The sequence below is a fragment of the Oryzophilus luti genome, from assembly GCF_059726245.1.
The window spans coordinates 749489-864317 of record NZ_AP040874.1 but is presented as its reverse complement, the minus strand read 5'-3'; the positions used below and the strand labels follow the sequence as shown (position 1 = coordinate 864317).

At 62.7% G+C, this 114829-nt stretch carries 104 protein-coding genes (2 of these 104 cut by a window edge); 36 read left to right on the top strand and 68 right to left on the bottom strand.

Annotated features, from left to right (window positions below; all coding sequences use genetic code 11):
- Window positions 1-409: the beginning of a PIN domain-containing protein gene (locus AC6IZO_RS03745; RefSeq protein WP_497808156.1), read on the bottom strand. Its footprint begins 821 nt before the window's first position; the window shows 409 of its 1230 coding nt (coding positions 1-409); the start codon lies at window positions 407-409; its stop codon lies beyond the left edge, outside the window.
- Window positions 410-625: 216 nt separating this feature from the next.
- On the opposite strand from AC6IZO_RS03745, the gene AC6IZO_RS03740 reads away from it, so the two are divergent.
- The 3 genes from AC6IZO_RS03740 (at window position 626) to AC6IZO_RS03730 (ending at window position 3276) form a co-directional block, all read left to right on the top strand.
- On the top strand, window positions 626-1366 hold the full coding sequence (locus tag AC6IZO_RS03740; RefSeq protein ID WP_497808154.1) for a 3-oxoacyl-ACP reductase family protein: 741 nt from the start codon (window positions 626-628) through the stop codon (window positions 1364-1366).
- A 136-nt stretch (window positions 1367-1502) separates the two neighbouring features.
- A complete protein-coding gene (locus AC6IZO_RS03735; protein ID WP_497808152.1) occupies window positions 1503-2567 on the top strand; it encodes an NADH:flavin oxidoreductase/NADH oxidase in 1065 nt (354 codons plus the stop codon).
- A 148-nt stretch (window positions 2568-2715) separates the two neighbouring features.
- The gene (locus AC6IZO_RS03730) at window positions 2716-3276 is read left to right on the top strand and encodes a hypothetical protein (RefSeq protein WP_497808150.1); all 561 of its coding nucleotides are present in this window, start codon (window positions 2716-2718) and stop codon (window positions 3274-3276) included.
- A gap of 41 nt (window positions 3277-3317) precedes the next feature.
- Here AC6IZO_RS03730 and mnmA read toward each other — a convergent pair whose 3' ends face one another.
- The 3 genes from mnmA to AC6IZO_RS03715 form a co-directional block, all read right to left on the bottom strand.
- Entirely contained in the window at window positions 3318-4430 is a 1113-nt protein-coding gene (mnmA, locus tag AC6IZO_RS03725) for a tRNA 2-thiouridine(34) synthase MnmA (RefSeq protein WP_497808148.1), read from the bottom strand.
- A gap of 92 nt (window positions 4431-4522) precedes the next feature.
- Window positions 4523-5137: a YqhG/Tai3 family protein gene (locus AC6IZO_RS03720; RefSeq protein WP_497808146.1), complete on the bottom strand. Its 615-nt coding sequence runs from the start codon at window positions 5135-5137 to the stop codon at window positions 4523-4525.
- A gap of 11 nt (window positions 5138-5148) precedes the next feature.
- The gene (locus tag AC6IZO_RS03715) at window positions 5149-6321 is read right to left on the bottom strand and encodes a cysteine desulfurase family protein (protein WP_497808144.1); all 1173 of its coding nucleotides are present in this window, start codon (window positions 6319-6321) and stop codon (window positions 5149-5151) included.
- 74 nt (window positions 6322-6395) lie between these two features.
- Here AC6IZO_RS03715 and AC6IZO_RS03710 point away from each other — a divergent pair, with 74 nt between their 5' ends.
- A complete protein-coding gene (locus AC6IZO_RS03710; RefSeq protein WP_497808142.1) occupies window positions 6396-6611 on the top strand; it encodes a hypothetical protein in 216 nt (71 codons plus the stop codon).
- Between the two features lie 40 nt (window positions 6612-6651).
- On the opposite strand, the gene AC6IZO_RS03705 is transcribed toward AC6IZO_RS03710, so the two are convergent.
- The gene (locus AC6IZO_RS03705) at window positions 6652-7806 is read right to left on the bottom strand and encodes a citrate synthase (protein ID WP_497808140.1); all 1155 of its coding nucleotides are present in this window, start codon (window positions 7804-7806) and stop codon (window positions 6652-6654) included.
- Between the two features lie 289 nt (window positions 7807-8095).
- On the opposite strand from AC6IZO_RS03705, the gene AC6IZO_RS03700 reads away from it, so the two are divergent.
- The 4 genes from AC6IZO_RS03700 (at window position 8096) to AC6IZO_RS03685 (ending at window position 12935) form a co-directional block, all read left to right on the top strand.
- On the top strand, window positions 8096-10195 hold the full coding sequence (locus tag AC6IZO_RS03700) for a S46 family peptidase (protein ID WP_497808138.1): 2100 nt from the start codon (window positions 8096-8098) through the stop codon (window positions 10193-10195).
- Window positions 10196-10354: 159 nt separating this feature from the next.
- Window positions 10355-10804 carry a hypothetical protein gene (locus AC6IZO_RS03695; RefSeq protein WP_497808136.1) on the top strand — a complete coding sequence of 150 codons (450 nt, stop codon included), beginning with the start codon at window positions 10355-10357 and terminating at the stop codon, window positions 10802-10804.
- Between the two features lie 265 nt (window positions 10805-11069).
- On the top strand, window positions 11070-11813 hold the full coding sequence (locus tag AC6IZO_RS03690; RefSeq protein WP_497808134.1) for a hypothetical protein: 744 nt from the start codon (window positions 11070-11072) through the stop codon (window positions 11811-11813).
- 114 nt (window positions 11814-11927) lie between these two features.
- A complete protein-coding gene (locus tag AC6IZO_RS03685; protein ID WP_497808132.1) occupies window positions 11928-12935 on the top strand; it encodes a YncE family protein in 1008 nt (335 codons plus the stop codon).
- 6 nt (window positions 12936-12941) lie between these two features.
- On the opposite strand, the gene aroA is transcribed toward AC6IZO_RS03685, so the two are convergent.
- Window positions 12942-14222 (bottom strand): 3-phosphoshikimate 1-carboxyvinyltransferase, encoded by a 1281-nt coding sequence (aroA, locus tag AC6IZO_RS03680; RefSeq protein ID WP_497808130.1) that lies wholly within the window; start codon window positions 14220-14222, stop codon window positions 12942-12944.
- A 120-nt stretch (window positions 14223-14342) separates the two neighbouring features.
- Window positions 14343-15113, bottom strand: coding sequence for an alpha/beta fold hydrolase (locus AC6IZO_RS03675; RefSeq protein WP_497808128.1), 771 nt, complete (start codon window positions 15111-15113; stop codon window positions 14343-14345).
- A gap of 169 nt (window positions 15114-15282) precedes the next feature.
- Between AC6IZO_RS03675 and AC6IZO_RS03670 the strand changes: the two genes are divergently transcribed.
- A complete protein-coding gene (locus AC6IZO_RS03670) occupies window positions 15283-16548 on the top strand; it encodes an EAL and HDOD domain-containing protein (RefSeq protein ID WP_497808126.1) in 1266 nt (421 codons plus the stop codon).
- Here the strand turns inward: AC6IZO_RS03670 and dinB are convergent.
- From dinB to dprA, 8 genes are all read right to left on the bottom strand, one after another.
- Entirely contained in the window at window positions 16545-17789 is a 1245-nt protein-coding gene (dinB, locus tag AC6IZO_RS03665) for a DNA polymerase IV (RefSeq protein ID WP_497808124.1), read from the bottom strand. The genes AC6IZO_RS03670 and dinB overlap by 4 nt on opposite strands.
- 104 nt (window positions 17790-17893) lie before the next feature.
- Window positions 17894-18385, bottom strand: a complete 492-nt coding sequence (locus AC6IZO_RS03660; protein WP_497808122.1) for a hypothetical protein — start codon at window positions 18383-18385, stop codon at window positions 17894-17896.
- A gap of 178 nt (window positions 18386-18563) precedes the next feature.
- Window positions 18564-20669, bottom strand: coding sequence for a S46 family peptidase (locus tag AC6IZO_RS03655; RefSeq protein ID WP_497808120.1), 2106 nt, complete (start codon window positions 20667-20669; stop codon window positions 18564-18566).
- A 321-nt stretch (window positions 20670-20990) separates the two neighbouring features.
- Window positions 20991-21992 (bottom strand): dihydroorotate dehydrogenase-like protein, encoded by a 1002-nt coding sequence (locus AC6IZO_RS03650; protein WP_497808118.1) that lies wholly within the window; start codon window positions 21990-21992, stop codon window positions 20991-20993.
- On the bottom strand, window positions 21985-25599 hold the full coding sequence (gene nifJ / locus AC6IZO_RS03645) for a pyruvate:ferredoxin (flavodoxin) oxidoreductase (RefSeq protein ID WP_497808116.1): 3615 nt from the start codon (window positions 25597-25599) through the stop codon (window positions 21985-21987). Before nifJ ends, AC6IZO_RS03650 begins: the two co-directional genes overlap by 8 nt.
- Window positions 25600-25888: 289 nt before the next feature.
- Entirely contained in the window at window positions 25889-26338 is a 450-nt protein-coding gene (locus AC6IZO_RS03640; protein ID WP_497808114.1) for a DUF4760 domain-containing protein, read from the bottom strand.
- A 169-nt stretch (window positions 26339-26507) separates the two neighbouring features.
- Window positions 26508-29078, bottom strand: a complete 2571-nt coding sequence (gene topA, locus AC6IZO_RS03635; RefSeq protein WP_497808112.1) for a type I DNA topoisomerase — start codon at window positions 29076-29078, stop codon at window positions 26508-26510.
- 148 nt (window positions 29079-29226) lie between these two features.
- Complete coding sequence (gene dprA, locus AC6IZO_RS03630) at window positions 29227-30408, bottom strand: DNA-processing protein DprA (protein WP_497808110.1); 1182 nt, start codon at window positions 30406-30408, stop codon at window positions 29227-29229.
- A 139-nt stretch (window positions 30409-30547) separates the two neighbouring features.
- Here dprA and AC6IZO_RS03625 point away from each other — a divergent pair, with 139 nt between their 5' ends.
- The 3 genes from AC6IZO_RS03625 (at window position 30548) to mqnC (ending at window position 33175) form a co-directional block, all read left to right on the top strand.
- Window positions 30548-31369: a menaquinone biosynthetic enzyme MqnA/MqnD family protein gene (locus tag AC6IZO_RS03625; protein WP_497808108.1), complete on the top strand. Its 822-nt coding sequence runs from the start codon at window positions 30548-30550 to the stop codon at window positions 31367-31369.
- A gap of 255 nt (window positions 31370-31624) precedes the next feature.
- The gene (locus AC6IZO_RS03620; RefSeq protein WP_497808106.1) at window positions 31625-32041 is read left to right on the top strand and encodes a ComEA family DNA-binding protein; all 417 of its coding nucleotides are present in this window, start codon (window positions 31625-31627) and stop codon (window positions 32039-32041) included.
- An 87-nt stretch (window positions 32042-32128) separates the two neighbouring features.
- Window positions 32129-33175 carry a cyclic dehypoxanthinyl futalosine synthase gene (gene mqnC, locus AC6IZO_RS03615; RefSeq protein WP_497808104.1) on the top strand — a complete coding sequence of 349 codons (1047 nt, stop codon included), beginning with the start codon at window positions 32129-32131 and terminating at the stop codon, window positions 33173-33175.
- Between the two features lie 99 nt (window positions 33176-33274).
- Here the strand turns inward: mqnC and AC6IZO_RS03610 are convergent, their stop codons facing one another.
- Window positions 33275-33829: an SRPBCC family protein gene (locus AC6IZO_RS03610; RefSeq protein WP_497808102.1), complete on the bottom strand. Its 555-nt coding sequence runs from the start codon at window positions 33827-33829 to the stop codon at window positions 33275-33277.
- A gap of 195 nt (window positions 33830-34024) precedes the next feature.
- The gene (locus AC6IZO_RS03605; RefSeq protein WP_497808100.1) at window positions 34025-35662 is read right to left on the bottom strand and encodes a cellulose synthase family protein; all 1638 of its coding nucleotides are present in this window, start codon (window positions 35660-35662) and stop codon (window positions 34025-34027) included.
- Between the two features lie 120 nt (window positions 35663-35782).
- Here AC6IZO_RS03605 and AC6IZO_RS03600 point away from each other — a divergent pair, with 120 nt between their 5' ends.
- The gene (locus AC6IZO_RS03600; RefSeq protein WP_497808098.1) at window positions 35783-37177 is read left to right on the top strand and encodes a hypothetical protein; all 1395 of its coding nucleotides are present in this window, start codon (window positions 35783-35785) and stop codon (window positions 37175-37177) included.
- 39 nt (window positions 37178-37216) lie between these two features.
- Here the strand turns inward: AC6IZO_RS03600 and AC6IZO_RS03595 are convergent, their stop codons facing one another.
- Window positions 37217-37795 carry an outer membrane beta-barrel protein gene (locus tag AC6IZO_RS03595; RefSeq protein ID WP_497808096.1) on the bottom strand — a complete coding sequence of 193 codons (579 nt, stop codon included), beginning with the start codon at window positions 37793-37795 and terminating at the stop codon, window positions 37217-37219.
- A gap of 145 nt (window positions 37796-37940) precedes the next feature.
- On the opposite strand from AC6IZO_RS03595, the gene AC6IZO_RS03590 reads away from it, so the two are divergent.
- From AC6IZO_RS03590 to AC6IZO_RS03575, 4 genes are all read left to right on the top strand, one after another.
- Window positions 37941-38552 carry a TetR/AcrR family transcriptional regulator gene (locus AC6IZO_RS03590; RefSeq protein WP_497808094.1) on the top strand — a complete coding sequence of 204 codons (612 nt, stop codon included), beginning with the start codon at window positions 37941-37943 and terminating at the stop codon, window positions 38550-38552.
- 122 nt (window positions 38553-38674) lie between these two features.
- Complete coding sequence (locus AC6IZO_RS03585; RefSeq protein ID WP_497808092.1) at window positions 38675-40030, top strand: aminopeptidase P N-terminal domain-containing protein; 1356 nt, start codon at window positions 38675-38677, stop codon at window positions 40028-40030.
- A gap of 250 nt (window positions 40031-40280) precedes the next feature.
- Complete coding sequence (locus AC6IZO_RS03580) at window positions 40281-40856, top strand: biotin transporter BioY (RefSeq protein ID WP_497808090.1); 576 nt, start codon at window positions 40281-40283, stop codon at window positions 40854-40856.
- Between the two features lie 69 nt (window positions 40857-40925).
- A complete protein-coding gene (locus AC6IZO_RS03575) occupies window positions 40926-41792 on the top strand; it encodes a menaquinone biosynthesis family protein (protein ID WP_497808088.1) in 867 nt (288 codons plus the stop codon).
- Window positions 41793-41932: 140 nt separating this feature from the next.
- Here the strand turns inward: AC6IZO_RS03575 and leuS are convergent, their stop codons facing one another.
- From leuS to AC6IZO_RS03545, 6 genes are all read right to left on the bottom strand, one after another.
- Window positions 41933-44488: a leucine--tRNA ligase gene (gene leuS / locus AC6IZO_RS03570; RefSeq protein ID WP_497808086.1), complete on the bottom strand. Its 2556-nt coding sequence runs from the start codon at window positions 44486-44488 to the stop codon at window positions 41933-41935.
- A gap of 468 nt (window positions 44489-44956) precedes the next feature.
- The gene (locus AC6IZO_RS03565) at window positions 44957-45520 is read right to left on the bottom strand and encodes a DNA-3-methyladenine glycosylase I (protein ID WP_497808084.1); all 564 of its coding nucleotides are present in this window, start codon (window positions 45518-45520) and stop codon (window positions 44957-44959) included.
- Window position 45521: 1 nt separating this feature from the next.
- The gene (murI, locus tag AC6IZO_RS03560) at window positions 45522-46358 is read right to left on the bottom strand and encodes a glutamate racemase (protein ID WP_497808082.1); all 837 of its coding nucleotides are present in this window, start codon (window positions 46356-46358) and stop codon (window positions 45522-45524) included.
- 96 nt (window positions 46359-46454) lie between these two features.
- Complete coding sequence (locus AC6IZO_RS03555; protein ID WP_497808080.1) at window positions 46455-47048, bottom strand: GerMN domain-containing protein; 594 nt, start codon at window positions 47046-47048, stop codon at window positions 46455-46457.
- On the bottom strand, window positions 47045-48409 hold the full coding sequence (locus tag AC6IZO_RS03550) for an N-acetylmuramoyl-L-alanine amidase family protein (RefSeq protein WP_497808078.1): 1365 nt from the start codon (window positions 48407-48409) through the stop codon (window positions 47045-47047). The genes AC6IZO_RS03555 and AC6IZO_RS03550 overlap by 4 nt, the downstream gene beginning before the upstream one ends.
- A gap of 37 nt (window positions 48410-48446) precedes the next feature.
- Complete coding sequence (locus tag AC6IZO_RS03545; protein WP_497808076.1) at window positions 48447-49517, bottom strand: hypothetical protein; 1071 nt, start codon at window positions 49515-49517, stop codon at window positions 48447-48449.
- Window positions 49518-49773: 256 nt separating this feature from the next.
- Between AC6IZO_RS03545 and AC6IZO_RS03540 the strand changes: the two genes are divergently transcribed.
- From AC6IZO_RS03540 to AC6IZO_RS03530, 3 genes are all read left to right on the top strand, one after another.
- Window positions 49774-50955 (top strand): VWA domain-containing protein, encoded by a 1182-nt coding sequence (locus AC6IZO_RS03540; RefSeq protein ID WP_497808074.1) that lies wholly within the window; start codon window positions 49774-49776, stop codon window positions 50953-50955.
- Window positions 50956-50962: 7 nt separating this feature from the next.
- Window positions 50963-52012, top strand: a complete 1050-nt coding sequence (locus AC6IZO_RS03535; protein WP_497808072.1) for a VWA domain-containing protein — start codon at window positions 50963-50965, stop codon at window positions 52010-52012.
- 105 nt (window positions 52013-52117) lie between these two features.
- Window positions 52118-52906: a class I SAM-dependent methyltransferase gene (locus AC6IZO_RS03530; RefSeq protein WP_497808070.1), complete on the top strand. Its 789-nt coding sequence runs from the start codon at window positions 52118-52120 to the stop codon at window positions 52904-52906.
- Between the two features lie 132 nt (window positions 52907-53038).
- Here the strand turns inward: AC6IZO_RS03530 and AC6IZO_RS03525 are convergent, their stop codons facing one another.
- Both AC6IZO_RS03525 and cutA read right to left on the bottom strand, forming a co-directional pair.
- Complete coding sequence (locus AC6IZO_RS03525; protein WP_497808068.1) at window positions 53039-53455, bottom strand: hemerythrin domain-containing protein; 417 nt, start codon at window positions 53453-53455, stop codon at window positions 53039-53041.
- A 234-nt stretch (window positions 53456-53689) separates the two neighbouring features.
- Window positions 53690-54010: a divalent-cation tolerance protein CutA gene (cutA, locus tag AC6IZO_RS03520; RefSeq protein ID WP_497808066.1), complete on the bottom strand. Its 321-nt coding sequence runs from the start codon at window positions 54008-54010 to the stop codon at window positions 53690-53692.
- 152 nt (window positions 54011-54162) lie between these two features.
- On the opposite strand from cutA, the gene AC6IZO_RS03515 reads away from it, so the two are divergent.
- Window positions 54163-55572, top strand: a complete 1410-nt coding sequence (locus AC6IZO_RS03515) for a phosphoglucomutase/phosphomannomutase family protein (protein WP_497808064.1) — start codon at window positions 54163-54165, stop codon at window positions 55570-55572.
- Between the two features lie 12 nt (window positions 55573-55584).
- Window positions 55585-55941 (top strand): FtsB family cell division protein, encoded by a 357-nt coding sequence (locus AC6IZO_RS03510; protein ID WP_497808062.1) that lies wholly within the window; start codon window positions 55585-55587, stop codon window positions 55939-55941.
- A gap of 303 nt (window positions 55942-56244) precedes the next feature.
- Here the strand turns inward: AC6IZO_RS03510 and AC6IZO_RS03505 are convergent, their stop codons facing one another.
- From AC6IZO_RS03505 to aroF, 6 genes are all read right to left on the bottom strand, one after another.
- Complete coding sequence (locus AC6IZO_RS03505; protein ID WP_497808060.1) at window positions 56245-56802, bottom strand: hypothetical protein; 558 nt, start codon at window positions 56800-56802, stop codon at window positions 56245-56247.
- Between the two features lie 104 nt (window positions 56803-56906).
- Window positions 56907-57449 carry an outer membrane beta-barrel protein gene (locus AC6IZO_RS03500; protein WP_497808058.1) on the bottom strand — a complete coding sequence of 181 codons (543 nt, stop codon included), beginning with the start codon at window positions 57447-57449 and terminating at the stop codon, window positions 56907-56909.
- Window positions 57450-57774: 325 nt separating this feature from the next.
- Window positions 57775-58308, bottom strand: coding sequence for an outer membrane beta-barrel protein (locus tag AC6IZO_RS03495; protein ID WP_497808056.1), 534 nt, complete (start codon window positions 58306-58308; stop codon window positions 57775-57777).
- A gap of 427 nt (window positions 58309-58735) precedes the next feature.
- The gene (locus tag AC6IZO_RS03490; RefSeq protein ID WP_497808054.1) at window positions 58736-60070 is read right to left on the bottom strand and encodes a penicillin-binding transpeptidase domain-containing protein; all 1335 of its coding nucleotides are present in this window, start codon (window positions 60068-60070) and stop codon (window positions 58736-58738) included.
- 427 nt (window positions 60071-60497) lie between these two features.
- Window positions 60498-61634, bottom strand: a complete 1137-nt coding sequence (locus tag AC6IZO_RS03485) for a beta-propeller fold lactonase family protein (protein WP_497808052.1) — start codon at window positions 61632-61634, stop codon at window positions 60498-60500.
- Window positions 61631-62692, bottom strand: a complete 1062-nt coding sequence (gene aroF / locus AC6IZO_RS03480) for a 3-deoxy-7-phosphoheptulonate synthase (RefSeq protein ID WP_497808050.1) — start codon at window positions 62690-62692, stop codon at window positions 61631-61633. The genes AC6IZO_RS03485 and aroF overlap by 4 nt, the downstream gene beginning before the upstream one ends.
- A gap of 133 nt (window positions 62693-62825) precedes the next feature.
- On the opposite strand from aroF, the gene AC6IZO_RS03475 reads away from it, so the two are divergent.
- From AC6IZO_RS03475 to modC, 5 genes are all read left to right on the top strand, one after another.
- Complete coding sequence (locus AC6IZO_RS03475; RefSeq protein WP_497808048.1) at window positions 62826-63050, top strand: hypothetical protein; 225 nt, start codon at window positions 62826-62828, stop codon at window positions 63048-63050.
- Window positions 63051-63052: 2 nt separating this feature from the next.
- A complete protein-coding gene (gene trhA, locus AC6IZO_RS03470) occupies window positions 63053-63706 on the top strand; it encodes a PAQR family membrane homeostasis protein TrhA (protein ID WP_497808046.1) in 654 nt (217 codons plus the stop codon).
- Between the two features lie 162 nt (window positions 63707-63868).
- Entirely contained in the window at window positions 63869-63994 is a 126-nt protein-coding gene (locus AC6IZO_RS03465) for a hypothetical protein (protein ID WP_497808044.1), read from the top strand.
- Between the two features lie 194 nt (window positions 63995-64188).
- Window positions 64189-64857, top strand: a complete 669-nt coding sequence (gene modB / locus AC6IZO_RS03460; RefSeq protein WP_497808042.1) for a molybdate ABC transporter permease subunit — start codon at window positions 64189-64191, stop codon at window positions 64855-64857.
- Window positions 64854-65963 carry a molybdenum ABC transporter ATP-binding protein gene (modC, locus tag AC6IZO_RS03455; RefSeq protein WP_497808040.1) on the top strand — a complete coding sequence of 370 codons (1110 nt, stop codon included), beginning with the start codon at window positions 64854-64856 and terminating at the stop codon, window positions 65961-65963. Before modB ends, modC begins: the two co-directional genes overlap by 4 nt.
- A gap of 74 nt (window positions 65964-66037) precedes the next feature.
- Here the strand turns inward: modC and AC6IZO_RS03450 are convergent, their stop codons facing one another.
- The 21 genes from AC6IZO_RS03450 to gluQRS all read right to left on the bottom strand — a co-directional run bounded on the left by AC6IZO_RS03450 (window position 66038) and on the right by gluQRS (window position 88993).
- Complete coding sequence (locus AC6IZO_RS03450; protein WP_497808038.1) at window positions 66038-67078, bottom strand: UDP-N-acetylmuramate dehydrogenase; 1041 nt, start codon at window positions 67076-67078, stop codon at window positions 66038-66040.
- 59 nt (window positions 67079-67137) lie between these two features.
- The gene (locus AC6IZO_RS03445) at window positions 67138-68565 is read right to left on the bottom strand and encodes a rhomboid family intramembrane serine protease (RefSeq protein ID WP_497809920.1); all 1428 of its coding nucleotides are present in this window, start codon (window positions 68563-68565) and stop codon (window positions 67138-67140) included.
- A 118-nt stretch (window positions 68566-68683) separates the two neighbouring features.
- Window positions 68684-70090, bottom strand: a complete 1407-nt coding sequence (gene ftsZ / locus AC6IZO_RS03440; protein WP_497808036.1) for a cell division protein FtsZ — start codon at window positions 70088-70090, stop codon at window positions 68684-68686.
- Between the two features lie 93 nt (window positions 70091-70183).
- A complete protein-coding gene (gene ftsA / locus AC6IZO_RS03435) occupies window positions 70184-71416 on the bottom strand; it encodes a cell division protein FtsA (RefSeq protein WP_497808034.1) in 1233 nt (410 codons plus the stop codon).
- 301 nt (window positions 71417-71717) lie between these two features.
- Entirely contained in the window at window positions 71718-72869 is a 1152-nt protein-coding gene (locus AC6IZO_RS03430) for a cell division protein FtsQ/DivIB (protein ID WP_497808032.1), read from the bottom strand.
- A gap of 185 nt (window positions 72870-73054) precedes the next feature.
- Window positions 73055-74449: a UDP-N-acetylmuramate--L-alanine ligase gene (gene murC / locus AC6IZO_RS03425; RefSeq protein ID WP_497808030.1), complete on the bottom strand. Its 1395-nt coding sequence runs from the start codon at window positions 74447-74449 to the stop codon at window positions 73055-73057.
- Between the two features lie 166 nt (window positions 74450-74615).
- Window positions 74616-75152 carry a hypothetical protein gene (locus AC6IZO_RS03420; protein ID WP_497808028.1) on the bottom strand — a complete coding sequence of 179 codons (537 nt, stop codon included), beginning with the start codon at window positions 75150-75152 and terminating at the stop codon, window positions 74616-74618.
- 105 nt (window positions 75153-75257) lie between these two features.
- Entirely contained in the window at window positions 75258-75686 is a 429-nt protein-coding gene (locus AC6IZO_RS03415; RefSeq protein ID WP_497808026.1) for a hypothetical protein, read from the bottom strand.
- A gap of 85 nt (window positions 75687-75771) precedes the next feature.
- Entirely contained in the window at window positions 75772-76980 is a 1209-nt protein-coding gene (gene argJ / locus AC6IZO_RS03410; RefSeq protein ID WP_497808024.1) for a bifunctional glutamate N-acetyltransferase/amino-acid acetyltransferase ArgJ, read from the bottom strand.
- Window positions 76977-77510: an N-acetyltransferase gene (locus tag AC6IZO_RS03405; protein WP_497808022.1), complete on the bottom strand. Its 534-nt coding sequence runs from the start codon at window positions 77508-77510 to the stop codon at window positions 76977-76979. The genes argJ and AC6IZO_RS03405 overlap by 4 nt, the downstream gene beginning before the upstream one ends.
- Window positions 77497-78885, bottom strand: coding sequence for an argininosuccinate lyase (argH, locus tag AC6IZO_RS03400; protein WP_497809918.1), 1389 nt, complete (start codon window positions 78883-78885; stop codon window positions 77497-77499). Before argH ends, AC6IZO_RS03405 begins: the two co-directional genes overlap by 14 nt.
- A 2-nt stretch (window positions 78886-78887) precedes the next feature.
- Entirely contained in the window at window positions 78888-80099 is a 1212-nt protein-coding gene (locus AC6IZO_RS03395) for an argininosuccinate synthase (protein WP_497808020.1), read from the bottom strand.
- Window positions 80100-81104 (bottom strand): ornithine carbamoyltransferase, encoded by a 1005-nt coding sequence (gene argF, locus AC6IZO_RS03390; protein ID WP_497808018.1) that lies wholly within the window; start codon window positions 81102-81104, stop codon window positions 80100-80102. It abuts the gene before it with no gap.
- Between the two features lie 17 nt (window positions 81105-81121).
- Window positions 81122-82384: an aspartate aminotransferase family protein gene (locus AC6IZO_RS03385; RefSeq protein WP_497808016.1), complete on the bottom strand. Its 1263-nt coding sequence runs from the start codon at window positions 82382-82384 to the stop codon at window positions 81122-81124.
- On the bottom strand, window positions 82381-83166 hold the full coding sequence (gene argB / locus AC6IZO_RS03380; protein WP_497808014.1) for an acetylglutamate kinase: 786 nt from the start codon (window positions 83164-83166) through the stop codon (window positions 82381-82383). The genes AC6IZO_RS03385 and argB overlap by 4 nt, the downstream gene beginning before the upstream one ends.
- The gene (argC, locus tag AC6IZO_RS03375) at window positions 83163-84203 is read right to left on the bottom strand and encodes an N-acetyl-gamma-glutamyl-phosphate reductase (RefSeq protein WP_497808012.1); all 1041 of its coding nucleotides are present in this window, start codon (window positions 84201-84203) and stop codon (window positions 83163-83165) included. Before argC ends, argB begins: the two co-directional genes overlap by 4 nt.
- The gene (locus AC6IZO_RS03370; RefSeq protein WP_497808010.1) at window positions 84200-84643 is read right to left on the bottom strand and encodes an arginine repressor; all 444 of its coding nucleotides are present in this window, start codon (window positions 84641-84643) and stop codon (window positions 84200-84202) included. Before AC6IZO_RS03370 ends, argC begins: the two co-directional genes overlap by 4 nt.
- Before the next feature lie 180 nt (window positions 84644-84823).
- Window positions 84824-85942, bottom strand: coding sequence for a hypothetical protein (locus AC6IZO_RS03365; RefSeq protein ID WP_497808008.1), 1119 nt, complete (start codon window positions 85940-85942; stop codon window positions 84824-84826).
- Window positions 85942-87507 (bottom strand): c-type cytochrome, encoded by a 1566-nt coding sequence (locus tag AC6IZO_RS03360; RefSeq protein ID WP_497808006.1) that lies wholly within the window; start codon window positions 87505-87507, stop codon window positions 85942-85944. Before AC6IZO_RS03360 ends, AC6IZO_RS03365 begins: the two co-directional genes overlap by 1 nt.
- 259 nt (window positions 87508-87766) lie before the next feature.
- The gene (locus tag AC6IZO_RS03355) at window positions 87767-88021 is read right to left on the bottom strand and encodes a 4Fe-4S dicluster domain-containing protein (protein WP_497808004.1); all 255 of its coding nucleotides are present in this window, start codon (window positions 88019-88021) and stop codon (window positions 87767-87769) included.
- A 108-nt stretch (window positions 88022-88129) separates the two neighbouring features.
- Complete coding sequence (gene gluQRS / locus AC6IZO_RS03350; RefSeq protein ID WP_497808002.1) at window positions 88130-88993, bottom strand: tRNA glutamyl-Q(34) synthetase GluQRS; 864 nt, start codon at window positions 88991-88993, stop codon at window positions 88130-88132.
- 68 nt (window positions 88994-89061) lie between these two features.
- Here gluQRS and AC6IZO_RS03345 point away from each other — a divergent pair, with 68 nt between their 5' ends.
- Complete coding sequence (locus AC6IZO_RS03345) at window positions 89062-89892, top strand: methyltransferase domain-containing protein (RefSeq protein ID WP_497808000.1); 831 nt, start codon at window positions 89062-89064, stop codon at window positions 89890-89892.
- A 248-nt stretch (window positions 89893-90140) separates the two neighbouring features.
- Here the strand turns inward: AC6IZO_RS03345 and lpdA are convergent, their stop codons facing one another.
- The 6 genes from lpdA to AC6IZO_RS03315 form a co-directional block, all read right to left on the bottom strand.
- Window positions 90141-91562, bottom strand: a complete 1422-nt coding sequence (lpdA, locus tag AC6IZO_RS03340) for a dihydrolipoyl dehydrogenase (RefSeq protein ID WP_497807998.1) — start codon at window positions 91560-91562, stop codon at window positions 90141-90143.
- Window positions 91563-91698: 136 nt separating this feature from the next.
- Entirely contained in the window at window positions 91699-93435 is a 1737-nt protein-coding gene (locus AC6IZO_RS03335) for a 2-oxo acid dehydrogenase subunit E2 (protein ID WP_497807996.1), read from the bottom strand.
- A 68-nt stretch (window positions 93436-93503) separates the two neighbouring features.
- On the bottom strand, window positions 93504-96203 hold the full coding sequence (aceE, locus tag AC6IZO_RS03330; RefSeq protein ID WP_497807994.1) for a pyruvate dehydrogenase (acetyl-transferring), homodimeric type: 2700 nt from the start codon (window positions 96201-96203) through the stop codon (window positions 93504-93506).
- A gap of 394 nt (window positions 96204-96597) precedes the next feature.
- Window positions 96598-97182 (bottom strand): hypothetical protein, encoded by a 585-nt coding sequence (locus AC6IZO_RS03325; RefSeq protein ID WP_497807992.1) that lies wholly within the window; start codon window positions 97180-97182, stop codon window positions 96598-96600.
- A gap of 350 nt (window positions 97183-97532) precedes the next feature.
- Window positions 97533-98303, bottom strand: coding sequence for an alpha/beta hydrolase family protein (locus AC6IZO_RS03320; protein ID WP_497807990.1), 771 nt, complete (start codon window positions 98301-98303; stop codon window positions 97533-97535).
- A gap of 141 nt (window positions 98304-98444) precedes the next feature.
- Window positions 98445-99227 carry an outer membrane beta-barrel protein gene (locus tag AC6IZO_RS03315; protein ID WP_497807988.1) on the bottom strand — a complete coding sequence of 261 codons (783 nt, stop codon included), beginning with the start codon at window positions 99225-99227 and terminating at the stop codon, window positions 98445-98447.
- A gap of 48 nt (window positions 99228-99275) precedes the next feature.
- Here AC6IZO_RS03315 and AC6IZO_RS03310 point away from each other — a divergent pair, with 48 nt between their 5' ends.
- Window positions 99276-99689, top strand: a complete 414-nt coding sequence (locus AC6IZO_RS03310; protein ID WP_497807986.1) for an OsmC family protein — start codon at window positions 99276-99278, stop codon at window positions 99687-99689.
- A gap of 227 nt (window positions 99690-99916) precedes the next feature.
- On the top strand, window positions 99917-100594 hold the full coding sequence (locus tag AC6IZO_RS03305) for a hypothetical protein (RefSeq protein WP_497807984.1): 678 nt from the start codon (window positions 99917-99919) through the stop codon (window positions 100592-100594).
- A 130-nt stretch (window positions 100595-100724) separates the two neighbouring features.
- Here the strand turns inward: AC6IZO_RS03305 and AC6IZO_RS03300 are convergent, their stop codons facing one another.
- The gene (locus AC6IZO_RS03300) at window positions 100725-101285 is read right to left on the bottom strand and encodes a YceI family protein (RefSeq protein ID WP_497807982.1); all 561 of its coding nucleotides are present in this window, start codon (window positions 101283-101285) and stop codon (window positions 100725-100727) included.
- 221 nt (window positions 101286-101506) lie between these two features.
- On the opposite strand from AC6IZO_RS03300, the gene AC6IZO_RS03295 reads away from it, so the two are divergent.
- From AC6IZO_RS03295 to AC6IZO_RS03275, 5 genes are all read left to right on the top strand, one after another.
- Complete coding sequence (locus tag AC6IZO_RS03295; RefSeq protein WP_497807980.1) at window positions 101507-102163, top strand: hypothetical protein; 657 nt, start codon at window positions 101507-101509, stop codon at window positions 102161-102163.
- A 483-nt stretch (window positions 102164-102646) separates the two neighbouring features.
- On the top strand, window positions 102647-103537 hold the full coding sequence (locus AC6IZO_RS03290) for a sigma-70 family RNA polymerase sigma factor (RefSeq protein ID WP_497807978.1): 891 nt from the start codon (window positions 102647-102649) through the stop codon (window positions 103535-103537).
- Window positions 103538-103558: 21 nt separating this feature from the next.
- Complete coding sequence (locus tag AC6IZO_RS03285) at window positions 103559-104662, top strand: HD-GYP domain-containing protein (RefSeq protein ID WP_497809916.1); 1104 nt, start codon at window positions 103559-103561, stop codon at window positions 104660-104662.
- A gap of 364 nt (window positions 104663-105026) precedes the next feature.
- Window positions 105027-106475 (top strand): sigma-54-dependent transcriptional regulator, encoded by a 1449-nt coding sequence (locus AC6IZO_RS03280; protein ID WP_497807976.1) that lies wholly within the window; start codon window positions 105027-105029, stop codon window positions 106473-106475.
- A gap of 2 nt (window positions 106476-106477) precedes the next feature.
- Entirely contained in the window at window positions 106478-107593 is a 1116-nt protein-coding gene (locus AC6IZO_RS03275) for a two-component system sensor histidine kinase NtrB (protein WP_497807974.1), read from the top strand.
- 50 nt (window positions 107594-107643) lie between these two features.
- Here the strand turns inward: AC6IZO_RS03275 and AC6IZO_RS03270 are convergent, their stop codons facing one another.
- The 7 genes from AC6IZO_RS03270 to AC6IZO_RS03240 all read right to left on the bottom strand — a co-directional run bounded on the left by AC6IZO_RS03270 (window position 107644) and on the right by AC6IZO_RS03240 (window position 113729).
- Window positions 107644-108852, bottom strand: coding sequence for a glycosylasparaginase (locus tag AC6IZO_RS03270; protein WP_497807972.1), 1209 nt, complete (start codon window positions 108850-108852; stop codon window positions 107644-107646).
- 158 nt (window positions 108853-109010) lie between these two features.
- Window positions 109011-110156, bottom strand: coding sequence for a hypothetical protein (locus AC6IZO_RS03265; RefSeq protein WP_497807970.1), 1146 nt, complete (start codon window positions 110154-110156; stop codon window positions 109011-109013).
- Between the two features lie 162 nt (window positions 110157-110318).
- Window positions 110319-111482: an aminofutalosine synthase MqnE gene (gene mqnE, locus AC6IZO_RS03260; RefSeq protein WP_497807968.1), complete on the bottom strand. Its 1164-nt coding sequence runs from the start codon at window positions 111480-111482 to the stop codon at window positions 110319-110321.
- A gap of 114 nt (window positions 111483-111596) precedes the next feature.
- On the bottom strand, window positions 111597-111935 hold the full coding sequence (locus AC6IZO_RS03255; protein WP_497807966.1) for a hypothetical protein: 339 nt from the start codon (window positions 111933-111935) through the stop codon (window positions 111597-111599).
- A gap of 162 nt (window positions 111936-112097) precedes the next feature.
- Window positions 112098-112358 (bottom strand): hypothetical protein, encoded by a 261-nt coding sequence (locus AC6IZO_RS03250; protein WP_497807964.1) that lies wholly within the window; start codon window positions 112356-112358, stop codon window positions 112098-112100.
- Window positions 112359-112406: 48 nt separating this feature from the next.
- Window positions 112407-112556, bottom strand: a complete 150-nt coding sequence (locus tag AC6IZO_RS03245) for a hypothetical protein (protein ID WP_497807962.1) — start codon at window positions 112554-112556, stop codon at window positions 112407-112409.
- Window positions 112557-112853: 297 nt separating this feature from the next.
- Window positions 112854-113729: a UbiA-like polyprenyltransferase gene (locus tag AC6IZO_RS03240; RefSeq protein WP_497807960.1), complete on the bottom strand. Its 876-nt coding sequence runs from the start codon at window positions 113727-113729 to the stop codon at window positions 112854-112856.
- Between the two features lie 95 nt (window positions 113730-113824).
- Between AC6IZO_RS03240 and AC6IZO_RS03235 the strand changes: the two genes are divergently transcribed.
- Window positions 113825-114409 (top strand): class IV adenylate cyclase, encoded by a 585-nt coding sequence (locus tag AC6IZO_RS03235; protein ID WP_497807958.1) that lies wholly within the window; start codon window positions 113825-113827, stop codon window positions 114407-114409.
- 157 nt (window positions 114410-114566) lie between these two features.
- Here the strand turns inward: AC6IZO_RS03235 and AC6IZO_RS03230 are convergent, their stop codons facing one another.
- Window positions 114567-114829, bottom strand: partial view of an HD domain-containing protein gene (locus tag AC6IZO_RS03230; protein ID WP_497807956.1) — the end only. It continues 361 nt past the right edge of the window; only the last 263 of its 624 coding nucleotides appear in the window; the start codon falls outside the window, past its right edge; the stop codon is at window positions 114567-114569.

Genomic DNA, 114829 nt, shown 5'->3' with positions numbered 1-114829 from the left:
CCTCAAGCAACTTTGTAACTTCTTCAAACACTGGGTCAGTCGTCCCATGATTGGGATGTTGGCAACTTATTTTATCCAGATACTTTTCTTGTTCGCTAAATACAGCCTCAAAAGCTTTCGCCATCGATTGAATATCGATGAGAGGATGCCGTGCATACGCGCGGAGCGTGTTTTCTAGTTCGGATTTGTATTTCTTGAGAGATTCTTTGATTTCTCCGTAAGCGTGCCGCTGTTTGGAAATGACGTCCAGACGATTGCGCTGAAATTCCAGTGCGACTTGGTACGGCACCCATAGGTGTGTCTCCAGGTGCTCCAGGATTTCGACGAGCTTTTTTTGGGTCTCACGCGTGTAGCGATATAGATTCAGTAGTACATTCGCGTCCAGAACAAAAATGCAAGACTTCCACATTTGTTCAAATTCTGCGTCAGTTGGACGGTAATAGCCTCGAAACGAAGTCCGCATCTGTTAGTCCACTCCGTATTGCAGATTCAACAGATTGATTTCTTTAGGAAAGGGGCATCTTAGTCCCTCAATGCACGCAAAACAACTCTAGACGTTTTGCAATTTCTGGACGATCAGCGATATTGGCATCTGCGGCGCCGCCGGAGCAGCTACAATGCGCGAATGAACTCCTCTCAACCGCTTGCCCACCGCGTGGCGCTGGTCACTGGCGCCAGCCGTGGCATTGGACGCGCCATTGCCGTGGCCTTTGCCCGTGCCGGCGCCGATGTCGCCCTCAACTATGCCACGCGCGAAGACGCTGCCCGCGAGGTTTGCGCCGAAATCGGCGCGCTCGGACGCAGCGCCATCATCCTGCGTGCGGATGTTTCCCGCGCCAGTGAGGTTGCCGAACTCATCGACGAAACTGAAGCTGCGCTGGGTCCCGTCGACATACTGGTGAACAACGCAGGCATCGCCGAACCAGCGCCGCTGCTCGAACTGAGCGAAGAAGACTGGGACCGCACGATGGACATCAACCTGAAGTCGGCGTTTCTGGTCACCAAGGCCGTGCTTGGCGGCATGGTGGAACGCGGCTTCGGACGCATCATCAACGTCTCTTCGGTGGCGGCACAAGTAGGCGGTGCCGTGGGCCCGCACTACGCAGCATCAAAGGCCGGCATGCTGGGCCTGACGCGCTGGGTGGCACGCAACCATGTGAAGCAGGGCGTTACATGCAACGCCATTGCGCCCGCGCTGATTGAGACCGACATGGTCACCACCAACCTGAACGCCTCACCCGACCTCATCCCCATGGGGCACTTCGGAAATGTGAACGATGTGGCCTCCGTGGCCGTGATGCTGGCCACCAACAACTACATGACCGGACAGACCATCAGCGTCAACGGCGGATGGTATCTGACGTAGCACTCAAACGGCGGGTGCGCATGCAGCAGGCGCCAATCCGGCGCTGCGCACGCGCACCCTGCATCGTTCTCCGCCTGCGCTCATCCATATCCGGTGTAGACACGAATTCCTTTCGCAGACGAGGGCCAGAATTTCCATGCAATTGTTTGACGCATTTCAGCAGCGCGGAGTCACCTTCCGCAACCGCATCGCCGTCTCGCCCATGTGCATGTATTCCAGCACCGACGGCTTCGCCAATGACTGGCACATGGTTCACCTCGGCTCGCGCGCCGTGGGTGGCGCGGGCATCATCCTGACCGAGGCAATCGCCGTCACGCCCGAGGGCCGCATCAGCCCGCAGGATCTCGGCATCTGGAAGGACGAACACGTTGAAGGCCTCGCACGCATCGTGCGCTTTCTGAAGCAGCACGGCGCAGTGGCTGGAACGCAACTGGCGCACGCGGGCTTCAAGGCCAGCATGCCTCCTCCGCCGAGCAACGGCCCGGCGGTGCCGGAGAGCGAAGGCGGATGGCGTCCAGTGTACGGGCCAAGCGCAGAGCCGTTTGCGCCTGGCTACGCAGTTCCACTGCCGCTCGACCAAGCCGGAATCGCGAAGGTCATCGAGAGTTTTGCCAATGCTGCGGTGCGCTCGCTCAACGCGGGCTTTGAGCTGGTGGAGATCCACGCCGCGCATGGCTACCTGCTGCATGAATTCCTCTCGCCGCTCACCAACAAGCGCACGGACGCCTACGGCGGCAGCTTTGAAAATCGCACGCGTCTGCTGCGCGAAGTTGTGGAAGCGGTGCGCAAGGTGTGGCCCGAACGGCTGCCAGTGTGGGTGCGCATCAGCGCCAGCGACTGGGTGGAAGGCGGCTGGACGGTGGAAGACTCGGTGGCGCTGGCTCGGCTGTTGAAGCCCTTGGGCGTCGACCTCATCGACTGCTCAACGGGCGGCATCAGCCCGAAGGCGAAGATTCCTGTCGCCGCCGGTTACCAGGTGCCGTTCGCCGAGCGCGTACGCCGCGAGGCGGAAATCGCAACCGGCTCGGTGGGGCTCATCACCTCTCCCATGCAGGCCGCGCAGATTGTCTCCAACGGCCAGGCCGACGTGGTGTTGCTGGCCCGCGAGATGCTGCGCGATCCCTACTGGCCGCTGCACGCCGCGCGCGAGGTACACGCGGAAATTGCATGGCCCAAGCAGTACGCACGCGCCGCGCGGTAGCACGGCTTGCTCCTGACAGCTTTCAAAGCCGCCACCCCCAACAATTCTTTACGTTGGGGGTGGCAACTCCTTTCCACGCTGGTGCTAAGCTTGGCCGCGTAAGAACATCGCCACGGAATCCCCCGCTAAGGACAGCTCCGAGCGATTCATGCAAAAGTTCAACATCGCTGCTCAGAATGACACGGCTACCCCGAGGAGGTGCACGATGAAGTGCCTCAGAACTTTCATTGCAGTCGTCGCAGTTGTAATCACCGCCATGAGTGGAGGCGCTCTGTGGGCGCAGCCATCAGGCGAGCAGGAAGCGCCGGGATGTCCCGTGCAATTTGAAAGCTTCGATCCTTCCGGTGTCTCCGTGAGAATCAAGAACGTTACCGCGAAGAAGATCACAGGGCTCGTATTCAACGTTGCGCTGGCAGACCCTGCTGAACACTGGAAATGGCTGCATTGGGACTTCGATACAACTCGGCCGCTCCACGACTTCGGGTGGAACCGCGAAATCAAGCCGAGCCAATCGAAGAAGCTCACCTGGAGCCGCGTCGATCTGGACTTTGAACATGGGGGTGGCGGCGCCTTCGTTCTCACCAGCGTTCTATTTGAAGACGGAACCCGCTGGGATGAACCGGTCAACAGCGCCCGCTGCAAATACGTCTGGCGCAACCACCACAAGAAGACGTTTCAGCGAGCCATCGACTTGCCGGAACGCAATTAGCGCTCAGACTGGGGAATAAGAGACTCGCCTGGAGCGGCCTCTTACTCGATCCATCCTCCGCCAAGCACCAAGTCTTCCTGGTAAAGCACGACGGCCTGCCCGGGCGTGATGGAACGCTGCGGCTCGTCGAAGGTGACGAGCACGCGGCCATCTTCCGCCGGCTCGACCGTGGCCGGTGCAGCCTGGTGCCGGTGGCGAATCTTGGCCTCCACGCGCAGTGGTTCGCGCAGCGTGTCGATCGCGATCCAGTTCATGTCATGTGCGTGCAGGGTGCGCGACATCAGGTTCTCCGCGCCGCCGACAACAACTTCATGCCGGTCGCCACGGATGGCGACCACGTAGAGCGGCGCGCCGGTGGCCAGGCCGAGGCCCTTGCGCTGGCCAATTGTGAAGTTGTGAATGCCCGCGTGGTGGCCCAGCACTTTGCCCGAGACGGAGACGATGTTGCCCGAGGTATCCGGCAGCGGCTCGCCCTGTTCGGCCAGGTAGGCATCAAGAAACTGCTTGTAATCGCCGTTGGGGATGAAGCAGATTTCCTGCGAGTCAGGCTTGTCCGCCAGCACCGTCAACCCCTTGGCGCGCGCGGTCTCGCGCACCTCCGGCTTGCACATGCCGCCCAGCGGAAACAGCGTGCGGCTGAGTTGTTCCTGCGTGAGTCCGAAGAGGAAATACGTCTGGTCCTTGGCGCGGTCAAACGGACGCCGGAGCAGCCAGCGTCCGCGCTGCGCGTCGAACTCGCAACGCGCGTAGTGCCCGGTGGCGATCTTGTCGGCGCCAATCTGCCGCGCCGTGCGCAGCAACTGATCGAACTTGAGATGGTTGTTGCAAAGCGAGCACGGAATCGGCGTCCGTCCGCCGAGGTAGTCGGCGACGAAGGGCCGCACCACGTCGCGCTCGAAGCGCTCTTCCTGGTTCACCACGTAGTACGGAATGCCAAGCCGCTCGGCTACGCGCCGCGCGTCGTACACATCGTCAATGGAGCAGCAACGCCCGGCCTTGGCCTCTTCGCCAGCTTCGCCCGCCAGCCTGCGCTGGTTCCACAACTGCATCGTCAGTCCGATGAGGTTGTAGCCCTCCGCGCGCAGCAGGGCCGCCACGGTAGAGCTGTCCACTCCTCCGGACATGGCGACGGCGATGGTTTCGGTGGGGGGCATGGGAGTCAAAGTCTCAAACACCAGTTTCAAGTTTCCAGTTTCGAGTTTCACGGAAGGGCTGCACGCCCTTCGCGTATTGCAATGTCGCTGCGCTACTTCTTGCCGCGCGCGTTCAACTTTCCGAGAATCGTGAGCAGGTCGGTCTGTCTGCCGTTCGCGAGATAGTGGAAGTTGACGAAGCGCCACTGGCCGTTCACCTGCTCCACTTCGGCGGTCAAGTCCTCGTGCCGCTTCTTGTCCCAGAAGCTGTAAACCTCGACGCCGTAGGCGTTGCCCTTCACACTGACCTTGCCCGCCGTGTAGCGCTCGCCATAGTCCTGAGCGTTCAGGTAGGGATCAAAGCCGAGCCGCGGATGATCGTCGGGATTCTTCACGGCGGCGGTTGCCAAGGCGTCCAACTGCTTCAGCAACTCCGGCGCCAGCATGGCCCGCTTCTGTTTCAATACAATCTCCGCCGGAGTATCGGATTCCGGGCCCAGCTTCTCGCTTCGCACCTTGGCTCCCAGATACCAGCCATAAAAATCCTGCACAAATTTGCGCGCGGCCTCGGCCTGCTGGTCGCTGGTCGGCGCCGCGGTACCAAACACCGGTGCCGCTGCCGTGGTGCTGTTGGTCTGTGAGTCCGCCTGCTGCGAAGCCTTGCGCTTGCACGCCGCAAAGGTCAACACCGTCACGCACAACGCCAGTATTACGATCTTCTTGCCCATGGTCCCCATCTTCACTTTGTAATTGCCTGCTTCCACTGCGGGCTCAGCTCGCGCAGCTTGCCCAGCACCTCAGGCAGCACGGCGAGCACCGCGTCAATGTCTTCTTCCGTATTCTGCTTGCCCAGAGAGAACCGTATGGAGCCGCGCGCCTGATCCGGCGGAAGCCCCATGGCCAGCAGCACGTGGGAAGGCTCAATGGCCCCTGAGGAGCACGCCGCGCCGGTGGAGACCGCAATCCCCTTCAGGTCCATCGCGATCACGAACGCTTCGCCCTCGATGCACTCAAACAGGATGTTGGTCGTGTTTGGCGTGCGCGCCACCGCGCCGCTGTTGACGCGGACACGCTCGGCCAGCGCCAGAATTCCCTGCTCCAGTTTATCGCGCAGTGCGGACATCTTCCGGTCGCCGCCCGAGGCAAACCATTCCCGCGCCAGTTCGGCGGCCCGGCCCAAACCCACGATACCCGGAAGGTTCTCCGTGCCTGCCCGCCGCGACCGCTCATGCCTTCCGCCAACCAGTTGCGACTTCAGCAGCGTTCCCCGGCGCACGTAGAGCGCTCCGGTTCCCTGCGGCGCGTGCATCTTGTGTCCGGCAATGGTCAGCAGGTCGCAGCCAATCTCGTTGACGTCAATCGGCACCTTGCCCGCGGCCTGCACGGCGTCGGTGTGGAACCAGATGTCGGCTTCGGCGGCAATGCGGCCAATCTCGCGCACCGGCTCCAGCACGCCCGTCTCGTTGTTGGCCATCATCACGGAAATCAGCGCGGTCTCCGGACGCAAAGCCCTGCGCACATCGTCAGGATTCACCACCCCGTTGGAATCCACCGGAACATACGTGACGGCCACGCCCTCCAGCTCCAGGCGCTTGCAGGCGTTGAGCACGGCGTGGTGCTCAACGGCGGAAGTGATGATATGCTTTCCGGCTCCGGCCAGGCCCATCAGGCCGAAGATGGCGAGGTTATCGCCCTCGGTGCCGCCGCTGGTGAAGACAATCTCCGCCGCGCGGGCACCAATGAGCGCCGCCACCTGCTCGCGCGCACGCTCCACGGCGGCGCGGGCCTGCTGGCCCTGCTGGTGTATGGACGAGGCGTTGCCAAAGTGGTCGAAGTAAAGAGGGCGCATGGCCTCAAAGACTTCGGGCAGGATCGGCGTGGTCGCGTTGTTGTCCAGATAAATGTGCTGCATGGCGGCCTTCACTCAATGATACCCCGCCGCGGGGAACCAAATGGCGCCCCAAGGCGTCTAATAAAGTTATGGGAATGCAACTTTTCCGAACCCGTCGCCACTACTTCTTCTGGGGGCTGCTTGTGCTCTCCGTAGGGCTGCTGGTGTGCACCCACCTGCACCTGTTCGGAATGAACGCCCGCACCCTTCTCCCCGTGGATACTCTTGTATCGCCGGATGCTGTACTGTTCGGCGTTGCCGCCATCGGGGTCATCGGGCTCGGCGTCCTCCTCTATTCCGAACAAAAATAAAGCCCGGGCGCGCGGCCCGGGCTCGTCACTTCGTAACTGCCTACTGCGGCTCGCGCATATCCATCGGCAGCCAGTGTTGCGGGTATTTCGGCCCGATGTAGTCGGCGCGTGGACGGATGAGGCGGTTGTGGCTCAACTGCTCCATGATGTGCGCGGTCCAGCCGGAGATGCGCGACATGGCAAAGATGCAGGTGAACAGGTCCACGTCAATGCCCAGCGTGTGATAGGTCGAGGCGGCGTAGAAGTCAACATTGGCGTTGAGCTTCTTCTCGCCCTTGATGTATTCCTCGATCTTCTGCGAGTACTCGAACCAGCGGATGTTGCCGCTGGAGTAGCCCAAGTCACGCGACATCTGGCGCAGGTGCGTGGCGCGCGGGTCCTCGGTGGTGTAAACGCGGTGGCCAAAGCCGGGCACCTTCTTCTTCTGGGCCAGCATGCCCTTCACGTAGTCGACCGGGTCGGCGCCGTCGCGGTCAATCTCCACCAGAATCTTGAAGACCGCCTCGTTGGCACCGCCGTGCAGCGGCCCCTTGAGGGCGCCGATGGCGCTGGTCACCGCCGAGTGCATGTCGCTCAGGGTGCCGGCCGTGACGCGGGCGGCGAAGGTGGAAGCATTCAATTCGTGATCGGCCTGGAGGATGAGCGCGATGTCGAGCGCGCGGGTGGCCGTCTCGCTGGGCAGCTCGCCGTTCAGCATCAGCAGGAAGTTGCCCGCCAGCGACAGCGAGCGGTCCGGCTCAATGAGCGGCTTGCCCTTGCGGATGCGGTCATAGGCCGCGACGATCATCGAAATCTGCGAGGTCATGCGAATGGCCTTGCGCTGGTTCGCGGCCGGATCGTTCGCCTTCTCCTCGGGGTCAAAGAACGACAGCGCGGAGACGATGGTGCGCAGCACGGCCATGGGGGTGGCATGCTTGGGCGCCTGGCGCAACAGGCTCACAATCTGCGCGTCCAGCTTGCGCTCGCGCACCAGCTGCAGATTGAACTCAAACAGCTCGGCGCGGGTTGGCAGGCGGCCATACCACAGCAGGTAGCAGACTTCTTCGAAGGTGGAATTATCGGCCAGTTCGTGAATGTCGATGCCGCGGTAGGCGAGGATGCCCGCGTCGCCATCGATGTAACAGATGCTTGAAGTTCCGGCTACGACATCTTCCAAGCCGGTGTTCGGGGCGGTGGTGCTCGTACTGGTGGACATGGTCCCCTCTCTGGAGAACAGAATCTACGAATCCAAAGTATGGATTTGGCCGCTTCGAACGGTCCGCGCACCCCGCGCGTACCGCTGCCTGTTACTGCTCGTATAGATGCTTATCACGTACGAAACGATTTTTTATACACCCATCCGTCTCCGGAAACAATTGCTTGTTGCCACACAACGCGGAAGCCTTCCCGGCAGCGGATGTTTGCCCACCGGGTGTGCCTCGCTGTATAAACACCCATACTTTCTTATTTCCCCGGGCCGGAGCTGCGGCCCCTCTGGAGCACCCATGAAATCGCGCTGGATCCTCTGTGGAATGGCCGCCCTGCTGCTCGCCTCTGCCTCGGCCATGGCCGATGAAGGCATGTGGCTGTATAACGCCTTTCCCTCGGCCAAAGTGAAGGCCAAATACAAGTTTTCCCCCTCGCAGCAGTTTCTGGATCATCTCCGCAAGGCTTCGGTAAAGCCGGGTGGAGCCAGCGGCAGCTTTGTCTCGGCCGACGGGCTGATCTTCACCAATCACCACGTCGCCGCCGGCTGCGTGCACAACATCTCCACCGCCGAGCACGACTACATGAAGGAAGGCTTCTATGCTCCCACCCGCGAGCAGGAGCCCAAATGCCCCGGCCTCGAGGTGCAGAACCTGGTCGAGATCCGCGACATCACCAAGGAAGTAGAAGGCGCGGCCAAGCCGGGCATGAGTGACGCCGAAGCCGGTGCCGCACAGCGCACCATGTCCGAATCGCTGGCCCGCGAGTGCAGCAACCCCGCGCAGCACCAACGCTGCGACGTGGTCACGCTCTACTCCGGCGGCATGTACCAGCTCTACCGCTACAAGCTTTACAACGATGTGCGCCTGGTGATGGCTCCCGAGTTCGACGCCGCCTTCTTCGGCGGAGACCCCGACAACTTCACCTATCCACGCTACGACCTCGACATCACCTTCCTGCGCGCCTACGAGAACGACCGCCCGGCGCCGATTGAAGACTACTTGCAGTGGAGCGTCTCGGGCGTGAAGGAAGGCGACCTGATCTTCGTCTCCGGGCACCCCGGCTCCACCGGCCGCCTGCAGACCATGGCGCAGCTTGAGTATCTGCGCGACGTGGCCTACCCGGCGCGCCTGCACACGCTCAAGACAAATATTGACGCTCTGCTCTCCTTCGGAGCCAGCAGCCCCGAGAACGCCCGCGTCTCCGAACGCGTGCTGTTTGGCGCTCAGAACAGCTACAAGGCCATCACCGGCTACAACTCCGGCCTGACCGACAAGCGCGTGATGGCCGAGAAGGCCGCCGCCGAACGCAAGCTGCGTGACGCCGTGGCAAAGGACCCCAAGCTGGCCGACGCCTCCGGCGCCTGGGACGCCATTGCCGCCGCCTACCAGTGGCAGCGCCAGAACTTTGCCCGCATCACGTATAAGGGCGAGGGCGCCATCCCCGGACGTCTGGCCCAGATGGCCCGCGTGCTGGTTCGCTCCGCCGAGGAGCGCACAAAGCCGGACGAGAAGCGCGAACGCGCCTACCGGGAGAAGAGCCTCCCGGCCGTGAAGGCCAACCTCTTCGCGGCCGTGCCCTACTCTCCGGAACTGGAACAGATGCAGCTCACCGAAGGCCTGAAGCTGATGGCCGCCGGTCTGCCCGCCGACGATCCGTACCTGAAGACCGTGCTGGCCGGCAAGACTCCGGCGGAGCGGGCCAAGGAGTTGGTCGCCGGTTCGCACCTTGGCGACGAGGCCTTCCGCAAGGAGCTTTGGGAGGGCGGCAAGGTGGCCGTGGACGCCACGGTCGACCCGATGATCGCACTCATCAAGCAGATCGACGCCGAGAACCGCGCCGTTCGTAAGGATGTTGAGGACCACGTGGATTCCGTGGTTCGCAAGAACGGCGCGCTCATCGCCAAGGCCCGCTTCAAGCTCTACGGCACCGAGGTTGCGCCGGACGCCACCGGCACGCTGCGCCTGAGCTACGGACAGGTGAAGGGGTACACGGAGAACGGCAAGAAGGTTCCCTTCTTCACCACCTTCGGCGGCGCCTTCGCGCATGAGGCGGCCAACGGCGGCAAGGCTCCCTACAAGCTGCCCGACAGCTACCACAAGGCCAAGGACAAGCTCGACATGAAGACCGTGCTCGACACGGCCAACACCGCCGACAGCATCGGCGGCAACTCGGGCTCGCCCGCGGTGAACACCGAAGGCGAAGTCATCGGCATCCTGTTCGACGGCAACATCCAGTCGCTGCCGTGGAACTTCTACTTTGACGACCAGGTGGGCCGCTCGGTGCTGACCGATTCGCGCGGCATCATTGAGGCGCTGCGCAAGATCTACAACGCCAACCCGCTGGCCGACGAACTGCTCGGCGCACGGCGCTTCAAGCCTTCGCTGATGAAGAAGTAAGCCGGCAAGAAACGCATCACGGCAAGCCCACTCCCCGCGCCACACGACGCGGGGAGTGCTGTTTATGCTCCGTTGGCATTGGCGCCTGGACGGGAGGGCTTCCCGCCTTATCAGCGTTGCGCTATCATCCCCTCCACCATTTCCTCCGAGGAGAGACACATGCGCAAACTGCTTCCCGCCGCCCTGCTCGCCGTGTATCTGCTGATGTTGGCGCTGCCTGCCGTGGCGCAGTCGGCCCCGCCCAAGAATGCCGCCGACGCGCCCTACGTGATGGAGTACTACTACAAGGTTCGCTGGGGGCACCAGGAAGAGTTCCTTGCGCTCTTCAAGAAGAACCACCTGCCACTGCTGAAGAAGGAAATGGAGATGGGCCGTCTCGTCTCGGTCAAGATTGAGACGCCCTCAAACCACATGACCGAGGACGCGCGCTGGGACTACCGCGTGACGCTGGTCTTCAAGAACGCCACCGTCGCCAACTCGGCCTTCGACGAGGCGGCGTTGCAGAAGCAACTCTTCCCCGACCAGACGACTTTCCGGCAGGAGGAACAGCGCCGCTTTGAGATTCTGCTGGCGCACTGGGACCTGCCACTCACCGAGGTTCCGCAGTAGCGGCTTTAGGCGGGGGCTGCGCGTGCCCCCGCCACGCCTCTGCCCACCGCTTTCCACCTATACTTCGTGCGCTCAATCGCCTGCCTCCGAGTGTTCCGGAGCCGCTCCGTGCCTGTTTCCTTCGCTGATTCTTCCCCCTTCCTGGCGATTGTTTCGCTGCGCCCGGTCGAATACAGTTTGCATGAGGGCGTTCGACGTCTTTCGCCCGCGCATGCCGCTGCCGCGCCAATTCCGGCGCGTGGCCGGCCGCGCCGCAGGAGGCTTTGTGAAGAAACTTGGTGTGTTTTTGCTGCTGATGCTGATGAGCTGCGCCGCCGTTGCGCAAAGCTCCAAGCCCTCTGCCGCCCGGACGGATTCCACGGATGAGCTCGCGGGCCCCCGCTACGCCGATGAACAGGCCCCGCAACTAGGTGCGCGCAAGGCTTCGCCCAACGCACTGCTGCCCTCCGGCACGGCACTCTATTTCCGCCTGGAGCGCGTGGTTTCCACCCGCGGCAACAAGCCCGGCGACACGTTCATCGCGCGTCTGAGCCGCCCCGTGCTCGTCAACGGAATCGTGGTGGTCCCGGCCGGAGCCAGCCTGAACGGCACGGTGCTGAACACGCAGGAGCCGCGCCGATACGCCGGACACTCTTCCATCGGACTGCGCCCGGAGAGCATCGTGATGACCGACGGTACGGTCATCAACATCACGGCGGTGATTGTGGACACAGCCGATCCGGGCCGCTACAAGGTGACCGATGAAGGCCGCATCAAGGGACCGGGCGTGCACGGGTTACAGAACGTGGAGACCGTTGCACTGAGCGGCACCGGCGCGGTTGCCGGCGTGATTGTCGCCGGGCCGGTCGGCATGCTGGTTGGGGCCGGTTCGGGCGCGGCCATCAGCGGCGGACACGCGCTGATCAAGCGTCACGAGATGGTGGTGCCCACCTCGCTGGAGATTATTGCCGAATTGAACCGGCCCGCCAGCGCGCATAGCAACACCCGCGCCGCACTCGACCCGCAATAGCTTTTACCTGGAAGATTCCAAAGGGGAGCTGCGGCTCCCCTTTGGCTATGCCCGCCGAAACCCCACCTTGGCAGGATTGACGGCCCGGCACCGCTCCCGCACAATCATCTGCCTATGCGTCCTCTCGCCGCCGCCCTGCTGAGCCTGTTGCTTCTCACCGCCTGCAATTCCGCGCAGACGCGCACCAACACCGCCCCGCTCAAGACCGCCGCCGACATTCCCCTGCCCGGACGCGCCGTGCGCTTTGACTACCAGAGCTTTGATGCGGTGAATTCACGCCTCTACATTGCGCACATGAATGACGACCATCTCATCGTCTTTGACGCGCGGCAGGACAAGGTGCTGGCGAACCTCGCGGGCTTCAGCAACGTGCACGGCGTGCTGGCCGTGCCGCAGGTGGACCGCGTGTTTGCCTCCGTCACCGGCGAGCACGCGCTGGCGATTGTGGAGGCCGGTACGTTGAAGACGCTGGCGAAGAGCGGGGGCATGAAGTATCCGGATGGCGTGGCCTATGAGCCGAAGACGCAGCGAGTGTTCGTCTCCGATGAGCATGGCGACGCCGATGTGGTGTTTGACGCGCAGACCGCAAAGCTCCTCAAGAGCATTTCGCTCGGCGGCGGCGCGGGCAACACGGTCTATGACGCCGTCTCCGGCCAGATACTGGTCGCGGTGCACGACCGCAACGAGCTGGTCGCAATCGACCCGGTTCGCCTGGAGATTGTTGCGCGCTATCCCCTGCCCGGCATCAAGGAAGCCCACGGCATCGTGCTGGACGCGGCGAACCGCCTCGCCTTCATTGCCGGAGCGGGCAACGCACGGCTGGCGCTCTTTGATCTGACGACGCACGCCGTGCTTGGCACCTATCCAGTGGGCGGCGATCCCGATGTGCTGGCCTTTGATCCCGGCCTGCGCGTGGTCTATGTCGCAGCCGAATCCGGCGAAGTGTGGATGTACCGCGAAACCGGCAAGGCGCTGACCGCCCTTGGCCGCTTTGCCATGACGCACGCACACACCATCTGCGTTGATCCGGGAACGCACCGCGTGTACTTGCCATTGCAGAACGTCGATGGCAAGCCTGTGCTGCGCATCATGGAGCCGGACCTCAGCGCCTTATCGCACTGAGCTAGATCAGCCGCGCGTCACTGCCGCCAGCGCATCATAGAACTCCGGGTAGCTGACAGCGACGGCCTCGCTGGAGTGCATGACGGATTCGCCCTCCGCTTTCAGCGCGGCCACGCTGAAGGCCATGGCGATGCGATGGTCGTCAAACGACTCAAGCTCCCCGCCGTGCGGCTTCTGCTGGCCCGGAATGCGCAGTCCGTCCTCGCGCTCCTCAAACTCCACGCCCATGGCGCGCAGGTTGTGCGCCACGGCCTTGATGCGGTCGGACTCCTTGACGCGCAACTCCTTCGCATCGCGGATTTCAACGCCGTCGCGCGTATAAGGCGCAATGGCGGCAATCGCGGGCAGCTCATCAATCAGCGCCGCCGCCTGCGCTCCGGCAATTGTCGCGCCCTTCAACTCTCCGCCTTCCACCTGCACGGAGCCGATCAGCTCACCGTGCTGCTCCTGCACGTTCAGGAAAGCCACCTTCAACCCCATGGAAGCCATCACGTCGAGGATGACGGCGCGCGTCGGGTTCAGCAGCACGTTATCAAGGACTAGCTTGGAGCCGGGGAAAATCGCAGCAGCACAGAGGAAAAATGTCGCCGAAGAGATGTCGCCGGGAACGTAGGCCTCGATGGCCTTCAGCTTCTGCCCACCGCGCACGCTGGTCTTCAGGCCCTCGCGCTGCAGCTCCACGCCAAAGGCCTTGAGCGCCAGCTCGGTGTGGTCGCGCGTGGCCAGCGGCTCGGTGGTGGTGGTCACACCTTCGGCAAACAGCCCGGCCAGCAGCACGCAGCTCTTCACCTGCGCGCTCGCCACCGGCAGCACGTAGTCGATGGCGTGCAGCTTTGTGCCGTGGATGGTCAGCGGCGCGCGGCCCTCGCTCGAGTCAAAGCGCGCTCCCATCTGCGCCAGCGGGTCCATCACGCGCTTCATCGGGCGACGCCGCAAAGAGTCGTCCCCGGTCATGACGCTGGTGAACGGCTGCGCCGCCAGAATGCCCGAGAGCATGCGCATGGTCGAGCCGGAATTGCCGCAGTCAAGCTCTGCCGATGGCGCGGTGAAGTTGCCCGCCGTGCCATCGATCTCAACCGCATTTCCGTTGCGGCGAACCTTGGCGCCAACGGCAGCCACACAGCCGAGCGTGCTGGCGCAGTCGGCGGCGGAGGAAAAGTTCTCCAGCTTCGTGGTGCCTTCCGCAATGGCGGCCATCATGGCGTAACGGTGCGAAATCGACTTGTCTCCGCCGGGGCGCACACTGCCCGCCACCGACGCTGCCGGGTGCAACTTTCTGCTGCTCACCTGTGAACTCTCTTTCCAGGAACCGTGGGCCCGTGTCTTGGGTTGAGGCTGCCTGTGCGAACGCTCGCACTATTCTAACCGCAGCCGCTATCACTGCTAAGCCATCTCTGCGTACCCGGCTCAGCGCGCGCTCCGGCGCAGAAAGTCGCGCAGGATGGCCGTGAACTCCTCTGGCTGTTCAAAGGCCGCGAAATGGCCACAGCGCTCAAGAATCTTCAACTCCGCGCCGCGTATGCCACGCGCCATGCGTTCGAGCTCCGTGCGCGGGCTCGGCACATCCTCCGCGCCGCCAATCACCAGCGTGGGCACGTCGACTGTCGCGAGCGTGGGCGTTGAGTCCTCGCGTTCGGCCATGCCGCGCAGGTTCGCCGCCAGCCCGTGCCCAGTGCTGCGCGCGGTGGTAGCTCGCACAGCGGCCACAATGTCCGGACGATTGCGCAGCGTGCTCTCACCTACCAGCTTCGGCATCATAGCCTCCACAATCGGCTCCGGTCCTTCCTGCTCGGCGCGGTCGGCCATCTTCAGGCGGTTGACGCGTTCGGTATCCGTGTCGGCCGAGGACTTCGTGTCTGCCAGCACCATCGCCCGGAAGCGGTCGTGCGCCTGCCGCCACAACTCAAACACGACGTAGCCGCCGATGGAGCAGCCCGCGAAGGCTGCGCGCTTTACGCCCAATTCCTCGCAGACGCGCAGAATATCCTGCGCATGTCGGCGCATCGTCGCCGGGCCTTCCCCGGTCTCCGACTGCCCCATGCCGCGCAGGTCCACCAGCACGCAGTGGTATTCGTCGGCCAGGTGCTCGGCCACCGGCAACCAGAATTCATGCGACGAGGGAAACGGATGCGCGAAGACCACATCCGGCCCGCGCCCCAGCTCACGGCAAGAAATCACGGCATCTTCTGATTTGATTTGCATTGCAGAATTCTAACCTCCCCGCGAGGCAGTCTCCTAAGTCACACGGTGATTCCCGAAGCCGCATGCGCGCCCAGTACAGGAAGCAGGCACGCTTTCCGCGCGTGGCGCGCGTCTGGCGCAAAGCGGATTGCCCCAAGATATTGGTGTGTCGGCCAGCTCACACACTTCGCCCCAGAATGCCGCCCCGCCGCCGCCCGACGAATGCGTGCGCTTCATCGCGCGCCAGCCCATTCTCGACCGCAACGAGCGCGTGGTGGGCTATGAACTGCTCTTTCGTGACGGCCTGACCGACTTCTTCCCGAACGTGGACCGAGAGCTGGCCTGCGCCTCCACCATTGATCTTTCGCTCTTTCTCGGCTCCTACCAACTGACAGGCGGCCATCGCGCCTACATCAACTGCACGCGGGAGTTGCTCGTGAAAGGCACGGTGACGCTGCTGCCGCGCGAGTCCGTTGTGCTGGAGGTGCTCGAAGACATCACAGTCGACGATGAAATCATCGACGCGCTTGAAGGGCTGAAGACCGCCGGGTACGTCATCGCGCTCGACGACGTGATCTCCACCACCGACCGCAGCGCGCTGCTGCCGCTGGCAGACATTCTCAAGGTCGACGTGCTAGGCACGACAGAAACCGAACGCGCTCGCATCGCCCAGCGTGCCCTGCCGCGCGGCCTGCAACTGCTGGCCGAAAAGGTGGAAACTCGCGAGCAGTACGAGCACCTGAGGAGCCTCGGTTACACGCTCTTTCAAGGCTACTACTTCTGCCGGCCCACCACGATCAGCGCGCATGACATTCCATGCATGCAGATGGCCTACCTGCAAATCCTTCAGACGGTCTTTGAGCCAACCTTCGACCTGCTGAAAGTGGAGGAGGCCATCCTGCGCGAGCCGTCGCTCTGCTACCGGCTGCTGCGCTACCTGAATTCAGCGGCCTTCGGTCTGTTTCCGGTCAAGTCCATACGCCACGCGCTGAGCCTGCTCGGGCAGAACGAGATCCGCAAATGGGTCTCCGTGGTGGCCGCCGTGAGCATGGGCGGCACACGCCCGGCGGAGCTGATCCGGCTGGCGCTGACGCGCGCCCGCTTCTGCGAGCAGATGCATCTGCACGTGGATGAGGCCGGTCACAACCTCTTCCTCGTCGGCCTGCTCTCGCTGCTGGATGCAATTCTCGACCGGCCGATGCGCGTAGTGCTGGAACAACTCCCGCTCGCGCCCGAATGCAAGCAGGCGCTCACCGGCGGCGGCAACGCCTCCGGGCTGGCGCTGCGGCTGGCCGTGGCCTGCGAGCGCGGAGACTGGTCGGCGCTTTCCATGCTCTGCGAGCAGGCGCAGTGCACCGAGCAACAGGCCTTCCACTACCAGGCCGAGGCGCAGGATTGGGTCGGGCACCTGCTGGCGCAGGCGGACCTCTAGTTCTTCTCTTTCCCGTTGCCCTGCGGTTTGCCCGGAGCCTTGCCCGGCAGAGCCGCAGGGTTCTCATGGATGCGTTCGCGGAAGGTTGCCTTCATGCCGCTGGCCAGCGAAACGGCGCGCTCACCGAAGCGGTCGCGGAGCTTGTCCACCGCGCCCAGCGCCTGCCGCATGCGATTCGCCGGAGCGTCCGGCAATAGCAGCATCTGCTCGGAAGCCCCCTCAAAGCCGGAGACATGCACGCCCAGCAGGCGCACCTCGACGCCCTTGCGCCAGTTCTTGCGGAACAGCTCGCGGATGGCGGCGTACACGTCGGTGTCGAGCTGCGTGGCTGCCTCCAGCGTGCGCGCGCGCGTGATGGTGGTGAAATCCTTGTAGCGAAGCTTGAGCTGCACGGTGCGCGCGTGGAGTTGGTGCTCGCGCAGACGCCGGCAGACCATCTCCGTCAGCCGCGCCAGCATGGTCTCCAACGCCGCCTGGTCACTTTCATCGCGGGTGAAGGTGTGCTCGTGGCTGATCGACTTCGGGTCGCCGCTCTCGCCAATCTCCTCGTCATACCAGCCGCCGGAGTCAACGCCGCGCGCCTTCCCTGCCAGCGAAGCCCACACCCCCTGCCCGTCGAGCTTCGCCAGTTGGCCAAGCTTTGTAATGCCCATCTCGTGCAGACGCCGCTCGGTGACCTCGCCCACGCCGGGCAGCCGCTTCACCTCCAATGGCGCCAGCACTGCGGCCTCCATGCCCGGCAGCACATACAGGATGCCGTTCGGCTTGGCCTGATCGGAGCAGACCTTGGCCACCACGCGTGAGCCTGCGATCCCGATCGAGCAATTCAGCCCGGTCGCCTCCTTCATGCGCGCGTGCAGCTTGTGTGCCGCCACCAGCGGAGGCCCGATGAGCCGCTCCGTTCCCGTCACGTCCAGGTACGCCTCGTCGATCGAGGCCATTTCCACCAGCGGCGAGAACTGTTGCAGCACCTCATACACCTTGTGCGAGCACTCGCGGTAGCGCTCCGGGTGGCCCTCCACAAAGATGGCCTGCGGGCAGAGCTTGGCGGCCTGCCGCAGCGGCATGGCCGAATGCACCCCGAACTTGCGCGCCGCGTAGCTGGCCGCAGCCACCACGCCGCGCTCCGTGGAGCGACCGCCCACCACCACGGGCTTGCCCTTCAGCGAAGGATCAAACAGCTCCTCCACCGAAACGAAGAAGGCGTCCATATCGACATGGAAATACGTACGGTTGAGCATCGCCTTCTCCTGCGCCCATAAAGTCGAGTCGGCGTAGTGCAACAACTCAACGTTTTGAAATCACGATAATCTGCGGTACATCAAAACAAGTGATACATGCGCAACTACAGCCTCTGCTGCAAGTCTGCGTAAGACTCTTCTGAAAACGCCTCGTTGAGGGCCTGCAAACGTGGCCGTATGAGCCCCACAGCTTCCAGAAGTGTCGTGCTCCTGTCGTCCGAGGTAATGTGACGCGCCTCCATTGCGGGAATCACGCATTCCAGGGGATGGACATCTCGAATCCTGTTGCGCGGGGAGACAGAAACATTGACCTCATTCCGCCCTCGCGTGAATGTCAGACAAATGTTCCCGTACAGTATCGAGGCTTCGGCATAGTCGAACGGCAGCACTCTGGTTGCCTGTTTCACTCGAAGTGGTTTGGGAGACATGAAGTAGAAACTATTCAACACGTCCAGCGCCAATCCTTCATTCGCACGCTTCTGCAATATCCAATACAGCCATCCGAAGAAAACACCATCGACAGCTTTACCTGCCGCCGCAATCGCCCGAAGGATTGTTCGTAAGATCACCGCGATATTCTCCGACTGCAACCGCATAACACCAACACCCTACGCACAGGCATAACGAAGCCCCAACTGACTCAACGAAAACGAGGCTTCTATTGAAGCCTCCGAGTTGCACGCTAATTATCCTAGCGTATAGCGAACAAAATACGAAACATAAACTCACAAAAAAGGGCCTCCCGGAGAAGGCCCTTTGAGGTCCCGGCGGAAACTACTTCTTCAATCCGCCGTTCCACAGTTCGTTGGCCAGCCCGTCCGCGCCGTAGACCTTGCGCAGCGACTCGAAGATGGCGCGCACGTCCACGTGCACGGCGCGGCCGATGCGGTCTTCAAACGCGAAGTCCCAGGGCAGCGACTGAATGTTGCCGTCGAAGATGATGCCCACCACTTCGCCCTTCTTGTCCACGGTCGGCGAGCCGGAGTTGCCGCCGATGATATCGGCGGTGGAGACGTAGTTGAACGGCGTCTTCGGGTTGATCTTCGACTTGGCCGCAATCCAGCTCTTGGGCAGCTCGTAGTCACCCTTGTTGCCGTGCTTTTCGGCGTAGCCGTAGACTTCGCCCATGTGCGTGAACGGCTCCAGCTTGGTGCCCTTCGGCACCGTGCCCTGCCCGTCGTCCACATAGCCCTTGATGGTGCCGTAGCTCAGGCGCAGCGTGAAGGTCGCATCCGGATAGGAGTTGGCGCCCTCGACAGCGAAGCGCGCCTTGGCCAGACGGGTGCTGTTCTGCACCAGCACGGCCTGCACTTCGTCATCCCACTGCTGACGCAGCTTGCGGGCCTCAGGGTCGATGGCGCGCATCACCGCGATCAGCGGATCGTTGCTGGCTTCCACGGCCGCAGGGCCGCCCTCGTAGAGCTGTTTGCGTACCGCCGGATCGTCGAGCTTCGAGTTGGAAATGGCCTCGTGCGCGAACTCCGCCGGGGTCTTGCCGTTCAGCACCTGCTTCACCGTCGCGTTGTCCGCGCCCAGCTTGCCCACCATGAACTGCAGCGAGTTGGTGAGCATCTCCTCATCCAGCGCCTTGTAAACTGGCGCCGTGGAGAACAGGCCCTGTTCGAGCGAAGGCAGGCGGGAGTCGCTGTATTCGCGCATCCGCTTGTTGCTCGGCTTCTGCTTCTCGGCCGTGACGCGCACCAGCGTGCGCGCGTAGCCCGCCAGGTCGCCGGAGAAACCGGCGCGGCGCTCCAGCAGCGTGTAAGGCATCATCAGCTCGCGCTGCTTGCTGACGGCCCCGGCGATCTTGTCCCACACGTCGCCGTACTCGGCCTTCAGCTTCGCGTCGGCATCAACGGACTTGCGCAGCTTGTTCTCAGCCGCGCGCTTGCCGTCCATCAGTTCCTTGTCATTCAGGCCCCAGCGGCGTCCCTTGTAGGCCTTCAGCGAGTTCTCAATGCCGAAGATGTCGTCGGCCGCGACGCGCGCGTTCTCCGTCGACTTGGCGGAGAACTCATGCAGTGCCTTGTCCATCTGCTCCAGACGATCGAGTGTGATCGGCGTGGCCACGTCGCGCAGGTACTCAAGCTGTGCCATGGTCAGCAGGCGCTCGGTGCCGCCCGGGTGCCCGGAGACAAACACCAGGTCCCCGGCATTCATGCCCGCGTGCGAGAACTGGAGGAAGTTATCGATGTGTACCGGCTTGTCGTTCTCATAGACGCGGAAGAAGGTGATATCGAGGTCGTAGCGCGGGTACTCGAAGTTGTCAGGGTCGCCGCCGTAGAAGGCCATCTGGCCCTCGGGCGCAAAGACCACGCGCACGTCCGTGTACTTCTTGTACTTGTAGAGGTGGTAGAGTCCGCCGGCATAGAGCGTCACCACGTCGCAACGCATGCCGGTTTCCTTGGCGCACTCAGTCTCCAACTGCGACTGCTCGGCGCGGATGGCCTGCCCCTGCTCGGCCACGCTCATGCCCGGCTTGGCCGCGCCCTGCACCTTGGCGGTCACGTCGTCGATCGCCATCAGTACGTTCAGTTCGAGGTCAGGACACTTGCCTTCCTCGGCCTGCGACGGCGCGTAGAAGCCCTGCTTGATGTAGTCCTTCTCCGAGGTGGAAAGCTGCTGCAGACAGACGCGGCCCACGTGATGGTTGGTGAAAACCAGTCCGTCAGCCGACACCAGCGAGCCCGAACCGCCGTTGTTGAAGCGCACCGAGCCGGTCTGAACGTGATGGAGCCACTTGTCGGTCAGTTCAAAGCCGTACTTGGCCTTGATGCGGTCTTTCGGTGTCTTGTTGAACAGCCACATGCCTTCGTCGGCCGCTGCCATCCCGGTGAACAGGCACAGGATCGCGAGCGCTGCCAGGAAACGTTGTTGCATACGTATCTCCGTTTCTGAATTCCGCGCCCGCCTTCCGCGAGCGCCTTGCATGGTTCAGGGAAGGTTGCCCGGCAGGCGATTCCTGCCAAAGCAAACACGCCATCGTACAACACCAAGGCGCTATAAAGCACGCCCCACGCGCCAGCGGCCGGAAGCGGTGCAACCGCGTTACCCGCCCAGCGCCAGCAGCCGGCAGGTGCGCAGCACCGTTACCCAGCGCCAGCGGCCGGCAGAGCGAAGCATCGTTACCCGTCGCGGAATCCGCGCATGAAAAAGCCCGGGTTCGCACCCGGGCTTCTTCCCCACCTGCAAACTCACTGCTTATTTCGGCAGTACGTAGCTGCTCAGCACCTTCATGTAATTGCCGCGTTCAAAGGCCGCCGGATTCGCCACGTTCTTCTGGCTCATGCTGCCCTGCATCTGCGCCAGTGACTCGTACTCGTGCTCCTCGGCCCACTTGGCCGCGCCGTCCACCAGCGTGCGGATGTGGCCGATGCCCTTTTCCAGCAGCGACGAGGTCGTCATGGCCACGCGCCCGCCCGCCAGCATGGACTTGATCACGTCCGCCGGAGTGTGTACGCCACCGGTGATGGCCAGGTCCATCTTCACGCGTCCGAAGAGCACGGCCGCCCAGTGCAGGCGCAGCGTCAGCTCGCTCGAACGGCTGAGCGCGAGGTTCGGCACTACTTCCAGCGCTTCTAGGTCGAAATCCGGCTGATAGAAGCGATTGAAGAGCACCAGGGCGTTGGCGCCCATCTGCTCCATGCGCTTGCTGAAATTGGCCACCGAACTGAAGTACGGGCCGATCTTCACCGCGACGGGAATCTTCACCCGCGCGCGCACGGCCTGCACTAGGTGCAGATACTGATGCTCGATGGTGAGGCTGTCCTGCGTGAAGTTGTTGGCCACAAAATAGACATTCAGTTCGAGGCCGTCGGCGCCCGCGTCCTCCATCAGCTTGGCATATTCCACCCAGCCGCCTTCGCTCACACCGTTCAGGCTGCCGAAGACCGGCACACTGACCGCCGCCTTGGCCTTGCGGATGTGCTCGAGGTACTCCTGCGGGCCGAGGTTGTAGTTGCCCAGGTCTGGATAGTAGTTGGTCGCCTCGGGTGAAACGTCGGAGCCCTGCCACAGGTAGTCATCCAGTGCGTTGGACTCCAGGTTGATCTGCTCCTCGAAGAGCGAGTGCAGCACGATGGCGCCAGCGCCTTCCTCTTCCATCTTGCGCAGGTTGTCGATTTCGCGGCAGAGCGGCGAGGCCGAAACCACCACCGGCGTCTTCAGCTTCAGTCCGCAGTAGCTTGTCGAGAGATCAATCATTATTCGCCCCCTTGGCGCCTTCACCGGCCACCACCGCCTGCAACGCCGCGGCAATGCTGGCCGCCGGCTGCTGCGCCAGGTATTCGTAGGTCTTCCAGCGCAGTTCCACGTCGCGCTGCGCCTCCACCAGTAACTCGGCCGCGGCCGTCGGATTGCTCTGCCGCAGCATGGTGTAGCGGGTCTCGTTGTAGATGTACTTCTCCAGCGGCACGGTCGGCGCCTTGGAGTCGAGCTGGAACGGATTCTTGCCCTGCTCAATGAGAGCCGGGTTGTAACGGAACAACGGCCAGTGTCCGGACTGCACGGCCAGCTTCTGCTGGTCGAGCCCGTGCACCAGGTCATAACCGTGCGCAATGCAGTGTGAGTAGGCGATGATGATCGACGGGCCTTGGAAGGCTTCCGCCTCCAGGAACGTCTTGAGCGTGTGCATGTCGCTCGACCCCATGGCCACGCGCGCCACGTAGGCCGTGCCGTAGTGCATCGCCATCAGCGCCAGGTCCTTCTTCGGCGCATGCTTGCCAGCGGCCGCAAACTTGGCCACCGCGCCACGCGGCGTGCTCTTGGACATCTGCCCGCCGGTGTTCGAGTAGACCTCCGTATCGAGCACGAGGATGTTCACATTGCGGCCTGAGGCCAGCACGTGATCCAGGCCGCCGTAGCCGATATCGTAGGCCCAGCCGTCGCCGCCCAGGATCCACACCGCCTTCTTCACCAGCTTGTCGGCGACCGTGAACAGTTCCTTCGCTTCCGGCAGCGAGAGCGAGACCAGCACCTTCTTCAGGTCGGCCACACGCTGGCGCTGCTCGCGCAGCCCCGCCTCGGTCGACTGATCCGCGTTGAGCAGTGCCTCCACCAGCGCCTCCGGCAGCACCTTGTTCAGGCGCACCAGCAGCTCGCGGGCGTATTCGGTCTGCTTGTCGATGGAAAGCCGGATGCCCAGGCCGAACTCCGCGTTGTCTTCAAACAGCGAGTTTGACCATGCCACGCCGCGCCCGTCCTTGTTCTGCGTGTAAGGCGTGGTCGGCAGGTTGCCGCCGTAGATGGAGGAGCAGCCAGTGGCGTTGCCAATCACCGAGCGGTCGCCGGTCAACTGCGTCAGCAGCTTGATGTACGGCGTTTCACCGCAACCCGAGCACGCGCCGCTGAACTCAAACAGAGGCTGCAGCAGTTGCACGTCTTTCACCTGGCCGAAGCTGAGGGCCGTGCGGTCCACCTCCGGCAGTTCCAGGAAGAAGTCCCAGTTCTTCGCTTCGCTCTCGCGCAGCGCCGGCTGTGGCACCATGTTGATGGCCTTGTGCTTTACCTCGGTCTTCGACTTCGCCGGGCAGGCTTCCACGCACAGCGCGCAGCCCGTGCAATCCTCAGGCGCAACCTGCAGCGTGTACTTCTGGCTCGGGAAGTTCTTCCACTTCGCCTCGGCTGACTTGAAGGTCTCAGGCGCGCCCTTCAGCAGTTCCGCGTCATACACCTTGGCGCGGATGACCGCGTGCGGGCACACCAGCACGCATTTGCCGCACTGGATACAGAGGGCCTCATCCCACTGCGGAATCTCCAAGGCGATGTTGCGCTTCTCCCACTGCGCGGTGCCCGTGGGGTAGGTGCCATCCACCGGCAGCTTGCTCACCGGCAGGTCGTCGCCGTTGCCCAGAATCATGGCGCCGAGCACGTCCTTCACAAACTCCGGTGCCTGCGCCGGAACCGGCGGGCGCACGTCGCGGGTGGCCGTGGCCGAGGACGGAACCTTCACTTCAAACAGGTTGCCGAGCGCGTGGTCAACGGCGGCGTAGTTCTTCTGCACCACAACATCACCGCGCTTGCCATAGGTCTTCTTGATGGCATGCTTGATGGCCTCAATCGCCTCTTCACGCGGCAGCACACCGCTGATGGCGAAGAAGCACGTCTGCATGATGGTGTTGATGCGGCCGCCCATGCCGGTCTCACGCGCCACGTGGTAGCCGTCGATGACGTAGAACTTCAGCTTCTTGGCGATGATCTGCTTCTGCACCGTCAGCGGCAGCTCGTTCCAGACATCATTCGGGCCGAACGGACTGTTCAGCAGGAAGACTGCGCCCTCGTCCGCATACTTGAGCACGTCAATGCGCTCAAGGAAGTTGAACTGGTGGCAGGCCACAAAGTTCGCGCGCGTGATGAGGTAGCTGCTGTGAATCGGCTTGGGGCCAAAGCGCAGATGCGAGGTGGTGACCGAGCCGGACTTCTTCGAATCGTAGACGAAGTAGCCCTGTGCGTTGTTCGGCGTGTCTTCGCCGATGATCTTGATCGAGTTCTTGTTCGCGCCCACCGTACCGTCGGCGCCCAGTCCATAGAAGAGCGCGCGCACGGTCTTGGCATCCTCGGTGGAGAACGCCGCGTTGTAGTCGAGCGAGGTGTGCGTCACGTCGTCGACAATGCCAACCGTGAAGTGGTTCTTCGACTTCGCAGCCGACAGGTTGTCGAAGACGCCCTTCACCATCGCGGGCGTGAACTCCTTTGACGACAGGCCGTAGCGTCCGCCCACAACTTTCGGCATCGCAAACGGCAGCGTGCCCGCCGCCTGCGCCTCGGCAAAGGCTGTCACGCAGTCAACGTAAAGCGGTTCGCCTGTCGCGCCCGGCTCCTTCGTGCGGTCGAGCACCGCAATCGCCTTCACCGTCTTGGGCAGTGCATCCACAAACAACTCGGCGGCAAACGGACGATACAGGCGCACCTTCAGCACGCCAACCTTTTCGCCCTTCGCCAGCAGGTGTTCCACCGTCTCCTGCGCCACTTCGGCGCCGGAGCCCATGACGACCACCACGTGCTCGGCGTCCGGCGCACCGTGGTACTCGTAGAGCTTGTACTGGCGGCCGGTGAGCGCGGCAAACTTGTCCATCGCGTTCTGCACGATCGTCGGCACCGCGAGGTAGTAGGGGTTCACCGTCTCGCGCGCCTGGAAGTAAACGTCGGGGTTCTGCGCGGTGCCGCGCAGAATGGGATGATCCGGCGAGAGGGCGCGCTTGCGGTGCGCTTCCACCAGTTCCAGCGGGATCATCGCCTTCATGTCGTCGATGAGGAGCTGTTCGACCTTGGCAACCTCATGCGAAGTGCGGAAGCCGTCGAAGAAATGGACGAACGGCACGCGAGCTTCGAGCGTCGAGGCCTGAGCTATCAGCGCCGTGTCCATCACTTCCTGCACGGAGTTTGACGCCAGCAGCGCCCACCCGGTCTGGCGGACAGCCATCACGTCCTGGTGGTCGCCGAAGATCGACAGTGCCTGCGCGGCCACGGCGCGCGCGGCCACGTGCATCACGCACGAGGTCAACTCGCCGGCGATCTTGTACATGTTCGGGATCATCAGCAGAAGGCCCTGCGACGAGGTGAAGGTGGTGGCCAGCGTGCCACCCTGCAACGCGCCGTGCAGCGCACCCGCCGCACCGGCTTCGCTCTGCATCTCAATCACGGAAGGGACCGTGCCCCATATGTTCGGCTTGCCGTCGCTCGACCACTGGTCGCTCCACTCGCCCATCGGCGAGCTCGGAGTGATGGGGTAAATCGCGATGACTTCATTCACTTTGTGCGCAACATAGGCGGCTGCCTCGTTGCCGTCAATGGTCACTTTTTCTCGCATCATGTTGTCCGTTTTCCCGCGCCGCGCATTGCCATCTTTTTGCAGCGCCTGTGCTGGCGGCCACCCCTCGCAGCCGGAGACGTTCCGGTGCAAAATTCGCCGCAGTTTTCCGATCACCGAACATTACAGCCGCCCATGCACAAAACGGCTGTGACCTAACTCACAATCGGGAGTGAGGGGTCAGCTTCCGCACCATTTTTCCTGATTTCGTGCCGTCCGCGAGAACGAGTGCCGTGCCCCGCCTCCGCCGTTGCGGGCGGAAGCGGGAGTCACACGACTCGCCGGTCGGCAATTATCTTGCGGCAGCCGCCGCGCGGCGCTCGGCCATCGCCTTCTGGCGGGCGATCATGCCGGCCAGCTTAGCCTCGGCTTCGGCGGTACGGTGAATCAGCTTTTCCGAGTTGGCCATGAACTGCGGCCCGGCAACCTTGCGGATATCCGCCATGTAGGGTGAGAACTTGGCAAAGAGGAAGAACATTTCTCCTGCGTTATCCAGGAACAGATGCTCATGCAGCGCGCCGTGCAGCACCAGCGTGGCGGCCATTTCCCAGAAGCTGGTTGCCTGCCGGAAGTAGGCGTTTTCCTGCGTGCCAAAGGCGTTCATCACCTTGAGCACATCGTCGGCGCTGGTCACCGGCATTTGCGAGACATACTTGCGCGCTTCGCGCATCACCGGCTCGCGGCGCAGGTCATACAGCTTCAGAATCAGTTCGGCATCAGCTTGGCTTGCAAGGGCACTCATCATTTCAATCCTCCGCCGGAAAGCATAGCGCACGGCCGGGCATTGCGCAGCAACGCAAAGGTGCCCGGAGAGTGTGTGGCTCATCCCTGCCGCTCACCCACCGTGCTGCACCGCAATAACAAAGGCCCTCCGCGCGGGAGGGCCTTGATGGTCAGTTGAAGTTGGAGCGTTACGCGACGGTTGCCTGCTCCGGCCCCTGCTCTTCGGCCGGACCGGCGATCTGCTTGCTGAACGTGCAGGTTGGCGTTTCCGCCGCGGGAGCTTCCTTCTTCTTGCCCTTCGCAGCCTTGCCCTTTGCGGCTTTGGCCTTGCCCGCGGCGTTGCCGCGCGAGTTCGGGCAGATGAGGAACGTGCCTTCCTTCGTGGTTTTCTCCATCAGGTACGGGCTGTGGCACTCCGGACACTCCTGCGCCACCGGCTTGTAGGCCGAAGTGAAGGTGCAGTCCGGGTAGTTCGAGCAGCCGTAGAAGATGTTGCCCTTGCGCGCCTTCTTCTCCGCAATCTCGCCGGTCTTGCAATCGGGACACTTCATGCCGATGAAGTTCTGCTTCACCCACTTGCATTCCGGGTAGCCGGAGCAGGAGATGAACTCGCCGAAGCGTCCGTGGCGCAGCAGCAACTGGCGGCCGCACTGCGGGCACTTCTCGTCGAGCGGAACATCCGGCGCCTTCTTGGCCTGGTCGAGCCGGCGCGTAGTCTTGCAATCCGGGTAGCCGGTGCAGGCCATGAACTGGCCAAAGCGTCCGCGCTTGAGCACCATCGGGCGGCCGCAGTTCTCGCAATACTCTTCCTGCGAGGTCTCCTGCACGTCGGCCGTGTCGAGGTCCGGAAGGTCGATCGGGTTTTCCTTGGTGAAGGTGCAGCTGTTCGGGTCGCTCTTGTCGTAGGCCGAGCAGGCGTAGAACGAGCCGTGCTTGCCCCACTTGATGACCAGCGGCGAACCGCAGCGCTCGCACTTCTCGTCCGTGGGCTTTTCCATGCGCTTGATGTTTTCCATGTGCTTCTGCGCATAGTCCAAGTCCCGCTCAAACTTTTCGTAGAACTCCCGCAGCGCATCGGTCCACTTGCGCTTGCCGTCCTCGACCTCGTCGAGGTCCTCTTCCATCTTCGCCGTGAACTGCGTGTCGAAGATGTCCTTGAGGTTCGCCACCAGCAGGTCCGCCACCACAAAGCCGATCTCGGTCGGGAAGAACTTGCCGCCGCGGCCGGGCGTCTTCTGCACGTACTGGCGCTCCTGAATGGTGCTGATGATGGCCGCGTAGGTCGACGGGCGGCCGATGCCGCGCTCTTCCAGCTCTTTCACCAGCGACGCTTCGTTGTAACGCGGAGGCGGCTCGGTGAAGTGCTGTTCCGGCTTCAGTTCCTTGAGCGTCAACGCCTGGCCCACGGCCAGCCCCGGCAGCTTGTGCTTCAGCTCCTCGTCTTCTTCGTCCTTCGCGTCCTTTGACTCCTCATAAACCTTGAGGAAGCCGTCGAACTTGAGCACCGAACCGGTGACGCGGTATTCGTAGCTCTTGCCATCGGTCGCAGCGTTGATCACCACGTTCGTCTGGTCAAAAACCGCGGACGTCATCTGTGAGGCCACGAAGCGCTGCCAGATCAGCTTGTAGACCTTCATCTCGTCGTCCTGCAGATACTTTGCCACGCTCTCCGGCGTGCGCATCACCGAGGTTGGACGGATGGCTTCGTGCGCTTCCTGCGCGTTCTGCTGCTTGCTCTTGTACGCGTTCGGACTTTCCGGAAGATAGGGGGCGCCGTACTCGCGCGGAATCAGTTCGCGCACCTCTGTGATGGCGTCATTGCTGACGCGCACGGAGTCAGTACGCATATAGGTGATGAGGCCGACCGTGCCCTCGTCGCCCAGTTCCACGCCTTCATACAAACGCTGCGCCAGCATCATGGCGCGCTTCACGCTCATGCCCAGCTTGCGCGAGGCATCCTGTTGGAACTTTGAGGTGGTGAACGGCGCCATGGGATTGCGGCGGCGTTCGCGCTTGTCCACCGAGGCAACCGTCCAGGTCGCCTTCTCCAGCTTCTTGCGCAACTCCTCGGCGGCCTCGCCCGTGGGCAGCGCATTGTCCTTCGGGTTGGTGCCCGCCAGCTTGGCGTCAAAGGCCGGGGGGGTCTTCGCGGCCAGCCGCGCATCCAGCGACCAGTATTCGACCGGAACAAACGCCTTGATTTCGCGTTCGCGCTCGACGATCAGCCGCAGCGCCACGGTCTGCACGCGGCCCGCACTCAGGCCACGGCGCACCTTGTCCCAAAGCAGCGGGGAAACCTGGAAGCCCACGAGGCGGTCGAGCACACGGCGGGTCTGCTGCGCGTCGACGAGGTTCCAGTCGATGTCGCGCGGCTTCTTGAAAGCCTCCTGCACGGCCTTCTTCGTAATCTCGTTGAAGGTGACGCGGAAGATGGGCTTGGCGGACTTCTTCTTTGAGCCAGCGCCAAGTTCTTCGGCCAGATGCGCGGCAATTGCTTCGCCCTCGCGGTCAGGGTCAGGCGCCAGGTAGACAGCATCGGCGTCCTTGGCCAGCTTCTTCAGCTTGGCAACAACCTTTTCCTTGCCCGGAATGACTTCGTACTCGGTCTCGAAGTTGTTCTCAACATCCACGCCGAGACCCTTCTTCGGAAGGTCCTTGATGTGGCCCAGAGAGGCTTCGACCTCATAACCTTTGCCAAGATATTTCTGAATCGTCTTTGCCTTGGCCGGCGATTCGACGATGACCAACCCTTTTGCCAAAGTAACCTCTTACCTTTCCTCAACTGCCAATTGAAGCTAGCACGGACGGCGCTGATTGCCCAAATCCACCTTCGCCGCCCGGATCTCCGTTCGCGAGGAAATCTCCGGCGGTGATACTACAGGATTCCATGCCCTCTTGCCCAATCCCTCAGAAGACTCGCACGTAACTTTTGCCCGGTAACTGACGGATTCGGCCCGACATTTCCAATTCAAACAACGCCGTGAAAACCTCCGACGACGACAACTGCCCATCGAGCTTTTCCATCAGCGTGTCAATGTGCACGGACTCATCGGCCTTGATGAGCGCATACAGCTTGCGCTCGGCCGCGCCGGCTTCCTTCTTCTCTTCGTTTGCCTCAGAAGCCTCGGCGAATAAATCCCCGGTCTTCGCCTCGGCCTTGATCTCCACGGGTTGTAGACGCAGACGCAGCTCACTGGGTAGCGCCTCCATCACGTCTTCCCAGGTCGCCACCAGAATTGCGCCCTGTTTTATTAACGTGTTTGGCCCCCAACTGTTGCGGTTGGTCACGTTGCCGGGCACGGCAAAGACTTCGCGGCACTGCTCCAGCGCCAGCCGCGATGTAATGCGCGTGCCGCTGTATTCACCAGCCTCCACCACCAGCACGCCACAGCTCAGGCCGCTGATGATGCGATTGCGTATGGGGAAATTCTGCGGCGTTGGAATGGTGCCCATCACGAATTCGCTGATGATGGCGCCGCCGGTTTCAAGAATCTGATCGGCGAGCTTGCGGTTTTCGCGCGGATAGATGACGTCAACGCCCGTGCCAAGCACGCCGACCGTCCGCCCTTTGCCTTCGATGGCTCCGCGGTGGCTGAAGGCATCCACCCCCCGAGCCAGTCCACTAATAATGATGACGCCACGGACGGAAAGGTCGCAGGCGAGCCGTCCGGCCATGCCAATGCCGTAGGGCGTTGGGTGCCGCGTGCCCACCATGGCGATGCCAACTTCATTCAGCACCGCCACGTCGCCGCGCACGTACAGCACCAGCGGCGGATCGTAAATCTGCTTCAGCCGTTCGGGATATTCGGGAGTGTCCAGCGCAATCAGCCGCACCGTTTTGGCCGCCGCGACTTTCTCAAGCTCTTCGTCGGCCAGCCGCAGCGAGCTTCCGTCAAAGATGCTCTGCGCCGATGCCGCCGGAATGCCGGAGGCTTCCAGCTCCGTCAGCGGCGCGCGGAACACCTGCTGTACCCCGTGGAAGTATTGCAGCAGCTTGCGCGTGCGCGTAGGACCCAGCCCCGGCGTCAACGCCAGCGCCAGCCATTCGCGCTCATGCCACTTCAGACCGAGTTCTTCCGCAGCCCCCATCGCGTGCCTCCCCGTACGCCATGCGTGCCCGCCACTGCTCAGCCCTGCCCGTTCTGTTGCCTGTTTGTTGCGCCGCCATCCTACCCCGGCTCCGCACAGGGTACAATGACAAGTTGCTTATCGGTTCATGACAACTTCTATGCGTCCGCTTCGAATCTCCGCCATCTCGTTTCTGAACACCGCACCGCTGATGTGGGACTTCTATCACAACCCCTCGCAGGAGGTGCAGGAGAACTTCACCTTCCAATACGACGTGCCCAGCACCTGCGCGCAGGCTCTGCGTGAAGGCCGCGCCGATATTGGCATCATCCCGGTCTTCACCACGGCCACCATTCCCGACCTTCTGGTGATCCCCGGCATCACCATCGCCGCGCTCAACCAGGTGCGCTCCATTCTGCTGGTGAGCAAGGTGCCTATCGAGCAGATCCGCCGAGTCGCGGTCGACACCAGTTCGCGCAGCTCGGTCAATCTGCTGCAGGTGCTGCTGGCGGCCTTCTACGGCGGCAAGCGCGAACTGGTTCCCATGGCGCCCAAACTCGCACCGATGCTGGAAGCCGCCGACGCCGGACTCATCATCGGCGACCCCGCGCTGCTGGTGAACACCGAGGGCTACTACGCCTACGACCTCGCGGAACTCTGGCGCCAGCACACCGGCAAGCCGTTCGTCTTTGCCGTCTGGACGATCCGCCGCCAGGCGTTGAGCGAGATGAAGCCGGGTCTGGACGTCGCTGGCATCTTCCAGCGCTCGCGCGACCACGGCCTGCTGCCCTCCTCGCTCGACGTCATCCAGCAGGAGTGGTCGGCCAAGCTCGGCCTGACGCCGGAGAACATCCGCCACTACCTGACCGAGAACATCCACTACCAACTCGACACTGCCTGCCTCGACGGCCTCGGCCAGTTCTTCCGCTACGCCGAACAGTTCGAGCTGATCCCCAAGGCTCCGCAGCTCGCGTTCCTGTAGCCGGGCCAGCAAGACTCCGATCGCTGTTGCCCAACTCGTATCGCCTGACTTTCAGACGATCGAGTGGGGCATCGTGCTTCCGCGCACAGGCCCGCCAAAAGCAGATCCTTCGTCGCTACGCTCCTCAGGATGACGCCATCGTGAAGACGGTGGCATGGCTGAACAGACGCCACGCTTCCCCTCTCCGCCCCCGCATGTTAGAGTGCTGCCGCGTTTGTCCCCCGGCCTCAAACCACCCTTGAGAGGAGTTTTCTGATGAAGAGGAGTTTCCTGCTACGCACGTTTGCGCTCTGCACACTGCTTGCCCTAGGTTGCGCCACGCTGATGGCGCAAGCCAAGCCCGCCACCGGTTCCGCTCCGGCCAAGCCGGCAGCCACCAAGCCCGCTGCGGCGGAGAAGATCGACATCAACTCCGCGACCAAGGACCAGTTGAAGACCATCCCCGGCATCGGCGACGCATACGCCGACAAAATCATCGCCGGTCGTCCTTATGCCACCAAGCTCGATCTGGTGAAGAAAAACATTGTTCCGCAGGCCACCTATGACAAGGTGAAGGAGCAGATCATCGCCCACGGCGGACGCACCGTGAAAGCCAAAGCCGACCAGAAACCCACCAGCCATCCGCGGATGAAGCCGATGGATGACCCCGCCGCCAAGCCGGACAAGAAATAGGCCAATCCCATGCGGAGCGCGCCAACCGCGCTCCGCCCCTTTGCCCCGCGCCGCCGCCCCCGCTACAATACGTCACAGGTATTTGTGATGACACTGACCCGCGAGCAAGCACTCGACATGTTCCGCTCCGATGATCTGATCGGCATCGGCATGGAAGCCGACGCCGTGCGCCGTCGCCTGCACCCTGAAGGCGTCGTGACCTACATCATCGACCGCAACATCAACTACACCAACTACTGCACCGAGTACTGCACCTTCTGCGCCTTCTACAAGCCGCTGAAGGGACCGCTCGCCGGGCAGGGCTACGTCCTCGACTTCGAGACCATTTACGACAAGGTGCGCGAGACCGTGGAACTGGGCGGCACCGGCGTGCTCATGCAGGGCGGCCTGCACCCCGACCTCAAGATTGAATACTTTGAGCAGATGATGTCGGGCATCAAGCAGCGCTTCCCGCAGGTTCACCTGCACTGCTTCTCCGCCTCGGAAATTCTGGCCATCGCCGAGTACAGCAACATCAGCGTGGAGGACACCATCCGCCGCCTGCGGGACGCCGGCCTGGATTCGATCCCCGGCGGCGGCGCGGAGATTCTCGACGACGACGTGCGCTTCAAGATTGCCCGCCTGAAGTGCCGCACCGAGGAGTGGCTCTCCGTACACCGCATTGCGCACAAGCTCGGCATGCGCACCACGGCCACCATGATGTTCGGCGTGGGCGAAACCTTCGAGCAGCGCATCAATCACTTTGAGCACATCCGCCGCCTGCAGGAAGAGACCGGCGGCTTCACGGCGTTCATCCCCTGGACCTTCCAGCCCAAGCACACCGCGCTCGGCGGACGCGGCTGGAACGAGGCCACCTCGGTCGAATACCTGAAGACCCTGGCCATCTCGCGCCTCTACCTGCAGAACATTGAGAACGTGCAGGCCAGTTGGGTGACACAGGGCCTCAAGGTGCTCCAGATGGGCCTGCGCTTTGGCGGCAACGACGTGGGTTCGGTGATGATCGAGGAGAACGTGGTGAAGGCTGCTGGCACCAGCAACTGCACCACTGAGGAGGAATTGCGCCGCATCATCCGCGACGCCGGATTCCGCCCCGTGCAGCGCGACACGCTCTACCGCACATACTTCCTCAACTAGCTGCGGCGGCAACAACGCGCGGCAACAGTTCAAAGCCCCACTCCATCAACGATGAAGTGGGGCTTTCTTCTTGCTGTGAACCAAATTGAAAGTGCTTGCCTAGTGCGTGGCAGGCTTCTCTGCCCGAGCTTTCAGCGCCTCGTTCATGGCGCGGAAGCGGTCGGTCGTAGAGGCGGCAACCTGCTTCCACATGGGCTCCACCAGAGAGCCGCGGAAGCTCTCGCGCTGGATAAGCCGCGTACCGCCGTTGGGCATCGGCTCCAACTCGAAGCGGTGTTCTCCGTCAAAAAGGCCAGGAATGATGGCGTGCCCCACCCAGCGCAACTCCTTGCCCGGCGTGGCGGCCACCACCTTGGGGAAGAAGACCAGCCCGCCGGAGCGCACGTAAAGCCACTTGCCCTGCTCGGCCGTCCCATGCACGCGGAACATCGGGTTCCACTGCGGGTAGGCGCCGAAATCGGTCAGCTCCTGCCACACGCGTTCGGGCGGTGCCGAGATTTCAACTTCCGTAAACACCGAGCGCACCACCTGGTTGGGACGGTTGCCCATCATCACGGCCATGGCCAGCACGCCAATCAACAATGCCAGCGGCGCACGCCACCAGCGCATCGCCCGCGGGCGCTCCACACTGCGAGATTTCTGATTCTTGCTCATAGCGAAACGATGCCCACTCCCAGCCGGGAGTCCTGCATCCACACCTAAAGTATTTCATGAGGTGGCGTGAGCGCAGGGCTGTCAGCGGCAATCTTTACCAATCCTTACGTTTCGGAATGGCAATGGAAAAGCCCCCGGAGAATGCTCCGGGGGCGGTGATTGCACGCTTTGAGCGTGTCAAAATTCGGAAACGCTTTAGATTCCCACCGGGAACGGCTTGGCGTGCTCCTCTTCGTTGGCCGAGCGCGGACGCAGCAGGCTGTCGAAACGTCCCTGGAAGATCGACATCAGCGCCGTGTACCAGTAGCCGAAGACGAACAGGATCAGGAATGGCACGGTGAAGTAGTTTTCATTCACCATGGCGTACCAGACCGTCAATGCGAAGTACGTCCCCACCGCCAGCTCGATCAGCGGCACGACGCCGAGGCGCTTGCGGTACTTCTTCGCGGCCGCCGACTTCTCGCCCGTGGCGCCCACGCGATACTTCGGCGTGCGCGCAAATGCCGTCTGGTGCTTGAAGACGGCCTCCATCACGGCCTTGGTGTTGGTGATCGTCAAGCCAATGCCGAGCGACATCAGCGCCGGCAGATACCACAGGCTGCGATACCACTGCTTCGGGAACAGCTCTTTTTCCGCGATGAAGTAGAAGCTCGAAATCGAGAACGTGGAGGCCACAAACAGAGGCAGGTCGATGTAGATCATCTGGAACCAGCCCTGGTAGAAGCGGATGATCATCGCCGGCATCATCAGCACGCTGAAGATGATCATCAGCGGGTAGCTGAAATTGGCGGTCAGGTGGTACCAGGCCTCGATTTTCTCGCGCCGCGAAATGTTGGCCCGGAACAGTGGCGGCAGGCACTTGATGGAACACTGGCTGAGGCCCTTGGCCCAGCGCGCCTGCTGCGTCTTGAAGGCCGTCATTTCAATCGGCAGCTCAGCCGGACACTCCACGTCCTGCAGGTAAATAAACTTCCAGCCTTTGACCTGCGCGCGGTAGCTCAGGTCGGTGTCCTCGGTCAGCGTGTCATGCTGCCAGCCACCGGCGTCGCCAATGGTGCACTTGCGCCACATGCCCGCCGTGCCGTTGAAGTTGAAGAACACTCCGGCGCGCGAGCGCGCTCCGTGCTCGACGATGAAGTGCCCGTCGAGCATGATGGCCTCCACCTCGGTCATCAGCGAGTAGTGCCGGTTGATGTGCGTCCAGCGCGTCTGCACCATGCCGACCTTCGGATCGGTAAAGTGGTGGATGACCTTCTGAATCCAGTCCGGCGAGGGCATGAAGTCGGCGTCGAAGATGGCGACAAACTCGCCCTTGCAGATTTTCAGGCCGTTATCGAGCGCGCCGGCCTTGAAGCCCGTGCGATCGGTACGGTGGATGTAGGTGATGTCGTGGCCCATGGCGCGGTAGCGGTCGACAATGTCCTTGGCCACCTGCTGCGTCTCGTCGGTCGAGTCGTCCAGCAACTGTATGTCGAGCAGTTCGCGCGGGTACTCCAGCTTGCAGATGGCATCCACCAGGCGGTCGACCACAAACTGCTCGTTGAAGATCGGCAGTTGGATGGTGACGCGCGGCAGCTTGTCCCAGAGCTGCTTCGGCTCGGTCACCTTGTTCTTCTTGTTCTTGTAGTACTGGTAGACCATCGTGTAGCGGTGGAAGCCGTAGCTGGCCAGGATGATCAGGGTGACAAAGTATGGAATCAGCAGCGCCAGATCGAAGGCGTTGAGCTGGTACAGCCCCTTGAAGTCCGTGTTGGTGGCGCGCTCAACAAACTTCTGGAACGCGCTCTGGCGTGGCGCGCTCAGGAGGAACAGTGCCGCAGTATGAATACTCAAAAATAGATTCATGGGTGTCGTTTGAGTCCCGAAAGAAACGATTGTACTCGAAGCGGCGGGAAAATTTCGCAGCCAGAACAGGGTTCCTTTGCCAGGCCGCCGTCATTTAGGATTTCGTTTGTGATGAATCGTCCCCGGAGATGGCTTCTTCGAACGCTGAGCACCGCACTGGCAGCCCTGCCACTTGCGCTGTCACCCGCCGCAGCCCAGCAACTGGAACAGGTTCACGAGCCACCGGCGCAGGCGCCTGCCGCTGCCTCCGCTCCGGTGTCGAAAACGATCGACGCCAGCACGATCCCGGCCGCTCCGGCTGTATCCACAACGGGGCAATCCGCGGCCGAACCGGAATCCGGGCTGCTCTCCCGCACCCGCTACACGTCGCTTTATTTCGGATTCACGCTGGAACTGCCTCCCAACTCCGAGCACCTGCGCCTGCTGCGCGCCACGCTCCAGCCTTCCGGCACTTATGCCCTGCTGGCACTGCGCACCGGCGCTGCCGACCGCACCAGCAAGCTGGTGGTCCGAGCGCTGGTTCCCAGCTTTGAAGAGGGCGCCACGCTGGAGGAGTTCACGCGGGCGCGCCTGCAGCAGCTCCGCATGACGAACCCGACCTGGCGCGGGCCGGAGTTTCGCCGGATTGGCGGGCGCGAGGCCTGGCGGATTGAGTTGGGCGCCAACGGCTACACATTCATACGCTCCACCACCTGGTTCATTGAGACCCGCGGCTACGTGCTGCAGATCGACCTGGATACCAGCGAGGACGCCTACGGCAAGGCCTTGGATGCCGCCGTCGAACAGATAGAGTTTCACCCTCTGCCTCTGGCGCCGGAGAAAACCACCGAGTTGGCCGGTCCCGGCGCGGAGCCCTACAACGGCCCCTCGTTGTTCAGCAATTTTGTGGACCGCAAGCTGCGCGAGGAGCCCCGCCGTGCTCTGGATGCCGGAGCATGGAGCGGGATGGTCTACGAGAACAAGCCGGCGGGAATCACCCTGAAGCTGCCGAAGGGCACCTCCCGCATGACAGAGCGCTCGGCCGTGCATGTGCTCGCCTGGGGCTCCGACCCGGACGTGAAGCTGGAAACGCCGGACCGCCGGGGAGAACTGTGGCGCGCCTGCTCGCGCACGCTGGCCGCCGTGGCCGATACCGCCCACATGATCACCCCCAGCATCGCGCCCACCATGGTCGTCGGCATGCTCCGCGCGGACTGCATGCCCGACCTGCAGATTCCCGCCAATGGCGATGACCAGCCCGCGCTCGACCTGCTGGCATCGACTCTGGTGCGCGCCACCGAGATGACACGCTTTGACCGCGGGCATTGGGAGCGCAACAGCAACCAGCTAAGCTTCTCGCTGGAGGGCACGAAAGCCTATGAGGTCAGCGATGAGATGCTGCTGCGGAGGCTTTCCCTGCGCATGACGCTCATCCGGCGCGGAGACTACTACATCACCGTCTTCCTGGTGGGCGAAAACGCCGACACCCTGCGCCGCATGGAGCGCTGGCTGGAAGTGAAGTAGCGGGACCGGCACCCGGCCGGCCCGCTCTCGACGAACTATTTAGAAGGTAAAGACGATTCCTGCGGAAGGAATCATCGTCTGCGCCATCTTGTCGACCTTGAGGCCGTTCCCCGCCAGCGTCGGCACCTTGTAGACATAGCTCTTGGCGGCCAAGCGGATGGCCACATGCTTGGCGACTGTGATGTCGCTGCCACCGCCAATCAGGAGCGCCGCTCGCGTCTGTGTCTCGCTGAACGAGGAATCCCGCGGAGAGAAACGCAGCGCCCCTCCTCCAACTAGGAGAAACGACTTCATCTTCTTGGTCAGAGGATTCGGAATGGCAATGGCCGCCGAGGCACTGACGGCGTTCACATTCGCCGGGAGCGCCACCATCGAGCCGCCCGTGCCGTACTTTTGGCTGTCGCGGAAGAAGTCATAGCCGGCCTCCACGCCCAGCCAGCGGGTGAAGTTGTATCGGTAGCCGGCGGAAATTCCGCCGGACTTGCTGGGCTCATAGGTAATGCCCTGGCTGGTGGCCTTGCGGGTAATCACGCCGCTGCCCAGCACCGTGACCTGCTGTTTTGCTTCCTGCGCGACGGCGGCCCCGCACAGGGCCAGCACGAGGACCATTCGGTTCATCCACTGCTTCATTCGGTTCTCTCCTCGATGGGGTTGGCTTTCAGCCTGCGGCTGAAATTAAATACGTACTAGTTGGTATTTAATTTGAGAGAAAGCCCGCTTGTCAAGCCCAGCCGCCGCACCCCGCGCTTATACTGTTGCCCATATGCCCGAAGAAGCACTCAACAAACACCAGCTCCGCACCCGTGAGACCCGCGAACGCCTGCTGAAGGCCGCAGAAGAGATCTTTGTCCGCGATGGCTACGAGGGTGCCGAACTGGGCGAGATTGCCGCCCTCGCCGGGCGCACCAAGGGCGCCATCTACGCGCACTTCAAGAGCAAGGAAGACATCTTTCTGGCGCTCATTGAGGACCACGGCCAGCGCGCCAGAACGCAGATGGAGGAGGCTCTCGCCAACTCCTCCGGAATCGAGCAGAACCGTCAGGCAATGCGCCGTTTTTTGTTTTCTTTGCTGGATGATCGCTCGTGGGTGCTGCTGATGCTGGAGTTCAAACTCTTCTCCATCCGCCATCCCGAGGCCAAGGAGCAACTGGAGAGCTATTTCCAGAAGATGATTCCTCCGGGGCAGGAAGAACGCTATGCCCGGATTCTCGGGCGCGACGGCCGCGGCAAGAACGCCCTTCCCCGCCGCCAGACGGTCCGGCTCATTCAGCCCATCATTTCAGCGCTCGCCTTGGAGGCTGCTTTCGATCCTTCGCTCGACCGCGAGGGCGCGGTTGGCAAGGTCCTCGACCGCATCTTCGACGCCCTCTTCTAGGAAGACGACCCCGCCATCCGCTATCCCCGCGGCTGGTCCGCCCGACTTCCGCTTCGCGTTGAAACGACTCTTTGTCCGCATCCCCGGGTGGTATGCTTTTCACACTTCTTTCCGGGGGAACCATGACCGCACAGCCTGCACGGAAGTTTTCGCGCCTTCTGCTCGCCTTCGCATTTCTGCTTTCCGTCTCGTCGATGGGCTTTGCCGTTGACCGGCAGGCCAGCGCCGACTATCATGCCCGCCGCGTGGCGCTGGCGGCCAAGACCAACGGTTTGCCCGTGGTGCTGTTCGCCGCCGAGGAAAGCCCCGAAGGCCTTACCCCCTTCCGCCAGGACAATGACTTCTTCTACCTCTCCGGATGGGCCGAGCCGGGTGCCGCGCTCCTCGTCGCCCCGGAAGTGAAGTCCACGGCCACCATGCCCGGCCACCCCTACACGGAGATTCTGTTTCTGCCGCTGCGCAACCTGCGACGCGAGCGCTGGACCGGCCCCAAGCTGGGCGCCGACGATCCCAAGGCATCGGAGCTGACCGGCTTTGACAAGGTGCTGCCGCTCGACGATCTTGCAGAGGAGCTGAACAAGCTGAACGCCGGGGCCATTTTGTCGGACACCTCCGAGGAGCCGAATGAAACGGCCGCTACGCGCCCCCTCCAGTGGATTGCCCGCGCCACCGGCGTGCCTGAGCTGAGCGTGCGCGACGTGAAGCCGCTGCTCCTCCCCCTGCGCACCTATAAGGACGCGGGCGAGATTGAGCGCATCCGCCACGCCACCGACGCCAGCATTGCCGCCCACCAGAAGGCGCTGAAGGCCATCAAGCCCGGCCTTTACGAGTACCAGATCGCGGCCATCATGAAGGGTGAGTTCGAGTACCTGGGCTGCGAGCGCCCGGCCTATGCCCCCATCGTCGGCACCGGGCTGAACTCAACCGTGCTGCACTACTCTGACAACACGGCGCAGATTCATGACGGCGACCTGATCGTGATGGATGTGGCTGGAGAATATGGCCTTTACGCCAGCGACATCACGCGTACGGCCCCCGCCAACGGACACTTCACCGCCCGCCAGCGCGAGATCTACAACATCGTGCTCGGCGCACAGCAGGCCGCCGAGAAGGCGTTTGTCTCCGGCAAGAGCCTGCTGCGCGGGCAAAGCCCTGAGTCGCTCTACAAGGTCGTGGTCGACTACTTCAACGCCCACGGCAAGGACCTGCACGGCCAGCCGCTCGGACAGTACTTCATCCACGGCCTCGGCCACCCGGTGGGGCTGGAGGTTCACGACGTGGGCACCTACGGCACGCCCGAGCTGCCGCTCGGCCCCGGCTCCATCTTTACCTTGGAACCCGGCCTTTATATCCCGGAGGAGAAGATCGGTGTCCGCATTGAGGACCTGTACCTGGTGGATAAGGACGGCAAATTGGTGCGCTTGACCGCTCCGCTGCCGCACACCGCCGAGGAAATTGAAGCCGCCATGGGCAAGTAGTGCCCGGTTGGGCAACGAGAACCGCCGCTGAGGGCCTCGGGTTTGGTATGCTAGAGACTGTGATGATCAAGGCTGCGTATGTGCTGCTGGTCGTATGCACCGTTGCCCTTCTTGGGGTAGCCGGAAGCATCTATCTACGAATCCGCCAGCACTTAGCCAAGCCGCACTCCGAACAGGTTGCGAAGTTGGACTCCGCAACACCAGCCGAGCCAGCCGAAACAGCGCTGCCGGCCAAGGAAGGAAGCCAGGCATGAGGATGAAGACAGCCGCCGCAACTATCGAATCTGCAAGCACTTACGCGCTTACTCGCAACGCTGCGCTGGTCATTTGCGCCAGCCTGGTGATTGCCTTCTGCTCGCGCCTGAGCCTGCCGCTGCCCTTCACCCCGGTACCGCTCTCCATGGCCAGCTTTGCGGTTCTGGCCGTGGGCCTGACCCTTGGCAGCCGCCGCGGCTTTGCCGCCAGCGCGCTGTTTTTGACGCTCGGTGCCGCGGGCATGCCGGTCTTCGCCTTTGGTGGCCCCGGTGGTCCAGCGCAGATGCTTGGCCCGGCCGGTGGCTTCCTAGTCGCCTACCCTGTGGTTGCGTTCGTTGCCGGCTGGATTGCCGAGCATGGCGCAAAGACTTTTGCGGTCCGTACGCTGGCCGCTGTGGCCGCTGAGCTGGTGCTGTTTGCCTCCGGCGCGGCCTGGTTCATGGCGCTGACCCACGCCTCGCTTCGGCAGGCGGTGATGTTCAGCGTTTACCCGTTCGTGTTTGGAGAAGTTGCGAAGGTATTGATGGCGTCGGCCGTTGCCGGACGCTTCTATCGCGCCTCCAGCCGTTAATTGTGCACATCGGCGCCGCGAGGCATTTCGGCGCCTTTTCACCGTTTGGACTTGGACTACAAAACCATTATGACCAGTGTTGCTGAACCGCTTGAAATCAAAGTTGCGCACAGTCCGGACTCGGACGACGCGTTCATGTTCTATGGCCTCGCCACCAACAAGGTGCGCGTTCCGGGGCTGAAGTTCACCCATACGCTCACCGACATTGAGACCCTGAACCGCAAGGCGTTCGAGGCCTACTACGATGTGACGGCCATCAGCTTCCACGCCTACCCCTACCTGCAGGACAACTACGCGTTGATGCCCTGCGGCGGCAGCGTGGGCGAAGGCTACGGCCCGATGATCGTTTCGCCTCGCGCCATGACGCTCGACGAAGTCAAGAACGTGAAGATCGCCGTCCCCGGCACGCTGACCACCGCCTACCTGGGACTGAAGCTGTTTGCTCCCGATTGCCAGACCGAAGTGGTGCCCTTCGACCAGATCATTCCCGAGGTGCTGGCCGGAAAGTACGAAGCCGGTCTCATCATCCACGAGGGCCAGCTCACCTACGGCAAGAGCGGCCTGCACCGCATTCTGGACCTGGGCAAGTGGTGGCGTGAACAGCAGTTCGGCACGGTGCTGCCCCTGGGCGGCAACGTGGTGAAGCGTTCGCTGGGCATGGAAAACATGATCAAGGTGACCAAGGCGGTGAAGGACAGCATTCAGTACGCGCTTGACCACCGCGAGGAAGCGCTTGAGTACGCCATGCAGTTCGCGCGCGACCTCGACCGCCAGTCGGCCGACCAGTTCGTGGGCATGTACGTCAACGAGCGCACCATCGACTACGGTGCGGATGGCCGCGCCGCCGTCGAGAAGATGCTGACCATGGGCCACGACAAAGGCATCATCCCGAACCTGCCGAAGCTCGATTGGGTCGAAATCCCCGAAACGCTGTAATCGGCATCCATCGGAATCATCCAAGGCCACGGCTTCGACCGTGGCCTTTCTGTTTACGCGGGACTCCCTGCATTTCCTTGGCAATAGAAAAGCCCCGCTCGCGGCGGGGCTTTTCCTTACGATGCGTCAACCCAAGCGAACTACTTCACCACCAAGTTCACCAGCTTGCCTTTGACGACGATGACCTTGACGACGTTCTTCCCTTCCACGCCGGCCTTGATCTTCTCGTCGGCCAGAGCTGTGGCCTGAATCACGTCCTGCGTAGCGTCGACGGGCACGAGGATGACCGTGCGCAGCTTGCCGTTGATCTGCACCGGAATCTCCAGCTCATCTTCCTTGGCCAGCTCGGGATCGGCCACCGGCCACGCGGCGCGCAGCAGGTTGCCGGTCTCGCCAAGCTGCTGCCACAGTTCGGCAGCGAAATACGGTGCAAACGGCGCCAGCAGCAGCACCAGCGTCTTCAGCGACTCGCGCCAGACCTTGGCATCGCCGTTCGGCCCGGTGAGCGCCGTCTGCTGTTCGCTGAAGGTGCGCACCAGCTCCATCACGGCCGAGATGCATGTGTTGAAGTGCCAGCGTCCGTCAAAGTCCTGCGTCACCTTGGCAATGGTCTGATGCAGCTTGCGTTGCAGGGTGCGGGCGGCCTTGGCGGCCTCCGGCGACGGCGTACCAGTAGCGCTGGCCGTGGCCGGCAGCGACTGCGCGAACAGCGCGTAGACGCGGCCGAGGAAGCGGCTGATGCCCGCGACGCCATCCTCCTGCCAGTCGAGGTCGCGGTCGGGCGGCGCGGCAAACAGGGCGTACATGCGCGTGGCATCCGCTCCATAGCGCGAGATCATATCGTCGGGCGAAACCACGTTGCCCTTCGACTTTGACATCTTCGAGCCGTCCTTGATGACCATGCCCTGCGTGAACAGGCGCGTGGCAGGCTCGTCATTCTTGATCAGGCCGAGGTCTCGCATGAACTTCGTCCAGAAGCGCGAATAGATCAGGTGCAGAATCGCGTGCTCGACGCCGCCGATGTACTGGTCGATCTGGAACCAGTAGTTCGCAATGCCGGTGTCGAACGGTGCGGTCGCAATCGGGCTGGTGTAGCGGTAGAAGTACCAGCTCGAATCCACGAAGGTGTCCATGGTGTCGGTCTCGCGGCGTGCCGCGGCTCCGCACTTGGGGCACTTCACATTGACGAACTCCGGCACGCGGCCCAGCGGCGAACCGCCAGCCAGCGTGATCTCCACGTTCTCCGGCAGCGTCACCGGAAGCTGCTCGTCCGGCACCGGCACCACACCGCACTTCTCGCAATAGATGATGGGAATGGGCGTGCCCCAGTAGCGCTGGCGCGAGATGCCCCAATCCTTGATGCGGAAGGTCACCGTCGGCTTACCGAAGCTGTGCTCGGCGGCGTAGGCGGCCATCTTCTTCTGCGCCTCTTCCACTGCCAGCCCCGTGTATGGGCCGCTGTTGACCAGCACACTCTCGTCTTCGCCCGTGTAGAGCGCCGCAGGGTCGAAGTCCGCTGCGGGCGTCTTGGGCGAAACAACCTGCCGGATCTCGATGCCGTACTTCTTCGCAAACTCGTAGTCGCGCTCGTCGTGCGCGGGCACGCTCATGATGGCGCCCGTGCCGTAGTCGCTCAGAATGTAGTTGGCCACCCATATGGGCACGCGGGTGCCGTTGAACGGGTTGGTGGCGTAGGCGCCGGTGAAGAAACCCTTCTTCTCCATGGTGCCCAGGTCGCCCGTCTGCTTGGCGGCGCGCTGGTCGGCAATCATCTCCTCCAGTGAGGCGTTGCGAGCGGCGTCGGCGCCAATCAACTGCTTCACGATGGCGTGATCGGGCGAGAGCTGCAACGAGGTGGCGCCGAAGATGGTGTCAATGCGCGTGGTAAAGACCGTGATCGGCTCGTTCGAGCCTTCCACCTTGAAGATGACCTCCGCGCCTTCACTGCGGCCAATCCAGTTGCGCTGCATGGTGCGGACTTTTTCCGGCCAGCCCTCGAGTTTGGTCAGGTCCTTCAGCAGCTCGTCGGCGTAGTTGGTGATGCGCACGAACCACTGATCCAGCTCGCGGGTCTCCACCGGCGTCGTCTCATGCCGCCAGCAGCAGCCGCCCACCACCTGCTCGTTCGCCAGCACGGTCTGGCATTCGGGACACCAGTTCAGCTTGCTCGACTTCTTGTAAGCCAGCCCCTTCTCATACAGTTTGAGGAAGAACCACTGGTTCCAGCGGTAGTACTCGGGCAGGCAGGTGGTGACTTCGCGCGACCAGTCATAGCTGAAACCGATGCGCTTCATCTGCTCGCGCATGTTGGCGATGTTGGAGAGCGTCCACTCCTTCGGCTGGCGCTTGTTCTTGATGGCCGCGTTCTCGGCGGGCAGGCCGAAGCTGTCCCAGCCCATGGGGTGCAGCACGTTATAGCCGTTCATCCACATGAAGCGGGCGAGCGCATCTCCAATGGAGTAATTGCGCACGTGGCCCATGTGCAGCGCGCCGCTCGGATACGGCAGCATCTCGACGCAGTAGAACTTCTTCTTCCCCGCCGACTCCGGCTCAGGCGCGTAAAACGCGGGGTTGGCGTTCCAGAGGGCAGCCCAGCGCGGTTCAATCTCGTGCGGGTTGTAGCGGAACGGATCGTTGTCTTCTGCGTACTCGGGGCGCTTCTGCGGAGTGGAGCTCGGCTTGGTATTTTCAGGCATGTCGATTGTCTTCTGTGCGTTCAGGGTAAAAAGTAATTTTACTGCAATGCGCGGGAGATGCGGGAATGGGGCTGCGAAGCAGGCCAGCGACAGGAGCGGAATACGCATGGGCTCCGGTGAGAGGACCACAGCCGAAGGCATATGCGCCTTCCCCAGAGCCGCGAAAAGGCCGCGATCAAAGAAACAGGTGATAGATGGGTAGCGCCGGGCTTCAGCCCGGCGTAACTGGAGACAAGCGGCGTGCGGCTTCAGCCGCTGGGGGTGAGTCCCTCCCTCAGAGGCTAAAGCCTCTGACAGTTTCGTCGGTCGACCACCGGGCTAAAGCCCGGTGCTACCCGCAATGGTTCACTTCATCCCGTTTCTCTGCGCACGTTCTGAGCTTGAAAGCCGCGCGGAGCAACCGTATCCGAAACGCGGGGTGCCCCAGGTTCAGCGCCCGCCGTTGGGGCTTAACCTGGGACGCCATGCCTACTTCTTTGGCGCGCGGAAGCAGCCTTCCACGTGGTCGTTCACCAGTCCGGTGGCTTGCATGAATGCGTAGATGATGGTGGTGCCCACAAACTTGAAGCCGCGCTTCTTCAGGTCCCGGCTGAGCGCATCGGATTCCGGCGTGGAGGCCGGAACCTCCTTCATCGTGCGCCAGCCATTGCGCTTCGGACGCCCGCCGACAAAGCTCCACACATACTTTTCGAACGAGCCAAACTCCTTCTGCACGGCAAGGAACGCCTTGGCATTCACCACCGCCGAGTGCATCTTCAAGCGGTTGCGAACCAGTCCGGCGTCAAGCAGCAGCACGGCAATCTTCTCATCATCAAACGTTGCCACCTTCACCGGATCGAAGGCGGCAAAGGCGCGGCGGTAGTTCTCGCGCTTGGCCAGGATGGTGTCCCAACTGAGACCGGCCTGCACGCCCTCCAGCAGCAGGAACTCAAAGAAGACGCGGTCATCGTGCACCGGGCGTCCCCACTCTTCGTCGTGATAGCGGCGTGCAAGCTCGTTCTGCGGCCACGGGCAGCGGAGTTTCTCGGTCATCCTAGTTGTCCATGTGAACCCACTCGACGTTCGCAACCTCAAAGCCCAGGAACAGCGGGGCCATGCGGCGGAACTTGTCGGGTGAGTCGGTGACGAAGAATTGGTAGGTCGGTGTGCCTGCGGGAACCTTGTGCGCCTCGCCCGTGCTCTTCTCGTCGCCGTAGAGCGTGCGCTCCACCAATTCGGCAGTGCTCTCGGCCGGGTCCACAATCTGTATGCGCTGCGGCACCACGCGGCGCAGCAGGTCGCGCAGCAGCGGGTAATGCGTGCAGCCCAGCACCAGCACATCGGTGTTCACGCTGGCCGTGCGCAGGGCTTCAATGGTGTAAATGCGCGCCACCTGCTCGGTCACCGGATGGTCCACCCAGCCTTCCTCCACCAGCGGCACCAGCAGCGGACAGGCTTTTTCATGCGTGGCAAATCCGCGGCGGGCGAGCGCGCGCTGGTAGGCGTGGCTGGCAACGGTGGCCTCGGTGGCGAAAACGACGGCCTCCCGGCTGTGGCTGACCTGCGCCGCGCCGTCGGCACCCGGCTCAATCACGCCGATCACCGGGATGGAGACGGCGCTCTTCACGTCATAGAGCGCCAGAGCGCTGGCCGTGTTGCAGCCGATCACGAGGATGTCCGGCCCATGAGCCTCGAGGAAACGTGCAGCCTCCGAGGTGTAACGGGCCACGGTCGCCTGCGACTTGCTTCCGTAGGGCAGCCGCGCCGTGTCGCCAAAGTAGAGATAGTCGGCGGCCGGCAGGCGCGACACAATGGCACGCAGCACCGTCAGCCCGCCAACTCCGGAATCAAACACAGCAATGCGCGGACGCTTTGAAATGGATGATGACAACGGGTTCTCCTGCGCCCTCTAGGCTAGCACGAGGCGGCACAAGGAAGAGATTGCGCTCTCAGGTTTTACGGTGGAAATACGCGAAAGGCAGGCGCGCTACTGATTGCCGCTCAACTGCTCACCGGCCTGCACCACGCGGGCCACGTCGAGCCAGTCTTTCAGGTCCACGTGCCCGGCCAGCGTCTCGCGCTCCTTGCCGTCGATGAGAATGCGCACGCGCGTGATGTTCGGAGCCGCCGAAACCAGCGTGCGCACAATGCTGAAGACCGTCAACTGCTCGGCCTCCACGCTGCTGCGGTGCTGTTCGGCAGTGGGAGCCGTCAGATCCACCACCGCCGAATTGTTGTTCAGCAGGTAGACGGAGCGCACGTCGGCCCCCGCTGGCAGTGGATGCAGCGCGTCCTTCTCCGTCGCGAGCCTCAACATCAGGTGCAGAGCCTGCTGCGCGCGCTGTGCCGCATCGGGCGGCAGTGCGACAATCTTGTGCGTCGAATACAGCGTGCCGTTGGAGTCATCGCCGAGCCACAGCGTAAGGTCGCCATCGTTGCCGGTGCTGGGTGGCGCCACCACGGCGGCGTGCGCGTTCTGCAACTGCTCGGCCTGGTGCTTCAGCCGGACGGCGTAGATGCCCGCGCCAAGAATTGCCAGCGCCAGCACAATAATCGCAATCTGCAACTGGCGGGAGATCATTTCGCCTCCTCCAGTTGCTGACGCGCGTTCAAGATCGCCTGCGTCAGCGCAGCGCTGATTGCATCCTGATACTTCGACGAGCCGAGCGTGTTCTTCTCATCCAGTCCGGCCACTTCCACGGCGATGGCCGCAGCGGCCAGGTTGTTCAGCGGACGCACAGGCGCCGAGGATATCCGCACCGGCAGTTGCTTGTCCTGGCAGGAGGCGTAAACCGAGCGTGCCACCGCCGCGCTGTGCTCCAGCCAGGCGGATTGCGCGGTCTCCCACGGCAGGAAGCTGCGACGGTCGGTGGCTGTGGCTGTCGAGGGCAGCAAAGCCGTGTAGACACGCACGCCATGGCCCGTACCCGCTGCGTGCAGCGCCACGTAGAGCGCCGGACGTGCGGCGTTGGCCGTCTGCGCGCGCTGATCGAGCGAAATCGCCGTATCCGTGGTGCGTACCTGCTGCACGCTGATGCCGCGTGCTTCCAGGTCGCGCGCCAGCTTGCGCGCCAGTGCCAGCGTCACGGACTTTTCCGCCAGATCCGGCGTAATCGCGTCGCCGGTGTCGGTGCCGCCGTGGCTCGCGTCAATCACAACCACGAATCGCTTTGCGGCGGGCCGGTCGAACTTCGGCGGAGGCAGCGGCGTTTCGGCAACCTTGGCCGGAGCCGGTTGCGGCTTCTGCCCGTTTGCGGCCTGCGAGATGATGATCTGCCGGTTGCCCTCGGCAAAGCTGACCGTGGCGGGCTGCGCCACGTTGGCCACAAAGACCGTCGCGCCGTTCAACTCCGAAAAGCTCGTGCTGGAAACCAGCGGGTCACCGTAGGTGGCGCTCTCATTGCCCAAGCCGCTCAGCGGCTCGCGCAGGAAGGTCAGCCGCACGTGGCCGGGCTGCACGCTGACGTTGGGTGCAACCGCCATCGGGAAGGTCAGCACCAGCCGCGACGGCGAGCGCTGCAGCTCAGCTTTGAAGCGCACCGCGGAGACGCCCATGAACAGCCGCCGTGCGTTGGCGTGGTACTCCGGTGCTTGATCGGTCAGCCGCGCCAGCAGCCCCGGCACGGCGCCGAGCGGCAGATAGCCATGCTGCGCGGTGACCGTGAACGGTGCGGACATATCGAAGCCTTTGCCGCGCACGCGCCCGCTCGCCTGCCCGCTCTGGAACTCGCACTCGTAGCTATTGAACTTGACCTTGAACTTCTGTCCGTCGAGCCGCGACTCAATGCGTCCCAGCGGCTCCAGCAGGTCCACGATTCCGACATAGTCCTTGCCGCCCACGCTGACAACGTCGATGGAGAACGTGGTGCCGGGCGAGTAGATGGTGACGCGCTTGTTCTGCGCCTGGGCAAGAATCGGGCCAGCCAGAAGCACGGCCGCCATCAGCAGCCAGACGGCGACACCCCGTGTTCTGCCCGCGCTAGAAGCCCGCATGCAGGATCACCCCCGGCAGGGGCGGACGGCGCATGGTGAACGCATGCAGCGGCAGACTGCCGCCGCTGAGCGCGACCTCGCACACCTGCGGAATGGACGGCGGATTCATCAGGAAAGCCGTACCCGGCTCACGGCGAACCATCTCCACGGCTTCGTCCATGGAAAGACTGTACCGCAAACGCTCGCGTTCGGCATCGCTTCCCGGCTCCAGGATCAGAGCAATCGGGAACAGGACATTGTGCAACAGGACACTGTCACAATCGCGCTCTTCAGCCATCCGGTAGGACAGTACCTTGTCCGCCCATCCGGACAGGCAATGGCAGCGGAAGCTGTGGTGCGGGCTGATGGAGACAACAACATGCTCGCCATCCTGCTTCGGCATCAACTGCTCAAAAATGGTGGGACGGAAGTAGTGTGGGCCGTCGCCTTCCAGCTCCGGCATCCAGCGAGAAATATCGAAGAAGTAGAAGTGCCCTCGCCCCAGACGAACCATCTCACCGGCGTGCTCCTCAGCGCGCCAGCGCACGTAGCGGTGCACAGGAGCGAGCGCCGGAATCTGCCGCGCTACGTTTACCAGCAGCACCAGCAAAGGGCTGTCATCGCGCTGCAGCCACTCCTGCCCGTGAATTACGGTCAGCGGAGTCTCCGCCAGCCATGCGCCGAACTCAGTCACCAGCGCCTCGTCCGTGATGGCTCCCACGCTCACGGAGTCATTCTCCCCGAACTGGATGCTTTGCCGGTCCTCGGCCGTAAACGCCGCTTCAATGCCGGAGAGCGGCACCGCGTCATAGAGGGCGACCACGGGCGCGAGTTGTCCGATTCCGGAGGCGAGCACTTCTGCGGCCTCCGCGCGCAAATCCGGGTCTACCGGCTGCGGCGAACGCAGCATGGAGCGCGCGCCCGGCTCCAGCAGGCAGAGGACGCCGCGCAGCAACTCGCCATCCACAAGATGCTCGTAGGTATAAATTGCGGGGGCAGCATCGGCGGCCGCAGGCAGTGACTCGATCTTCCGTGCCAGCGTGCGGAGCTTCTCCGCCGGGGACACAACTTCCGGCACGGAAAGCTCGCAGAGCTGCCGCAAGTCTTCTGCGGAACACTCTGTTCTTCTGGCATGAAATGGGAGTATCGTCATCGCCGCACGGTCCCCGGATCGTCACCTTCGGGCTGTCTCTGCGGATTGTAACAGTAGTACTGCCCCCTTTCCTGAGTTGGCGCGAGGGAGATGCTATGATTTCGCGCAACTTCGGGCCTTGTGGCGCGTCATAATCACTAGCGCAAGGCGCTATCCGGATACCGTGATGTGGGAGGGAGTCATGGTCTGCGAATTCGAGGGTGCATTCCGCAGGCACGTCGCAAAGATTCTGCGGCCGTTGACCAAGCTCGGGCTGCTGACCATCGCCTGCCTGTTACTGGCCTCGACGTCCCCTGCACAGCAGACTCCCGAAAGCGCGCCTACACAGCCGACGGCACAACAGGCCACGCAACCGACCGCACCCGCAGCCGCCAAGCCCGACGCGCAGCCCGTGGAGAGCGACTACGGCGAGGTACACATCACGCCGCGCACGGCCCCGGAAAAACCCGACGCATCGCAGCCCACCGATTCCTCGAAGGTCGCCGCCAGTTCCGAGGAGAGCCCGAAGCTCAAGAACCATCCCAAGCCCATCAAGGTCGATGTCGACCTGGTGCTGGTGCCGGTGACGGTCACGGACACGATGAACCGGCTGGTCACCGGACTGGACAAGGAGAACTTCATTCTCACCGACAACGGCCAGCGCCAGGAGATCCGGCATTTCTCCAACGAGGACGCGCCGCTCTCGCTCGGCGTCATCTTTGACATGAGCGGCTCCATGAGCGACAAGATTGAAAAGGCGCGCGAGGCCGTGGTGCAGTTCTTCAAGTCCGCCAACCCGGACGACGAGTTCTTCCTCATCGCCTTCAACGAGAAGCCGGATCTGGTCACCGACTTCACCCAGTCGGTGGAGCAGATACAGGGCGACCTGGCGTTTACCGTGCCGCGCGGACGCACTGCGCTGCTGGATGCCATTTACCTTGGCGTGGCCAAGATGAAGCAGGCGCGCCATCAGCGCAAAGCGCTGCTCATCATCAGCGACGGCGGCGACAACCACAGCCGCTACCGCGAGAACGACGTGATCTCCGTGGTGAAGGAGGCCGACGTACAGATTTTCGCCATCGGCATCTTCAGTCCCTTCCCCTCCACGGAGGAAGAACGCACGGGACCGCATCTGCTGGCGGAAGTCACAGACGTAACTGGCGGCCGAACGTTTACCATTGAGCGTGTAACCGAACTTGCCGATGTGACCAACAAGATTGGCCTGGAGCTGCGCAACCAATATGTGCTCGGCTATCGTCCAACCAGCAAGGCGCATGACGGCAAGTGGCGCAAGATTCGTGTACGGTTGAATCCGCCGAAGGAGTTCAACCTGCCGCAAATGTCGGTCTACGCGAAAACGGGATACTATGCTCCGAACCAGTAGGAAATGGATGGCTATTCCCCTGCTGCTGGCGCTTGCCTGCGCGGCAGTCTGGGCACAGGCGCCCACGGCCCCGCAACAGGAACCGCAAGCCCCGGCCAACGCCCCGCAACAGCCCGCAGACTCCAACGAGTCTCAGAAGCCTGCGGCCCCCGGCGACACCGTCCAGGTGCCCGCCGGAGAAGCCGCGCAGTCTGAGGCTGGGACCTTCACCATCCGCACGCAAGTGCGTGAAGTCACCCTGCACGCCACCGTGGTGGACGATAAGGACCATCTGGTCACTTCGCTCGGGCGGGATGCCTTTACCGTCTACGAAGACGGCGTGGCGCAGCCCATCTCCAGCTTCCGCCACGAAGACATACCGATCGCCGTCGGCATTGTCATCGACAATTCCGGCTCCATGCGCGAAAAGCGTCCCAAGGTCAACCAGGCGGCGCTCAACTTTGTCCGCGCCAGCAACCAGCAGGACGAGGTATTCGTCGTCAACTTCAACCAGGATTTCTACCTTGACCAGGACTTCACCGGCAGCCTGACCCTGTTGCGCGATGCGCTGGAACGCATTGAAGCCCGCGGCAGCACCGCGCTGTTTGACGCAGTTGTTGCCTCCTCCGACCACCTGGTAAAGAACGGCCGTCTCCAGAAAAAGGTGCTGCTGGTCATCACCGATGGCGAGGATAACGCCAGCGTCTCCTGCCCCACCATGGAGCAGGCCATCCGCAAACTGGCGGTCGACGGTGGCCCCACCATTTACACCATCGGCATTCTCGACAATGACAGCGGCGCCAAAAAGGCCAAGCGCGCGCTCAAACTGATGGCTGAAGAAACCGGTGGCATCGCATTCTTTCCAAAGGATTTGGCAGAGGTTGATGCCATCACGCGGCAGGTCGCCCATGACATTCGCAACCAATACACAATTGGGTACAAACCTCCCGTGAAGAAGAATGACACGGCCTACCGCACCGTGAAGGTTGTAGCCAAGGACAAGGATCACAAGCGCCTGCAGGTACGCACGCGCAGCGGCTACTATGCCGGAACACCGCAGCCCTCCTCGCAGAAATAACGCGATAGCCTTTTGCCGAAAAGCCCGGGCGCTCCCGGGCTTTTCTCTGTCTGGAAGAACGCCGCGTTGCGAGCTTTGGATCTATGCAGGGGCTAGAATCCTTGCATGGCCGACCAGAAGCACATCGAATGGGATTCCGACACTTACGACGAGGTTAGCAACCCACAATTCAACTGGGGCATGAAGGTCTTGGAGCGCGTGGAGCTGCGCGGAGACGAGACCGTGATGGACGCCGGATGCGGCAGCGGACGCCTGACCGCCGAGCTCCTCAAGCGCCTGCCCCACGGCCGCGTCATCGCCGTCGATAGCTCCGAGAACATGCTGCGCACGGCCCACGAGCGGCTGGGCGGCGAAAGCTACCGGCTCTCCTTCCTCCATGCCGACCTCGCCGACCTGCCCTTGGTGCGCGAGGTTGACGGCATCTTCAGCAACGCCGTCTTCCACTGGGTGCCCGACCACGAGGCCCTCTTCCGCAGCCTGTTCCGCGCGCTCAAGCCCGGCGGCTGGCTGCTGGCGCAGTTCGGAGGCCACGGAAACCTGAGCCGTCTACGCAGCCGCCTGCTGGCCACCGCCGCTCTGGAACAGTTCAAGCCTTACTTGAGCGGCTGGAGTGAAAACGTTCATTTTGAGGATGAAGCCAGCACGCACGATCGGCTGACCGCCGCAGGCTTCGCAGAGGTTGAAAGCACGTTGTTCGCCTCTCCCATACAGTTCCCCGACCAGGCAGCGATGACCCGTTTTGTACGCACGGTGAACGCGCACCAGATTGTCTCGCGGCTGCCTGAGGGCATGGAGGATGAATTCCTAGCCACCACTTTGTCCCAGAGCGCCCACGATGCGCCTCCCTTCACGCTCGATTACGTCCGCCTGAACGTGCATGCCCATAGGCCGTAGCACCCGGCTTCGGCTCGCCGACGCATTTCCACGCGTTCCGTGCCGAGAAATTGCGCCGCTCCATCCTGAGCAACAAAAAGCCCCAGCCGCGAGCTTTCGCGGGTGGGGCGTCCTGCTCGAAACCTATTTTGCCTAGTGAATGCACCCGCTGCCGCAGGCATCAATAAGCGTCTTGCGGTTCGAGTCAATGTGATCGGTGATCCAGCGCTTGAGGAAGAAGAGAAGGTCGTTGATGCGGCTGCGCTCGTCTCCGCCGCCGAAGGCAAGGAAACAGCGCGCGCGATCCGCCAGGTAGCGATGCTCGCTGCGGTGCTGCTGAAGCCAGGTTGCCTGCTCCTGGGAATACGACGCGGCGGTTGGGAACATGGCATGCAAGTCGTCCTCTCGATACTCGATCAGCTGCTCGAGCACCGCACGAAAGGTCCCCACAGAAGGCTCTCCATCCAGCATGGCTTCCAATTGCCGGATGAGATCGAAGATGCGCTGATGTTCCCGGTCAAGGGACGGATAACCGAGTGTGAAGGATTCGTCCCAATCTCGATAAAGCATGGTGGTAACTCCTCAGACAAAAGCGGGGCAAGAATACGGCACCGCCGTCCTCACACAGCCATACGGAGGAGTTCGCAGATTACTAAAGGACAAGTCCAAAATCTTGCTAGCACATAAGTCCCAACCGGAAAGCCTTGCCCATTTTGGATGCGTGCACCGGATGCCCACGCACTAATCTCTCACTAATTCAGTTATTTACACATCATTGTTTTAATCACAAGATGAGGGTGGTGTTCACTCGCCCACGGAGTCGCCAATCCATTCCAGGTAGGCTTCGAGCCCGGTTTCAATGGGCAACTGCACCAGCTCGGGCAGGTCGTAGCTGTGCAGTTCGAGCAGCGCGTCGCGGATGGCGGCAAACTGTGCGGCGGTGCTCTTGATGACCAGCAAGTATTCCTCTGTGGATTCGACCGAGCCCTTCCAGCGGTAGGTGGATTGGATGGGGCCTACGACGTTGACGCACGCTGCCAGCCGCCGCGACACCAGCTCAAAAGCAAGCTTCTGCGCCTTGTCGCGCGAATCGGTGGTGGTCAGCAGCAGGCGCTTGTCGGTCATGCGCAAGAGCCTACTGCGGAACGCGCACGGCGGCAAGCGGAATGAAATGTGTGCCTACGGCTGAAATCCCGCAACGCTTCATCGCCGATGCCGCATGAATTGGTTAGAATTCGAAACGAGCCGTTCCAACACATCGGGAGAGCAAAGAACTCATGGCGACCAGGATCAAGTTCGGGACCTCCGGCTGGCGTGCGGTAGTGGCCGATGAATTCACCTTTCAGAATGTCCGGCGCGCCATCACCGGCATCGCGCGCTACGTGCGTTCGGCCTCCACGGGGCAGCCGAGGCTGGTGGTGGGCCGCGACCCACGCTACATGGGCGAGACCTTCGTGGACATCGCCGCCGGCATCCTTGAGCAATACGGCATCGAGCCGCTGGTGGTCACCGATCCCGCGCCGACGCCTGCCCTTGCCTGGGAGGTGATGCGCCAGAAGACCGACGGCGCAATCAACTTCACCGCTTCGCACAATCCCCCGCAGTACAACGGCATCAAGTTCTCCACGCCCGACGGCGCTCCGGCCTTGCCGGAATATACCAGCCAGGTGGAGGCCGCCGTGTTGGCTGCGGACGCCGATGGCGGCGCGCCTCCCGTGGGCCCCCTTCCGGCCAAGCGGCGCGAGATTGAAGTGAAGTCGATGTATCTGGAACGGCTGCAGGACGTGATCGACTTTGCGGCCATCAAGAAATCCGGGCTGAAGGTGGCCTTCGACCCGATGTGGGGCGCATCACGCGGATACAGCGACCAGCTCCTGCGCGAGAACGGCATTGACTGCGCGACGGTGCATGACACGCGCGACGTGCTGTTTGGCGGTCATGCTCCGGAGCCGGACGACCACCTGCTCGGCGATCTGCGCTCGGCGATGAAGCAGACCGGCGCGCGCATTGGCATTGCCTGCGACGGCGACGCCGACCGCTTCGGCATTGTGGATGAGGACGGCACCTTCATTTCGCCGAACCACATCATCGCCCTGCTCTTCGACTACCTGGTGGAGACGCGCGGCTGGCGCAACGGCGTAGCCAAGAGCGTGGCCACCACCAACCTGATCAACGCGCTGGCCGACTATCACAAGGTGGAGCTGCATGAGACGCCCGTGGGCTTCAAGTACATTGGCGAGCTGATCAAGCAGGACAAGATCGCCATCGGAGGCGAAGAGAGCGCGGGGCTTTCCATCCGCCACCACACGCCGGAGAAGGATGGCGTGCTGGCCGGGCTGCTGATCTGCGAGATGGTGGCGCGGCGCGGCACGTCGCTTGGTGCACAACTTCAAGTGATATTTAGCAAAGTTGGTTCGTTTTACCCGGAAAGACAGAACTTCCACTTGACGGAGGAAGTCAAAGCGAAGTTCACTGAGAAGTTGAAGCATGATCCCACGGATTTTGCCGGGCACAAGGTATCAGAGGTCGTTCGCAAGGACGGACTGAAACTGGTGCTGGCCGACGGCTCGTGGGTCTGCTACCGGTTGAGCGGCACCGAGCCGGTGGTGCGCGTTTACACCGAGGCGCGCAGCGAGAAAGGCCTGGGCAAGCTTAGCGAGGCCGCGCGCGACTGGGTGCAGGAGTAGTTGGAGAACCGCTTGAAGCTGCTGGAGAACATCCCCGAATCCGTGTTCCGCTGGAAGGCCCTTGTGGCCAGCGTCGGCGTCATCGCCGTCTGCGCCGTCGTCGGCTTCCACGTCATGTTCGGCTCCAACGGCTGGATGGCCTACCGCCAGAAGAAGATCGAATATCAGCAACTCCAACAGGAAGTGAAGGATCTGCAGCAGGACAACCAGAGGGTGGAAAAGCACATCAACGACCTGAAGACCAACCCGCAGGCCATTGAGAAGGTCGCGCGCGAACAGCTTCACTACGTCAAGCCGGGCGAGCGCGTCTACATGCTGCCGGACCAGCAGCCGGCGCAGCCGCAGGCTCCCGCCCAGGCGAAGAAATAGCATTCATTCCTGTCAATGGAAACGCCCTCTCCACGGAGAGGGCGTTTTGCTGCTGGGCATGTCTGACACGGCCGCCCGTCTCTTCCCACAGGAACACATCCAACTGCGCATGTGAAACAGGCGTCATCCTGAGCGCAGCGAAGGATCTGCTTGAACCGGGCACCTGTATTTCTTCGAAAGAGGAGGCAACAGCCGATTCTTCGTCGCCCAAGGCTGGCTCCGCAGAATGACACGGCTGAACGAAGTCACAGCCAGTTGCTCCGTAGAGGCCCGGCGCACAGGTGGATTCGTGTCTTTCCTTCGCTACTTCAAAAACTCTTCCGGGATGGGCTGACCGGGGGTTTCGCTGTCCCAGAGGATGTTGACGACGTACCAGCGCTGGCCGTCCCAGAGCAGTTGCATGCTGTTGATGCCGCGCGCAAAGGGCTTCTCGTCCAGCGCGTGGCGGGACTCGTAGGTGGTGAAGACGTGCGCGATGTGTCCGTAGCGCACGGTGCGCTGCGCAATGCCGCGCTCGAAGAAGCCTTCCTTGCGCATGACGGGCGCGGCGTGCTGCTGGTAGTCGTCGAGGGTGAGCACGCGGTGGAAGGCCACGCCCTGCTTGTCCTTGCCGGTGACGATGAAGTGCGTTTCCGGCAGGCAGATGGCACGCAGCCGCGCCCAGTCGCGCTCGCCAGCCGGGCCGCTGATGGCCGCGTAGACGGCGGCTACGGTCGATTCCGGGGTGCTCAGGTCGTCGGTGACAGCCGAGACACCGGCAGGGGCCGCCGGAGGAGCCGCGGGCGCCTGTGCGGCGCAAAAAGCGGCAAGCAGCAACGTGAAGGCAACCAGCAAGGTCAGCGTGCGAGGCGTGTAAGTCATGTGCGACAGTCTACAGCCATTGCGCCGCCCATGCGAGCCTCGTGCCGCACAAACAGAAGGGCCGCCCACGCGGGGCGGCCCCTGGAGTTTCTTCTGCGCTTGCGTTAGAAGCGGTAGACCAGACCGGCCGAAGCGCGAACGTGGTGCTGGTTCTCGTTCAGGTAGTCGGTGTGCATGTAGTCGATCTGGGCCACGCGAACCGTCCAGTGATCGGTCATGTTGTAGTCGATGCCGCCGCCGACAGCCTCGGCGATCGAACGGTCCGAGTAATCCTGATTGTCGCCGATGCTGAACTTGACGATGCCCACCATGCCGTGAACATAGGCGCTCAGCTTCTCATCGCGGCGGAAGGCATAGACCGGGCCGGCCATGAAGCTGAAGGTCTTGGTGGAGTACTGTTCCAGCGCCTTGGGCTTGCCGGCATAGCCGCCCACATCGAGCTTCAGGCCCAGGTTGTCGCCAAAATAGCGGGTGGCCGAAACCTCGCCGCCTTGGAAGGAAGCATGGCCGGTGTAGTTGAACGATGTCGCATCCATGCGGAACCAGCTGTAGCCGGCGAAGACTTCATACTTGGGCAGATCATACTGCGCCATCGCCGACAGTGCCGTTGCACACAGGAAGACCACCAGGATCGAGAGCTTACGCAATGTGAGAACCTCCAGGATAATTCGCGCCCCGCGCGCCCATCGTCGCAGCCAGGCGCAACGCGTTCACGAGTCGCTTCTCCGGGCCTACCCGGAAACGATTCCAGCCGCGCGTTGCCCAGGCACCTGCCCGTGCACACCACCTGCCGCGGCGCTCATCTCTAGCTTAGACGATAGCCGCCATTTCCCGTAATCGGGAGAAGGCTTGCAATATCTTAAGCCAGCGCTGCCCTTTGTGTCTCCCACTCGTTTGTGGAATGTCTCCACAAAACAGGAGCGGCACGCCCACCCGGACGCGCCGCTCGACCTCAATCAACTTGGCTGCCGCTTAGAACTTGAAGACCAAGCCGCCGGAATACCGGAAGTTGTTCTGGTTGTCTTCCTTGAAGTTCGTGTAGAGGTAGTCGACCTGGGCCACACGAACCGCCCAATGCTTATTGATGTTGGCATCCACGCCGCCGCCAATGGCCATGCCGAAGGCGGTGTCATTGTAGTCGATGGTGCCCACGTGGGTGTGCGAGGCGCCAACCAGCACATGCGCAAAGCCGCTTACCTTCTGGTCGCGGGCAATGGCCACGGTCGGTCCGAACAGGAAGTTGTGGGCATTGGCGTTGTAGGAATTCAACGCGCTCGGCGCACCGTAGGCGCCACTGAAATCGGCCGTCACGCCGACATTCTTGTTGAGGAAGCGCGTCACCGACGCATTCCATCCATTCAGGCTCACGTTATCCGTGGCCACGGCACTCGTGTTGGCATGCAGGTAGGAATAGCCGACGAACACCTCGTTCTTCGGCGCCTCCTGTGCCAGAGCGAATGCGCTGAACGCAACCAAAACCATCAACACACTGGAAAGCTTACGCATTTTGAATCCTCCGATTCACTGCCATGTGCGCGCCCTACGCCCGGCCGCAGGCCCTATTGCCCGAGGTCCCTGGCGCGTCTGGCTTGTTCTTCCGGGAAACCCGGAAGCGGGGAACAAGTTTCTGTTGAAAACTTGTTCGCAACAAATATTTGACGTTGTACACAGCATTTACGATGCATTTTGTTGTGTGCAAGTACTTACTTGTCCCCACACAATCAGACGGAGAACCGGAATTTAGGTGAGCAGAGATTTTTCCACAAGACCGTCACTTCATCACTCTGACGTAATCAGAGAGAGACCCTCACGGAGTCCGATACGCACGCGCCGCCGCACCGGTTCCCTGCGGGGCTTCACGCCCGCAGCTTCCCGCGCGCAAAAGCAAACCGGGCGGATTGCTCCGCCCGGCAGCGTGTGAATTGAAACTCGATTAACGGCTCTGCACCACCGAGCGCACGCTGGAGGGCGCCGCACCGCGTCCGACGAAGTAATCGTGGTCGTAGAGCTCACGATAGAACTTGCCGGTCAATTCCGCGGCCTTTGGACCGAAGGTCGGGCGACCTCCTTCGAGGAAGACCACGGTCACAATGCGGCCGTGCTGCGTATTCGCGTACGAAGCGAACCATCCGTAGCGGGTGCCCGCCTTGGAGCAGGTGCCGGTCTTGCCGAGGACCTGTGCCTCGGTAAAGTTCTCACGCAGGCGCCGCGCGGTGCCGTACTGCACGGCTCCGGCCATGCCCTGGTTGATCTCCGGAATGAGCGGACTGATGTTCAGATAACGCTTCACCTTCGGCCGGAAGGCAGCGACTTCCTCCGGCGTGCGCGGATGCTGGAGGTAGTAGAGCGTGCCGCCGTTGGCAACCGAGGCCATCAGCGCGCCCAGTTGCAGCGGCGTCATGCTGATGCTTTCGCCGAACGAGCACATCTTGCCCACACCGCCCAGCTTCGCGGGCAGCTCCGTGTCCGGATAAACGCCGAGGTGTTCGCCCGGAATGTTGTAGCCAGCCAGCTCGCCCAAGCCGTACTCGTGCGCGTGCGCGCGTACCTTCTGGAAGCCCATGCGGCGGCCGAGTTCTTCAAAATATGCGTTGTTGGAGTGGGCCAGAGCCGTGGTCATGTCCATGCTCCACTGCTTGCCCAGCGCCACCGGCGTGTCCTTGGTCACCACGCCTTCATCGAGCGCGGCGAGCGCCACGGCAACCTTGATGGTGGAACACGGCTGCGCGCCGCTGGAGAGTGCCAGCTTCTGGTTGACCATGGCGAGCACGCGTCCATCGCTCGGATCGATGGCGACGACCGTGCCATTCATGTTGCCGAGCGCCTCAATGGCGGCCTTGCGAACGACGGGATCTTCACCGGCCGTGATGTCACCGGCAGTCTGCGACGATTCGCTCGCGAACGAGCTGGCGGTAAAGCGCTCTCCGCCGTAGACGCGGGCCGGCATCCTGCGGCTCACGCGCTTCAAGCGCGCGCCACGCAGAGTGCGGCTATCGGCAACCGCGGCTTCCGCACGCGGTGCACGGGCGGCCTTCGATCTTCTTGCGCTGCGTGCCGTCCGCGCGGACTTGCCGCCCTTCTTCGCCACCGGCGCCTTGGCCAGGCTGCGGCTGTGCGAGAGCTGGGCCTTGCGCCGCTGCGCCGAAGCACTTTCGCTGACCTTCGACTTTGCACGTGAATAGTGGCGCGACACGGTGGCCGCGTCCGCCGCGATGGCCAGCACCATCGCCAACATGATTGCCGTCAGTACGCGAACTGCCCTCAACATCGTCTCCTTAACCCCTGTGGTAACACTGCACGCTTGCGAAAGTTCTCCGCGTGTCTTTGGCCTGTGCTGCGGGAGGGTACTTGGCGCGAGTGTATCCAGCCCACTCTGCGTACACAAGCACAGACCTCACTGCACGCCACACCCAAGTCCATGGCCCGCGGAGCATCCGCATTGCACTTTCGCAATCGTGCGCGAGCGCCGCCGCTTCCCTCTCGAAGAAGATGCCCGGAAAATTACCGGCGAGCCTCTTCTTAAAGAAGGTTTACCACGTACTTAACGTCAGGCCGAATAACCAGCTTGAGTCCTGTATGGCTTTTTGATGCAGGTGCGGACAGAAACGAATCGGCTCCGTTTCTGCTCATTTGAAGCTCACGAAAATTGCGGAGCCGCGGCTCCGCAATTCATGCGTCGGGAAAATTCTGCCGGCCTATGCCTTTGGCACCTTGACCACAATCTGTACCGGCTTATCTCCGGCGGGAATCATGGTGAATAGGCGCTGCGGAGGACGGGTGATCTTCTTGTCCTGGCGCTTGTCGAGCCGGATGACCGCAACGTCGCCGGAGTTGCTGTTGGCAACCAGCAGCATGGTCTCTCCGGGTGCGAGCACCAGCGCGTCGGGACCGTTCCCGGCAGCGACCGAGGCGATCAGCCTGCGCGTGGTGATGTCGAAGACCGCGACGGTGTTGCTGCGGAAGTTGGAGATGAACAGCGTGGAGCTGTCGGCGTTGATGGTGGCGCTGACCGGCGCATCTCCAGCGAGGAAGGTCTCTTCCACTTCGTCGGCACCGGTGTTGATGGCCGAGATGGTCTGCGACTCAAAGTTGGAGACGAACAGCTCGCCGCCATCGGGTTTGAGCGTAAGCGCCACCGGCGTGCCGCCCACCTTCAGCAGCGAGAGCACGATGCCGCGCTTGAGATCGACGGCCGCCACCTGCTTGGAGGCGGAGCAGGAGACAAAGGCCTTGCTGCTGTCAGGCAGGATGCGGGTGTCTTCCGGCGTATCGCAGACCGAGACGGTACCGCGCACCGTGCCGCGCTCGGCGTCGATGATGCTGACGCTGTTGCTGCCACGGTTGACGGCGACAACCGTCTTGCCGTCGGGCGAAACGCGCGCCACGCCCGGCTGCTGTCCCACGCTGATGGTCGCCAGTGCGCGATGATTCTCAAGATCGAGCACCGAAACCGTGTTAGAGCCGGAGTTGGCGACGTAGCCGCGCTTGCCATCCTCGGCAACCGAGATGAAACGCGGCGTGCTGCCAACCTTGATGGTGCCCGCGATGCGGTTGGTATTCGAGTCGATGACGGAGACCGTGCCTGCGCCGCTGGAGACCGCGTACACGTCATTGCTGACCGGGTTGGTGGCAAGGCCGGTGGCATCGGCGCCGACCGCGAGGGTCGTCGATGGCTTCAGCGTTTGCAGATCAATGACCGTGACTGTGCCGGACTTAGCGTTGGCCACGTAGGCAAATGAGCGGGGCTGCTCCGCCACCTTGCGCGGGCAGGCGGAAAGCAGAAACAGGGCGGCAAAACACGGGACGAGCGAAAGCAGACGATAGTTCTTCACTGGGCAATGGCGGCAGCAGCCGAAACCGGCTGCGCAAGTGGAATGCGGCGATCAAGCGCCGGTGCGACGCGGCGAAGCTGCGCCATGAGAGTTGCAAACTGTGTGGGAGTGAGCGACTGGTCGCCGTCGGAGAGTGCCTCGGCAGGCGAGCCGTGCACTTCCACGATCAGGCCATCGCAACCGGCGGCCACCCCGGCCAGGGCCAGGGGCAGCACGTTGGCGGCGTTGCCCGTGCCGTGGCTCGGGTCCACCACAATGGGCAGGTGGCTGAGCCGTTTGACGATGGGGATGATGTTCAAATCGAGCGTGTTGCGCGAGTGGTCGTTAAAGGTGCGGACGCCGCGCTCGCACAGGATGACCTGCGCGTTGCCGGCGCTGAGAATGTATTCGGCCGCCATCAGGAACTCGTCGAGCGTGGCGCTCATGCCGCGCTTGAGCAGTACAGGCTTCTTCGCCCGTCCGGCGCGCTTCAGCAGAGAGAAGTTCTGCATGTTGCGCGAGCCAATCTGGATGATGTCCGCATACTCTTCCACGTCGTCCACGACTTCGTGATCGATGGCCTCGGTGACAACAGCCAAGCCGTAGCGCCGCCCCGCCTCGGCCAGAATCTTCAAGCCCTCCAGTCCCAGCCCTTGAAACGAGTAGGGCGAGGTGCGAGGTTTGAAGGCTCCTCCGCGGAGCACCTGCGCGCCCTGTGCGGCGACGTGCTCGGCCACGGCGAAGGTCTGCTCGCGGCTCTCAACCGCGCAGGGACCGGCCATGATGACAAGTTCTTCCGAACCGAAGATGGCGCTGGTGCCTGGCACCGCGATGCGGGAACCTTCTGGATTGGCGTCGCGGCTGGCCAACTGATAGGGGTGCTTGGCGACAATAACCTGCTGCACGCCCGGCAGAGACTCCAACGTGGGAGTCTCACGCACCTTGGACTTACCCACGGCGGCCACCACGGCGCCTGACGAGGTATGCAACGCGTGCGCCTCAAAGCCAAGCAGTTCCAGTTGTTCGCAAACGCCGCGAATCTCCCGCTCGCTGGCCTTTGCCTGCATCCGAATCAGCATTCCGCGACCCCTGACAGAAACCCTAAGTGTAGCGCCCGCGCCCTTGCGGCGGCAATGGGGGCGTGCGCGCTTCCCTGTCCCGCCCAAAATCCTCTATAATCAGGTCATGGCGAGAGGTTGGGAAAGTAAGTCCGTGGAAGATCAACAACAGCAGCAGCCCGAAGAGACACTGACCAAAGAACAACTGGAAGCCAAGGCTCAGCGCGAGAAAGCGGTTTTGGCCCGCAAGCAGCAGGCGCTGAAGATGAACCTGGCGCGGATTCACGAGCAGATGGAGCGCACCACGAACGAGCGCTATCGCCAGATGCTCTCCGCCGAGGTGGAGCACCTGCAGACTGCGTTAAATTCTCTTTCCTAGCGATGGACCGCAAACGGGTCGAGCGAGCTGTACACATCGGCGAGGAGATTGCCAACGCCATCACGCACGGGCTGGGCGCCGCGCTCAGCATCGCCGGACTGGTGATACTGGTGGTGTTTGCCGCGTTGCGGCACTCCGTGTGGGCCGTCGTCGGATGCAGCATCTACGGCGCAACCCTCATCCTGCTCTACCTGTCTTCAACGCTTTACCATTCCTTCCAGTGGCCGCGGGTCAAGCGCGTCTTCAGCGTTTTTGACCATTGCGCCATCTACCTGCTGATTGCCGGAACCTACACACCGTTTGTGCTGGTGGGATTGCGCGACTGGCGGGGCTGGACGCTGCTGGCCTTTGTCTGGACGCTGGCTATCGGCGGCATTGTGCTGCGCTCGGTAAGCAACCAGTCCCATGAGAAGCTGCGCGTTGCCATCTACATCCTGATGGGCTGGGCGGCGATGGCCTGCATCCGCCCGCTGTTTGCCTACCTCGGCGTCAGCGGTTTTGCGTGGCTGCTGGCCGGCGGACTGGCCTACACCATCGGCGTCATCTTCTTTGCCATGGACCGCAAGTATTTCCACACGGTCTGGCATGTGTTTGTGCTCGCCGGAAGCGTCTTCCACTACTTCGCAATTCTGTTCTTCCTCGTCCTGCGCAAGTAACACACGCGCAGGAAACCGGCCCGCCAGTTCCTCCGCCCTCTGGACATTGGCCTGCGCACTGCGGGTGTTCCCTTTTGTGCCTCTCCACACCGGAGTTTGTGACTGAAATCATTGCCAGTCCACAGCCAGGCGCGGGATGATATTTGGCAGAGGAGAAGTGCCATGCCAGTTCTGGTGATTGCCGTTGTCTGCCTCGTGATCTTCATCGTGATGGGCGTGCTCGCCGTCAGCGCCGTGCGCAAGGAACTGCGTGCGGAACGCGAGTTTGACGCGCAGCATCGCGACTAGCCGCTTTCCCGTTCAAGGCGCCGGTGCATCCTGACCGTGCGCAGCATGCACCGGCTGCCACCCCTTGCAGTTCTGCTCCGGTCCGCAAAGTCCCTCCCCATTCAGATCCTGCTTCTGCCTGCTGCCCCCTTGCTTTAAAATAAGAGTTCCATGCACTACATAAGTCATTTTTACGTGACAGCAAGGCCGCGCCAGTGACCGCCCCCCTGCTGCTCAGCCTGAAGCTGGCCACCTTTGTCGCCGGAATTCTGCTGGTGCTCGGCCTGCCGGTTGCCTACTGGCTCGCCTTCTCCAGGCGCCGCTGGAGTTTCCTGGTGGAGGCCGTGGTGGCGCTGCCGCTGGTGCTGCCTCCGACGGTGCTCGGCTTTTACCTGCTGCTGATGATGGGCTCGCGCGGAGCGCTTGGACAGTTCTGGATGCGCTGGACCGGCCATCCGCTGGCGTTCACCTTCCCCGGCCTTGTGCTGGGCTCGCTGGTTTACAGCTTTCCGTTCGCGGTGCAGCCATTCATGTCGGCCTTCGCCTCGGTGGACCGCACACTGCTACAGGCGGCCTCGACCTTGGGCGCTTCGCGCTGGCGCGTCTTCCGCACCATCACCGTGCCACTCTCGCTTACGGGCATTCTCAGCGGCGTGGGGTTGACCTTCGCGCACACCCTCGGCGAGTTCGGAGTTGTACTGATGCTGGGCGGCAATATCGAGGGCGAAACGCGCACAGCCTCTATCGCCATTTACGACAACGTGCAGGCGCTGGACTACGCGGCCGCCAATCATGACGCGGTGATCCTGCTCATCATCTCGTTCGTGCTGCTGACGGCCATTTACGCGCTCAACCGCGGGCAGCGCAACTGGGGGATGCGATGACCAACATCTCCGGCGCTCTCGACACCCGCTCTCTGCACGCGCGCCTGCGTGTGCCGCTCAGCCAGTTTGATCTGGATGTGGATGTGAATGTCCCGCCCGGCGTAACCATGCTGTTCGGTGCTTCGGGCTCCGGCAAGACGACGCTGCTGAATGCATTGGCCGGACTGACAAAGCCCGCCGAAGGCGAGATCACCCTTGCCGGAAACAGGCTGTTTGCGAGCGATGCGCGCGTCTTTGTGCCGGCGCATAAACGCAAGGTCGGGTATGTGCTTCAGGATCTCGCGCTGTTCCCGCACCTGACGGCCGCACAGAACGTGGCCTATGGGCTGCCTTCGCACCCGGAGCGCAAGCAGATTGCGATGGAGATGCTGCGGCGCTTCCGCGTCGATCACCTGGCCAAGCACTACCCGCGCCAGATCAGCGGCGGCGAACGGCAACGCGTGGCCCTGGCGCGTGCGCTGGCTTGCCAGCCGCGTCTGCTGCTGCTGGACGAGCCGTTGAGCGCGCTCGACGTGCCCACCAAGCAGCACATCATCAACGACCTCTACGAGTGGAACCAGGGCGAGCAGCGCATTCCGATCCTCTACGTTACGCATGACCGCGCCGAGGTCTTTGCCCTGGGCGAGCATGTGCTCATCCTGGAGCGCGGACGCATTGCGGCCGAAGGCGTCCCCGCGCAGGTGCTGCACGCACCGCGCACGGCCGCCATGGCGCAACTGGCCGGAATCGAGAACGTGCTGGAAGCGCGCGTGGACAGCTTGCACGAAGAAACCGGCAGTACCACCTGCTGCGTTGCGGGTTCCGGGCTGCGGCTGGAGTGCCCGCTGGGAACCTTCGCTCCCGGCGACAATCTGCGCATCGGCATCCGCGCCGGAGACATTCTGCTCAGCCTGCATGAACTGCATGGCCTGAGCGCGCGCAACCGCCTCGCGGGGACCATTGCCGCAATTCATCAAGGGCCGGAGTTCGTGGAGGTCGACGTGAAGTGCAGCGGCGTGCATTTTCTTGTACACGTCACGCGCAGCGCTGCCAGCGAACTGCACTTGAGTGTCGACCAGGCCGTGTGGCTGATCATCAAGACGCACTCGTGCCATCCCCTGCGTTAGCGGCGGCGACACCTGAGCAATACGAAGGGCCGCCTGCGGGCGGCCCATTGCATTCGCAAACGCACTGGCACAACTTAAAAACCGAGAAATACCGGCTCCGGCTGCAACTCAACGCCAAAGCTCTCGCGCACCTTTTGCTGCACATGCTCTTTCATGGCGACGATGTCACGCGCGGTGGCGCCGCCGCGGTTGATGATCGCCAGCGTGTGCTTGCTGGAGATGCCTGCCGCACCAAGCACGAAGCCTTTGTGCACGCCTGACTGCTCGATGAGCCATGCGGCAGGAATCTTCACTTCGTCGCCTGCCGCATAAGACGGCGCCTTTAAACCGCGTGCCGATGCCATCTTCTCGACCTCGGCAAAGCGTTCGCGGCTTACGATGGGGTTGCGGAAGAATGAGCCCGCGCTGCGCGCGTCGGGGTCACCCTCGGTCAGCAGCATGGACTTCCGCGCGCGGATTTCGCGCACCGCGCTGCGCAGCTCTGCCAGAGACTTGACGCCGCTCTCGCCGAAGTGCCGCTGCAGATCGGGATAGAGCGTCTTCGGCATCTCACCGCGCGTCAGTTCGTACTCAACTTCGGTGAGCAGCCACTGGCCCGGCTCGCGCGAATTGAAGAACGAATGCCGGTAGCTGAATTCGCACTCGGCGTTGGTGAATTCGCGGAACTCGAAGGTGCGCAGGTCGAGCGCGCGCACGCGCACAATCGCCCCGGAAACTTCCTGTCCGTAGGCGCCCACGTTCTGCACGGGCGTTGCGCCCACGGTGCCGGGAATGCCGCTCAGACACTCAAGGCCGCCGCAATTTTCGGCGACGGTGGCGGCCACAAACTCGTCCCAGTCTTCCCCGGCCGCGCCCACAAAGCGCACGTGGCCATCGTGGTCATAATGGCGGATGCCTTTGAGCGCGATGTGCAGCACAAGGCCATCAAAGCCTGCGTCGGAGACAACGAGATTGCTGCCGCCGCCGAGCACAAAGACCTTCCAGCCGCGCTCGCGCGCCAGCTTCAAGGCCGCCAGGATTTCGTCTTCGCTGGTCACGCGCGCGAACCACCGCGCCGCACCGCCCACGCCCAGCGTCGTCAGTGGCGCCAGTGGAATCTTCTCTTCAATCTTCATAGGTTCACTATAACGCGACAGCCTTTATGCTCATGCACGACCACGCGAGTGCATTACTCCTACGGGTTCTTCCCTTCGAGCACAGCCCACGCTTCTTCCTGCTTGCCGCTGAGGATGAGCGCGCGCACCAGCGCCTGGCGGGTCGAGCGGTCCTTGGGGTCCATGCGCAGCGTCTTGGTCAACTGCTGCGCGGCCTCGTCGGCGCGTCCGGCCTCCAGCAGCGCAAAGCCGTAGTAGTAGTTTGTCTCCTGCTCACCAGGCTTCAACTGCACCGCGCGCTGGAAGGCCTCAAGCGCCTGCTGCGGCTGATGCAGCGTGCGGTAGGTAATGCCAAGGAGAACAAAGCCGGTGTAGTCATCCTTGTCGAGCGAGGTGGCACGCAGGCAACTCTGGAGTGCCTGTTGCGTGCGCCGCGTCTGCCCCTGCGCCAGACACAACTGCCGGAATGCCATTGCCCACTCAGGCTTCAACTGCGTGGCTCGCTCCAACGGCACCACAGCCTTTTCCGGCTGGTCCTGGTTCAGGTAGACAGTGCCGATCAGGTAGTGCGCACGCGCGCTCGTGGGAGCCTGCTGCGCAGCCTTCTGCGCCAGTTGCAGCGCCTCGTCAAAGTGCTCGGCCTCGGCGGCCTGAGTAGCGTGGCGCAGAGTCACAGTGGCCTGTCCGCGTTGTGCGGCCAGCACCGAACCCATGCCCACCATGAACACCGCCGCCGCTACGGCCACGGCGTAGCGCGCGCGACGGGTACGTGCGCTGACGTGCGCCAAGCCGCTCGACTCCGGCAGCAGCGCTCCCAGCACAAGCCCGCACAGCAGGCCGCCAACGTGCGCCGCATTGTCAATGGAACCGGAGCGCCCGGCGTAGGCCAGGTTATAGGCCACGAAAACAACAATTGAAATCAGCGGCCAGCGCAGCGCACGGCGCAGGCGCGCGTTGCGGTTCAGCAGCATCACCGAGATGAGCGCCCCGGCAATGCCGAAGATGGCCCCACTGGCTCCGACCGAAACCGCCTCGCTACGCCAGCACAAGGACGCCAGCGAGCCGCACAGGGCGCACGCGAAGTAGATGCCCGTGAACGCCCATGTGCCGAAGAGCAACTCCGCCAGCAGGCCCAGGTTCAGCAGCGACCACATGTTCACCGCAAGGTGTTCGAGGCCGCCGTGCAGGAAGGTGCAGGTCAGCAGCCGCCACCATTGTCCGTCGGCGGTGTAGCCACCGGAATTCGCGCCCCACGCCATCAAGGTCTTCACGTCGGGGTCGAGCAGGCTGGCACCGTTCGCCACCATGGCAAAGAACACCGCGACATTCAGCAGCACAATGTAGAACGTGGGCGACTGGCGCAGGCGCTGCATCGTTGTCGGCTGCGGCGTAGGCGCGGGCATCGCCTCCAGTTGCATGTAGCACTCGGCGCACATCTCCTGCCCCGGCACCTGCGGCACAAACTCCCGCTCGCACAGCGGGCATTTCGAATTCTGCGGAACTTCCATCAAGACTCAATTCTATCCAGCGGAGCGCACACAGCACGAATCCACCGGGCCGTTATGACTTGCAAAATAAAAGGCAGGAGCGGTGGCCCCTGCCTTCGATCCATGTCGCGGACAGCGGCTACTGATCTCCGCGCTGCTTGCGCAGGTAGGCCGGAACGTCCAGGTCGTCCTGCTCGAACTCCGCCGACGGCGGCGTGTAGGGTGTTGGCGGCTGAGGCGGCTCCGGCACGCGCGGACGAACCTGCTGCGGCTGAGCTTGCGCCTGCGGCATGCTCCACGCACGCTGCGGCTCCGGCTCGCGGGCCATCGGCTCATGCGATATGGGCTGAGGCGCGGGAACAGGCTCCGGCGCTTCCTCGGTCTTCACGGCCTGGGCGGCCTCGCGCATCAGAACCTCACGCGCCGGCTCGGCTGCCGGCTCCGGCTCATCTTCCTGCACCTCATACGGACGATCCTCGCGCGGAATGATGGCGGGCTCCGACGCCGGACGGACAAAACGCGAGTGATCGAACGGCTGCGACTGCACGCTCTCTCGCATCTTCACCACGCTCTCATTGCGGAAGCCGGTGGCGATGACCGTGATCTTCACTTCGTCCTTCATCTTCTCGTCCAGCACCGCGCCGAAGATGATGTTGGCGTCCTCGTGCGCCGCGCTCTGGATGATCGTGGAGGCCTCGTTGACCTCCGCGAGCTTGAGCGAAGTGGAGCCGGTGATGTTGATGAGGATGCCGCGTGCGCCGTCGATGGCGCCAGCTTCCAGCAGCGGCGAAGCGATGGCGCGCTGCGCGGCCTCCATGGTGCGGCGCTCACCACGCCCGGAGGCGGTGCCCATCACGGCGTAGCCCATGCCGGCCATGATGGCCTTCACGTCGGCGAAGTCGCGGTTGATGATGCCGGGGATGGTGATGATGTCCGAGATGCCCTGCACGCCCTGACGGAGAATGTCGTCGGCCACGCGGAATGACTCGAAGAATCCCGCGTCCTGCGCCACCGCGAGCAGCTTCTCGTTCGGAATGACGATGACGGTATCGACAGCTTCGCTCAGCTTTGCCAGGCCGCGCTCGGCCTGCAGCATGCGGCGCTTGCCCTCGAAGGCAAACGGCTTGGTCACAACCGCAACCGTCAGCGCGCCCATGGTGCTGGCCAGCGAGGCAATGACCGGCGCTGCGCCGGTGCCGGTGCCGCCGCCGAGGCCGGTGGTCACAAAGACCATGTCCGCGCCTTCCAGCACCTCAAAGATCTTCTCTTCGTCTTCGAGCGCGGCCTTTTCGCCGACTTCGGGATTGGCTCCCGCGCCGAGGCCGTTGGTGAGCTTCACGCCGAGCTGTATCTTCACCGGCGCCTTGCTGAGCTGCAACGCCTGCAGGTCGGTGTTGGCCGCGATGAACTCCACGCCTTCCACGCCCGCGTCAATCATGCGGTTGACGGCGTTGCCGCCACCGCCGCCGACGCCGATGACCTTGATCTTGGCGTTGTTGCGTGGGTCTTCGTTGAACTGAATGCGAATGTCCTTGTCTTCCGCCATTGCTACCTCGCGAAATTCCTTTCGCACCGGGAGTGCCCCCGGAGAACTCTGCCGGTCCTACTCACCGCCGGACACATCGTCCGCGGCTCCGGTCTAAACTGTTTCGGCCCCGCCACGCGAAAACAATGCGCGCAGCCTTGCTCCAAGCCCCTGTTCTTCCCTGTTGCGCATCACGCGCATGCGGTGCGCGTAATACACCATGCCGATCGCGGTGGCGAACTCCGGCTCCTGCAATTCGGCGGGCATGCGGTTCATGCCCAGCGGAAGCCCCATCCGGCACGGCTTACGCAGCACGTCTTCGGCAATTTCCAGAATCGAGTGCAGTTTGGCGCCGCCGCCGGTGAAGACCACGCCCTGCCCCAGCAGGTCGTAAACGCCGGCCGAACGCAGGTTCTCCAGCAGCATCTCCATCAGTTCGCGCGCGCGCGGCTCGAGAATCTCCGCCAGCTTGCGCTGCGACATCAATCGCGACGGGCGCTCGCCAATCGACGGCACTTCAATCTCATTGGCTTCCGGAATGCCGAAGGCCACGGCGCAGCCGAACTGCCGCTTGATGCGCTCGGCTTCGCTCACCGGCGTGGGCAGCAGAGCCGCCACGTCGTTGGTAAAATGATCGCCGCCGATGGGCAGCACCGCCGTGTGTACGGCGGCCTCGGAGTAGCGCACCAGCACATTGGTCGATCCGGCACCGATATCCACCAGCGCCGCGCCATGCTCCTTCTCGTCGCTGGTCAGCACGGCATCACTGCACGCCAGGCCCTCGTAAATCTTGTCGCTCACCTGCACGCTCGCCTTGTTCACGGCGTTGACGATGGTCTGCGTGGCGCCCTGCGACGAGGTAATCAGGTGCAGGCGCACTTCCAGCGTGCGGCCCATCATGCCCTTGGGATCGCGGATGCCGGGCTGCTCGTCGAGAATGAAATCGGAATACAGCAGGTGCAGCAGCTCGCGGTCGTCCGGCAGCGAGACAATGCTGCGCGCCTTCTCCACCGCCATCTTCACATCGTCGCGGCTGATCTCTTTGGCGCGCGTGCCGAGGGTGACACCGCCCTGGCTGTTGACGGCGCGAATGTGCGGTCCGCTGACGCCGATGACGGCCGTGTCCAGCGAAGCTTCCGCCGTGCGTTCGGCTTCTTCCACCGCCGTCTGAATGGAACGAACGGTCTTCTCCAGATCCACGATGACGCCGCGGCGCGTGCCGCGGCATTCAGCCACGCCGTGTCCGCGATAGCGCAAACCAGCTTCGGTCGCCTCGGCCGCCAGCACCACGGTCTTCGCGCTGCCGATATCGATCACGGTGATAAGGTTTTGCGAGCGTTTTGCCATGTATGAATTGCTGCGCGCCGCGCCTGCCGCGCGTAACGCACATTATCTCCCCGCGCCTGTTCGCCCCCGGATGAAGCCTCATGCCATGCGGGTAACTCATTAGGTTCCCCCGCCGCCGGAGCGTCTTTGCGCGCCACATTCCATCTTCTCACGCGCGGCTTGTGAATATCTCACTCAAAACCCGGAGTGATGCAGCCACATTCCGCGCTGAGCAGGTGCGGCGTAGCTGCGCATGTGCTCAGCGAACAAGAATCGCGAAGCTGAATTTTCTTGTGCTGAAAAGCTACGGCGCGAGAGCAGATCAGTGCGTGGGCTTGTGCTTCTTGGCCGCGACAGCCTTCGCGTCCTTCTTGGCCTCTGCCTTATGCGCTACGGCCTTATGCTCGGGCTTGGCTTCCGGCTTCGGTGCTGCGGGCTTCTGCGCGGGCGTGGCGGAGTCAACCGGCACAGGCGTCTCCGTTGCGGTCGCGGCTGACTCAGGCGCAGCGCGATGATCCGGATTCACTACCAATTCCCCTTCGTAGCGGAGATCGACCGAATCCAGCCGTTGCACCTGCGCGCGAATCTCCTGCACCTTCGAAATGTAGAGCTTGTAGCGCTCGAGCCAGTGCTCGTGGCCAAGATGTATGAGCACGGCACCGTTGGAGTCGGCCACCGTGATCTGCGCATCGTCCGGATCGCTGACGTCCACTTCATTCACGTCGTGTGAATAATTGGCGCCGCCGGAATCGAGTTCCTTCATCAGCGCCATGTAGGTGCCGATGCGCGCCAGCCGCATGGAAAGCGGGTCATTCTCAGTCATGCCGAGGATGACCGGGAAGGAATAGACCTGCTTGTCGCTGGCGGAGATGTCCATCAACACGCCGTGCGCATCAATCAGCATCACGCGGCCATTCAGGTTCACCGAGGCCACCGGCGTGCGCTCCTTGACGATAACGCGCAGATGATTGGGGAGCAGCCGCATCACGGTCGCCGACTCCACCCACGGAATCGCCATCAGCTTGTGCCGGTTTTCCTCCAGCGAAATCCGGAAGATGTTGCGCCCGATATCGTCACCGGCAATGGCCGAAAGAATTTCCGCGCGCGAAACGTGCGCCGTGCCGTCGAGTTCAATGTTGTCGCTGGATTCAATGCGGAAGCGCGCCGCGCTCTTGGCATAGTGGGAAACGGCATAAACAGCGGCGGCGAAGATCAGCACTGCGGCCACGGCGGCAATAGCCAGCAGCACGCGTCCGCGAGTCTTCTTCGCCATGCCTCCGCGACGCACGGGTACGCGCTTTTGCGCGCGGAGGAATGGAGACTCCTCCTCCTCTTCGTCGTCGATGTCGAGCAGGCGCGCGTCCAGGGCAGACGAGTCCTCAGCCGTCCGCGTCGAGCGGCGACTGTCGTCACCCCCACGACGATAGAACTGGCCCTCGTCTTCAGGCTGATTGGGTTCTCGCGTGCGCGCCATGGTCCTCTGGCCCAACTATAACCGCTTTCACGGCGGCTGCGCGACCCTGAATTCCCGCGCAGGAAACCAGTTCGCCAAGGGGCGAGTCCGCTGGTGAAACTGCACAGGAAGCGGGGCGCTTCCATCTCGAATTGCGTCTTCGTCCGGCGTTTTCGGAGGCATTGCCAGCGTCCTCCGTGGAGCGGCTACCGCTCCTGCTTCAGCTTCTCCAGAATTCTGGGGCCAAGCTGCGAGACGCTTCCCGCGCCGAGCGTCATCACCAGATCGCCGGGCTTTACCTGCGCTACCACAGCATCAATGGCGGCCTCGAAGGAAGCCGCGAACTCCGCCGGAGCCTCGCCCACGCACTGAATCTTCTTCGAGAGCGCCAAGCCTGTGACGCCCGCAATGGGCTGCTCGCTGGCCGCGTAGATGTCGAGCACCAGCACGCGGTCTGCATCCACGAACGCCGAGGAGAACTCATCCATCAGCAGGTAGGTGCGCGTGTAACGGTGCGGCTGGAAGATGACGTGCACCCTGCCCCGCCCGGCGCACCATTGCTTGGCCGCCGCCAGCGTCGCCTTGATCTCCGTGGGGTGATGTCCGTAGTCGTCAATGACGGTAACACCCGCCTCGGTGCCCTTGATCTGGAAGCGGCGATCGACGCCGCGGAACTGTTCGAGGCCTTCGCGAATCTTCTCCGCCGGAATTTCCAACCCGATGCCGGTGGCGATGGCGGCCGTGGCGTTCAGCACGTTGTGGTGCCCCGGCACGTAGAGCTTGAATGCGCCGAGGTCTTCTCCCTGATAGAGCACGTGCCAATGCTGCTCCGCGCCGTGCTCGGCGGCCACGCTGGCAAGCTGCACAATGCGGAAGTCGGAGCCTTCACTCTCGCCGTAGGTGACCACGCGGCGACGCACGCGCGGCAGCACGCCGCGCAATAGCTCGTTGTCATGGCAGGCGACGACCGTGCCGTAGAACGGCACGCTATCCATGAACTCAACGAACGTGTCCTCCACATCGTCCATGTCGCGATAGGTGTCCATGTGCTCGCGGTCAATGTTGGTGACCACGCTCACGATGGGCGAAAGCTTCAGGAACGAGCGGTCGCTCTCGTCGGCCTCCGCCACCAGATACTGCGAGGTCCCCAGCCGTGCGTTGGAACCAAGAAAGTCCACGCGTCCGCCAACAACCACCGTCGGGTCCAGGCCACCGGCAGCGAGCACGGCGGCAACCATGCTGGTTGTCGTGGTTTTGCCATGCATGCCGGCCACGGCAATGCCGTACTTCAGGCGCATCAGTTCCGCCAGCATCTCCGCGCGCTGAATGACGGGCAGCTTGAGGCGGAAGGCCTCGGCCACCTCGGGATTCTGCTTGTTGATGGCCGAACTGGTGACGACGACTTCCGCGCCGTGCACGTTCTCCGCAGCGTGCCCGATGAAGATGGTGGCGCCCAGCTTGCGCAGGCGCTCGGTCACCGCCGATTCGCGCAGGTCCGAGCCGGAGACTCCGTAGCCAAGCGTGAGCAGCACCTCGGCGATACCGCTCATGCCGATTCCGCCAATGCCGACAAAATGTATGCGTTGAATGCGTGCAAACATAGACGTTTGCGATTGTACCGGAATTGCCGGGCGCGGCGCAGGCCGGAGCACGGCGGCCACATGACAGAAGAGGTTCTACGCCGGATTCGCGAAAGGCATCGCCACAGAGGAGCCGGACTTCTTGCCTAGCAATGAGAAGGACAGACACACTCACCGCGCCCGTGACCTACACCCGGTGCGAGTTCTCTTCCTCCGCCTCGGGCACCACGCCTTCCGGCAGCGAGCCGCCGTTGTAGTCGGCCAGTCGGTTCTTCCACTTCAGGTAGTCGGTGATGGTGGTGGGCTCAATGCGAACCTCGACGCGGCGCAGGCTCGCCAGCAGCAGGTTCATCTCGTTCATCAGGCCTTCGGGTTGGCGCAGCTTGCGCTTGCTCTTCACCGCCACGGTCACCTTGCGCTGGTAAACCTCAAGCAGCCCCCATCCGGCGGGCAACTCCGCAGCCTTGATCATCTCTTTTGGAGCGAGGAAGTAGCGTTCGCAGCCGAGCGCGATGGATGCGTCCGTGCGCCAGGGCTTGGCGGCATCGGCCAGGAAGTCCGCGCGGCTCACCTTGCACTCAATCACAATGGAGTGGCACTTGCCCTTCCAGCCGATGGCGTCCGGCATTTCGCCGCTGGAGCAGCCCTGCTCGCTGAGCACGATGCCGCACCGCGCACGCCGCAGCCATTCCGTCGCCAGCTCCACCAGTCGCGCGTGAGTCATAGAGTGTTTATCGCACGAAGCGGCGCACGGCGGAAGATGACCGCGAGGATGCGGGGCGTGTGGGGGCACGCAAGGATGGGCCGCAGCGAAGGTGATTGCAAGCGGTTAGCTGGCAGCCGGCATTTCCGCCGTGTCGTCTCCGAGCACGGCGCTCATCAGCGCTTCGGCGGTCGGGACCAGACGCGCGGCTTCGCGCAGCTCCGCCGGAAGCTCGGCGCGCACCGCCTCGGTGGCAATGAAGCTCTCATGCCCGTTGGTGCCGACGTAGTGGTCGCGCTGCATCACCTTCAGCACCGCCGCCCAGAATTCCGGTTCATTGCTGAAGCCGCGCAGACACAGGCTGGGAAGCGTGTTCAGGTCGTAGGCCGAGGGCGTCAGCTCCAGCGTGCAGAGCTGGCGGCCATATTGCAGTTGCCAAAGGTTGCTCTCCGCCTCTTCGGCGGAGACCGGCAGCAGCCCGCGCAACATCGCGCGGCGCACTCCACCGGAAAGATGGCCATTTACGTAGGAATCGAGATGTAAGACGAAGCTCATGCATCCTCCTTGGAGAATTGCACTGCTTGGGGCCGTGGGTCCCTTGCTGCGGACGCCCCGTGCACGAGCGTCCGCAGCGGTGAAACTATGTCGAGTAATCAGCGTTGATGTGCACGTACTCGGTGGTCAGGTCGCAGGTCAGGAAGGTCAGCGCGGACTTGCCGCGCCCAAGCTGCACGCGGATGTCATACTCGCGCTCCTTCATCAGTTCGTGCGCGGCGTTGGGGTCGAACTTGCCGACCATACCCGCCTTGCACACCTGCTGCCGGCCAATGTAGATGTTCACCTTCTCGGGCGCGACGTCGATGCCCGACTTGCCGACTGACGACAGGATGCGTCCCCAGTTGGGGTCGCATCCCGCCCACGCGGTCTTCACCAGCGGAGAGTTGGCGATGGAGCACGCAACCTGCCGCGCCTCCGCCACGCTCTTTGCCTGCTCAATATGCAGGCGGATGAGGTGCTTTGCACCCTCGCCGTCGCGGATGATCTGCGCGGCCAGCGATTGGCACACCTCGGTCAACGCCTGCTGGAACTTCTTGGCCACCTTGCCGAACTTGACGCCACTCTCACCGCTGGCGAGCAGCAGCACCGTGTCGTTCGTCGAGGTGTCCCCATCGACCGACATGGCGTTGAAGCTGACCTCGACGGCTGAGCGCAGCGCCTTGTCGAGCTGCGCGGGCGTCGCCTCCAGATCGGTAAAGACGTAGACCAGCATGGTCGCCAGGTTCGGATGAATCATGCCCGAGCCCTTGCAGGCAGCGGTGATGCGCACTTCGCGCTTGCCATCTTTCAGCACGGTGCTGGCAATCTTCACCTGCGTGTCGGTGGTCATAATGGCCTGCGCGAAGGTTCGGAAAGCCTCTTCGCCTTCTGCGCGCGCGGCAGCCAGTTGCGGCACTGCGGCGGTCACCTTCTCCACCGGCATCTGCACGCCGATGATGCCCGTCGACGACGGGAAGATGAATTCCGGCGCGGCTTCCAGCGCCTGCCCCAGCGCGGCACAGACAGCCTTGGCCGCCTTGATGCCCGGCTTGCCGGTGGCACAGTTGGCGTTGCCGCTGTTGACCACCACGGCGCGCACGCGGCCGGTGGTCTTCGCCAGGTTTTCCTTATCGACCGTGACCGGCGCGGCCACTACGCGGTTGCGCGTGTAGACCGCGGCGGCAGCGGCGCCCAGAGGGGCTTCCGCCAGCGCGAGGTCGGGCTTGCCGCTCGCCTTGATGCCTGCCGTAGCGGCGGCAAAAAGGTAGCCTCTCGGAATGAACAACGTTTGATCGGGTCCGTGTACAGTCATTTCTTCGGCTTGATCCGTTCTCTCAAAATTCTCAGTTCGGTCTCCACCGGGGCCTCCAGGAAGGCGACGTGCGGCAGTTCGCCGCGATACATCGCCACTTCGTCACAGGCCTCCAGTTTCGGACAGTTTACGCAATCCTTGTAAATCTTGTCGGGCAGTTCGTTGCGGTCCACTTCCTTGAATCCGAAATGGGCAAAGAACTCCGGCACGCGCGTGAACAGGCAGACGCATCCGACCGAATGCCGGCGCGCCTCCTCGATCAGCGCATTCAGCAGCAGCCCGCCGCCGCCCTTGCGCGAAGCGCTCGGCTTCACGCAGATGGAACGCACCTCGGCGAGATGCACCCCGTACAGGTGCAACGCGCCGCAACCGAAGACACCGCTTTCGTCCTCGACCACCACAAAGTCGCGCACGTTCTCACACAGCTCCGCGACGTCGCGGGGAATCAGGTCTCCGTTCGCCTGCGAGTAGTTGCGGATCAACTCGTAAATTGCCGGAACATCCGGCAAAAGGGCCCTACGCACCTGCATCGACAGCTCCCTTGAGTTTCGCAACCCGCTCGGCCGTGCGCCCGAGCGCCGCAGCCACCTGTTTGCGCGCGGTGCCGCCCAACACATCGTGGCAATCGAGCACGGCCTCCACGGTAATCGCCGCGTAGAAGTCCTGCTCGAACTCCGGCGCAATCGCCTTCAGCTCGGCCAGCGGAAGGTCGCGCAACTCGCAACCCTTTTCGATGCCCGAACGAACCGCCGCGCCGATAATTTCATGCGCATGGCGGAACGGCACGCCCTTTGACGAGAGATACGTGGCGGCAGCCATCGCGTCCATGTAGCCCGTAGTCGCGGCCTTGGCCATGCGGTCGAAGTTGAAGGTGACGGCACGCATAAAGCCCGTGGCCACCGTCAGCATCATCTTCACCGTCGAGGCCACTTCAAAGACAGGCTCCTGCGTCTCCTGCATGTCTTTGTTGTAAGCCAGCGCCAGGCCCTTCACGGTCACAAGCAACTGCTGCGCCGCACCAATCACGCGCCCGGCCTTGCCTCGGATCAGCTCGAGCGAATCCGGGTTCTGCTTCTGCGGCATCGCGCTCGAACCGGTGGAATAGCTCTCCGGCAGGCTGATGAATCCGTATTCAAGCGTGGAGAACAGGATGAACTCCTCCGCCCAGCGGCTCAGGTGCACGGCAACAATCGACAGCACCTGTGCGAACTCGATGGCGAAATCGCGGTCGCTGGTGGAATCCATGCTGTTCGGCGTGGGAGCCGTAAACTTCAACTCGCGCGCAACCGATTCGCGGTCGAGCTTGAGCGTAGCGCCGGCAATCGCGCCGGAACCAAGCGGGCAATAGTTCAGCCGCGCGCGGCAATCCTGCAGGCGCGAAGCATCGCGCAGGAACATCTCGCAGTAAGCCAGCAGCCAATGTGCGGCCAGCACAGGCTCGGCGCGCTGCAGGTGCGTATACGACGGCATGGGCGCTTCGCCCGCCTGCTTCGCACGCTCCACAATCACGCCGCACAGCTCCGCCAGTTGCGCCACCAGCGTGTCGCAATTTGCGCGCACAAACAGGCGCAGGTCGGTCGCAATCTGCTCGTTGCGGCTGCGGCCGGTGTGGAGCTTCTTGCCGGTCTCGCCAATGGCGGCAACCAGTTGCTTCTCCACAAAATGGTGAACGTCTTCCGCCTCGTCGTCGACGAGGGTTTCACCGGCATGGCTGCCAATCGCGGCCAGGCCGGAGAGGATGGAGCGCAACTCATCCTCGGAAAGCACGCCAGCGGCGAACAACGCTTTCGCGTGTGCGCCGCTGGCCGCTATTTCCTGGGCGAGCAGGCGCTGGTCAAACGGAAACGACCGTTGCCAGCGCTCGAACTCGGCGTTGAGCGGTTCGCGGAACCGCCCGGACCACATCTTCACTTCGTGACCCCTTGCTTGGCCTTGGCGATGACACGCGCACGCGCGGGCAGCGCAAGGATTTTAATGAAGCCTTCGGCGTCCTTCTGGTCGTAGCTTTCGCCCATGGTGAACGACGACAGGTCAGTGTTGAACAGCGAGAAGTCCGACTTGCGGGTTGCGATGCCGATGTTGCCCTTGTAGAGCGCCAGCTTGATGCTGCCGGTCACGTGCTCCTCGGTCTTGTCGACAAACGCATCGAGCGACTCGCGCAGCGGCGTGAACCACAGGCCGTTGTAGACAATCTCGGCGTACTTGAGCGCGATGTGCTGCTTGAAGTGTGCGACCTCGCGGTCGAGGCAGAGCGCTTCCAGCTCACGCAGCGCGAACAGCAGCAGCGTGCCACCCGGCGTCTCATAGGCGCCGCGCGACTTCATGCCGACGAAGCGGTTCTCCACCAGGTCGATGCGGCCGATGGCGTTGCGTCCGCCAATCTCATTCAGCACGGCCACAATCTCGTGCGCCGGCAGCTTCTTGCCGTTCACCGAAACCGGAGTTCCATCCACGAAGCCGATTTCGACTTCCTCAACCGCATCCGGCGCGGTCTTGGGGGAGTTGGAAATCTGCCAGGTGGTGTCCAGCGGCGGATTCGCCGGGTCTTCCAGCTCGCCGCCTTCATGCGAAAGGTGCCACAGGTTCTTGTCGCGCGAGTGAATCTTGGTCTTGCTGGCGGTGATGGGAATGTTGCGCTTTTCGGCGTAGTCGATGCAGTCTTCGCGCGACTTCAGGTCCCACTCGCGCCACGGAGCGATGATCTTCAACTGCGGAGCAATGGCCTGGAAGGCATGCTCAAAGCGAACCTGGTCGTTGCCCTTGCCGGTGCAGCCGTGCGCCAGCGCGTCCGCGCCTTCCTCGAGCGCGATCTGCACCTGGTACTTGGCGATGATGGGGCGCGCCAGCGAGGTGCCGAGCATGTACTTGTGCTCGTAAACGGCTCCTGCACGCAGTGCCTTCCACACGTATTCGGTACAGAACTCCTCGCGCAGGTCCTTCACCACAACCTTGGAGGCTCCGGTCTTGATGGCCTTTTCCGCCACGGCCTGCATGTCATCGCCCTGGCCCACGTCGGCCACAAAAGCGATCACTTCGGAACCGTAGTTCTCCTTGAGCCACGGGATGATGATGGAGGTATCGAGGCCTCCCGAATAAGCGAGAACGACTTTATTAGACATTTACACTCCTTGCGTGCGGCCTTGGCCGCCCATCAGCGACAGCATGATGGCTTTTTGAATATGCAGGCGATTTTCCGCCTGATCGAAAACCACGGAAGCGGGCGAATCGATCACCGCCGCATCCACTTCTTCTCCACGATGCGCGGGCAGGCAATGCATGAACAGCGCGCCCTCGGCCGCGTGAGACATGAGAGTTGGGTTCACCTGGAACGGCAGGAAGATGCCGCGGCGCTCTTCCGCCTCGTCTTCCTGGCCCATGCTGGCCCACACGTCGGTATAAACCGCGTTGGAGCCCGCCACGGCCTCGGCCGGATCATGGAAGACAGCGACGCTGCCGCCGGTGGTGCTGGCAATGGCCTTGGCGCGCGCCAGCAGCAACTGGTTCGGCTCAAACCCCTGCGGCGTGCCGATGCGGATGTGACTGCCCAGCGAAGCTGCGGCCAGCATCAGCGAGTGCGCCATGTTGTTGCCACCGTCACCCACGTAGCTGAGCGTCACGTGGTGCAGATCGCCGAGGTGCTCGGTGAGCGTGAAGTAGTCGGCCAACGCCTGGCACGGATGCTCAAGGTCGCTGAGCGCATTGATGACCGGGATGGAGGCGTTCTCCGCCATGCCCGTCACGGTGCCGTGCTCGAAGGTGCGCAGCACAATGCCGTTGACCCAGCGTTCCAGATTGTGCGCCACGTCGCTGAGCGGCTCACGCGCGCCCAGGCGACTCGCCGTCTGGTCAAAGAAGTACGACTGCCCGCCGAGCTGCCCCATGCCGGCTTCAAACGTAATGCGCGTGCGCAGTGACGGCTTCTCAAAGAACAGGACAATCTGCTTGCCCTTCAGCGCCGTGTTGAACGCCTCCGGACGCGCCTTCAGGCGCGCGCACAGGCCGAGCAGTTCGCGATGCTCCTGCGGCGAAAGGTCTGTGATCGAAACCATATCGCGCGCCCGCGGGGCGGTGTATTCCGTGTGAAACTCAGGCACGCACGTCTCCTCCATTGGAGTTGTGGCCATGTGGTCCTCCTGCTTCTTCATTTGCGCCCACGCGGTGCTGCCTTTTTGGAGCCTCCGGCGAGGGCCTTAGGAGCGTCGCCGGTGTGCGCGGAGGAGGACAGTGCTTCATCGAGAGCTGCGACAACTTCTTCCACCTGCCGCTTGGTCACAATGAACGGCGGCAGGAACCGCAGCGTTGTCTCGTGCGTGCGGTTGATGATGATTCCCTTGGCAAGCAGGTCCTTCACAACCTGCTTCGCGAGATCGGCTGAATCGAGTTCGACGCCAGCCATCAGGCCCGCGCCGCGCACGTCCACAATCGAGCCGTGGCGCGCGTCGAGCCGGTGCAGCAAGGTCAGAAAGTGGTTGCCCACCTCCTTCACATGCGCCAGTACCTTCTCCTTCTTCATTACGTCGAGCACGGTGAGCGCGGTGGCGCAGGCCAGCGGGCCTCCGCCGAATGTGGTGCCGTGCATGCCCGGATGAATGGACTCAGCCACCGCGGCGTTCACTAGAATTGCGCCCATCGGCAGACCGTTGGCGATCGGCTTGGCCAGGGTCACGATGTCCGGCTGAATCTTGAAGTGCTGGAACGCGAACCACTTTCCGGTGCGGCCCAGACCGCACTGGATCTCGTCGGCCAGCAGCAGCGCGCCGTGCTTGGTCGCCAGTTCGCGCGCGGCCTTGATGAACTCCGCGCTGACCGGATGAACGCCGCCCTCGCCCTGCACGGGCTCCAGGCAGATGGCGCAGATCGAGTCGTCAAACTGCTTCTTCAGATCCTCGACGTCGTTGAACTTCGCAAACTTCACGCCCGGCATCACCGGCTCGAATGGGTCGCGATACTTTTTGGTGTGCGTCGTGGCCACCGCGCCGAAGGTGCGTCCGTGGAACGAGTGCTCGAGGGCCAGGAAGCGGAACTTCTTGTTGCCCTTCGCCGTGGCGTAGGCGCGGGCGAACTTCAGCGCGCCCTCCCAGGCTTCCGCGCCGCTGTTGCAGAAGAACGCGCGATCCATGCCGCTGATCTTCACCAGTTCCTTGGCCAGCATGCCCTGGTACGGGTGGAAGAACAGGTTCGACGTGTGCAGCAGCTTCCCTGCCTGCTCGCGAATCGTTCTGGTCACCGCCGGATGCGCGTAGCCCAGCGCGTTCACGCCGATGCCGCTCAGAAAATCAAGGTACTTCTTTCCGTCCGCGTCATAAACGTACGGGCCCTTGCCGTGCGTCAGCAGCACCGGATTGCGGTCATAGGTGTGCAACACAAATTGCGATTCCAGCTTCTGAACTTGCGCGAGCTTCACGACGCCATTACCTCCGTCCCAGATTCAATCTTCGAGTAGTAAAACTCCGGCAGCGTCGAGGCTTCGGCGGCCGGCAGAATACGCACGCGGCCCACGCCCGAGCGCAATGCGTCCTGGCAGGCCTGCAACTTTGGCAGCATGCCGCCCCGGATCACCGAGGTCTCAACCAGCTGCGCAATCTCGCTGACGGCCAGCCACCGGATCACCGAACCGTCGGCGCCCTTCACCCCGGCCACGTCGGTCAGGAAGATGAGCGCATCGGCCTTGCAGCCCGTGGCGCAGGCCGAAGCCATCTGGTCGGCGTTCACGTTGTAGTATTCGCCGTCGGAGCCGAGCGCAATGCTCGACATGACAGGAATGCCGCCGTTGGCCCAGACCGCTTCGATCCACTTCGGATCGACCGCGCTGATCTCGCCCACGAAGCCAAGGTCGCCATCCGCCGTCTGCTTCTTGCGCGCCAGGAAGCCGAAACCATCACCACCGCAAAGGCCGACCGCAGGCTTACCCTCGGCCGCAATGGCTGCGACCAGTTGCTTGTTCACCAGTCCGCCGAGCACCATCAGCGCCAAGTCGCGGGTCTCCGCGTCGGTCACGCGCAGTCCGTTGACGAACTCCGACTTCTTGCCAACCTGCGTAAGCATGCGCGTCAACGCCGCTCCGCCGCCATGCACCACCACAACCTTGTGGCCTTCGGCCGCAAGCTCGCTGACGGCGTGTGCGCACTTCTTGCGCAGCGTGAGATCCTCAAGCGCCGCGCCGCCAATCTTCACCACAAGTTTCACTGCAATCCCTCCCGTTCATCCCAGCCCTGCATCACATTCAGGTTCTGGAGCGCCTGCCCCGCCGCGCCCTTCAACAGATTGTCCAGGCAACTGACGAGCACAAGCCGCTTGCTGTCTGCGGCAAGCGTGAACCCCACATCGCAAAAATTCGTATGCACCGAGTACTGAATCTGCGGCAGGGCGCCCGGCGCAAACACGCGCACCCACCTGGCATCCGCATAAAAGCTGCGGAAAATCTCATGCACCGCCGCGGCCGTCGAGGGCTGCTTCAGGCGCAGATAAATCGTGGAAAGAATGCCGCGCGGAATCGGCAGCAGATGCGGCGTAAACGTCACGTCCTCCGCCTTCAGTCCCGTCTGCTCCAGAATCTCGCCGGTGTGCCGGTGCCCGAAGACGCTGTACGCCGAAAGATTGTCGGCCGCCTCACAGAAGTGCGTCTTCTGCGTCGGCTTTTTGCCCGCGCCGGAAACACCCGACTTTGCGTCGCAGATGATGCCGTGCTCTTCGTTAATCACGCCGGCGCGAGCCAGCGGCGTCAGCGCACAGATGATCGATGTGGCGTAGCAGCCGGGGTTTGCCACCAGCCGCGCCTTGCGGATCTCCTCGCGATGCAGTTCCGGCAGCCCGTACACTGCCTCGGCGTCGAGCTTCGCGGCCAGCGCCGCATCCTTATCGGCAAAGCCGTACACCGCGCGATGCGCCGCGCTCTTCAGCCGCCACGCGCCGCTCAGATCGATGATGCGGAAGCGGTTTGCCATCGGATGCATCAGCAGCTCGCGCGAAAGCTCATGCGGCGTCGCCAGAAAGAGCACGTCGATTCCACGCTCGGCCAGCAGTTCAAAGCTGAACGGCTCCATCGGCAGGTCTTCATGCGCCAACTGCGGGTAGATCGTGCTCAACTGCGCCTGCGCAGCGGCCTCGCGGGTTAGCACCAGCGGACGCGCCAGCTTCGAGTGCCGCAGCAACAGCCGCGTCAGCTCAAACCCTGCATAGCCCGTGGCGCCCAGCACCGCCGTCTTCAATTTCTTCTCACTCACGCCTGCATACTCCTCACGCGCACGGCAATGCGCTGCGCGCTGCGGCGGTTCTGCGAAATCACAAGGATCGTGTCGTCGCCGCCGACGGTGCCCACGATCTCCGGCCAGCCCTCGGCGTCGATGGCAGCCGCCACCGGCTGCGCCGAGCCGGCTGAGGTCTTGATGACCAACAGGTTCTGCGCCAGGCGCACTTCGCGGACGAAACCGCGGATGAGCCGCAGCGCCGCCGGCAGCACCAGGTCGGAAGCCACTTCCCCGTGCGCCACCGCGTAGCCGTCGGAGTTCTTCACCAGCCCCAGTTCGCGGATATCGCGCGAAAGCGTCGCCTGCGTCACATCGCACCCGCGCTTCAACAACAGGCGGCGGAGCTGCTCCTGGTTGGAGACGGTCTCCTGCTTCACGAGTTCGAGGATCAGGCTCTGGCGTGACAATTTGGTCATAAGTAAAGCGCTGCCCCGGGGGCAGCGCCTCCTATACAGCATATTAATGCATAAACATGAATAATTATGCAGCACGCATTATGCACGCGTCAACCCAAACGGCCAACAAACCTGTGGAAAGCTCGCAGAAAATTAAAGGGCGGCGCTGAGCGCCGCCCCGAGTAATGAAATACCCAGTGTTTACGCGGCTTCGGCGCTCTTCTCCCGCTTGCTGGATTTCACCAGCAAAGCGAGCATGTAACCCACCGTCGCCAGGCCGCCGACAAACAGGATTAAGAAGATGGCGATGACGCCCACCTGAGGCTGAACATGCAGCGCATCGAGGTGCGCGTAGTTCGCCAGGTAGGAGGCCCGCAGCAGATGGCGCAGGCCAACCATCGAGGCCAGCGTGATCACCATCATGCCGAAACCGGCGTTGACCATCTTCGTCGGACGCTCGGCCATGGCGCCCACCATCATGCAGACCACGGCGGCGATCACCGCCAGCAGCCCGAGGCCGAGTACCGCACCAGCAGCGGGATCACGCATGAAAGCCAGCACGATTTCGCGCGGAATGCTGAGCAACAGCCACAGCCCGAGCAGGAACTGGAGTCCGCTGCAGATGGCGAATACCGCCGCTCCCTTGCGAACCATCCAGCGTCCGTACTCGAAGTCCTTCTTGAGGGTGCGCATGCCCATGTGCGCCAGAATGGCGGAGAACACGGCCACCGCGCCGTTCATGATGTGCAGGTAACGCGGCCACAGCAGAGGCTCGCCCAGGTTCAGGTTCCAGCCATTCGGGTGCGCGCGGTACATCTCAAGCCAGCGCGAGGGCACGAGCATCAGCGTCATGTTGTTGCTGTAGATGAAGCCGACACAGAGCAGAATGAGCACGCTGCACAGGGCCACAACACCGGTCGTGCTGGAACCGCGCTCCACGGTGTTCGCCGTGTAGTAGTAGCCGTAGTAGGCCAGCATCACCAGCGGAATCACCGCCAGCCACAGCGAGCCGATAAGGATGGAGCTGGCATACAAGAAGTTGCCGAACAGCACCTGCACAAACAGCAGCGCCGCCACGCCCAGCGTGACCGTGAAGGCCAGCAGCACGGGCAGCATCTTGGCCAGCTCTTTGGCCAGCCGCTGCGAGTACGGATGCGCGGCGTTGCGTCCGCGGAAGTAGTTCCACACCGTCCACAACCCGCCGCCCACCGCGGCGTTCATGGCCAGCACGTGCAGGGTGAAAGTGACCAGCAACAGCGCGGTAAACAACCACACCGGGCCGGGCAGCGGCATAACGTCAACTCTGGGAACCTGTGCCATTACTTCACCCCCGGGAGGCGCACTTCGGTCTTCTCTTTCACCGTCAGCGGACGGTTGGCCTCGTGCGCAATGTATTCCGCCAGCGCCTGCGCCTGATCGTCCGGCGCGGTGAACTTCGGCATGTTGGGACTCATGGAATCGAGCACCGGGAACATGGCGCTCACCTGCTCGGCCTGCGCGTTTTCAAACGCTCCGCGCAGCGGCCGAACCTTACCGTTGATGGTGTGGCAGTGTCCGCAGCGGATGGCGAAGACCTGCTCGCCGACCGCCATTTTGTTGGCCGGAGTGATTGCGCCAAAGTTCACCGGCGCATTCAGCGAGGCCAAGTACCTGCCCAGCGCGGCGCGGTCCTCGTCATTACCGGCAAAGCGCGGCATGGCTCCGCGCAGCATGTGGATGTGCGAGACCATGTCGGCGGCAAAGTCGGCGTCCCAGCCCACCACGCGCGCCTTCATGCTGCGGTAGCCGGTCACGCCGTGGCAGCTTGAGCATTGCAGAACGAACAGGTCGTGTCCGTAGCGTTCATCCTTGGCGGAGTCGCTGATGAGGAAATTGGCCGTCTGGCGAACGCCCGCCTTGCTGATGGCATCGATGTCGGCGGCGCGCAGGTCGTTGGCGTAGATGTAGTCGGTCACCACCCACGGCTTGCGGACGAACTCGCGCATGTATTCACCAGCGCCCATGTAGCCGAGCGCGCAAACGATCATCACCACCATCACCGGCACGTTCATCCAGCGAGGCTTGAGGACGGCGAAGATCAACGCCAGCAGCAACACCACCGCGCCAAAGCCCACGCCGCCGCGCATTCCATGCAGGATTGCCACCGAGTTGGCGGAGACCGCCGTTGCTTTGGCCAGCGCCGGAACCTTGGCGAAGTACCACCACAGGCCCAGCGGCATCACCACGGAACCGGCGACGATCCACAGTCCGGCCCAGCGCACAATGCGCTCGCGCGCCGCGCTGCGGCCCACCGTCACCAGGCCCCACACACCGGCCAGCAGTGCGCACATGGCGCTGCGTACCACCAGCGAGGGCCAGTAGGTCGGGTTGAAGAAGCCGTCCCAGAAGTTGTGCGTCTGCGTCCACTGGCCCGGCGTGAGCATGAAGGTGATGATGCCGTTGATGACGACCAGGCTCATGTAGGCAGCAATGAAGTATATCCAGCCGACGATCAGGTGCGAGCGGGCATCGAGTTTGTCCCACGCCTTGGCGTAGATGATGGCCGCCGCAATCTCGACGAAGAAGAAAACCCACTCGATGGCCCATCCCCAGACGAAGCTGTGAATGAGGGTCGAGGTGCCTTCCGGACTCACCAGGCCGATGGTGAACCAGATGCCGACGCCGCTCAGCGCGCCGAAGACGAGCGTGAGCAGGGCGAAAAAGTTGGAGTGGCGGCGCACGTACGCCAGCAGCGCATCATCACTGCGCTTGCGCGCCTGATGCTCGGTGACCACCAGGAACGCGCCCCCGCCCACCGCAAAGTGCGAGACGAAGACGTGCAGAATGGCCACCACCGCAATCAGCATGCCGCCCGGAAAGCCGAGCTGCCATACGGGATAGTTCAAAGGAGTGCTCCTGAATTCAGGCTTGCCGATCTATACTCCGCCGCTGACGCCAAGCCGCGAGGGCAGCGCGAAGCAAGCGGTCTTGCGAATGATTTCTCGACCACATGATAAAGCCTGACGACGCTCTGGCAAGCGGTCGCTCAAGGTTTCACCAAGATTTTTCGTGAAAAAACACGAAGCCCCGCATCTTCCAATCCAGTGGAACATGCGGGGCTTCAATTTCGCGCGCGGCGCAAGAGAGCCACGCCCGTTGGAAACTCTACTTGCCGAAGAAGGCGGCGTTCTTGGCGGCAAATTCCTTTTTGTCTTCCGGCAGTTCGTCAGCCGGAAAAATCGAGCTGGTCGGGCACGCTGCGCTGCACGCGCCGCAGTCCAGGCACTCCTCGGGGTTGATGAAAAGCTGTGTGGTGGTCTGGTAGGCCGGATCGGAAGGATCGGGGCCGATGCTGCCGTTGGGGCAGGAATCAAAACAAAGGTTGTCCTTCACACAGCTGTCAGTGATCACGTATGCCATCTTTGTCTCCTCGCGGGCCCGTTCCCTGTCTGCGGACCTCGTCGCCCTCTGGGGCCTTCAGCAATCAGCCTAACAATGGCCGCACACACAGGCCGTGACCTATGTCACTCACCGGTTGTGATGTGCTTCACCGGCCATCTCCGACAGTTCTTGTCGTATTTCCGCCGCACTTTTGCCCTGTTCGCGCAGCGCGCGCAGACTCAAGGCGTCGCAGCGCTTGGCCAGCCGCTCGCCATGCTCATCGCGCACCAACCCGCAGTGGTAATAGGCGGGCGTGGGCAGCCCGAGCGCCCGTTGCAGCAGCAGTTGGCGCGCCGTGGAACGCAGCAGGTCCTCGCCGCGCACAACTTCCGTAATCTTCATCGACGCATCGTCAACCACCACCGCAAGCTGATACGAGGGCACGTCATCGCGGCGCCACACCACAAAGTCGCCAAAGTCCTCGCCCGCGATAAACGTCTGCGCTCCGAGCCGCACGTCGGTAAAGCGGATGCGCTCTCCGTCCGGCACGCGGAAGCGCCAGTTCACGCCCGCCGGAGACTCCGCGTCGAGATACCTGCCCCGGCAGGTGCCTGGATAGATCGGCTCATCGTCGGCGTCATGCGGCGCGCGCGCCGAATTCGCAAGGTCTTTGCGCGAGCAGGTACAGGGGTAGATGAATCCGCCTGCCAGCAGCTTGCGCCACGCGCTTCGGTAGAACTCGCGACGTTCGCTTTGCCGGTAAGGCGCGCAAGGACCGCCCACGTCGGGGCCTTCCTGCCATTCGATGCCGAGCCAGTGCAGGTCCTCCAGCATGGCCTGTGCGTAGTCCGGACGCGAGCGCTGCGGGTCCAGGTCTTCGTCGCGCATCACCAGCGTGCCCCCGGCGGCGCGGCACCGCTCATAGGCCGTCCAGAAGGTGTGCGCGTGGCCCAGGTGCAGCAGCCCGGTCGGCGACGGCGCCAGCCTGCCCCGGTATGGCGAAGTATCCATAAGTGAACGATTGTACTGTGCCGGAATTGACTCGCGCTCGCCGCCGTTCGCGGGCATACTTATAGGCCGTGAGCACCACACAGGATTGGAACAGCTTCGGACGCACGAACGCCATGGAGAAATGGCGCCGCCAGTCGGCCATGATGGGCGTGGAGTTGACGCGCACGCTGGTGCGCGTGGCTGCGCCTCGTCAGGGCATGCACATTCTCGATGTGGCGTGCGGCAGCGGCGAGCCCGCCATCTCGCTGGCCACCGAGCTGGAGCCCGGCGGCGAAGTCGTTGGCATAGACATCTCCGCCGACCCGCTGGAAGTGGCCCGCGGACGCGCCGCCGAACGCGACCTGCACAACGTGCGCTTTGAGCAGATGAACGCGCTCGCGCTCAGCTTTCCGGACGCTTCGTTCGACCTCGTCACCTGCCGCCTCGGGCTCATGTTCCTGCCCGACGTCCCCAAGGCTCTCGCCGGCTTCCACCGCGTGCTCAAGCCCGGCGGACGCGTGGCCTTTGCCTGCTGGGGCCCCTTCGAGCAGCCTTACTTCGACAGCACCGCCGGTGTGGTACAACGCATGTTCCACAATGCGGAGTTGCCCGAGGCCGCGCGCAAGATGTTCCAGTTCGGCGCCGTCGGACGCCTGCGCGACATGCTCGCCGCCGCCGGGTTCACCGCGATTGAAGAGCAGATGCACACCGTGCCCTGGACGTGGTTCGGCACCCCCGCGCAGTTCTGGGAGTACTTCCAGTCGGTGACCATTCCGCTACGCGAGTTGCTGGCGCTGGGCACCGAGCAGCAGCGCGCCGAACGCGACCGCCAGGTGCTGGAGGCGCTCGAGCGCCACTATGACGGCCAGAAGATTCCCTTCACCGGCACCTTCAACCTGACCACGGCGTTCAACAGCTAACAGCTCCGCCTCCCGAATGTCATTCCGAGCGAAGCCTGTGCACGCGCCCGCGTGCGCAGCCGCAGTCGAGGAACCTTTTGTATTCCCCGGAAAATTCGTGCACTTCAAAACACAAGGTGTTGCGACTTCGCGCGGCTTCCGCCACGCTTCGCTCAACATGACATTTCCAGGGGATGGCACAGTTGATGCCTGCGCACGCGAAAAAGGGCTGCCCGCAGGCAGCCCTTCGCATTCCGAGTGAAACTCGCTTACTTCTTCTTCGGGCGATACATGTCGGTCGAGGTGCCGTAGAACATCTCGGCGGCCTCCATGATGGTCTCGCTCAGCGTCGGGTGCGGGTGGATGGTGTGCGCCACGTCGTAGGCGGTCGAGGCCATTTCAATGGCGTGCACAATCCCGGCAATCATCTCGCCCGCGCCGGGGCCGACAACCGCTCCGCCCAGCACGCGCTCCGTCTTCCTGTCGATGATCAGCTTGGTCAGTCCCTCGGTGCGATCCAAGGTCACCGCGCGTCCGCTGGCTGCCCACGGGAACTTCAGGATCTCAACGTCGAGGTTCTTCGCCTCGGCCTCGGCGGTCGTCAGGCCCGCCCATGCAATTTCCGGATCGGTGAAGACCACGGCTGGAATCGCCGCAGGCTCAAAGGCCACCTTGTGTCCCGCAATGTGCTCTACGGCCACGCGGCCCTGGTGCGCGGCCTTGTGCGCCAGCATCGGGTCGCCGGCCACGTCGCCAATGGCGTAAATCGTGGGGTCGGCGGTCTGCGCCTGCGCGTTCACGTCAATGAAGCCGCGCTGGTTGACCGTGACCTTCGTGTTCTCCAGCCCCGGAATCTTCGAGTTCGGGCGGCGACCCACGGAGACAAGCACGCGGTCGTAGACCTTCTCTTTCTCCTTCACGTCGGCGCCCTCAAACGTGACGCGCACGCCGTTCAATTCGTCCTTCAGCGAGGTGACCGAGGTGTTCAGCATGATGGCCTCGAATGACTTGGCCAGCCGCTTCTGCAACGGAGCCACCAGGTCGCGGTCCGCGCCCGGCAGCAGTGCCGGAGTCATTTCCACCACGCTCACCTTCGTGCCCAGCGCGGCGTAAACCGAGCCAAGCTCCAGCCCGATGTACCCGCCGCCGACCACCAGCAGCGTCTTCGGAACCTCCTGCATGGCGAGCGCGCCGGTCGAATCCCAGATGCGCGGCGAGGCGGTCTTCAGCGGCCCCGGACGTGCCGGCTCCGATCCGGTGGCGATGATGATCTTGTCGAACGTGAGCGTCTCTTCGCCGCCCGCCGTCTTCTCCACCTTCAAGGTCGTCGAGTTCACAAAGCTCGCGCGGCCCTGCACGAACTTCACCTTGCGCGCCTTGGCAATCTGGCCCAGGCCGCCGGTCAGCTTGGTGACCACGCCTTCCTTGAAGCCGCGCAGCTTTGCCACGTCAATCTTCGGCTCGGCAAATTCCACGCCCCACGACGCCGCGTGCTTCGACTCCTCAATCAGCGCCGCCACATGCAGCAGCGCCTTCGAGGGAATGCATCCACGGTACAGGCACACGCCGCCCGGATGCTTCTCAAGGTCAATCAGCGTCACCGTCATGCCGAGGTCCGCAGCCAGAAACGCCGCCGCATAGCCGCCCGGCCCGCCACCAATCACCGCTACGTTCAAGTTCGTGTCAGACATGTCTTGTTCCCAGTTCCTCGTTCCCAGTTCCCAGTGATTCACGACTGGGTGGAATGTAAATTCGGCTTCGCGCAGTCAACATCTGCGTGGTTCAAAGCTCTTAATCCCTAATCCCTAGCCCCTAAACCCTGCGTCTCTATCCTTGCACACTCAGCAGGAAGGGCTGCTCCAGGGCCTCCACCACCCAGCGCACAAAGCGCGCGGCGTCGGCGCCGTCGATGATGCGGTGGTCGTAGCTGAGCGAGAGCGGCAGCATCAGCCGCGGCTCAAACGCCTTGCCCGTCCACAGCGGCTCAATGCGGCTGCGCGACATGCCCAGGATGGCGACCTCCGGGTGGTTGACGATCGGCGTGAAGGCCGTGCCGCCAATGCCGCCCAGGTTCGTGATGGTGAACGTGCCGCCTTCCATGTCCGCCGGGGTCAGCTTCTTGTCGCGAGCCTTCCGGCTGATCGTCGCCAGCTCGGCCGCCAGTTCCACAATGTTCTTGTGGTCCACGTCGCGGATGACCGGCACCAGCAGGCCGCGGTCGGTATCGACCGCCACGCCGATGTTGACGTAGCGCTTGTAGATGATCTCCTCGCGCTTCATGTCAATCGAGGCGTTGAACTGCGGGAAGGTCTTCAGCGCCGAAGCCACGACCTTCAGCGCAATGGCCGTCATCGTCATCTTGCCGCCCGCCAGCTCGGCCTTGGGTGCAAAGCGCTTGCGCAGTTCCTCCAACTCGGTCACGTCGGCCTTGTCGTGCTGCGTCACATGCGGAATGATGTTCCACGCCTGCGCCAGGTGCTCGGCCGTCTTGCGGCGCACGGCACGCAGGGAGACCTTCTCAATCGCGCCCCACTTGGAGAAGTCCGGAAGCTCCGGCTCCACGCGGCCTGCAACAACCGCAGGCGCAGCCGCCACCGGCGTCGTGATGATGGCCTTGGCGTAGGCCTTTACGTCGGCCTCGGAGATGCGTCCGCCGGGGCCGCTGCCCTTCACCTCGTAGATGTCGATGCCCAACTCACGCGCCAGACGGCGCACCGTCGGCGAGGCCGCCACCGGCGTGCGGTGCTCGGCGCCGGCGTCCTTGGTGAGCTGCGGCGGAATCGGCGGATGCACCGGCGCGGGCGGAGCGTCGGTGGGGAACGCCTGATGCTCGGCCTTGCCCTCCACCACGCGCGCCGCATGGTACATCTCGCGCGCGATGCTGGTGCTGCTGGCGTCGTGTGCCGGAGTGATGGCCGGAGCCGACTTCTGCACCGGCTCAATGGACGCGCCTTCAAGGGTCAGCACCACGTCACCTACACGCAGCTTCTGGCCCTGCTTCACCTTCACGTCGCTGACCTTGCCGCTGACAGTCGACGGCACCTCAATGACGGCCTTGTCGGTCTCCAACTCCAGCACGGTCTGGCCTTCGCGGATGGTATCGCCCGGCTGCACGGCCACGCGAACCACGTCGCCGGTCTCAAGGTTCTCGCCCAATTCAGGCAGCAGAAACTGCGTGGAACCCAATAGCGTGGGAGCAGAACTTAAAGTAGAGGTTGCAGCCGCGGGAGCCGCAGTTCTTTCCGGCGCGGCAACTGGCGCAGCGGCCTGCGCAACAGGCACGTCTTCTTGCTTTGGGGCCGGCGGCTCAACGGCAGGCGCAGCCGCGCTGCCCTCATAGGTGAATACCACGTCGCCCACGCGCAGCTTCTGGCCCTGCTTGGCGTGAATCTCTTTCACCGTGCCCTCAACGCTGGCGGGCACTTCAATTACAGCCTTGTCGGTTTCCAGCTCCAGCACCGTCTGGCCGTTCTTCACGGCCTCGCCCGGTGCAACGGCCACGCGCACCACGTCGCCGGTTTCAATGTTCTCGCCCAACTCGGGCAGCTTGAATTCGGATGCCACAGGATGTCCCTTTCAGCAGTGCATGTATGAAGCGGGTGCGCCGCCTTGGGCGCACCCAGTGCCAATGCTTACGCCGTGAACGGATCGCGCTTGTCGGGGTTGATGCCCAGCTCGGTGATCGCCTTTTGCACCTCGGCGGGCTTCACGTGCCCGGCGCGCATCAGCGCCGAGAGCGTGGCCAGCACAATGTGCTTGGCGTCCACCTCGAAGTGGTCGCGCAGAGCCGCCCGATCCTCGCTGCGTCCAAAGCCGTCTGTGCCGAGCGCCACAAGCTGGCCGCCGGGCACCCATTGCGAGATCGATTCCGGCATGGCTTTCACGTAGTCAGAGGCCGCAACAAAGACACCGTGCACATCCTTCAGGCTCTCGCTCACAAACGGCACCCGCGCCTTCTCCGCCGGATGCAGCATATTCCAGCGCTCGCAGGCGTTGCCGTCCTTGTAGAGCTCCTTGTAGCTCGTCACGCTCCAGATGTCGGTGGCCACGTTGAACTTTTCTTCCAGAATTTCCGCGGCTTTCAGCACCTCAAGCATGATGGCGCCGGAGCCGAACAGGTTCGCCCGTAGCGCTTCGTGCTTCTTCGTCTGCTTCTTCTCCGAAGCCTTGAAGCGATACATGCCGCGCAGCACGCCCTCGCGGACGCTCTTGCCCTCGGGCATCGGCGGCTGCTCCCACGGCTCGTTCATCACCGTCAGGTAATAGAAGATGTCTTCCTGCTCCACGTACATGCGGCGAATGCCTTCCTCCACGATGGTCGCAATCTCGAAGGCGAACGCCGGATCGTAGGAGAGCAGGTTCGGCACCGGATAGGTCAGCAGGTGGCTGTGCCCGTCCTGATGCTGCAACCCCTCGCCCGCGAGCGTGGTGCGGCCGCTGGTGCCGCCGCACATGAAACCGTGCGCGCGCTGATCTCCGGCGGCCCACACAAGGTCGCCCACGCGCTGCAGGCCGAACATGGAGTAGTAGATGAAAAACGGGATGGTGTTAATCCCGTGCAGCGAATACGCGGTTCCGGCGGCGATGAACGATGACATCGAGCCGGCTTCCGTGATGCCTTCTTCCAGAATCTGCCCGTCCTTGGCTTCCTTGTAGTAGAGCAGCGTATCCATGTCCACCGGCTCATAGAGCTGGCCCACGCTGCTGTAGATGCCGACCTGGCGGAACAGCGCCTCCATGCCGAAGGTGCGCGCCTCGTCCGGAACCACCGGCACGATGAGCTTGCCGATCTGCGGGTCGCGCAGCATCTTGGCAATCATGCGCACCAGCACCATTGTCGTGGAGACCTTGCGGCCCTCGGTGCCCTTGTTGAACTCGTCGAACAGCTCGTGGTCGACCGGCTGGAGTTTCTCTGCCCGCACCTTGCGCTGCGGCATGTAGCCGCCAAGCAGCTTGCGGCGCTCCTGCATGTAGGCAATTTCCTGGCTGCCGTCCGGCGGACGGTAGAACGGCGCATCATGCAGTTCCTCGTCCGGAATCGGGATGCCGAAACGCGAGCGGAAGATGCGCAGCTCTTCGTCGTTAATCTTCTTCTGCTGGTGCGTGATGTTCTTGCCTTCGCCGCTCTCGCCCAAGCCATAGCCCTTGATGGTCTTGGCCAGAATGACGGTCGGCGAGCCGGTGTGCTCCATGGCCGCCTTGTAGGCCGCGTAGACCTTGATGGGGTCGTGTCCGCCAAGCCGCATGCGAGCCAGCTGCTCGTCGCTCAGGTGCTCCACCATCTTCAGCAGACGTGGATCGGTGCCGAACAGGTGCTGGCGGAAGTAGGCGCCGCTCTCGACAAAGTATTTCTGGTACTGGCCGTCGGTGATCTCGCCCAGCCGCTTCACCAGCAGGCCGTCGCGGTCGCGCTGAATGAGCGGGTCCCAGTCGCTACCCCAGATGACCTTGATGACGTTCCAGCCCGCGCCACGGAAGGCCGCTTCCAGTTCCTGAATGATCTTGCCGTTGCCGCGCACCGGGCCGTCAAGCCGCTGCAGGTTGCAGTTCACCACGAAGATCAGGTTGTCGAGCTTTTCGCGCGAGGCCAGGGTGATGGCGCCCAGCGATTCCGGCTCGTCCGTCTCGCCGTCGCCAAGGAAGGCCCATACCTTGCCCTGCGTCGGCTTCTTGAGGCCGCGGTTTTCGAGATACCGGTTGAAGCGCGCCTGATAGATGGCCTGGATGGGGCCGAGGCCCATCGAGACCGTCGGAAACTCCCAGAATTCGGGCATTAGCCACGGGTGCGGATACGACGAGAGGCCGCCGCTCGGGCGCGTCTCATGCCGGAAGTCCTCAAGCTGCTGCTGCGTCAGGCGGCCTTCCAGAAAAGCGCGCGAGTAGATGCCCGGCGCGGCATGCCCCTGAAAGTACACCATGTCGCGGTCGCCGTCCTCGGTGCGCGCGCGGAAGAAGTGGTTGAAGCCGACTTCATAGAGCGTGGCCGCCGAGGCAAACGTCGAGATGTGTCCGCCAATGCCTTCGCTGAGCTTGTTCGCCTTCATCACCATGGCCAGCGCGTTCCAGCGCACCAGGCTCTTGATGCGGCGTTCGAGCTCCTGGCTGCCGGGGAACGGAGGCTGCTTGGTGGAGGGAATCGTGTTCTGGTAGGGCGTGGTTGCGGAGAAAGGCAGGCGGTACCCGGCGCGGGCGGTGTGGAGTTCGAGCTGTTGCAGCAGACGGCCGGCCCTCTCCGGGCCTCCTCCCTGCTCCAGCACGTAATCCAAGGAGTCGAGCCACTCGCGTGTTTCCAGTACTTCCAGGCCTGCGTCACGCTGATCCGTATTGTTCACTGGGCGTCCCTTTACTTTGTTTCTGAAGAATGGCGTCGTCGAACGATCTGCTCGAACGGAATAGTGTAAGACCCAAATCGCGGAAGGTATAGTCCCAGCCCGGCGATGATGGCAAGGGAAATACGATTTCCACAACTCCATTGCGGTGCGGCATGGTCGCGGCGGATGGTGGGCACCCGTCCACGCTGGAGTGCGCCCGGAAAAGGCGCAACTGCTTTCAATTTAGATGCTTGCTTGCGCCGGGAAGACGCAGAACTCTCTGCCTCCCACCCGCTCGCGCCCCCACCACGGCCCCGGCCGCCAATGTCGGAATTCTATCCGCGAGCGCAGCCTCGGCTCAAGCGGGCAGAATATGAAGTGAGCTCCCATGCCACCGCGCAATGTGTCCACAAACTCAGAGCAGATCCGCTAGTTGCTGCGCAGTCAGCATGTCGACGCGGTAGGTCTCTTTCAGCCAAGCTCGATTATCATCATCAAATATCGAGCGTCCCATTGCGGATCGCCCATAATCTTCAGTACAGAAATAATCATTTCCAAAAGCAATGTGTGCCGCCACCACGTCGCCATCGGCAGATTCTGCAAAGGCCTTCTCAATTCGTCGCATCTCTTTCTTGAGATTTGATTTGCGCGCGTGTTCATACACACCATCGATGAGTGCAGCATCAGATAGTCCCTCTGGACGCTCTGTGCTGAGCCGGTCGGTAAATTCTTTCGCTAGTACTACTAGCATTCCACTACCTACACCTCTTGATTCGATGTTGCTGACAACGCTTCCAAATTTCTCATTGTAGTCTGCGGTTGCAAAAACCTCCGGAGCATAACTTTCGGGGGCATTAAACAGAGGCGGCGGAATAGGAACTCCGATATAGGGAGCAGTCAGCAATTTCATCCCAATCGACTTGGCTTGGCTCAATTGCTCTTCAAATTCTCTACCCAGGCCCGGGTGAAGACTGTGCCGAGTTTTGAGGTTGATAGCCATGCAGATCATCCCATTCCCCACAGGCTGGCTTGTCACCTCAACTTCCGGTGTGTTCTGTGCAAGAAATTTTGCCCTATTCGTTTTCTTTATGGCTTCTACTGTCCCAAAACTTTCGCAGATGAATCCCCGGACAAGCCCGCTCCGTATTGAGTTGTTGATCTTCCTATACGCCGCATACTTTGGGTCGTCTAGGTATCGCTCTGGAAAAACCATCCTCGTCCAAACTTGCGTATCAAATGTCACCTGCAAAGTAAAACCTCCTCTTGCCACCGCCAATCCACGCGAAGACAGTCACGCCCGCGAGTGAGCGTCCTCTCCGAATCAAGCCCCTCGGCCTCGCGCTCGCTCGTCTACTGGCGGGCCAGCCACGCGCACAGCGCGGCGTGTGCTTCGCTCGATGGGTCGAGGTAGTCCATGTGTCCCGCCGCTGACAACTCCTCGAACTCGACCATGTCGCCGGCGTCCCTGGCGGCGCGGACGTATGCGCGGGCCATCTCGACCGGAACCGCATCATCCTGCCTACCGTGGATGACAAGCTGCGGGATGCCCAGCGGCACCAGTTCCCGGGGCGAGGCCAGCTTGTACCGTGACGGCTGTTCTTCGGGCGTGCCACCCAGCAGTTCCGCAACCGCGCCACCGCCCAGCTCCAACTCAAAGGCGCGCGCAAGGTCCACAACCGCTGCCTGCGCAACCACGGCGGCAAGCCGGACGCGGGGTTCCGCGCTGCCTGCCCCGCGCGCACCCAAACGCGCCGCCGCCCACAGGGCAAGCTGGCCTCCCGCAGAGTGACCGATGGCGATGACACGAGTCAGGTCAAGGTCGACGCCTCTGGCGGCTAGCTCCGCTAGATGCCCGATGCCCAGCGCAACATCGTCAAGCGTGCCGGGCCAACCACCGGAAGGCTCTCCCAGACGGCTATACTCCAGGTTCCATACCGCAAAGCTTCGCAGAGCAAGGTCCTGCGCAACCGCCGCCATCTGTCCGCGGCCATACGGCATTCGCCAGAATCCTCCATGCAGAAGACATACCACGGGCGGGTGGGACGCGGCAGGGAGATACAGATCCCCTTCGTGGGAGTTAAGTGGTCCGTAGCGTTCTGTGCGCGGGGCAATGTTTGCCATGGCTCCAGTTTAGAGGAGGTGTCTTCTCCGGCGGGCGGCCTGTTCTTGCGCGCGGCTTGCAACTCTCAGGCTGCTGACTGCATTCACGACAGCCCGTGAATTGGAACTGCGCCAACTCACCGGGCTTCCGGCGGGAGGAGATCAGAAACGGTACGAGATACCGGTTCCAATTTGGCCATTTCGACGCCAATCTGTGCTGTTAGGAAGGTCGCTCCCCTTGTATCGCGTAAGAGTCTGACCAACATCAAGCCTTAATGCGACGTTCCGGACGGGGTAGTATTCTCCGACGATTCCGAAGTACTGCGTAAAGTGAAACACCCTTCCGTAGCGAAACTCATAGGTTGCACTATTCATGCCGGTAATCGCTCGCCCAAAGCTAAGATAGCCTGGAGCCGTTCTTACAAGAATGCCTGCTCGACGGGATCTCCACCCTGCTTTAACGCCGAAAAGAGCTTGGGTTGCACGCCCGCCATACAGGTTCGTAGCGCTGCTTCCTGTGCCCTCAGGAAAGATGTTCCACTCGGCTTCTATTCCGACAAAACGCCCTGCGTTATATGTCCCGCGAACTCCCACCCCAGACTTGGTTACGTCACACCCAAGGCACGAACTGGTTGTCTGAATATGCGAATTTGCAGTGTATTGCGCTCCAACCTCGAACCTTGGGACAACCCGCTCTTGCGCCGAGGCAAAAAATGTTACCAACAAAACGCAAGTGATAACGGTCCCGTTTCGTCTGTTCACCTTTTCACCTCGCTTTGAAGTACCACAAATGAAGCAACGTCGTTCTTCCGCGCAACAGACTACTCGCCGCAGCCTTCCGGTGCGAATGAATTGTTGGACGCTGCCAAAGCTCGGCGTCAGACGGCTGGCGGGCGCTTTGCATTTTCCTTTGCCGGGCTGTAACGTTTCATGGGCTGGCTGCATTTAACAGTTAGCGGAAGACGGAACGCACCGGACCGCACTGGAGTGATCATGGAAATTATTGTCGAACACTTGGGAGACGTGCAGTTTGAGATCAAGGCACGGCAGCACACCGTGCTCAGCGACCAGCCGCCCGAGAACGGTGGCTACGACGAGGGCATGACGCCACCCGAGCTGATGCTGGCCTCGCTCGGCTCCTGCGCCGGCTTCTACGCCGCCGCCTACCTGAAGAAGCACAAGCTGGCCACCACCGGCACCCGCGTCCACGTGACCGCCGACAAGGTGAAGCCGCCCGCGAGGCTCGACAATTTCCGCATCACCGTGACCGTGCCCATTGAGCTGACCGAGCAGCACAAGAAGGGCGTGGAAGACGCCGTGCACCACTGCCTCATCCACAACACGCTGCTCCAGCCGCCCACCATCACGCTCGACGTGGTGCAGGCCCCGGCGGACGCCAAAGCCTAACCGAGCCGAAACTTTTCCTGATCTCCAAATGCGTCGCGCAGTGATCGTCATCACCGTGCGGCGCATTTTTCTGTCTGCGGGACAGTGGTTCCTTTGGTACCTGAACCCGGCTGTTTTTGCCAAAAAACCAGTATCCACGCGTCCGGGTTGGGGCTATGATTTCCGGCTGCGGAGAATTGCGCTTCACCGCGGCACGATTCGGTAGCTCTCAGCGGAGGGAAACCACCATGTTTGAAGAGGAACTGGAGTTAGAGAAAAAAGAAGGTTCGTCGTTCGGCCCCCTCATCATTATCGTCTTGCTCGCAGCCTTGCTCGTTGGAGGTGCAGGCTTCCTCGTTTACCAGAACCGTCAGACCCTTACGTCTGAGCAGGCAACCCCGGTGGTTTCCTCAATGCTCGCCAAGCAGGGATCGTCCACTGTCCTGTTCCACACCGGGACCGTCGTTTCCAGCGTTGCGGATAACCCCGATGACCCGCACTACCGGCTGCTGGAGAAGGCCGGCATCATCAAGACCGCCAAGGACAAGAAGAGCAACAAGCTGAAGGTGACGATGACGCCCGATGGCGAAAAGATGCTCGCCTCGCTCCCCGGCGTGATGAAGAAGACCGAAGCCGACGACTCCATCGCCTACACCGTGCCGCTGGCCAGCCGCAAGCTGGTCTCCATCGACAAGATCAATAAGGTCAACCCAAACCGCTTTGAGATCGACTACACCTGGGAGTGGGCCACCAACGCGCTGGGCGACAAATTCGACGCCTCCAGCGACCTGGTCAAGGGCTTCAACAACTGGGACCGCTCCAAACTGATCGACAAGCATGGCGTGGCCTTCTATCACGCTGGCCCGGTCAAGGCCTCGATCACGCTCGACCGCGCCGGACGCGGCTGGAAGACGGCCACCGACTAAGCAGCTTTACTCCTCAAAACATCAAAGGGGGACCGCAAGGTCCCCCTTTTTGATTGCCCTGAAATGTGCTCGCAAAGCAAAACCCGCGCAAGCCTTGGAGCCTGCGCGGGCCACCGCCGTTTCCCCACCATCAGGCGGCTTTGATGAACTGCACGTCCAGCGTGATTGTCACTTCCTCGCCCACCAGGATGCCGCCGGTCTCCAGCGCGGCGTTCCAGTTCAGGCCGTAGTCCTTGCGGTTGACCTTGGTGACGCCACTGAGCGCGACGCGCAGGTTACCCCAGGGGTCCTTGCCGGGAGCGCTCGGGCCTTCCACTGCGAAGGTCACGGTGCGGGTAATGCCGTGCATGGTCAACTCGCCTTCCACCGCCAGTTCGTCATCGCCCTTCCTGGTCACCTTGGTCGACTTGAAGCTCAAAGTCGGGAACTTTTCCGCGTCAAAGAAGTCGGCGCTCTTCAGGTGCGCGTCGCGCTGCGGCTCGCGGGTATCCACGGTGGAAACCTCAACGGCGGCTTCAATGCTCGACTTCGTGACATCTTCTTCATCCAGCTTCAGGGTGCCGGAAACGCCGGCGAACTGTCCCTTCACGTTGGAGATCATCATGTGCTTCACTTTGAACTCGGCAACGGTGTGCGCGGGGTCGATGGTCCAGGTGCTGACTGCGGTCTGTGTGGTGGCTGCTGTGCTCATGTTCTTTATCCTTTTCCTTTCTATACCCTCTTAGATACACCATCACGATATTCGTTGCAACAATTTTTATGTTTTGGAAATGACTCCCCCTCCCCGCCAGGAAGGTGGTAGTGTTCTTCTATCGCCGGACACTCCGTGCAACAGCTTGGACGGGGCGGCAGCCCGTTCGACCGGCGTACTGCCACACAACTTATTTGCTGGACAACTTACGGAGTCATCTCATGATCTGCCGCACTCGCCTGCTCGTGTGCCTGTTGGCCGCGAGCACAATCTTCACCTGCAGTTGCAACTGGTTCACACCCAAACCTATCGCTTTGACCATCTCGCCCTATTCGCGCGTGCAGCGCGTGCTCGGTCCGGGCGGACAGATGGACTTCACCGCCGGAGTGCTCAACGACCACGCTAATGCCGGTGTCCGCTGGTCGCTCTTGCCTCAGAACTGCGGCGCGCTCGCCAACCAGACGGCGCAGGGCGTCAGCTTCCTGGCACCGGCACAATCGGTGCATGAGAGCTGCACGGCCACCATCACGGCCACCTCGATCACCGCCCCCTCGCAGTCACTGTCGATCACCGTCATGGTTCCGGCCATCGAGATCGCCTTCACCCCCAAGCAGCCGGAGCTGGTGGCTTCGGGTACGGTCTTTGACCTCTCCGCCGAAGCGCAGTACGACACGGCGCACAAGGGCGTCAGCTGGCAGCTCGATAACGACTGCGGCAAGCTGACGAACGTCACCGACACCAGCGTGGTCTACCACGCCCCGGAGAAGCGTCCGAGCGGTTGCACCGGCAACATCATTGCCACCTCTCTCAGCGATCCCGGCCGCTCCAAGGCCCTGCCGGTGGCCATGCTGCCCTCACGCCGCATGGCCCTCGAGTAGCGCATCCGGCTTCACACATCTGCACCAGCCCCGCTCTACCGAGCGGGGCTTTGTCGTTTGCAAGCTCCCTGTTCACCCCGCATCCTTCCCGGAAAAGCGACTCCGGCCCGGACTCAACAACTTGCCAGCAGGTAATCGTCCTCTGGATTGGCCGATTCTCAGCATCTTTTAACCGGATTCTCCACTAGGTCGTAGCACGAATGAATCAAGTACAGGACGTTTTTGCCGATGAACTGTTGTGAACAGGGAGGCCCCAATGGACAGTCCGAAGCCCACACACACGCAGTACCAGACCGCGCAGAAGGCCCCTGTCCGTACTCTTGGCGCCGGCGTTCACTTTCTATCCATGTCAACTCTGTTCGTCACGCGGGGAAACGGATTGGTGCGGCGCTGCCCTCTCGTTCTTGATCGGCCAGGCAGATCTTCTCAACGAAATTTTCTGATGGGAGGCGTGGACCTGACCTTCCGCGAAAGGAGCCGCGCATGCTGAGCCCCGCGCTGAATGAAGCTTTCCGGGTACCGCCGGAGGCGATGCTCCCCAGCCCGCTCCCCTGTGAGCCATTGCCACCGCCGTCGCCGCTCCTCGAGGAAGGCGAACAACGCCCCCCGCTGCTGGATGCCGCTGAGCGCGAGGCGCTCATTCTGGCTCACATGGAAGACGTAAAGCAGGTTGCGCGCGGTATTGTGCGGCGTCTGCCAGCCAGCGTGCAGCTTGAAGACCTGATCCAGGCCGGTACACTCGGCCTCATCGACGCCGCCCAGCGCTACGACCGCAACCGCGAAATGCTCTTCCGCCAGTACGCGCGCATCCGCATCACCGGCGCCATCTTTGACAGCCTGCGCGAACTCGACTGGGCTTCGCGCTACATGCGCACCCGCCAGCAGAAGCTGGAAACGACCTCGGCCATGCTGGAAACCCGGCTCGGACGCTCGGCAAACTCCGAGGAACTGGCCGAGGCCATGGGCATGGATCTGGACAGCTTTTATGAGTTCGCCACCACCGTGCAGGAATTGCAGCGCGTGGAGATCGACGCCGAACCCACCGAGGAACAGTACTCCGTGCGCGAGCAATTGGCCGCTGACCCAGAAAATGCTCCCGATGCGGTCTTCTTTCAGAATGAGGAACGCGACCAGCTTCGCGAGGCCATCGATAAGCTTCCGCGAGACGAACGGGCCGTCATGTTCCTCTACTATTACTGCAGCTGGACAATGGAAGCTATTGCCCAGGAAATTCAGCGAACCGAGTCGCGCGTTTCGCAGATCCACGCCCGCGCGGTGGCACGGCTGCGCCAGCGTCTGAAACCCCGTCCCGTACCCCAACGGACGGTGAGACGCCCAAGCAAGCTGGTCAAGTCCGGCCCGCGGATTCAATAGGAGGCCCTCGAGGTGCGCCCCATGCTGTGTGACGGTCCCAAGGTTCTGGTGGTGGATGACGATGCTCCGCTGCTGCAGACGATGATGGATATTCTTCAGCCCGTCTGTGCCGAAGTGCTCGGCGCGCGGCAGGTGGATGAGGCCATGTCCGTGCTGCAACGTGAACCGGTCGATGTGGTGGTAACCGACCTTTGCATGCCCGGCGAACGCGGCACCGCTCTGCTGGAGCACGCCGCGCGACATGGCAATGACCCGGCGGTCGTCATCGTCTCCGGCAACCCCAACCTGAATGACGCGCTCAAGGGCGTGCAGCTGCGGGCCTTCGACTTCCTTCTAAAACCGTTTTCCCGCGAGGAGCTGCGCATGGCCGTCACGCGCGCCAGTGCCGAACTCAGCAGCCGGAGGCGCCTCATCTCGCTGGAAGATGTGCCGGGGTCCGAGCATGTGCAACTGGAGACCCTGGTGGCGGCGCTCGATGCCTGCGAACATGAGACGTGTTCCCACTCCATGAGGGTGCGCGACTTCTGCTTCCACCTGGCCCGCATGGCGGGCCTACCCGCAGAACAACTGCCCCAGCTCAGCCACGCCTCCCTGCTACATGACATTGGAAAGATCGGCATCCCGCCCTCGATCCTCTGCAAGCCGGGCCGCCTCACTCCGGATGAATTTGAAGTGATGAAGACGCACGTCACCAAGGGGGTACGCATTCTGGAGCGAGTGCCCTCCCTGCGCCTCGCCATTCCCATCGTGCTCAACCACCATGAGAACTACGACGGCACCGGCTATCCCAACGGTATCGCGGGCGAAGAGATCCCCCTCGCAGCACGCATCTTCTCCATTGTCGACACCGTGGACGCCATGACCAGCGACCGGCCTTACCGCCGCGCACTCAGCTTCGAGCAGGCCTACGCCGAGGTGAAACGCTGTGCCGGACGCCAATTCGACCCCTGCCTGGCGGACATCTTCCTTCACATCCCGCCGGAAACCTGGGACGGAATCCGCACCCGCGCTAATGACGCTGCCGGTTCCGGATGGCAGACACTCTGCTCGGCCCTTCGCAGCGGCCCTTCCATTCCCGCGCATTCCACACGCGACTCCAACGATGGCTGGCAGGCCGTGATGTAGCATCTTCCGGGTACGCCGCCGCTCTGGCGCGTTCCAAAACTGGACTTTTCACTCTCTATTTGTTCATTGGCAATGAAATCAGCATCCTAGAGCCACATTTCTCCCCCGGACACGCCCGCTTTGCCCTATATTCAACTTGATTCCCAAAATGGTTCCATTTTGGAAAGCAGTGTTTCGTCTTAGAACAGACCAGAAATGCGAAAGATGTACTGTTCCGGAATACCGAACGATATTCTTAACTTTCGCTCGCGCGGAACCATGCAAGGCGCAAGGCATCCCACGTCGGTCAAAGTGACGAATGAATAAGCCTGTTATGTCGTCCGAATCTGCCACAGCAATGGCCCATCGAATCCGGCCCGCTTCCATGAGCCCCAACGGCTCCCCGTTGCAGGGGACCAGCACGGGCAGCAAACCTGAGCCTGTGCCTCACCTGCTCATTGTCGACGATGATCGCCCCATCCGGATCGCCTGTGAGACGATCGCGCAAAGCGTCGGTTTTGAGACCGCCGCCACCGAGGCGGGCGATCAGGCGCTTCGTATGCTGGAGGCCAGCCCCTTTGAGGTGTTGCTGCTGGACATACGCATGCCCGGCCTCGGGGGGCTTGACGTGCTCGAAGCCGTCAGCGTGCGCCATCCGGAACTGGTCGTCATCATCATGACCGGCTATGGCTCGGTCACCTCGGCCGTGGCGGCCATGAAGAAGGGCGCCTACGACTACATCACTAAACCATTTCATGTCGAAGAGCTGAGAACTCTGCTCCGCCGAGTCTCCCGGCACCTGAAGCAGGACGTGGACAGCCGCCATCTCAGCCGCCAGATGAGTGGTGAAGCTGGATTTTCCGGCATGGTTGGGCGCACCCCGGAGATGCAGCGGTTGTTCCGGGTATCGGCTCGCGCCGCGCAAAGCTCGCATCCGGTGCTCATTCATGGAGAGCCCGGCACCGGCCGTCAGCGGCTGGCTCAGGCCATCCACCTCCACTCTGCCAACCGCTCCCAGCCATTTCTCTGGCTGGACTGCGGCGCGGTGGCCCCGGAGACACTTGAGTGGGAACTGTTCGGTTGCAGCAAGGCCGCAGGCCACAATTCCGGAGGCTCCCATGAAGGGCTCCTTGAGGCGGCCCAGGGCGGCACCGTTCTGCTCAAGCAGATCGAGCTGCTTTCGCTGGAGATGCAGACGCGTCTTCTGAGGGCCTTGCAGGAGCACGAGTTCCTGCCTGCGGGCGCACCCAAGCCGGTGCCACTGCGGTCACGGGTACTGGCAGCCTCCTGCGCCAATCTCGATCAGGTGGTGGCCGCAGGCCAATTCCGCCAGGACTTGTATTACCGGCTGGGCGTAGTCAGCATCAACATTCCACCGCTACGCGAACGCCGGGACGACATCCCCGTGCTGGCGCGCCAGTTCCTGGCCGATAACTTCGAGCGCACCGGGCGGCATCATGCGCTGGCCGAAAGCGTGGTCGACCGTCTGATGGATTACGAGTGGCCCGGCAACGTGGCGGAACTCGAAGCCTGCATGACGCACGCCTGCACCGTTGCGGCCTCGGAGCAGATACGCATGTTCGACCTTCCCTTCACGCTCTCCCGTTGGCAGCCGCCCGTGGACCTGTCGCATGAAGAACATATTCCGACGCTCGCGGAAGTTGAGCGCGACTGCATCCTGAACACAATCGAGCGGCTCCGTGGCGACAAGTTGAAGGCGGCGCGGGCGCTCGGCATCGGGCGGACCACGCTCTACCGCAAGCTCATGGAGTACGAACAGCACGTGCCCAAGAATCGCAAAGTGGAAGCCCCCGGCACCGGGTTCACGAGCTGACCATGACTAACACACAGGCTCCGGCTTCGGCCTCCGCGCTGGCGGAACTTGCCGAAGAACTGCTGCAAAATCCGCTGCTTGGTATCCTGCGCGCCTCTGCCACAGGACAGGTTCTCTCCGCCAACGAGACCTTCTGCCGCCTGGGCGGTTATGAGATGCCTGCACTGGCTGGCCTCCGCCTGGCCACGCTCTGCACCGACCCCACGTGGCAGTTGCCTTCGGCCCGGCAGCCGACCCTTACACGCCAAACGCGCCTGCTCCGTGGAGACGACTCCACCATCCCGGTGCAATTTGTCGCCCGCTTCCTGCCGGAAGCCGGTGAAATTCTGGTGATGGTCCGGGAGATGATCGATGCCTCTGCGGGCGATGCCGCCCAGGCGCGCGAGAAGCAGACGCTTGCCCGGCTGACCAGCAGCATTGCCCATGACTTCAGCAACGTGCTGATGGTGGTGACAAGCTTCAGCGAGTTGGCTCTGGAGCAGATGACGGCGCGTGATCGCAACCGCCCGGCCATCGAAGAAGTTCGCCAGGCTGCGCAGCGCGGAACCACCATCCTCCGCACGCTGCTGGAAGAGAGCCGCAGCGCCGCCATCGGCCCGGACGCCATCGACCTGAACCAGTGCATCCGCGAATCGCTCGCGGTCGTCAACGGCGTGGTTCCCTCCACCGTCGCACTCATTTTTCATCCAGCCGCTGAGCTGGCTCCCGTCCGTTGCGATCCCGGCCAACTGATGCAGATGCTCCTGAACCTCTGCATCAACGCCCGCGACGCCATGCCCGAAGGCGGCAACATCACGATCTCCACCGAGCCTTGCCATCTGGATGAAATGCTCACAGTGAACCAGACCGTGGCGCTGCCCGGTGACTACGCCATGCTGACCGTCTCGGACACCGGCTGCGGCATGCCGGAAGAGATGCTCACGCACATCTTCGAGACCTTCTACACCACCAAGGCCGGAGGCAAGGGCACGGGACTGGGCCTTTCCACGGTGCTCACCATCGTCAAGCAATACGAGGGAGCCATCCGCGTGGGGTCGGCGCAGGGACACGGAACCAGCTTTGAAGTCCTGCTGCCGCTGGCACAGAACCGTATGGCTCCCCGCGAGTCCGCAAAATAACAAAGGCCGCAGATTGCTCCGCGGCCTTCTCCCTTCATGAGCCTTCCAAACTACCGCTTGGGAATCGGCGGGAAGTTCAGCGGCGTGCCGTCGAACAGCGACACGCACTCTTCGTAACGCTTTTCGCCGTCATGCACGGCAAAGCGGCGGCGCGCGCCGCTGCTGCTGTGGCTCCACATGGAGACGCCCGCGTAGGCGCCATCGTTGCGCAGCACGTAGAAGATCATCTGGATGTAGCGCAGCTTGCGCATGTCATTGTTGTAGTTGCGGGCAATGCGGCGCATCGCGTCCAGACCGGCCTCAGCCGGGTCCATGCCGTGGCGCATGTTCTCCACAATAGTGTGCGCACCACAGACCTTGATGTTCTCTTCCCCGTTGCCGGTGGCTCCGGCCGAGCCGGTGTCCTGATCGCAGTAGCAGCCGGCGCCGATGATCGGCGAGTCTCCGGCGCGACCGGGAATCTTCCACGCCAGGCCGCTGGTGGTGGTGGCGCTGCTCATCTCGCCTTTGGTGTTGATGGCCGAGCAATTGATGGTGCCGGTCGGAGGATTGAGCACGTGGTCAATGGCACGCGCGCGCAGCTCGGGCGAAATGCCGAGATCGGCGGCGACTTCATTCAGCCGCTTCACGCGGCGCTCCTGTAGGCTCGCGTGCGTCTCCTCGTCCGGAAACTTGTAGTTCGGATCGGCCAAGCCGGGGCCCCACCAATCCTGCGTGCTCATCGTCTCTTTCCACAGCAACCAGGTCTTGCGCGACTCGTCGGTGAGCAGGTTCTCCTTGGGGAAGCCGTGCGCGTAGGCAAAGCGCTCGGCGCCTTCGCCCACCAGCATCACGTGTCCGGTGCGCTCCATCACGGTCTTGGCCAGCCGCGCCACGTTCTTGATGTTGTGCACACCAGCCACTGAACCGGCGCGGCGCGACGGCCCATGCATGCAGCAGGCATCAAGCTCAACCACGCCCTCTTCATTCGGAAGGCCGCCGTAACCCACGCTGGTATCGTTCGGATCCTCTTCCGGCCCGCGAATGACTTCGATCACCGCATCGAGCGTGTCGCCGCCCTCGCGCAGCAGCTTGTGGGCACGGTCCAGGTATTCATACCCGTTGCCCGCACAGATAATGACCGGACGCTTCCACGCGCGGTTCGACTTCTTGCTCTCTGCGGGCTTGTTCTCCGCAGTGGCCTTGGTTTGCGCATGCAGCGCCAGTGACGCAGAGCTGAGCGCCGCGGTCGCCAGAAAATCACGCCGGGAAAACCCCATGAGTTCCTCCAATAGCAATGTGGGTGAGGATAGAAAGACTTGCTGCTGAGGATACCACCATACGCCAAGGGCGAAGCAGCGTCCTTCGCGGATTCCGCACGAAGGAAGAAATGGCGCGCCCGCAATGTGGCGGCTTCAAAAGAGACACGATCTTCGCGCTACGGGTGCGCCGTCTCCGTTCCGCCGCTGAAAATGCAGTGCCCGAAGGTATCGCAGTCAATGTAGCTCTGTGCGTGGTTCGTCTTTCCGTTGACGTAACTGTTGCCGTCAAGCCGCAGCCCGTTGACACCCGCGCCAAAAATCGCCTGCTGCAGCGTCATGTTGCTGAGAGTGACGCCGGAGGCCTCAGCAATGGCCAGGGCACCACTAGCCGGATTGGCCGCCACGCTCCCGCCGAGGAAGATGACGTTGCGCGGCGCCTGCCCTTTGCCCTGCTCTCCAATGGAAACCGGCGAGCCTTGGTTTTCAAAGTAAACATGGTCGAAGGCAAAGCCGCTGATGGGCTGCGCGAGCCGTGGCAGCACCACACACACGGCGTCATCGCCGCAATCCACATTGCGCAACGCCACGTTGCTTGAGGCAGTGCCCTCCAGCCAGACGCAGGCCGCGCCTCTGGCCCGCCCGGCATAGCATTGGCTCGCCTCCAGCACGGTGTTGCTGGCGTCATCGAGCGTGAGCGCCGCGCGCGAACCAGCCGCGCCCTGATTCAGGTTCAGTGCGCGCAGAAGCGTGTTCCACGCGTGCCGGAGCACGACACCATTGTGCGCGTAGTTGTAGATGGAAAGCCTTGAGAGTTCACCCGCCGTGTAGCTATTGAGGGCAATGCCGTCGGCCACACCTCCGCCATCAAAGCCGCAGCCTTCCACCCGCCCCCAGATCGTGTTCGTGTGCGAGCCGTCGCCCGCCAGGTCTCCCAGTTGCAGCAGCGCGGTGCCGGTGCCGGTGGTGGGCGCGGCGGCCTTCATCGTCGCCGACAACGGGTGGTCACACAGGAGATTGAATTTGGTGGCCTTGTCGTAGCCGCTCACCTGAATCATGGGCAGGACGTGGCTCGTCCACAGTACCGGCCCGAGCAGCACGGTCACCGGCTTGCCCGTGATGCGCACGGTGGCCGAGCAGCTTTGCGCTCCGTCATAGGCGTGCAGGTCTATGACACCGCCGGTCGCGGGCAGCGCATCAAACGCCTGCTGCAGACGCACGCAAAGATCGGGCGCAGTGCTCTGCGCCATCGCCGCCGGCATTGCGACCGCCAGCAGCGCCAGCACGGCCAGGTAGTGCATCCCGCGACGGAAAATTTTCAGCATCAGCGTTGCTCCTGCTTCTGTCGTGCACTTCACTCCGCCGGGGAGAACCTCGTTCCACAAAAGTCGCGGGCGGAAATGCGGATGATTCTCTCACCCTGCGTGCAAAAGCAAAAGCCGCCACCCGGGGGCGACGGCCTTCACAGTTCCATTACAGCCTGACTCCTAAACCTGCACGGTCACGCCATCCTCGCTGCGGATCACCGGATGGTAGAGCGTGTCGCGCTCGAACGGCACGCGGCCCGCCTCGGTGATAAGCCGTATGAGGTCCTGCCGCGAGAGGCCCTGCGGCGTGGTGGCTCCGGCATCGTGATAAATCTTTTCTTCCACCACCGTGCCGTCAATGTCGTCGGCGCCAAAGCGCAGCGCAATCTGCGCAATCTTCGGCGTCAGCATCTGCCAGTAGGCCTTGATGTGCGGAAAGTTGTCGAGCACCAGGCGCGCCACGGCAATCTGTTTGATGTCGCTCATGCCGGTCGTCCACGGCAGGTGCTCCAGCACGGTGTGGTCCGGGTGGAAGGAGAGCGCGATAAACGTGTTGAAGCCGCCGGTCTCATCCTGCAGCGAGCGCAGTTTGAGCAGGTGGTCGACGCGGTCCTCATCGTTCTCAATGTGCCCGTAGAGCATGGTGGCGTTGGTCTTGAAGCCGACCTGATGCGCCACGCGCGCAATGTCGATCCACTCGCTGCCGTTGATCTTGTGGTCGCAGATGATGGCCCGCACGCGCTCGGCGAAGATCTCCGCGCCGCCGCCAGGCATCGAATCCAGCCCTGCTTCCTTCAGCTTCTCCAGCACCTCACGCACACCCATCTTGTAGAGCTTGGCGAAGAAGGAAATCTCCACCATGGTGAAGGCCTTGACGTGCACCTGCGGATAGCGCTGCTTGAGTCCGCGCACAATGTCGAGGAAGTACTCGAACGGCAGTTCCGGGTGCAGGCCGCCGACGAGGTGAAACTCGGTCACGGCTTCGGTGTAGCCGCTGGCCGCGGACTTCCAGATGTCATCGAGCGCCATGGTGTAGGCGCCAGGCTCACCCTTCTTGCGTCCAAAGGCGCACAGGCGGCAGGCGGCCACGCAGACGTTGGTGTGGTTGATGTGGCGATTGACGTTGAAGTACGCCACATTGCCCCACATGCGCTCTCGCACGTAGTTCGCCATCCAGCCCAGGGCCAGGACGTCTCCGGTGCGGTACAGCGCCAGCGCGTCGTCGGCATCGAGACGCTCGTGCGCCATGACCTTCTGGTAGATGGACTCAAGCCGCGGATCGTCCGTCTGGAACGGATGACGCGGCGCAGTGACGGGGTACTGTTCGGCAACGGTTTTCGACATCACAGAAGATGATATCGCAATCCGTGGTTCGGACGGGCAGGAAGAACGCCGGCCGCGGCGTCCGGAGGGAACGTTCAGAGCTGTTCCCTGCGGGCGTGCAGCCGTCCGGGCTGGCTACGGTTGGCCCAGAGTGGAGGGCCTGGGAAGAATGTTGTCCGGCGTATCCAGTTCGTCCCACGGAATGGCTGGGGGGTAGCGGCGATAGAAGCAGGGCAACATGCGCGCATCCGAGTACATATTCCAGCCGACGGGAGTGCTGCGGTCAGCGAACCAGAACACACCTTCGGTCACACAGTAGATGCGCGGATTCTGCCTATCCAACTCGGCCCTGACGGCCTGCGAGAGCTTTTCGTAGGTCATTCCCGGCAGCCCCATCCAGTGCAACTCCTCAGCCATTACATGCAATCCCTGCGGACAATGCTTGGCCGTCAAACGCTCCAGCACCCAGTCCATGGCGGAGGCATTTACCTTGGGGAGTACGCCCGCCGGAGCTGCGTAAGCATTGCAAAGGCAAATCCGGCACGCTCCATGGACGCCCATGCGAGCCGGAAGCGCCCGATGGTCGCGCTTTTCGTGCCCACACTTACAGATTCCACCTGACATGTGGCCTGCTTTCTACGCGGACGTCTGCGACTCCGCGTTCTGCAACGAGCGGGGGAGATCCTCGGGCTTGTACTCGATCCCGTTTTCGACCATGGCGGCCGCCACTTTGACCAACGATGAGCGACGCGTGTTCAGGCGCTTCAGTTCCTTGCCACGGGCTTCCTCGGTATCAAACTTCTCCAAGGTCTGGCAGTAGGAAATCTTGCGGTCGTACAGAGAGATTTCCTGGTGAAGATCTTTCAAGTGGTACTTGTTCTGTGGATGGGTTGCCATCAATTACCTCCATGCGCATGCCTCACGGCCATGCGCGGTCAATCCGGCCTAGCCGCGGCTGGCCGGGGTCTCAGCCTGCGCCACGCCAGATTGGGCGGCGGCCGCAGCCTGTTTGCGCTCCTGTGCGCGTTTACGACGCAACAGTTTCTGTTTCCGCAAGCGATTGAAACGGGACTTATCTCCGGAAATAGCGGACATGGTGGCTCCTTTGAGGGGAAAAAGGCAAAAGACATGGCCCACAGCCAGAACGGCTGGACGACGGTCTCTGCTCTTTGGCCGGGAAAGACTTACGTGAGGCAACAGGGCGGAAGAGGATGGAGCGAACCTGCTGCGATAGATTCATTCTACGCTGATTTGAGGCAATTGTCGCCGGTAGAATGCGCAAGCTCCGGCGTGAGAGCCGTGCACAAAACGACGGCAATGCCCCCACAGATGGCACACGGCTCCACCGCGGGGAGGATTCCGTGAAGTCACGTCCGGTGCAGGTCTGTTTTTCTAGCGGCGCAGATACACGTCCACCAGCACAAAGCCGAGCAGCGCCACGCTGATCAGGCCATTGGTGGTGAAGAACGCGGCGTTCATCCGGCTCAGGTCGTTGGACTTCAGCAGAGAGTGCTCATAAATGAGCAGCAGTCCGGTGATGACCACGCCCGCGATGCCCACGGGGCCGAAGTGGAAGGCCACCACCATCCAGGCGAAGAAGACGTAGGCGATGACGTGGAAGACACGCGCAATGCGCAGCGCCACGGCAATGCCGAAATACTGCGGCACGGAGTTAACGCCGTACTTTACGTCGGACTCGTAGTCCTGGCAGGCATAGAGCACGTCAAAGCCCGCTCCCCAGAACATGACCGCCGCCGTCACAATCAGCGTGCGCGCATCAAACGAGCCGCGAACGGCGATCCAGGCTGCCGTGGGCGCAATGCCCATGGCCAGGCCGAGAAACAGGTGCGCCCAGCGCGTGAAGCGCTTGGTGTAGCTGTAGCCGCAGATGATGATGAGCGCCGCCGGAGAAAGGTAGAACGAGAGCGGGTTCAGCCGCCATGCCGCAAAGATCATGATGGCCGCCGTGGCCACCGTGAAGCCCACGACAAAGCCACGCGAGAGCAACCCGGCGGGCAGCGCGCGGGTGCGCGTGCGCGGGTTGTGCACGTCGATTTCCGCGTCCGCCCAGCGGTTGAAGGCCATGGCCGCCGAGCGCGCGGCAACCAGCGCGACAAGAATCCAGCCCAGTTGGCGCAGCGGCGGAAAGCCTTGCGCGGCCAGCACCATGCCGGTCAGTCCAAACGGAAGGGTCAGGAACGAGTGTTCCCACTTGATCATTTCCAGCGTGACGCCGGTATTGTGAGCCAGGCTACGAATGAAAGGCACGGTTGAAGGACGCTCCCCGGGGCACACACCCCGTCGGCCATTTTACCGGAGCGCGCGCCCGGCGGCGAATCCGCCGGTGCTCTACAATCGCAGGCATGGCTCGCCACAAGGAAGTGGAAATCAAGTTTCTGGTCCCCGACATGAAGGCCCTGGAGCAGGCGCTAGCTGCCAGCGGCTTCACCCTCGAGACGCCGCCGACGCTCGAGCACAACACGCTCTATGACCTTCCCGACGGCATGCTGCGGCGCAAGCGCGAGGTGCTGCGCCTGCGCCGTTACGGCGACCAGTGGCGGCTCACGCACAAGTCCAAGGGCGTGGCCGCGCGGCACAAAACACGCACCGAGCACGAAACGGCGGTGGCCGACGGCGCGCGCATGGCGAGCATCCTCGAAGCGCTCGGCTACCAGCCCGCGTTCGTCTATGAGAAGTTCCGCAGCGAGTGGAGAGATGGACGCGGCGAGGTTGTGATCGACCAAACGCCAATCGGCAACGTGGCGGAGATTGAAGGCTCTCCCCGATGGATTGACCAGACGGCAAAGAAGCTTGGCGTGCGGCTTGACGACTACATCACCGACAGTTACGCTGCGCTGTTCCTGGCCTGGAAGCAGCAGACGAAGAGCACGGCGCAGAACATGACCTTCCGCGAGTGCGGCACCCGGAAGCCCCGGGTGAAGAAGTAGGACGAGTTTCGAGTTTCAAGTTTCAAGTGTGGGAGGGATCGCATCTCAGGTTAACCGCGCCGAATACAGGCGCGGCAAACCTGGGGCACCTGGCCGCTGCTAAGGCACCCGCGTTCCCTCTGGTTGCACGGTGCATTCCTCGTTGTCAGCGGCTTCTCTACTTTGCGGTCTTCAGGCTGAGGCGCTCCAGTTCCAGCAGCACGCGGCCAAACTCGCGCGTGAGGCGGTTGCCGCCGGTGCGCTCGAACTCCTCGCGCAGGGCGCGGAAGTAGCGCATCTGGTCCTCGGCCGGACGCTTGAAGCGCGCCCACACCGCCGGACCCACCAGCCGGAAGTCTTCCAGCGTGGCGCGCGCGTTGTAGAGCTTGTCGGCCGCAGAGATAAGCCGCACCTGCGGAGGCTCGGACTTCAGCCGCTCAA

Bases quoted from the DNA above. Each gene is read 5' to 3' on its own strand.
- AC6IZO_RS03740 (WP_497808154.1), top strand. From the start codon at position 626: ATGAACTCCTCTCAACCGCTTGCCCACCGCGTGGCGCTGGTCACTGGC.
- AC6IZO_RS03735 (WP_497808152.1), top strand. From the start codon at position 1,503: ATGCAATTGTTTGACGCATTTCAGCAGCGCGGAGTCACCTTCCGCAAC.
- AC6IZO_RS03730 (WP_497808150.1), top strand. From the start codon at position 2,716: ATGCAAAAGTTCAACATCGCTGCTCAGAATGACACGGCTACCCCGAGG.
- mnmA (WP_497808148.1), bottom strand. From the start codon at position 4,430: ATGCCCCCCACCGAAACCATCGCCGTCGCCATGTCCGGAGGAGTGGAC.
- AC6IZO_RS03720 (WP_497808146.1), bottom strand. From the start codon at position 5,137: ATGGGCAAGAAGATCGTAATACTGGCGTTGTGCGTGACGGTGTTGACC.
- AC6IZO_RS03715 (WP_497808144.1), bottom strand. From the start codon at position 6,321: ATGCAGCACATTTATCTGGACAACAACGCGACCACGCCGATCCTGCCC.
- AC6IZO_RS03710 (WP_497808142.1), top strand. From the start codon at position 6,396: ATGCAACTTTTCCGAACCCGTCGCCACTACTTCTTCTGGGGGCTGCTT.
- AC6IZO_RS03705 (WP_497808140.1), bottom strand. From the start codon at position 7,806: ATGTCCACCAGTACGAGCACCACCGCCCCGAACACCGGCTTGGAAGAT.
- AC6IZO_RS03700 (WP_497808138.1), top strand. From the start codon at position 8,096: ATGAAATCGCGCTGGATCCTCTGTGGAATGGCCGCCCTGCTGCTCGCC.
- AC6IZO_RS03695 (WP_497808136.1), top strand. From the start codon at position 10,355: ATGCGCAAACTGCTTCCCGCCGCCCTGCTCGCCGTGTATCTGCTGATG.
- AC6IZO_RS03685 (WP_497808132.1), top strand. From the start codon at position 11,928: ATGCGTCCTCTCGCCGCCGCCCTGCTGAGCCTGTTGCTTCTCACCGCC.
- dinB (WP_497808124.1), bottom strand. From the start codon at position 17,789: ATGCTCAACCGTACGTATTTCCATGTCGATATGGACGCCTTCTTCGTT.
- AC6IZO_RS03660 (WP_497808122.1), bottom strand. From the start codon at position 18,385: ATGCGGTTGCAGTCGGAGAATATCGCGGTGATCTTACGAACAATCCTT.
- AC6IZO_RS03655 (WP_497808120.1), bottom strand. From the start codon at position 20,669: ATGCAACAACGTTTCCTGGCAGCGCTCGCGATCCTGTGCCTGTTCACC.
- AC6IZO_RS03650 (WP_497808118.1), bottom strand. From the start codon at position 21,992: ATGATTGATCTCTCGACAAGCTACTGCGGACTGAAGCTGAAGACGCCG.
- nifJ (WP_497808116.1), bottom strand. From the start codon at position 25,599: ATGATGCGAGAAAAAGTGACCATTGACGGCAACGAGGCAGCCGCCTAT.
- AC6IZO_RS03640 (WP_497808114.1), bottom strand. From the start codon at position 26,338: ATGAGTGCCCTTGCAAGCCAAGCTGATGCCGAACTGATTCTGAAGCTG.
- dprA (WP_497808110.1), bottom strand. From the start codon at position 30,408: ATGGGGGCTGCGGAAGAACTCGGTCTGAAGTGGCATGAGCGCGAATGG.
- AC6IZO_RS03625 (WP_497808108.1), top strand. From the start codon at position 30,548: ATGCGTCCGCTTCGAATCTCCGCCATCTCGTTTCTGAACACCGCACCG.
- AC6IZO_RS03620 (WP_497808106.1), top strand. From the start codon at position 31,625: ATGAAGAGGAGTTTCCTGCTACGCACGTTTGCGCTCTGCACACTGCTT.
- mqnC (WP_497808104.1), top strand. From the start codon at position 32,129: ATGACACTGACCCGCGAGCAAGCACTCGACATGTTCCGCTCCGATGAT.
- AC6IZO_RS03610 (WP_497808102.1), bottom strand. From the start codon at position 33,829: ATGAGCAAGAATCAGAAATCTCGCAGTGTGGAGCGCCCGCGGGCGATG.
- AC6IZO_RS03595 (WP_497808096.1), bottom strand. From the start codon at position 37,795: ATGAACCGAATGGTCCTCGTGCTGGCCCTGTGCGGGGCCGCCGTCGCG.
- AC6IZO_RS03590 (WP_497808094.1), top strand. From the start codon at position 37,941: ATGCCCGAAGAAGCACTCAACAAACACCAGCTCCGCACCCGTGAGACC.
- AC6IZO_RS03585 (WP_497808092.1), top strand. From the start codon at position 38,675: ATGACCGCACAGCCTGCACGGAAGTTTTCGCGCCTTCTGCTCGCCTTC.
- AC6IZO_RS03580 (WP_497808090.1), top strand. From the start codon at position 40,281: ATGAGGATGAAGACAGCCGCCGCAACTATCGAATCTGCAAGCACTTAC.
- AC6IZO_RS03575 (WP_497808088.1), top strand. From the start codon at position 40,926: ATGACCAGTGTTGCTGAACCGCTTGAAATCAAAGTTGCGCACAGTCCG.
- leuS (WP_497808086.1), bottom strand. From the start codon at position 44,488: ATGCCTGAAAATACCAAGCCGAGCTCCACTCCGCAGAAGCGCCCCGAG.
- AC6IZO_RS03565 (WP_497808084.1), bottom strand. From the start codon at position 45,520: ATGACCGAGAAACTCCGCTGCCCGTGGCCGCAGAACGAGCTTGCACGC.
- AC6IZO_RS03555 (WP_497808080.1), bottom strand. From the start codon at position 47,048: ATGATCTCCCGCCAGTTGCAGATTGCGATTATTGTGCTGGCGCTGGCA.
- AC6IZO_RS03550 (WP_497808078.1), bottom strand. From the start codon at position 48,409: ATGGCGGCCGTGCTTCTGGCTGGCCCGATTCTTGCCCAGGCGCAGAAC.
- AC6IZO_RS03540 (WP_497808074.1), top strand. From the start codon at position 49,774: ATGGTCTGCGAATTCGAGGGTGCATTCCGCAGGCACGTCGCAAAGATT.
- AC6IZO_RS03535 (WP_497808072.1), top strand. From the start codon at position 50,963: ATGGCTATTCCCCTGCTGCTGGCGCTTGCCTGCGCGGCAGTCTGGGCA.
- AC6IZO_RS03530 (WP_497808070.1), top strand. From the start codon at position 52,118: ATGGCCGACCAGAAGCACATCGAATGGGATTCCGACACTTACGACGAG.
- AC6IZO_RS03525 (WP_497808068.1), bottom strand. From the start codon at position 53,455: ATGCTTTATCGAGATTGGGACGAATCCTTCACACTCGGTTATCCGTCC.
- cutA (WP_497808066.1), bottom strand. From the start codon at position 54,010: ATGACCGACAAGCGCCTGCTGCTGACCACCACCGATTCGCGCGACAAG.
- AC6IZO_RS03515 (WP_497808064.1), top strand. From the start codon at position 54,163: ATGGCGACCAGGATCAAGTTCGGGACCTCCGGCTGGCGTGCGGTAGTG.
- AC6IZO_RS03505 (WP_497808060.1), bottom strand. From the start codon at position 56,802: ATGACTTACACGCCTCGCACGCTGACCTTGCTGGTTGCCTTCACGTTG.
- AC6IZO_RS03495 (WP_497808056.1), bottom strand. From the start codon at position 58,308: ATGCGTAAGCTTTCCAGTGTGTTGATGGTTTTGGTTGCGTTCAGCGCA.
- AC6IZO_RS03490 (WP_497808054.1), bottom strand. From the start codon at position 60,070: ATGTTGAGGGCAGTTCGCGTACTGACGGCAATCATGTTGGCGATGGTG.
- aroF (WP_497808050.1), bottom strand. From the start codon at position 62,692: ATGCTGATTCGGATGCAGGCAAAGGCCAGCGAGCGGGAGATTCGCGGC.
- trhA (WP_497808046.1), top strand. From the start codon at position 63,053: ATGGACCGCAAACGGGTCGAGCGAGCTGTACACATCGGCGAGGAGATT.
- AC6IZO_RS03465 (WP_497808044.1), top strand. From the start codon at position 63,869: ATGCCAGTTCTGGTGATTGCCGTTGTCTGCCTCGTGATCTTCATCGTG.
- modC (WP_497808040.1), top strand. From the start codon at position 64,854: ATGACCAACATCTCCGGCGCTCTCGACACCCGCTCTCTGCACGCGCGC.
- AC6IZO_RS03450 (WP_497808038.1), bottom strand. From the start codon at position 67,078: ATGAAGATTGAAGAGAAGATTCCACTGGCGCCACTGACGACGCTGGGC.
- AC6IZO_RS03445 (WP_497809920.1), bottom strand. From the start codon at position 68,565: ATGGAAGTTCCGCAGAATTCGAAATGCCCGCTGTGCGAGCGGGAGTTT.
- ftsZ (WP_497808036.1), bottom strand. From the start codon at position 70,090: ATGGCGGAAGACAAGGACATTCGCATTCAGTTCAACGAAGACCCACGC.
- ftsA (WP_497808034.1), bottom strand. From the start codon at position 71,416: ATGGCAAAACGCTCGCAAAACCTTATCACCGTGATCGATATCGGCAGC.
- AC6IZO_RS03430 (WP_497808032.1), bottom strand. From the start codon at position 72,869: ATGGCGCGCACGCGAGAACCCAATCAGCCTGAAGACGAGGGCCAGTTC.
- murC (WP_497808030.1), bottom strand. From the start codon at position 74,449: ATGTTTGCACGCATTCAACGCATACATTTTGTCGGCATTGGCGGAATC.
- AC6IZO_RS03420 (WP_497808028.1), bottom strand. From the start codon at position 75,152: ATGACTCACGCGCGACTGGTGGAGCTGGCGACGGAATGGCTGCGGCGT.
- AC6IZO_RS03415 (WP_497808026.1), bottom strand. From the start codon at position 75,686: ATGAGCTTCGTCTTACATCTCGATTCCTACGTAAATGGCCATCTTTCC.
- argJ (WP_497808024.1), bottom strand. From the start codon at position 76,980: ATGACTGTACACGGACCCGATCAAACGTTGTTCATTCCGAGAGGCTAC.
- AC6IZO_RS03405 (WP_497808022.1), bottom strand. From the start codon at position 77,510: ATGCAGGTGCGTAGGGCCCTTTTGCCGGATGTTCCGGCAATTTACGAG.
- argH (WP_497809918.1), bottom strand. From the start codon at position 78,885: ATGTGGTCCGGGCGGTTCCGCGAACCGCTCAACGCCGAGTTCGAGCGC.
- AC6IZO_RS03395 (WP_497808020.1), bottom strand. From the start codon at position 80,099: ATGTCTAATAAAGTCGTTCTCGCTTATTCGGGAGGCCTCGATACCTCC.
- argF (WP_497808018.1), bottom strand. From the start codon at position 81,104: ATGGCCACAACTCCAATGGAGGAGACGTGCGTGCCTGAGTTTCACACG.
- AC6IZO_RS03370 (WP_497808010.1), bottom strand. From the start codon at position 84,643: ATGACCAAATTGTCACGCCAGAGCCTGATCCTCGAACTCGTGAAGCAG.
- AC6IZO_RS03365 (WP_497808008.1), bottom strand. From the start codon at position 85,942: ATGGCACAGGTTCCCAGAGTTGACGTTATGCCGCTGCCCGGCCCGGTG.
- AC6IZO_RS03355 (WP_497808004.1), bottom strand. From the start codon at position 88,021: ATGGCATACGTGATCACTGACAGCTGTGTGAAGGACAACCTTTGTTTT.
- gluQRS (WP_497808002.1), bottom strand. From the start codon at position 88,993: ATGGATACTTCGCCATACCGGGGCAGGCTGGCGCCGTCGCCGACCGGG.
- lpdA (WP_497807998.1), bottom strand. From the start codon at position 91,562: ATGTCTGACACGAACTTGAACGTAGCGGTGATTGGTGGCGGGCCGGGC.
- AC6IZO_RS03325 (WP_497807992.1), bottom strand. From the start codon at position 97,182: ATGGCTATCAACCTCAAAACTCGGCACAGTCTTCACCCGGGCCTGGGT.
- AC6IZO_RS03320 (WP_497807990.1), bottom strand. From the start codon at position 98,303: ATGGCAAACATTGCCCCGCGCACAGAACGCTACGGACCACTTAACTCC.
- AC6IZO_RS03315 (WP_497807988.1), bottom strand. From the start codon at position 99,227: ATGCAGCCAGCCCATGAAACGTTACAGCCCGGCAAAGGAAAATGCAAA.
- AC6IZO_RS03310 (WP_497807986.1), top strand. From the start codon at position 99,276: ATGGAAATTATTGTCGAACACTTGGGAGACGTGCAGTTTGAGATCAAG.
- AC6IZO_RS03305 (WP_497807984.1), top strand. From the start codon at position 99,917: ATGTTTGAAGAGGAACTGGAGTTAGAGAAAAAAGAAGGTTCGTCGTTC.
- AC6IZO_RS03300 (WP_497807982.1), bottom strand. From the start codon at position 101,285: ATGAGCACAGCAGCCACCACACAGACCGCAGTCAGCACCTGGACCATC.
- AC6IZO_RS03295 (WP_497807980.1), top strand. From the start codon at position 101,507: ATGATCTGCCGCACTCGCCTGCTCGTGTGCCTGTTGGCCGCGAGCACA.
- AC6IZO_RS03290 (WP_497807978.1), top strand. From the start codon at position 102,647: ATGCTGAGCCCCGCGCTGAATGAAGCTTTCCGGGTACCGCCGGAGGCG.
- AC6IZO_RS03285 (WP_497809916.1), top strand. From the start codon at position 103,559: ATGCTGTGTGACGGTCCCAAGGTTCTGGTGGTGGATGACGATGCTCCG.
- AC6IZO_RS03280 (WP_497807976.1), top strand. From the start codon at position 105,027: ATGAGCCCCAACGGCTCCCCGTTGCAGGGGACCAGCACGGGCAGCAAA.
- AC6IZO_RS03275 (WP_497807974.1), top strand. From the start codon at position 106,478: ATGACTAACACACAGGCTCCGGCTTCGGCCTCCGCGCTGGCGGAACTT.
- AC6IZO_RS03270 (WP_497807972.1), bottom strand. From the start codon at position 108,852: ATGGGGTTTTCCCGGCGTGATTTTCTGGCGACCGCGGCGCTCAGCTCT.
- AC6IZO_RS03265 (WP_497807970.1), bottom strand. From the start codon at position 110,156: ATGCTGAAAATTTTCCGTCGCGGGATGCACTACCTGGCCGTGCTGGCG.
- mqnE (WP_497807968.1), bottom strand. From the start codon at position 111,482: ATGTCGAAAACCGTTGCCGAACAGTACCCCGTCACTGCGCCGCGTCAT.
- AC6IZO_RS03255 (WP_497807966.1), bottom strand. From the start codon at position 111,935: ATGGACTGGGTGCTGGAGCGTTTGACGGCCAAGCATTGTCCGCAGGGA.
- AC6IZO_RS03250 (WP_497807964.1), bottom strand. From the start codon at position 112,358: ATGGCAACCCATCCACAGAACAAGTACCACTTGAAAGATCTTCACCAG.
- AC6IZO_RS03245 (WP_497807962.1), bottom strand. From the start codon at position 112,556: ATGTCCGCTATTTCCGGAGATAAGTCCCGTTTCAATCGCTTGCGGAAA.
- AC6IZO_RS03235 (WP_497807958.1), top strand. From the start codon at position 113,825: ATGGCTCGCCACAAGGAAGTGGAAATCAAGTTTCTGGTCCCCGACATG.